The following is an 88,087-nucleotide window of genomic DNA, read 5'->3' as shown; positions in this document are numbered from 1 at the left end:
AAAATATAATGCGTCAGCCCTGTTCTTTAGTAAATAATCTCTGTTCAAAGCGCGCGAATACATATCCGCAAGGCTTGAATATGTATTCGCGCGGCTTGAATATGTGTTCACAGTGCGAAGGTAAAGAATATTTTTCAGAGCATGGAAGCCTATTCTAAATAAAATACCGTATTTTTGCGATACGACTAAAAATAATACAAGATATGAAAACTTTGTCAAACTCTCAATTAAGGATTCAAGTCTCTCCACATGGAGCCGAATTGTGCAGCATCTGCTGTGGTGGTAAAGAATATCTCTGGCAGGCAGACCCGGCTTATTGGAAACGCCACTCTCCCGTACTTTTTCCTATTGTGGGAAGCGTGTGGGAAAATGAATACCGCCATGAGGGCATTGCCTATTCCCTTACGCAGCATGGTTTTGCCCGCGATATGGACTTTGAGCTGCTTTCTGAAAGCGAGCATGAAATACGCTACCGACTGATTGATAATGAAGAAACCCGTAAGAAGTACCCTTTCCCTTTCTGCCTTGAAATAGGTTATCGGATAGAGGGGAAGAAGGTGGAAGTGCTTTGGGAAGTCCGTAATACGGGGAGTGAGGAGATGCATTTCCAAATTGGGGCCCATCCGGCTTTCTATTATCCGGATTATGAGGCGGGAACGGAAGAAAGAGGTTACTTCGGCTTCGATAGAACGGAAGATTTGCACTATATTCTTATCTCAGAAAAAGGTTGTGCCGACCCGGATAAGGAATATCCGTTGGAACTGACGGACGGCTTGCTGCCTTTGGATATACATACTTTCGATAAAGATGCCTTGATTTTGGAGAATAGCCAGATAAAGGAAGTTACCTTATATAATAAGGAGAAGAAACCGACTCTGAGCTTGTATTTTGATGCACCGGTGGTAGGGCTATGGTCGCCTCCTGCAAAGAATGCGCCGTTTATCTGCATCGAGCCGTGGTATGGACGTTGCGACCGTGCACACTATGCAGGCGAATATAAGGATAAGGACTGGATGCAGCATTTGGCACCGGAAGGTGTATTCAAAGGCGGATATGTGATTGAAGTCAGAGAATAGAACCGGTTCGTATTCCTTGTCTTCTTTAAGATTTTTCAGTCAAAATATGAAGTGTTTCAATATTTTTGCGTATGTTTGTCCGCAAGTATTAACTAAACTCGATAAATTATGAAGACTTTGAATTATGTGAAGATACTACTGCTATGCGTATTTACGGTTGGTTTGGCATCGTGTGGTGATGATGTATATTATACCATGCAGAATAGTGACGACAAATTGTGTGAAAGAACATGGGTAGAAGATTACGAAACTGATGGAGCAGTAACCGGAGCATATCAGTTGAGGTTCTATAAGAAAGACAAAAAAGGGCAAGAGGTGTCTACTACCTACACTACGGATGGTAAAGTTACTTATGACAGAGAGTTCAGCTGGCGTTGGACTGATGATAGCAAAGAAACCTTGAAGTTGACATTTGCAGATGGTAAGGTGAAATACTTGGAAAATGTATGGGTGCGTGATCATTATCTTTCCGGTAAGATGGAGGGGAAGATTATAATGTTGACGGACGCAAATTATGTAAATAAATAAATGCTTTATGAATACATTGAAATATACAAAGATCTTATTGTTGTTTGTCCTGGTATTGGGATTGACTTCATGTGATACTGAGGAAGATACAGAATATAATCTTCCGGGAGAATGGTATACTTCTGAAGAGATAGACTTTGGTGCATATACTTGGGGGAGAGGTACAGTGATGACATTTAATGCACGTTATCAAGGAACTATTGGCTCAGTGGGCGATCCGAATTATCTTATGTTCAGGTGGAATTGGGTAGATGACGGTTCCTATAATCTTATGGAGTTGGAATTCTATGATGATGGAAGTATGGCATATATTTGGGGAGCTGAAGCTGATGCTAATTCTTTTAGCGGTACCTGGTATAATAGTTGGAGAGAATATCAGGATAGGATTAATGGACAACCTTTCCGAATGCGACGCCAATGAGATGAATAAGTCACAAAAAAGCGGAACAAATTATTCGTTCCGCTTTTTTTGTGACTTATTTCTTTAAGAACAGTTTCTTAAAATCTCCCGGATAAGGCGTTTCAAACTGCATCAACTCTCCCGTAACCGGATGATAAAAACAAAGCTTAAAGGCATGCAATGCCATGCGTCCGATGGGGTTTATATCTTCCAGTCCATAACGTCCGTCACCGATAATGGGATGTCCCAAATCTTGCATGTGTACACGTATCTGGTTTTTGCGTCCCGTTTCAAGGTTCAGTTCTACAAGAGAATATCCGTTGGCGCGTTTGATTGTGCGATAGTGCGTGATGGCTTCTTGTCCTCCGTCGTCCGTCGGACTGGAATATACATACAGCGTACGATCCGTCAACCAGGAAACCACCCTGCCTGCATCCTTTTCCATTTCACCCGTTACTACAGCTACATACCGGCGGTCGGTCACAATATCATGCCAATTATCGCGCAAAGTGCGTTGCGTCTTTTCGTCTTTTGCAAACATCATCAGTCCCGAAGTGTCGCGGTCCAGACGATGGACTATGTATACGCGGTGCTGTCTGCCCGAACGCTGGACGTATTCATTTAATATGGTATAAGCCGTACGTTCTTTCTGCCTTTCCGTATTGACGGACAGCAATCCCTGCATCTTCTCGATAACAATGATATAAGCATCCTCATACACAATCTTCAGCAGTTTGTGATTGAACTCTTTTCTTCCCTTCTCGCGGCTGATCTGTACCTTCATACCCGGTTTCAAAGGGAAATTGTATTGCGTAGTAATGACACTGTCTACATATACGATCCGCTTACTTAACAATGATTTCAGCTTGGTACGGCTTGCATCCGGCATTTTGGCTGCCAGGAACTCCATAAGTTCCATCGGCTCCTTTACCATATAGTCCGTATATTGGGTGCGGGCTCTTGCTGTGATTCTTTCTTTTGCCACGTTATTCAGTGATTAATGGTTGGTGATTCTCTTTCAATTCAAGCAGTACCACATTCTCTACGTGGTGGGTGTGGGGGAACATGTCTACCGGCTGAACAGCCTTTACTCTGTATTTCACGTCGAGCAGTTGCAAGTCGCGTGCTTGAGTAGCCGGGTTGCAACTGACGTATACGATGCGTTTCGGTTCGGCAAACAGAATGACGTCTATTACATCCTGATGCATGCCCGCACGGGGAGGGTCGGTGATGATAACATCGGGATGCCCGTACTGGTTGATGAAATCCTGCGTCAGCATGTCCTTCATGTCGCCTGCAAAGAACAGAGTATTCTTGATGCCGTTGATTTCTGCATTGACTTTTGCATCCTCAATCGCTTCGGGCACATACTCTATGCCGATTACCTGCCGCGCCTGTTTGGAAACGAAGTTGGCGATGGTTCCCGTACCTGTATAAAGGTCGTATACCAGTTCGTTGCCCGTCAGTCCGGCAAAATTGCGCGCTATTTTATAAAGGTTGTAAGCCTGCTCGGAGTTGGTCTGGTAGAAAGACTTCGGCCCTATCTTGAAACGCAGGCCCTCCATCTCTTCGAAGATATGGTCTTTTCCCTTGAAAGTGTATACATCGAGGTCGGTGATGGTGTCGTTGCACTTATTATTAATAATGTATAAGAGGGAAGTGATTTCCGGGAATGTATCTGCAATGTACTGCAACATCTGCTTGAACAACTCCATTTCCTCTTCTTTCTCTATCTTGCAGATAAGTATTACCATCAGTTCACCTGTGGTGGAGGTGCGTACAATCATGTTGCGCAGCATTCCTTCCTGCGAACGCAGATTGATGAACGAGTAGTTGTGTTCGTAGGCATAGTCGCGTACCGCATTACGGATGCGATTGGATATGTCGTCCTGCAACCAGCATTTTTCTATAGCCAGTACCTTGTCGAAAGCATTGGGAATATGGAAACCTACCGCATTCATCTGCTCATATACTACGTTCTGCTTCACTTCTTCTGTCGTCAGCCAACGTTTGTTTGAAAATGTGAACTCGAGTTTATTTCGGTAGAATTGAATTTTCTCAGAACCTAATATAGGAGATATTTCCGGAAGTTCTATTTTACCGATGCGGGTAAGGTTGTCGGTAACTTGCTTCTGCTTGTACTTTATTTGTTCGGAATAGGGGAGGATTTGCCATTTGCAACCGCCGCATACACCATAATGCTGGCAAAACGGAACTGCTCTTACCGATGAATACTCATGAAACTTCACCGCTTCGGCTTCGGCATAATGATTCTTTTTTCTCTTAATCTGCAGGTCAACGACGTCACCAGGAACGACATATGGTACGAAAACCACCAAATCATTGACTTTTGCAATAGCTTTTCCTTCGGCAGCTACATCCGTAATTGTCACCTTCTCCAGTAGGGGAAGTTCTTTTCTCTTTCTTGCCACTTTTACACCATTCTAATAAATTCGGAGGCAAAAATAGGTATTTTTTTCGGATTTCTCTCTATGAAATGAAATAATAAAGATTGCAATGTCGAAATTGCATTTTAGCATAAAGTTTTTTCTAAAATAGTTTTCTAGTCTGCGAAATATACTTAGATTTGCGAACAGAAAAGAAAGAAATCACAATCAAAAACTTTAAATTTAATTATGGACAAAAAAAGAGTTTATACCTTTGGTAACGGTAAAGCAGAAGGAAAGGCTGACATGAGAAACCTCTTGGGAGGTAAGGGTGCCAACCTTGCAGAAATGAATCTGATAGGAGTTCCGGTTCCTCCGGGATTCACAATTACAACAGAAGTTTGTACAGAATATTATGAGATGGGGCAGGATAAAGTCGTTGCTCTGTTGAAGAATGAAGTTGAGCAAGCCATTGCGCATGTAGAGACGCTGATGCGTTCCAAGTTTGGTGACGTAGAGAATCCGTTGCTGGTTTCCGTACGTTCCGGTGCACGCGCATCAATGCCCGGTATGATGGATACGATTCTGAATCTGGGATTGAATGATGAAGTGGTAGAGGGCTTGACGCGTAAGACGGGGAATGCCCGTTTTGCATGGGACTCTTACCGTCGTTTCGTACAGATGTATGGCGACGTGGTGCTGGGTATGAAGCCGGTAAACAAGGAAGATACAGACCCGTTCGAGGCTATTATAGAAGAGGTGAAGCATGCTAAAGGCGTGAAACTGGATAATGAGCTCGAAGTGGAAGATCTCAAAGAACTGGTGAAGAAGTTCAAGGCGGCTGTAAAGGCTCAGACCGGAAAGGACTTCCCGACGTGTGCTTACGAACAGTTGTGGGGTGCCGTTTGTGCGGTATTCAATTCCTGGATGAACGAACGCGCCATTCTTTATCGTAAGATGGAGGGTATTCCTGATGAATGGGGTACAGCTGTCAGTGTGCAGGCTATGGTATTCGGTAATATGGGCGAAAGTTCTGCTACGGGTGTTTGTTTCAGCCGTGATGCCGCTACCGGTGAGGACCTTTTCAACGGTGAATATCTGATTAATGCTCAGGGTGAGGATGTTGTTGCCGGTATCCGTACTCCGCAACAGATTACCAAGATCGGTTCTCAGCGCTGGGCTGTGCTGGCTGGCGTAAGCGAAGAAGAGCGTGCCGCCAAATATCCTTCAATGGAAGAGGCCATGCCGGAAATCTATAAGGAGTTGGATGCTTTGCAGACCAAACTGGAAAATCATTACAGAGATATGCAGGATATGGAGTTTACCGTACAGGAAGGTAAGCTTTGGTTCCTCCAGACCCGTAACGGCAAGCGTACCGGTGCTGCTATGGTGAAGATTGCCATGGATTTGCTCCGTCAGGGTATGATTGACGAGAAGACGGCTCTGATGCGTTGCGAACCGAATAAGCTGGATGAATTGCTTCACCCGGTATTTGATAAATCTGCTTTGAAGCAGGCCAAAGTGTTGACGCGTGGTCTTCCGGCTTCTCCGGGTGCTGCTACGGGACAGATCGTATTCTTTGCCGACGATGCAGCCGAATGGCATGCTGCAGGCAAGCGTGTGGTGATGGTACGTATCGAGACTTCTCCCGAAGACTTGGCTGGTATGGCAGTTGCCGAAGGTATTCTGACGGCTCGTGGCGGTATGACTTCGCATGCTGCTGTAGTTGCCCGCGGTATGGGTAAATGCTGTGTATCGGGTGCAGGTGCTTTGAACATCGACTATAAAGCCCGCACGGTAGAGGTTGACGGCGTATTATTAAAAGAAGGCGATTATATCTCTTTGAACGGCAGTACCGGCGAGGTATATAAAGATAAGGTTGAAACAAGAGCTGCCGAATTGTCCGGTGACTTTGCCGAACTGATGAGCCTGGCTGACAAATATACGAAACTGCAAGTGCGTACCAATGCCGATACTCCTCATGATGCTCAGGTTGCCCGTGATTTCGGTGCAGTAGGTATCGGACTTTGCCGTACGGAGCACATGTTCTTCGAAGGCGAGAAGATTAAGGCAATGCGTGAAATGATTCTGGCGGAAAATGCAGAAGGCCGTCGCAAGGCTTTAGGTAAGATTCTGCCGTATCAGCAAGCTGACTTCAAAGGTATCTTTGAAGCTATGAAAGGCTGTCCGGTAACTGTTCGTCTGCTCGATCCTCCTTTGCATGAATTTGTTCCCCACGATCTGAAGGGACAGCAGGAGATGGCTGATACGATGGGCGTAAGCCTGCAATACATTCAGCAACGTGTTGAGGCACTTTGCGAGCATAATCCGATGTTGGGTCATCGTGGTTGCCGTTTGGGTAATACCTATCCTGAAATCACGCAGATGCAAACCCGCGCGATTCTTGGCGCTGCCTTGGAATTGAAGAAAGAAGGAGTGGAAACTCATCCCGAAATAATGGTTCCGTTGACCGGTATCTTGTACGAATTCCAGCAACAGGAAGAAGTAATCCGTAAGGAAGCTGCAGAATTGTTCGCCGAGGTAGGCGACAGCATTGACTTCAAAGTAGGAACCATGATTGAAATTCCGCGTGCTGCATTGACTGCCGACCGTATTGCTTCCTCTGCCGAGTTCTTCTCATTCGGTACGAACGACTTGACGCAGATGACCTTCGGCTATTCACGCGACGATATTGCTTCCTTCCTGCCGATTTATCTGGAGAAGAAGATTCTGAAAGTAGACCCGTTCCAGGTTCTCGACCAGAATGGTGTAGGACAGTTGATTCGTATGGCTACGGAAAAAGGTCGTGCCGTTCGTCCGGACTTGAAGTGCGGTATCTGTGGCGAGCACGGAGGCGAACCTTCCTCTGTGAAATTCTGTCATAAAGTTGGTTTGAATTATGTCAGTTGTTCACCGTTCCGTGTGCCTATAGCACGTTTGGCGGCGGCACAGGCAGCGATAGAAGGCTAAAATGTAAGAATTAAATAGCATGTAAATAGGTTGTATGTTTTGCTGAGGCAAATGCATACAACCTATTTTGTTTGAAAAAAACTGCATATTCTATTTAATTATTTGCTTTTTCTTTATTATATTTGCTCCTTATTAATCATGAAGAACAAAAAAACAAGCAAACTCAAAAAACGATGATGCAAACTTTTTCAGTAATATTTGAAGCCGGAACGAACAATTTCATTGGAAGAAATGAGGCGCTATTATATAGTTTCGCAGTAATAGTCCTCTTGCTTTTGGTTATTATGATCATAGTTTCTATCACTAAAAGTAAGAGAGTGAAAACTTTGCAGCGTATAAACGAGATGGCTGAAGAAACCAATCAACTGAAGAATGCCTTTATAGCCAATATGACCCACGAAATACGTACTCCGCTGAATGCTATTGTGGGCTTTACAACCATGCTTGCCGAAATGGATAATTTGGATAAAGAGACACGCATGGCTTTCCTGAAAGAAATCAATGAAAATAAGGACTCGCTTTTGCAATTGGTCAATGACCTGCTGGATTATTCAAAAATAGAGGCTCATACTTTAGATTATAATGATGGAGAGGTAGACGTGAATGCACTTATCAGCGAAGTTTGTGCAACAGAAAATGCGCGTTCTCATCCTACGGGTATCCAAGTGGAATTTGTAGAAAAATTGCCTCAATGCCGTTTAGTAGTAGATCGTGTACGTTTTGCCCAGGTTATAGGCAACTTAGTGAGAAACGCTTTGAAGTTTACTGAAGAAGGCAGTGTGAAGATAGGATGTAGAAGGCTGAGCAATAATAACTTTTATTTTTATGTAGCCGATACGGGTTGTGGTATCGATGAAGAAGGTCGCCGGGCTATCTTTGAGCGTTTCGTAAAGATGAACTATAACATCAAAGGTACGGGGCTGGGGTTATCCATTACAAAATCTATCGTTGAACACTATGGCGGGGGCATAGGTGTTGAGTCTAAAAAGGGAGAAGGCTCCACTTTCTACTTTACGTTGCCTGCCAGTGCAGAATATAAAGAGTACGGTAAGTTCTGATCCGGTGCTAATCAGCCATTTCTTTTAGTTTCTTGAAATGCCGGATTACTTCCAGATAATCGCGGTCGGTACGTGCATTGAACTTATTCCATAAGTCGCCCATCACTACGGCGCCTCCAAATCCGTAATCTTTGATTTCGAGAATATTGTCGAGGGTGATGCCGCCCAGAGCCAAAACCTTATTGTCTACAATCTTGTTTTTTCCAGCTTGGCGCAGTTCTTCGGCTGTAAAGCCGGAAGTAACTCCATGCTTGGTTATGCAATCATATACGGGGCTTAAGAAAAGATAATCATAGAAATGCTTCTTATTCTGTACTTCTTCCAGTGAATGGCAGGTGCAACTGATGTGTCCGGAATAATCATGCGGTTCTTTGGGATTACGTGTATTCAGATGGATGCCCATCAAGTTGAATTCTTCTTGCAGGTAGAAGTGTTCGTGAGTGACAATACGTTTGTGATATTTTTCGGGTATCAGTGTCAGAAGTCGTTCCGAATACATAGCAGGTGTCTCTGGCTTTCTCAGATGCAGAATATCCAGTCCTTCTTCAAAAAGTACTGTGATAATCTTGTCTTCTTCCACAAAGAATGTGGGGGCTGTGACTACGATAAGCTTCATTTTTTTTGTTAAATGTTTATGTTTAGCAAAGTTAATGAATACTTATCGTAGTAGCCAAATTTTTTCTTTAAAAGATGTTACTTCATTCTTTTACCTACTGCATCCCAGTCCACGATTTTCCACAATTCATTGATGTGGTCGGCGCGGCGGTTCTGATAGTCAAGGTAGTAGGCATGTTCCCACACGTCGAAGCCCAGTAGCGGGATCAGTCCGGCACGCACCGGATTGCTGCCGTTGGCTTCTTTGGTGATGTGTAGTTTACCGTTCTTGTCTACCGACAGCCATGCCCAGCCGGAGCCAAACAAGCCGACAGATGCCGCATTAAACTCTTTCTTGAAATTCTCGAAACTGCCGAAGTCACGTTTGATGGCTTCTGCCAGCTTACCGGTAGGTTCGCTTTGGGCAGGTTTCGGAGAGAATTGCAGGAAGTATAGAGTGTGGTTCAGTACTTGTCCGGCATTATTGAAGATGGCACCATCCGGTGCAGTGGCAACAATGGTTACCAGGTCTTTGCCTTCGTACTCCGTTCCCGGAACGAGGTTGTTGAGGTTGTTTACGTAGGTTTGCAGATGTTTACCATAATGGTAATCTATGGTTTGCTGACTGATTACAGGTTCCAGCGCATTGTTTGCGTAAGGAAGTTTAGGCATTTCGTAAGTCATAATTGTTATCATTAAAGTCATTAATAATGTATTCATAAGTTCTATATATTTAGTTTGTGAACTTTAGTATATAAACGCGATAACCTGCTGAAAAGTTCGCCCTTCTCCAAAGCTTTTTCTATCTTTGCGCAGCTTTACCCAATTTAAGATGATACGGATATGCCCGATTATATAGAAGAACTGAATGAAGGACAGCGTGCAGCGGTGCTCTATAACGACGGTCCGTCGCTGGTGATAGCCGGTGCCGGTTCGGGAAAGACGCGTGTGCTGACTTATAAGATAGCCTACTTGTTGGAAAACGGTTATCAACCGTGGAATATTCTTGCCCTGACATTTACCAACAAGGCGGCACGTGAGATGAAAGAGCGTATTGCCCGCCAGGTGGGAGGGGAGCGTGCCCGCCATCTGTGGATGGGAACTTTCCATTCCATGTTTCTGCGCATGCTGCATGTCGAGGCGCAGCACCTGGGCTTTACTTCACAGTTCACCATTTACGATACGGCGGACAGTAAAAGCCTTCTGCGCTCTATCATTAAGGAGATGGGGCTCGATGAGAAGGTGTACAAACCCGGAGTAGTGCAGGCGCGCATTTCCAATGCCAAGAATCATCTCGTCACCCCTGACGGTTATGCCAATAACAAAGAAGCCTACGAAGGAGACCGTGCGGTAAAGATGCCGGCAATCCGCGATATCTACCGCAGGTATTGGGAACGATGCCGGCAGGCGGATGCAATGGATTTTGATGATCTGTTGTTCTATACTTTCCTGTTGTTTCGCGACCACCCCGAGGTGCTGGCCCGCTATCAGGATCAGTTCCGCTATATTCTGGTCGATGAGTATCAGGATACCAACTTTGCACAGCACAGCATTGTGTTGCAGTTGGCTAAGAATCACCAGCACGTATGTGTGGTGGGGGATGATGCACAGAGCATCTATTCCTTCCGCGGGGCCGATATTGATAACATCCTCTACTTCACCAAGGTTTATCCCGACACCAAGGTTTTCAAGTTGGAACAAAACTACCGTTCTACCCAGACCATTGTCTGCGCTGCCAATAGTTTGATAGAGAAGAACCAGTGGCAGATACGCAAAGAAGTCTTTTCGGAGAAAGAGAAAGGAGAGGCTATCGGTGTCTATCAGGCATATAGTGATGTAGAAGAAGGGGATATTGTGGTCAACAAGATTGCCGAACTGCGGCGTGAGAAAAACTATCCCTATTCAGACTTCGCCATACTCTACCGTACCAATGCACAGAGCCGTATCTTCGAAGAAGCCATGCGTAAGCGGGGCATGCCTTATCGCATTTATGGCGGGTTGTCCTTTTATCAGCGCAAGGAGATTAAAGATGTAATCGCTTACTTCCGTCTGGTGGTCAATCCTAATGATGAAGAGGCTTTCAAACGAATTATAAACTATCCTGCGCGCGGTATTGGAGATACGACGGTAGGCAAAATCATAGCTGCCGCAACGGAGCACAACGTCAGCTTGTGGACAGCGCTTTGCGAACCGCTGACGTACGGACTGAATTTCAATAAGGGTACTGTCGGCAAGTTGCAAGGCTTCCGCGATCTGATATCCGGTTTCATACAAATGGTGGCGGAGAAGAACGCTTATGAAGTAGGTGCGGATATCATCCGCCAGTCCGGCATCATCAATGATGTTTGCCAGGATAATTCTCCCGAAAACCTCAGTCGTAAAGAGAATATCGAGGAATTGGTGAACGGTATGAGTGACTTTTGCGCGCAACGGCAGGAGGAAGGAAATATGAATATTCTGCTGGGCGACTTCTTGTCGGAAGTTTCCCTGCTTACTGACCAGGATTCGGATAAGGATGGAGATGACGAGAAAATCACGCTGATGACTGTACATTCTGCCAAAGGATTGGAATTCAGAAATGTGTTTGTAGTGGGGATGGAAGAAAATCTTTTTCCCAGCGGCATGGTGGGCGACTCGCCCCGTGCGTTGGAAGAAGAACGCAGATTGTTCTACGTAGCCATTACTCGCGCGGAAGAGCATTGCTTCCTTTCGTATGCCAAGACGCGTTTCCGTTACGGCAAGATGGAGTTCGGCAGTCCCAGCCGCTTCCTGAAAGATATCGACGTGCGCTTCCTGCGTCTGCCTCAGGATGCCGGAATGGCCCGCAAGATTGACGAAGAAGCAACGACTTTCCGCAGGGAGAACAATAGGGGCTTTTCACGTCCCATCTATAATAAGGAAGAGGGCTTGTCTCGCAACCTGAAACGGGTGACGCCTTCTGCAAGTGCAGTGGGCGTATCTTCTTCCGTTAGCGGCAGTGCACCTAACCATGTGCAGCAAGGACAACTCATCGAACACGAACGTTTCGGCTTGGGTGAGGTGCTGAGAGTAGAAGGCGAAGGTGATAATGCCAAAGCAACCATTCGCTTTAAGAATGCGGGAGACAAGCAACTTTTACTGCGTTTTGCGCGTTTCAAGGTAATCGGCTGAGAGTCCCGGTAAAACAATAAACAGATAATAATATGATAGACTTTTCCCTTTTCCCTTCCCCCTGCTACATCATGGAGGAAGACTTGTTGAGGAAGAACCTCACCCTGATAAAGAGTGTCGCCGACCGTGCTGACGTAGAAATAATCCTTGCCTTCAAGTCCTTTGCCATGTGGCGATCGTTCCCTATTTTCAGGGAATACGTAGACCACTCTACGGCAAGTTCCGTCTACGAAGCCCGTTTGGCACTGGAAGAATTCGGAAGCAAGGCGCATACTTATTCTCCCGCATATACTGAAGCCGACTTCCCCGAGATAATGCGTTGCAGCAGCCATATTACGTTCAATTCCCTGGCACAGTTCCGGCGCTTCTATCCGATGGTCGTAGCTGAGGCGAGCGGCATTTCTTGTGGCATCCGCATCAACCCCGAATATTCGGAAGTAGAAACAGAACTTTATAATCCATGTGCCCCCGGCACCCGCTTCGGTGTGATGGCCGACCAACTCCCCGAGGAACTACCCAGCGGCATTGAAGGCTTCCACTGCCATTGCCATTGCGAATCTTCCTCTTACGAACTGGAACGTACCCTGGAACATCTGGAGGCCAAATTCTCCCGTTGGTTCCCGCAAATCAAGTGGCTGAACCTGGGAGGCGGACATCTGATGACCCGGAAAGATTACGATGTAGAGCACCTCATTCGCCTGCTGAGGGGGCTGAAAGAACGTTATCCCCATCTGCGCATCATCCTTGAACCGGGCTCCGCCTTTACCTGGCAGACCGGTGTACTGACCTCCGAAGTCGTGGATATCGTGGAAAACCGTGGCATCCGCACCGCCATTCTTAACGTCAGCTTCACCTGCCACATGCCCGACTGCCTGGAAATGCCTTACCAGCCTGCCGTGCGTGGTGCCGAAATGGGAAATGACGGACCTTATATCTACCGCCTTGGCGGCAATTCCTGCCTGAGTGGCGACTATATGGGCCTTTGGAGCTTCGACCACGAACTGCAAATAGGGGAGAGAATCGTATTCGAAGATATGATACACTACACCATGGTAAAGACGAATATGTTCAATGGAATCCACCATCCTGCCATCGCTATGTGGACAAAAGAGGAAAAAGCAGAAGTCTTCAAGCAATTTTCTTATGAAGATTATCGTGACCGAATGAGTTGATAATCAAAAGCCTGCTTACATTTTTGATACTAATGTCTACTTTTATGTGTGAAAAAAGTATGCGGAATGTTTGCAGATTTAAGGAAAATATCTACCTTTGCATCCGCAATCGCGGAAATAGCTCAGTTGGTAGAGCATAACCTTGCCAAGGTTAGGGTCGCGAGTTCGAGTCTCGTTTTCCGCTCTATGCAGAAAGATTGCAATTACCAAATGCCCAGGTGGCGGAATTGGTAGACGCGCACGTTTCAGGTGCGTGTGTCGAGAGGCATGCAGGTTCGAGTCCTGTTCTGGGCACAGAGGTAAGGCAGTCGGTTCTTTGAAGTGTTGAAAGTAAGATGGAGAGGTGGCGGAATTGGTAGACGCGCTACTTTGAGGGGGTAGTGACAATTATGTCGTGGGAGTTCGAGTCTCCTTCTCTTCACATACTTTGATAGTTTGCGGAAATAGCTCAGTTGGTAGAGCATAACCTTGCCAAGGTTAGGGTCGCGAGTTCGAGTCTCGTTTTCCGCTCATTTTTAATTTGCGAGATGGCCATAATGCCCAGGTGGCGGAATTGGTAGACGCGCACGTTTCAGGTGCGTGTGTCGAGAGGCATGCAGGTTCGAGTCCTGTTCTGGGCACTGAGGTAAGGCAGTCGGTTCTTTGAAGTGTTGAAAGTAAGATGGAGAGGTGGCGGAATTGGTAGACGCGCTACTTTGAGGGGGTAGTGACAATTATGTCGTGGGAGTTCGAGTCTCCTTCTCTTCACATACTTTGATAGTTTGCGGAAATAGCTCAGTTGGTAGAGCATAACCTTGCCAAGGTTAGGGTCGCGAGTTCGAGTCTCGTTTTCCGCTCATTTTTAATTTGCGAGATGGCCATAATGCCCAGGTGGCGGAATTGGTAGACGCGCACGTTTCAGGTGCGTGTGTCGAGAGGCATGCAGGTTCGAGTCCTGTTCTGGGCACTTTCTCTTTGTGAAAAGGGGGTCATCAAATGCGGAAATAGCTCAGTTGGTAGAGCATAACCTTGCCAAGGTTAGGGTCGCGAGTTCGAGTCTCGTTTTCCGCTCTTATAGTTTTTTCCATTTTATGTAAAATAAAAAAGTCCCCGTAAGCAATGCTTGCGGGGACTTTTTTGTTGTCTGGGGGATTATTGCTTCTTCAAGGAGAATCCCAGCATCATTCCGTCATAGCTGTTGGCCAGGGAACCGACGGTTTTTAAAGTGGCACTGTTGCTTTTGGTAGAAAGAAAAGCTATCAGTTTCAGTAATTTGTCCGACTCAAACAGCAGGTCCATTGTTGTAGAAGTGCAGTTTATTTTAGCATTCAGTCCTATCAACTTTATAAATTTCAGGTTTATTTTCTGAGCGGAGGCATCGTAGGAGTAGCTTCCTTTCAGGTTCTTTTTCCCTACCTGGGCATTGAATGTGCTGTCGGCATTAAAGGTGAATGACATTTGTCCGGCTTTGATGCCTGCTTTTGCCAGTTGTTCGTCCAGTTTCTTTTCGGCAGTGGTCGCGGCAACGGCACCACCGGCTTTTTGCAACAGATTGTCTGACTCGAACTCAATGGCAGCGCCGGTATACATCCAGGTTCCGGTAATGTCGGTCACTGTTTTTCCGGTGACGGCATTCACTGCTTTTTCAATATTCTCTTTGTTGAACAAGTCTTTGATGGATTGTGCTTGGCTGTTGGCAGACAACAGCAGGGCGGCAGCCAGTAGTTGCCAAAATACGGATTTCTTCATTTTGTGTAAATTCAATTATTTGCTATTCATTTCTTTGTTGATACTTTCTATATAGTTCAGCAGTTCTTCGCGTCCCATGCGGTTCTCGGAAGAGGTGATGAAGTAGGGGGGCAGTTCCTCCCATTGCTCCTGCAACTGCCTGAGGTATTGGCTGATGTTGATATTCAGTTTGCCGCCTTTCAGTTTGTCGCTTTTGGTGAAGACAATGGCAAAAGGCACTCCATGCTCTCCCAGCCATTCTATGAACTCGAGGTCGATGGGTTGCGGAGCCAGTCTGCTATCAATAAGAACAAATAGATTGGTCATCTGTTCGCGTTGAAGTATATAACTTTCGATGATGCGTTGTATTTGTTCCTGGCCTTTCATTCCGCGTTTGGCATAGCCATAGCCGGGAAGGTCTACGATGTACCAGCTTTTGTTGATGAGGAAATGGTTGATAAGCATTGTTTTCCCCGGTGTGGCGGAAGTCATGGCCAGTCCTTTGCGTCCTGTGAGCATATTGATGAGGCTGGATTTTCCTACGTTGGAGCGTCCGATGAAAGCATATTCGGGGAGTGTACCTGCAGGGCATTTCCGCACGTCAGTGTTACTGATGATGAATTCAGCGCTTGTAATATCCATTTGATTATCTATTTTTTGATTTTACGTGCGGCAAAGGTAGCACTTATTTCACAAGATAGCACTATCTTTGCTGGGAAAGCAAAGATAAGCGGCAACTCAGCGTAAAAAATGAACCGGTTCATTTTATTCTGCACTCGGTTTGCATTATCTTTGCCGCCAATTAGGAAAATTTTAAGTATGAATGGACAATTTCCCTCTACATTATTGGAGAAGGCGGTAAACGAGTTTGCCAAGTTGCCCGGAGTGGGGCGTAAGACGGCTATGAGACTGGTGCTTCATCTGCTGCGTCAGGACACGGCGGTGGTAGAGGCATTCGGTAATGCTATCGTTACGCTGAAGCATGAGGTGAAGTATTGTAAGATTTGCCATAATATATCGGACACGGAGACATGCCGTATTTGTGCCAATCCGCAACGGGATGCTTCGGTAGTTTGTGTGGTGGAGAATATTCGTGATGTCATGGCAGTGGAGGCTACGCAGCAATTTCGCGGCCTGTATCATGTGTTGGGAGGGGTTATTTCGCCGATGGACGGTATCGGTCCCGGTGATTTGCAGATAGAGAGCCTGGTGCAACGGGTGACTGCCGGAGGAATAAAAGAGGTTATCCTTGCCTTGAGCACTACGATGGAAGGAGATACAACGAATTTCTACATATATCGTAAACTGGAAAAAATGGGAGTGAAACTTTCTGTTATTGCCCGTGGCATCTCCGTAGGTGACGAACTGGAATATGCTGATGAAGTGACGCTGGGACGCAGCATCGTCAACCGTACTCCATTCACCGGAACTGTGTGAAAGAAATTTATGAATTATGATTTACTGACTGAATAAATGGAAGAACAAATTAAGAAGACCGCAGCACGTGTAAAGGCTGGTTTTGTATATTTCTGGCTGCTTCCTGTTCTGCTTGTCATCCTCGGTGAAACCGGAGGAGACTGGGTAGGTATGTATGCAGGCGATGTGCGCGCTTCCTATACTGCGGAGACAATAACTATCCTGTTGGCTGCCATTTGTGTACCTGTCTCCTTGAAGCTCTTTTCGTGGGTGCTGACTCGGAAAATAGATGTTGTGAGCCTTCCCGAAGCTCTTCGGCTCTATTCCTTTTGGAGCGGCGTACGGTTGGCATTGCTTGCCCTGCCGGTTTTGGGTGGTTTCCTTACTTATTATATGGTGTTGAGCAATACGGGAGTGCTTTGTGCGTTGATCGCCTTGACTGCCTCTCTGTTTTGCCTTCCTGGTGAGGAACGCTTGCGTAAAGAACTGCATATCAATAAAGAAGAATAAACATAACCTGCCGAAAGTATGAAATCTTATTTCAGTAGCGAGCGAATTCGTCTCCGTGCTATGGAGCCGGAAGACTTGGAAGTGATGTATGCCATGGAGAATGACCCGCTGACGTGGGATGTGACTAACTTCACTGTGCCTTACTCCAAGTTTGTTTTGAAACAATATATCGAAAACTCCGAATGCGATATGTTTGCCGACCGCCAGTTGCGTATGATGATTGTACGCAGTGAAGATGATGTAGTGGTGGGCACGATTGATATAACCGAATTTGTCCCTATGCATTCGCGTGGAGAAGTTGGCATTGCGATACGGAGGGAGTATCAGGGAAACGGCTATGCCAAAGAAGCATTGAACCTGCTATGCGACTATGCTTTCGGCTTTCTGCACTTGAAACAACTGATTGTGCATATTGCCACGGATAATGAGGCGAGTATGCGGTTGTTTGAATCTTGTGGCTTTGTGCCCTGCGGACTTTTGAAGGAATGGTGGTGTACAGGAGGAACTTTTAAAGATGTTGCATTGTTGCAGCGTCTTCGCTAACTTAATTGAGAGTTGGAATCTGCGGAAAGCGTGACCAGATTTCGTATTTGCCTCCCAACTTGCACAAGGCTCTTTTCCAGAATTTACTGCTGGATTTTTCGTCCATTAGCGAAGCAATATCCTCTTTGCCTACCAGCCAGGTATTCTCTTGAATTTCCTGGCACAGTTGTTCGTACTCCCAGCCGGAATATCCCAAGAAGAACCGGATTTTACCTTTGATGGGATTGCCATGTACGATGTATTCTTTAATGGCTTCAAAGTCGCCATTCAGATAAAAACCTGTAGCAATGGGCAATGCTCCTGCCACTCCTTCAAGGGTATGCAGATAGAACAGTGTGTCTGTACTGATCGGACCGCCTTTATAAATAGGTATACTTTCCGGGTAATTGAGTTCTTTCAAAACATCGTTCAGGAATAAGGGGAGAGGCTTGTTCATGACCAATCCCATGGTGCCGTCGTGTGTGTGGTCTACTAATAGAATGACAGAACGCCCGAATGTCTGGTCGCACAAAAAAGGCTCGGAGATCAATACTTTACCCCGGGCAGGAACTACATGGTTCGTTTCTATCTTGAATATATCTATATCGGTATACATGCCCCTAATATACAAAATATTCTACAAGGTACAAATATTCTCCTCTGTTTTTCAATGGAAAAATAGTTTTTCTAAGATTTTTAAGTTTTTTATTTGTGGGAATTGTATAGATTTGCAATAATTTAGGTGTCTGATACAATGAAACAATCAACAGTATACTCTTTAATCTTTAGTTTATTTTCTATAGGATGGTTAGATTGTCCGGATGTTTTTGCAGGACGAGATCAGCGTTTGGAAACACGCCTTTCCAAAATAGCGGTCAGCGGTTGCGTGGTAGATGAGTTCGGTGCTCCTTTAGCCGGAGCTACAATCCTTGAAAAAGGGACTGCCAATGGTACGGTAGCCGACTCGGAAGGGAAGTTCAGCCTTATGGTTTCTGAAGGGGCAGTACTGCATGTCTCTTTCATCGGTTATATATCTCAGGAAGCAGAAGTAAAGGGAAATGCTGTCTTCAATATTATATTGGTGGAAAATATGATAGAGTTGGATAAGGTCATCGTTACGGCTTTGGGCATTGAGAAGAAAGAACATTCTCTTTCTTATGCTGCCGACCAGATAAAAGGCGAGGAACTTACCCGGGTAAAAATGCCCAACTTGATCACCTCGCTGACCGGCAAATCTGCGGGTGTGCAGATCAACCAAGTGTCCTCCGGTTTGGGAGCTTCTGCTAAGGTCAGCATGCGCGGCATCCGTTCTGTGGCGAGCGATAACCAGCCCTTGTATGTGATAGACGGCGTTCCCATGTTGAACTCCACTTCTGAGCAAGCCTATTCTGCCATCGGTGGAACAGCCAATGCCGGCAATCGTGATGGAGGTGATGGCATCTCCAATCTGAATCCTGAAGATATAGAGAGTATCAGCATTCTAAAAGGAGCTCCAGCCGCAGCTTTGTATGGCAGCCAGGCTGCCAACGGGGTAATCCTTATTGCTACGAAAAAAGGTAAATCGCAAGGACAGCGCAGCGTTTCTTTTTCAACCAGCCTGATGTTCGATAATGCTTTCTCCTTACCTGAAATGCAGAACCGGTATGGAGTGAGCGACGATGTAGATAGCTGGGGCGAACGTGCAAATCTTCCTGAGTACGACAATCTGAAAGACTTCTTCTCAACCGGTGTCACTTCCATAACTTCTCTTTCCGTGAGCCACGGCAACGAGATGTTGCAGAATTATTTTTCTTATGCCAACACCACCGGGCATGGAATTATCGGAAAGAGCAACTTGTCTAAGCATAATCTTACTTTCCGGGAAACCTCCATGCTTTTCGACTCTCGCCTGAAGTTGGACGGTAATGTGAACCTGATGCGCCAGGTCACAAAAAACAGACCCACGGTAGGTGGATTTTATATGAATCCTCTGGTGGGGCTCTATCGCTTTCCTCGTGGAGAAGACATCTCTTATTATAAGGAGAACTTTGAGATTTATGATGAAAGCAGGAATCTGAATATACAGAACTGGCATACCTCTTATGAGGACTTTGAGCAAAATCCTTATTGGATTGTCAACCGGATTCTGACGAAGGAGACCCGTATGCATGCCATTGTCTCCTTGTCTGCCGGTTTGAAGATAAACGACTGGCTCAGTTTGCAGGCGCGTGGCAACGTCGATTATATCAGCGATAAGATGCGGCAGAGTTTTTATGCGTCCACCGCTCCGGCGTTGGCCGGTGTAAACGGGCGATATATAGAGATGGACTATCAGGAAACTCAGTTCTACGGTGATGCAATGCTTATGATGAAGAAAAAATGGGATGCTTTTTCGGTGGATGCAGCTATTGGTGCCAGCATCAATGACAAGACGGTGAATTCTACCCGCTATGACTCGAAAACAGCCTCATTGAAATATGCCAATGTGTTCAATTTGGCAAATATTATCATGAATGGTTCCGCCTCCCTCGACCAGAAGATTGATGCACAACGTCAGTTGCAGTCTTTGTTTGCTACGGTCCAGGTGGGTTACAATGAGTCTATTTATCTTGATTTGTCGGCGCGCAATGACTGGGCTTCCACTTTGGCTTATACAGCCCATGAGAAAAGCGGATTCTTTTATCCTTCGGCAGGTTTTTCCTTGCTCCTGAACAAGCTGGTGGCTCTGCCCGAATGGATTTCATTTGCCAAAGTACGAGGTGCATATAGCATGGTAGGTAATGATATTCCTATGTTCATCACTAATCCTTCTTCCCACATTACGGCAGGCGGGGAATTTTTGGCAAGCGATGCCGCCCCGTTCAAGGATATGGAACCGGAAATGACACACTCTTTCGAGGCAGGTATCGAAGCACGTTTCTTGAAAGACCGTATCGGAGTGAATGCTACTTTTTATAAGACGAATACTCACAACCAATTCTTCAAACTGCCTACGCTTTCGGGCGATAGATATGCCTATCGCTACGTCAATGCAGGCAATATACAGAACGTGGGTTGGGAAATTTCGCTGAATGCTGTACCCGTGCTGATGAATCATTTCAAGTGGAAAACAGAATTGAACTTCTCTACTAACAGGAATAAGATAATCTCCCTTCATGAAGCGCTGAAAGAGTTTGTTTACGGACCTACCAGCTTCTCGTCCAGCTATGCCATGAAGCTGGTCAAAGGTGGTTCCATAGGCGATATTTACGGTAAGGCATTTGTGCGAGATGATGCCGGTAACATAGTCTATGGTACGGAAGGTGCCAACAAAGGATTGCCTTTGGTAGAAGGAGACGGCAATACGGTGGAGGTAGGGAATGTCAATCCCAAGTTCCTGTTGGGGTGGAATCATTCTCTGTCTTACAAAAACTTCACCCTTTATTTCCTGATCGATTGCCGTTATGGGGGTGATCTCTTGTCGCAGACGCAGGCAGATATGGATATGTATGGAGTTTCCGAGGTCACAGCCAATGCAAGAGATAAAGGGTACGTAATGCTCGAAGGACAACGTATTGATAATGTGAAAGGCTTCTATAAAAATGTAGTAGGCGGACGTGCCGGAGTAACGGAATATTATATGTACGATGCCACTAATATACGTTTGCGCGAGTTGTCTGTAGCCTATCAGCTCCCTGCTTCGTGGGTGGAAAAGACGAAAGTGCTTAAAAGGGCACAACTCTCTTTTTCAGGCCGCAATCTGTTCTTCTTCTACAAAAAAGCCCCCTTCGACCCGGATCTGGTGCTCTCTACGGGGAATGATAACCAGGGGATTGACGTATACGGCATGCCTACTACGCGTAGTTGGGGATTTACCTTGAAATGTGAGTTCTAAATAGGGGAGGGTATAATATATGAAGAAGATAATAGGAGTGATAAGTATCGTGTTTCTGTTTCTCTCTTGTACGAGCGATTTCAAGGATATCAATACTGACAAGTCCGGCATTACGGACAAGGACTTGCAGGCCGATTATAACGAACATGGCATCCGCCTCGGTGTTATCCAGCAAGGCATTTACTTCAATTACGACTACGGTAAGGGTAAGAACTGGCCTTTTCAGTTGACACAAAACCTGAATGCCGACATGTTCAGCGGCTACATGCACGATGCCAAGCCGTTGAATGGTGGTTCGCACAATTCGGACTACAACTTGCAGGATGGATGGAACAGTGCGATGTGGGGGCATACCTACGAGTATATTTTTCCTCAAATATACCAGTCGGAGAATGCTACGCGCAGTCGTATGCCTGCCTTTTTCGGTATAACCAAGATATTGAAGGTAGAGGTGATGCATCGTGTTACCGATTATTATGGTCCCATTGTGTACAGCCATTTTGCTGATCCCGAAGGGAAATATACTCCCGATGCGCAGAAAGAAGTCTATGAGGCCTTTTTCTGTGAACTCGATACGGCAACGGCAGTGCTTTCCGACTATATTAGTCAACACGAGGATGCATCCGAATTTGCCCGTTTCGATATTTTGATGGACGGCAAATACACTTCTTGGATGAAGTTTGCCAATTCCTTGCGGATGCGGCTTGCCATGCGTATGGCGGTTGTCAGTCCGGAGAAGGCGAAGGCTGAATTCATGAAAGCGCTGAGCAATGAATATGGAGTGCTTCGGGAAGCGGATGAACTGGTAGCTGTCTCCACGGGAAGCGGATATACCAACCCGTTGGGAGAGATAAATCTTGTATGGAACGAGGCATATATGAGTGCTCCCATGGAATCCATCTTGAACGGATATGAAGATCCCCGGCGCGAAATATACTTTTCAACCTGCCAGAGCGGGGACTACAAAGGAGAATATCGCGGTATCCGCCAAGGTACCTGCTTTGCGCATAACTATTATAATACTTTGTCGAAACTGAAAGTCACCCAGCAGACGGATGCAGTGCTTATGACGGCTGCCGAAGTCTGGTTTTTGCGTGCCGAAGCTGCTTTACGCGGTTGGACCGGTGAGTCTGCAAAGACATGCTATGAGCAGGGAGTCATTGCTTCTTTCCGCCAGTACGGTATCTTGCAACCCGAAAGCTATTTGGACAGTGACTTGCTACCTGCCGATTTTGTGGATACTTACGATGCTGAGAATGATATAAAAGCCCGTTGCCGGGTTTCGCCCCGTTGGATAGAAACGGCCGACAGGGACACGAAGTTGGAAAAGATTATCACTCAAAAGTGGATTGCCATGTTTCCCGAAGGCTGCGAGGCATGGGCAGAGCAACGCAGAACAGGATATCCCCGTCTGTTCCCCGTGCGCTTCAACCATAGTAAGGACAGATGCATCGATACGGAAACTATGATTCGCCGCCTTAACTTTCCCGGCGGACTGAAAACGGAAAATGCCGACCAGTATGCTGCCCTTGTAGAGGCATTGGGCGGACAAGATAATGCCGGTGTCCGATTGTGGTGGGACACCGGCAATAACTGGTAGTTTCTTTTTTATTGGATAGGGTGATTTTCGGCAAAGATGGCCATGCGCTCATCCAGTTGGTCGTATTGATGATCCTGGATGAAGGAAGTGCAGGCACGAAGTCCTTCTTGATGGCTTCCGGTAGTCACCAGTGAGATGGCGCTTACACCATAATACATCAGTTCCTTGGCAAGCTCTCCACTGCTCATTCCCGGATAGCCGATGGTAAAGTAGAAACCGTCGGCAACGGGGTCACCCAAATCATTGTCGTATACCAAGTGGAAACCGTGGCGCAGGAAAATTTCTTTTAATCGGCGGGCACGTTCACCATACACTTTTACTTCATCAAGGAAGTTGTACTGTCCCTCATTGGCAGCTTTCAGCATGGCGGCAAGCGCGTATTGTGCCGAGTGGCTTGTGCCGGAGGAGAGTGCATAGAGCACGCGGTGGATAAATACCGTACCGAAGGTGCCGCCTCCATATCGTTTCGTCAGTCCCGGATAAGTACGATTGTAGAGTTTGTCCGAAATGCAACTGACACCGATACGTTGTCCGGCATAGCTGAATGCTTTGGAGCCGGAGATGAGCAGTACATAATGGTCGGTATAGTGGGCTACAGATGGCTGGTAAGGCGGTTGGAACGGTTTGCTCAGGTCCTGGCGGAAGTCCATGGCGAAGTAAGCAAGGTCTTCCAGGACGATGACATCGTATTGGGTGGCCAGTTCGCCGATGATACGCAATTCCTCCTCTTTCAGACAAATCCAGCTGGGATTGTTGGGGTTGGAGTAGACGATGGCAGAGATATTGCCTTTCTTGAGGTAACTTTCCAGTTTCTCTTTCAGTTTATCGCCGCGATAATCGTAAACATCGAAGGTTTCGAACTTCTGTCCCATTACTACCAGTTGCTGCTTCTGTACCGGGAAACCGGGGTCGATGAAAAGAATGGTGTCTTTCTTCTCATCGCACTGGCTGCAAGTGAGGAACGAAGCGAATGTACCCTGCATGGAGCCGGTGACAGGTACACAACCTTCGGCTGCTACATCTACATTAATAAAGGCCTTGATAAAGCGCGATGCTTCTTCTTTCAGTGCCGGCAGTCCGTTGATATCCGGATATAGGCTTGCAATGCCATTCTGCAATGCCTCTATTTCCGCTTTCACGCCTACGGCAGAGGGAGGGAGGCCGGGTACGCCCATTTCCATTTTAATGAATTCTATGCCTGATGCAGCTTCTGCCTTGGCAGCGATGGCTTTTACTTCGCGGATGGTTGCTTTGGCAAAGTCTGCGATATGAAAATCTTCGATAGTTTCGTCGATCAATTTTCGTTCAATAGGGGTATTTTTCATGATTCTAATATTAATTTAGTTTTGCAAAGGTAACATAAATCTCTTATAATCAACCTATGTTAAAAAAAAGATGATTTTTTTTCTTTCAAGCTATTGCAGATATGAGAAATTTGCCTACCTTTGCAACCGCAATCGAGAGAGATAGCAACAAAAGAATGAAATAATGGTGCGTTAGTTCAGTTGGTTAGAATACATGCCTGTCACGCATGGGGTCACGGGTTCGAGTCCCGTACGCACCGCGAAAGGGAGTAACAGTAGTTACTCCCTTTTTTGTTGTGTATCAGGTAGTTAAAGTATCGGATGTGGATAAAAGCCATACAAAAATTGGGTATTTATTTACCGGAAACTTACCAGTATTTCCCGATTTTTACCGATATTTCCACCTATTATGATACCGCCTTTGATACCGTTTTTTATTGTAGCGATAATCAGTAGATACCAAAACTCAAAAGAATATGAAATATCCAACAATGAGATTTGTCTTTGACCGCAAAAAGGTAGCGACAAAGACACACAAGGGACTCGTTCAACTTGAAGTTTTGAGCGAAGGTAAGAGAAAATGGGTTGGAACCGGCGTTAAAGTCTATTCCGACCAATGGGATGATCGAAAGAAGATAATCAATTCAGTTGAAATGATTCAATTGAACCAATGTCTTGATGAACAATTCCGGGTTATCCAAAATTGGATTAATGAACTTATTAGTAAAAAAGAAGTTTTCGATTTTGATAAGCTGGATAGATTTTTGAGATATACCAATAAATCGGAAAGTTACGTTGATTTTGTAGAAAGAAGAATTGAGGAACGTGGAGATATAACGGAAAGCACCAAAGCTTCCCATCGGACGTTTGCCGCCTCATTACGTGAATTTGACAGAATAATGTATTTTTCCGACCTGACAAAAGCCAATATAACGCTGTATGATGATTGGTTACATGCCAAAGGCTATTCGCAGCCTACGATCTACAATTATCATAAACGCAACAAACGCTATATTCATGAGGCCATAAGGTTTGATTTACTGAAAGATGATCCGTATAAGGGCGAACGTTTTTCTCGTGGCAAACACGCAATCAGAAAATACCTGACTGCCGAAGAGTTGAAAAAGGTGAAGGACGCCCAAATTGATTCGGAGACAATTTGTAGAGTTCGTGACCTTTTCATTTTTCAGGCATATACTGGAATTGCTTATGCCGATCTTGCTAAGTTCAATTTCAAACGTGACGTACAAAAACGTGGTAACAAGTATGTTATATTGGATATTCGCTTAAAAACAGAAGAAAACTATTTTATCGTATTACTATCTCCTGCAATGGAAATATTGAAGAAATACGATTATGTACTGCCAGTTATCAGTAATCAGCAATACAATTTGCGGCTTAAAATAGTTGCTGATTATGCTGGACTTGATAGAAATCTGACCGTCCACATGAGTAGGCACACATTTGCGACAATGTGCCTGAACAATGGTGCCAAGATGGAAAATGTAAGCAAAATGCTCGGCCATACGAATGTACGTACCACGCAAGAATATGCCAAAGTCCTGAATACCGAAGTAGAAAAGGACTTTGAAATGCTGGAAAGGATTTTATCATAAAAGTACAAGCCACGCTAAAACAAAGTCGTTCATTTTAGCGTGGCTCATTTCATTTGAAATATTCCATAACTTGTACCGATTGTTCGCGAAGGCCACAACAAAGGTAGTTTTGAGTCATTTCAACGCTTGCATGTCCCATCATCTGACTAATGCTATAAAGATCGGCACCACGCAGATACAAATTTGTCGCAAAACTCCGGCGCGCAGTATGACTCGATACAAACTCCCATTTTTCGCCTTCCATTTCTTTTCCGGCTTTGAAGATCTTCACTACCTCCGTTATTCCTGCCTTCCGACAAATATTGCGGATATTACTATTAAAAGTAGGATCACTAACTTCATCTTTGGGTAAATTCATTAATAATTCTTTCACAACCGGCTTTAGCGGCACCGTAGCATGAGTTTTCGTCTTTTGACTAACATACGAAATCATGCCTCCTACTATATTGCGGCCATTCAGCCGGGTGTAATCACTATGTCGGCACCCGGTAAAAGCACCTATTAGAAATTGTGAACGTACTAATAGTTCGTTGGTGTTTTTAGGCATGTAGGCAATAATTCGTTCAAGTTCTTCATCACTTAGCCAAACATTGGTGCTTCTGACATTTTTTACTGAAAGAATTTTGTTGTAGTCTTTGGGAAGTTCAACCTCTTCATTATACAAGTTCAAAACAGCTTTCAATTTTGCTGCATATTGACGTACAGAGTTTGGTGCCAACCGTTCTTCCATGTAATCAACAAATGTTTGTAACCGAAGCTTTGAAAGCGTTTCCCATGTGGCCGGACAATCGTTTGCTTTGCTATACATATTGAGTATAATCTCATACTTCGGGTATTTCTTTAAAAATGAATCTCTTAAAGTGTTCATACATGTTTTGTTTCAATTAATTCAACTTCTGAACTCATATAGTAGAATCCGTTCTTATCGCTGTATCCACTATCAAAACACGGTGTGACTTCAATAATCTCTCCCGTTCTCTTAATCTTTACCTTCATAACTTTAATCTTTATTCATTTTTGTTTCATTACGCTGTTTTTCTCTTTCTGCTTTATCAGCTATATACTTAGCATACTTTTTGCACACTTTAGGGCGTGTCTTTATGCAGTTATAAGCATGATGTCTGCTGTAATTTTCACAGTGGGTACGCGTGCACCATTCTCCGGGGCAAAGTCTATGACAAATCAGACTAACGGCATCATAGGTTTTACTATATGATGTATTACCGTCTCTTTCAATAATACTGCAAGTGTCAAGCATAAAGTAAACGACATCATCACTAAGACTAACGTTTTTCTTTGTACGTTCTACACAATCTGTGTAACAATCGTAAATTACTCTTTGAGCATTACCTAAACTCATAATTATTCCTTTCTATTCAGTTTTAAATTTCTTGTTCATTTCTTTTTCCGCGGCTTTGGCGCCTTTCTTGAACCCCTCCACAAAACTATCAAAGCAAATTTTGCTTATTTCCGGAGTACATCTTCTCAAAAGCGGACAAATAGAGCACCTTTGGCTAAGTCCGGCAGATTTCTTGGCTATTTTCGTTACGTTTTTCATGATTATGTATAATACTTTCCCCCTTCTCCTTTCGGATCAGTTCGTTAATAAATTTGCTGATATTGGGTTGCTGGTAGATATACTCCACCAAGTCTAAGTCGAACCGGATGCTTCTGACTTTACTCTTTGTCGTGGGCTTATTCCGGTGAATCTTATTTCCTTCCATATTGTTATGATTAATAATTCGTTTGTATTAGTTCAGATTGGGGCTTATTTACCTTTATAGTCCCGTCCCTTATACGATGACTACCTTTTGCATGAAACCGCCTGAAATCATCTAAGAATAGCTCATTTACATTTGCACATAGTGGGGCAAAATCCCTACTACACCACATCAATAGTTCGGGCAACATTGCGGAAATGAATAGTAAGCCCATATATTGACACGAAAATAATTCGGGCGCAATAGTTCGGGCGGCAAGACGCTTTTGCCCATGTACGAAGATAGACACTGGGAAAACTAAAGGCCGAACAACGTGCAATAGTTCGGGTGTATTCGTGGGTGCTGATTCTATTTCCAGGGTTGGCAGTGGTTCAACTGCTTTTATTTCTTCGCTAATTGGTTCGGCCAATAGTTCAGGCAATGAAACGCCGGATAGTTCGGATAACATTTTTAGCCTCTGTAATGCCTGGTTTATTTGATCCTGATAAAACCAACGGGAAATAAAATCTATCAAGGCCACCAAAGCGAAAATGAAGGCCGGCGTTTCTGTTTGTGCATCCACATATACGGCCGGCAAATGTTTTTCCGGTTCCATTTCAAGCACTGGAGGAATATTTGCACGCTCCAAAGCTTTTGTTTTACAGTTCAGGCATGGATCAATAGGATCATCAATACATACAGGCATAACAAGGCCAATGCGTGCCGCTTTATCGTCAAAAATAACCGCCCGATCAGGTGCCACTAACCACATGCCGCCAGTCCAGCCGGAAAGCAAAGAGATAATGTTTGAAGCGAAAAGACCTATCTTTATATCAAATAAAGCAGCTTTTTCTAAAGTTGCAGAAAGTTCTTTTTGTTCGTTGTAGTCTGCATCATTATAAGATAAATAAACCTTGTTTTCACCGGCAAAGGTACGAAACGAGAAACGCCCCTTTTTATTACGTTTGATAATATTCTTTAGGAAGGTAGAAACCGCTTTTAATTCGTTTTTCTGAATCTTTATAAAGCCCTCCTTTGAAACGCAAGGATATACACCCCTATAATTCGGGAAGCATCCAGCAAGATCACAAACAAATGTTTGTTTCTTCTCGTTAGTTATTTCAGTGATATAGCCGCCTTCCTGACTGTAAACACAAACAGAGCACCGGCCAACCAATTCTTTTAAATGCTTGGGATTAATAAATAATTGCAAGCCATCAGGCAAACGGCCGGACGTTTCAACAATAACCGGGTATTCTTTGAGTATTCGTCCATCAGATGCAACTAAGGCCGAATTATAAGGATCGAGAAAAACAAAGTTCATAACCGGCCGTGACGGATCATCATCTACAAACTTAGACAAAGTAACATGTTCTTTTGTTACCCACATATCGAAAGAACAAACAATGTTTTCACGCTCTTCTATTTTGGTGAATCTCGTTTTATTAACTTGTTTGGTGCCTATCAGCTTTTCAAATTGCCAAACAAGATTAAAAGCCTGATCCACTGGAAAGGAACATTTAAAGCTGTTTACTTGTACAGTCCTAAAATCCGTTATATTTAGTTTGGCATCAACGCAAAGATATTTTATATTTATCTCGTTACCGTTGGCATCTTTCAGCTTTGCAAGCTCCGCGGCGGTATATGTGCCGGAAGCTATTTCTATTTCATTTGTAAAAACTTCGTTTGCTATTTTAACCAATTCGGCCAATATCAAGCCGTTTAACTCTTTATCATTCATAATATTATATAGTTAGATATTTGACACTAAAATAAAAGCCTAAAGCGACGCAAGCCAGCAAGTAAATAGGAAGTAACCAAAGGCCACCAAACACGCTAAAGCAGATTAATAAAATCACTATTAGCCATATTATTACGCCTACCATATTAGAAAGAAGGGTTTTCAAGAGCTTCTAAAAGTTCTTTTTCTGTTATACTCTCACAAATATTTGAGTTGTCAACGTAGACATTAAACCCGGTTTCATTGTGGAACACTTCTAAGGTGTGTATTTCTCCAAAAGGAGATTCAACTATGTATTTTGTCATAACTTTAAAATTTAATGTTATACTTTGCTTTTATTTGTTTTTCATACGCCCTAACAAGGTTTGCGCGTAGCCAAAAGCGAAGACTGGAAAAATAACGGTAACACATGTTTTCAGCCTTTTGCAAACAAGGATGCCGGGAACCGCCCGGAGCGGATGAATTAAACATCTATATTTTGATAATATTTTTCTTTATTCTATATATATTTACATCTTTCTTGCATTTCTTTGTAATCCTGAGTAGTTCCGCAAAAAAAATACATTTCATCGCGCTCAATAATAAACGGGCTCCCGCAATCTCTTTTAAAACCGTTTTCAAAAGCGCATCTTCCATAAATAGGAAGAAGGTAATTATATACTTCTTTGCTTATTTCGTAATTACGAAAAGCATAGCATCTGTAATCGCTCATATTCATTTAAAATTTATCTGATTCATCACTTTTATTTATAAAATCGCGTATTTTTTCTATATCGGTGCCGGATATAAAGACCACGGCACCGAATAAAAGCAGCATTAAACAAAACATCTTGATTAATTTAAAATATCTTTTCCTAATATCTTATTTATTGCTTCGCCCTTCATTGCGTAAAACCTTCCACGGGGAGCAATACCTTTTTCAACTACTACCAGGTACCCGTAATATTGTTTTTGCGGAATACTGTAGCTTACTTGCCATATACCGCCGTAAGTAACGATATATAAGCCGTTGCTATAGATTTCTTCAACTTCTTTAAGCGACAACTCAACGCCGCCTATAATGCACTCTATTTTCATATTACCCAGCGTTTTCTAAATCAATCAAATAATTTAAAAGATCGTATATATCGACATCGGGAGGCAAAAGAGATTTCAATTTACCGTAGGAGCGACCGCAAGCCCGCCAAATCTTTTCAGCCGTGCGACTATCGGAATCATGCCCAAATTCGCTACAAAAGTCCTCAAAACTATTTTCCCCGCTTACAGAATCCGAAACAAAGCAGTAAAAAGCCTCTTTTAAATCACTTTCAGAAAGTTCCTTTTTATTTGCCATATAATTTGCAATGCTATCGAAATACGAAAATGAACGTTTAATGTTATTGCAAACCACACTAACACGGTATTTGTTATGTTGTGGGCGGCTGTTCTTTTCGTAAGGGAAAGGAACACCGGAGGAAACTAAAGAAGCGGACACAGCGAAAGAAACGCCATTAAATTGTATTGTAGTTGTCATTTTACGCCTCCCTTCTTTCCAAAGGTGAAAATATACTTATCGTAAGTTTTTCCGCTTGCTACGTGTTCCAGTTTTCCGCCTAAAAAGGACGCAATACGATAATAACAAGACATTCCTACGCCGCCATCAAAACGAGGGAAAAAGGTATTTGCTAAACTAATGCCATACGGTATATTTTTCCTTGTGTTCTTTTTTCTCCATAGCATACCGGAAAGAACTTTATTACAGCATTTAGCAACGACCGTACTTTCTTTATCATATCCGCACCCGGAAGCATAAGCGGCCCTTTCTTCGTAATGCCATCCGTTTGCATCTTTCCAGCGCATAGAAGCAACAGGACAAAAGCCCCAAGTATTAGACTTGCGCCACTCTATTTCTATTTCAAGCGTTAAAACGTCCGGCATTTCGGCGCGTGCCTGATAATCAGAATTAAGTCGGGAAAGAGAATTTAAAAAGCCTCTTTCTGTTTTGTACTCATTGTTTTTCTTTTGATACTTAATTTCTTCTTTTGAAATGAAATTAAATTTGCTGGCTAAGATAGCCGAAGAAGGTAAGGAGATAGTTTTCATATCTGCAAAATTTAAAGGGTGAAACTTGGTTTGTCTTTGTTTTTCCCTTAACTTTGCATTTAAACGTTGTGGAAGACGTTAACCGATAAACGCAAAGTTTAAAGGGAGGCCGGATATAGTTAGAGGACTGATCCGGCTTTTTTGTTAGTATGCTATTCTTTGCAACCGTCTAACCGGAACCAGTAACGCAACATGATCGTCACGATACCGGAATAATGCGAAAGCATTACTAACTGATAGAGAAAGAAGCTTATCAAAGCTTGTTTTAGCGTCAAAATGAACTTTAATATAGTTACACGGCGTCCCATCAGGAACCACAGAGGCAGCGTTTAAGGTTACGTTGCGTTTGTCTAATGTTGTTAATGTTACTTCCATAATTATATTGCAATTAAATCATTAATATAAAGCTCTGTTTCTCCGATTAAGGTACGGGAGCCGTCTTTTTTGACTGGATAACATTTGATAAATACACGCGCTCCGTCTATGCAGTTTAATATTATCCGGCAATCTAAAGGACGTTTAAAAACGACCTCGTATAACTTGCCGTTATTGGGGCTTTCCGGATTATCGTATATATAACGTTTTCCGTCTTCAAAACCTTGTTCTTTGCAGTAGTCAAAAACAAGATTCTTTCTTTTTTCTGTTAGCTCTTTAATGGTCTTTTCATAACCATATACGAGATTAGATAAATTTTGTAATTCCATCTTGATATATTTCAAGTTAAACATTATCAGGGAGGAAAGACCGGGAAAAACATGTGGAAGACGTTAACCGGTCTTATTCCTTACAAGAAGAGATTAAAGGTTATATTGTGGAAGACGTTAACCCCTTTTTGCATATACAAATATAGTGCTTTTATTTGTACTACACAATAATATATGCAAATATTTTCAAGTATTACTCTTTGTTTTAGCACCTTTTAACAATAATGCAATATGTTGATTATCAACATGTTAGCATTGAAATAGAAAGTATTTGGAAAGTATTTATAAAGTAAATATATAATCAAAATATGGCACCCCGGGAACCGTATTTGTTTTATTCCGGGCGTTTAATTATCTTTGCCACCAAGTTACAGAGCGCGAGACGCCATATATAAACCCTTTTATATCTCTTTATATGGTGTACAGTAAGCGCGTAACAGACCTACAACAAATTTATCAATTAACCCCGGAGGAAGTTTTATTTTGTATGCTCGTTTCATCAGGTGCCAGCCGTGGCGAAGCATACGCCATCATCTTCCGGCCAAGATCGGCCAAGTTAGAAACAGCCCAGCGCGGAGCCGCCCAACTTGCGAAAGATAAACCAGGCATTAATAAGCTGATCAAATCTTTTGAGGATAACCGCGCCGCCTTCCTTCCTGACATTGAACCCACCGGCAAGGATAAGAAGAAAAAGAAAGCAACGGAAACGGAAGGGGAGGCCGGGAATGTTGTACAATATCGGGATAAAGATGCGGTACTTTCAGGCCTCGAAGAAACTTTGCCTTTCTTGCGTGGAAAGGATCGAGCAGACGTATTAATGAAGATTGCAGACTTACAACAGATGAAGAAGGACGAAAACACGGAAGAAGAGGAAACAGTGCATTACTACCTGCCACTGCAATGTTATCGGTGTAGTCTTTTCCTTGCAGATCGGGCCAAGAAGAAGAAGGAAGAAGGGGAAACCCAGGCATAAACTTTATATTATACTTATAATATAAAGAAAATGGTGTGGAATGCGGCCTTTTCCTGACTGCCGGCCGGTGCCGTAGAAGCACCCGGGGGTACCCCCCCCGGGCTACGCCCGACCGAAGCGTGTTTCAATCCCGGTCGAGATTTTTATTTTTTTTCATTATTGGAGTGAAAAATGGGTGCTTTCAAGTACTTTCCAATCGTGATTTACAAAAGTGAATGGTCTGTGTATAGTTTTACTTTCTAAAATGTATAGTATATGTATAGTTTACTACCTAACTATACATGTGTAAATCATTAATTATTAAGTCAATGTAATTTTAGTGTATAGTATGTATAGTTTATATGTAAATTGCACATAAGAAAAATATTATATATAGTGATTTGGTCTTCCAACTATACATACTATACATTATTTTTCCATTGTTTTATATATCAATCAGTTATACATGTATAGTAGCCCCTTCAACCCTACATAAACCCTACACTTCAAAGGAAGTATTTTACTTATGATTGTTTTGGGGATATATGTGATATTGTCTGATTAACAGAGTTTTATCTTACATATAATCCTTCAATTACATGGATAGGAATACTATAAAAATGCTCAAAAAGTTGGCTTTATTCCATTTAATAATAGAAAATAGCATGAATTATTTATGCTTTTAATGGAAAATAAGCTATATTTGTAGGCGTAAAACACCTGAAAACAGGTAAAAAGCTATTGGAAATGCCTTGTTTTCGGTCATAAATTTCAGAAGTATGGTAGTTTCTATAAATAGTATGCCTTTTGGCGAGAGTGAATTTCGTAGGGGTAATAAAGTTTGGAAAGCTCAAACCTTGTACGATTATGCTAAAGCAAAGGAATGTCCGGTATTGGATATGCCGCTGTGGTGTATTGATTTGACTGATGCTCCATTTGAGTGGTGCAGCCAATTACATAGCTTTATTTTTCAGATGAAGAGGGTGAATGACTGTTCTCTTGATTATCCTATTATTCTTGATGATTGCGGTCAAATAGCAGATGGGTATCATCGCTTATGTAAGGCTATCTTGGAAGGCAGAGAAACCATTAAAGCCATACGTTTGAATGAAATGCCTTCACCTGATAGAGTTGAAATTGAATAAGACATAATGATATGAGTAAAATTGCAAGATGGATTTATAACAAGCTGTTGCCTATATATGTTCCCCGAAAAAATGCTTATATAGGCGGGCATTGTTTGGCTATTTGGTGCTGCATAGATTGTCGAAATGGCGGTAAGTTGTGGAAGGTTCTGAAAGGTATGAGAATTACTATAAGGAAGAATGGTTGTGTTGTCCTTATTATAAAGAAAGGTGAAGTGCTATGATACGTAAACCGGACACAATCAGACTGATAAGTGGTAAGAGTTTATATGCAATTCCATTCATACGGCGTTTTGGAAAGGATATATTCGCCCTATGTTATTATGCAGAAGATGGCAATATTTATTCTCTGAAAGATATTATTGGTATGGAGGACATAACGCATGGATAAGTTTGAGTCTATATTGTTTGACTATGGGAGATACGTCTTTGTGACCGTATTCCGAAAAGCGCAGGTGCAAGAACGGTATGAAGATTGCGCAATTATGCGTGATATTATGAGAAAGTATAATATCCCATGTGATACATCATTGGAGGATTGGCAGGCCGATTTATGGCGGCTGGGGTATTTGGGTGATATTGCCATAAGTCATTTATCAGAATATATAACCGATGCTTTAGACCGTGTGGGTTATCCAAATTCATAAATTATAATGGAGAAGGGAAAGTATAAGAAGTTGCTGAATGAGGTCTTTGGGCTTATGAAGGGGGAAAAGCTGGATGCTGCCTTGCAAGAGTCTAAGAGTGCGGCGCGTGTGGATGCGGTGCAGGATTTGATGCGTGCGGCGATTATACGTTCTTCTATTTCCAAGTTCAACGGTACTCCCTATTATTTCGGCGGGCGAATATACGAAGAAATGGCGTGGGATGATTTCGGTAATTTGGTGTATGACTTGATGCGGAAGTGCAAGATGCCCAACGGTGACTATTCACGTGTGGAAGGGGTACTGAAAGTATGCAAGCGCGTTGTATCGGGGAAAGCATTGAAACCGGATAACGCTATCGTGGTATTCAATAACTGCGTGTTTGACATGAATACCCGGCGCGCACATTCCTTCAATCGCCGTTGGGTGCAGACTACATGCGTGCCGTATGACTACAAACCGGAAGAGCATGTATTTCTTTGGAAGATGTTCCTGGATGAAGTTTTGCCTGACCGAAATGTGCAGAAGGTATTGCAAGAATTTCTTGGAAGTATTTTCGTTGACCGGCGTATTGCCAAGATGGAAACAATGCTTGTACTTCGCGGCTCCGGCTCCAATGGTAAGAGTGTAGTCTTTGAAACTATCATGGGAATACTTGGCCGGGAGAATGTCAGCAATTTCGGCATTGGCGTATTGATTACTGGTAATGAACGGAAGAAGAACATAGCTTTCATTAACGGCAAGCGATTGAATTACTGTTCTGAAATACAAGCATTGGAGTTTGGTAAGGATAGCGATACGCTGAAAAGCCTTATCAGCGGTGAACCTTGCGAGGCCCGGCCTATCTATGGAGATAATTTTACGGCCTATAACATTCCGTTGTTGATGGCAAATGCCAATCAAATGCCCTACTTAAAAGACTGGAGCTATGGCATGAGACGGCGTATTTGTATTATTCCGTTTGAAGTAGAGATACCCAAAGCCCGGCAGAAAAAAGAGTTGGCACGGGACTTGGAAGCGGAATATCCGGCTATTTTCAACTGGATATTGGAAGGGCGTGACCGGTTTATTGCGAATGGCTATAAGCTAACGGACAGCAAGGAATTGGAAACGGTCATGGACGAATACCAGTCGGAAAGTAGTACGGTGATGAAGTTCATGTATCAAATGAACTACTTATGCCGATATGAAGAAATTGCCGATATTGAACCGAAGTGGATGTCTTCGGCTATCCTATATCGCAAATACTGCAAGTGGTGTAAGGATAACGATACCAAAGAAGAAAATGTAACGGTATTCGGGCGTATTCTTTCGGAGGCCGGTTATCGTAAAAAGAGAACTCCAAACGGTCAAGTATATGGCTTGTATGGAACAGCTTTAACGGAGAAATTCTACTATGAGAAACGCGAGGACTTGCGGGGCAATTACAAACAGAGAATTGCGAAGCCGGTTTATAAGGATGGAAAAGCATACGCCTATACCCACGAAGGGCTTGCGGCTTGTTTATCATTGAGCACCTACCAAGTTCAACGCCTATTCAGGGAGAATAAACTGGAAGGGACATACCACATGGAAGGAAGAACAACCGTATTTGACTTGGAAGCGGTAAAAGCGATTATTAAAGAACTTAATATAAAAACTAAATAGTATGATTGCGCCTGATGAATTTGCAGAGGTTATTGAAAAAGTGGATAACCTGTTAGGGGCTATGGAAATTCCCATGCCAGCCGAGTTTCATGTAAATCAAATGAAACGGGAATTGAGAGAGGTATCTGATAAGCTAAAACAGATTTACGTTGAGGAAGAAGACGAAAACCCGTGGGAGGAATAAGAGCATGGCCGTGAAATTCAAACATAAAGAAACGGGACTTTTCTTCTGCAAGGCAAAGGGACTATCGCCCGGACGTGATGAATATTTTCGTCTTGGAGAAGATGCTATATTCAGGAAAAGGCATCTTTCTAAACGAGGCAGAATTTATGAAAGTGCTACTGAAAGGCAGAAGCAAGAATGGATCGGCAAGAAACATGCTGATGAATTTGAAATAGTATATGTTTGATTATGGGCAGGAATTGGAAGGAAAAGGCTGCATATAGGTATATACATTTTGATATGCCTATTCCAAGACATTTGTTCGGGATAAGGATGAAATGGTGGAGGCATAACTTCGACATTGGGGAAATGCGATATAAAAGAAAGCAACTTATTGATAAACAGTTAAACAAGGAAATTTATGAGTAAAAAAACAAATGGTATTCAGGTAGGTAACTTTATTGTTACGAGGGTTAATGGTAGTGAACATGACTGGATCAGCATTAAAGCCATATCCGGTTTTTGGAGTATGCGGTTCCGTGATGATAATGGAGTGTTCGCCAGCATTAGAGAATTGGCAAATAATAAGGAATGTCACGAATATTTCGAGACATGGATAAAAGTATGTTTCCTTATCAGCAATGCAACGCCTGACGTTCCGTTCATGCAGGAGTTCTTTAAAAGTTATTCTGATTTTGCTGAAAGGATGCGACTATTGCAGCCATCCGTTTCACCGGAGGAAGACGCTAAGGTGTTGGAGGAACAACAAGTAATGAATGAAATGAAAAAAGTCATTGATGATTGATGGCAGAAAAACGCAGAGCGCGAAAGTATTCTTGTACTTCGCGCTCTGAATCCAATGTACTTATACATCAGAAAATACTATCTTCGCTTAAAAATAAGACGAAGACTTTACTTTTTCAACACTTATTGATAAGTAAACTTCTACGTTGCAAATGTAGCGAACAGTTCGGAAATCCCGAAAAGTTCGATTGAGCTTTATCGTTTTTTATACAACTTTTTGTTGAGAGGCTTTTTCGGGTATTTCTGATTGAGCTTCTTTTGAAGTTCATCGTTTATACTCTCTTCCAAAAGGATTTTAGAATTGAGCACCCGGATTTCTCCGGTAAGTTCCATAATCGTTTTAGACTGACGGGCATTTTGTTTTGAAAGCTCTACATTGGTAATTGCCAACTTGCTACATTCCGTTGTAAGATGATCGAGTTTCTTCGTTCTGATAAATGATATTCCAAACATAAACTTTGATATTTAGTGAGTTAAAAAATAGTTGAGTATATTGGTATGGCGAAGCATTTGCAATGGCCGTGAAAAGGTGGAAGACCTTCCCACTCTGTATGAAAACCTACTTCATCATCGCATTGCGAACATGGATAGCTGCTGCCACGCATTACAAAGAAACCAAGTGCTCCATTGGCTTTTGCCTGTAATCCCAAGTGGTACATCCAGCCTTCGGCTACCGCATATTCCGTGAGATCAGACAATGCCGTCCAAGAACTCGCAGTACGTCCCACTCCGAATGATTCCTGAACTCCAAGTCTTGATATTATGGGATTACCATCTGCAATTGCTTTTTGTACGTATTCATTGAGTAACGGAGTTTTTATTGATAGTTTGATAGAGGATAGTAACTTCTCCTTTGTTATGCTATAAAGCAACCCGGCGGCAATGGCCGTTTCTATTTCTTTTGCAAAACGTTCAATGTACTCTCTTCCTCGTTGTGTGAAGGTCTTTTCGTATGATTCTCTTGTAATGTATGCTATAATTGCCTCTTTGTTATCTTCATGTGCTGCTACTGCTAAAGTGCAAGTATAATCTTCAATGGTTTCGAGAAGATACAGAATGATTGCGTCCACTTCTTCTTGCAACTGACGGTTGGCCGAGAAACGAAACTGTTCAGGCCGGACATTATACCGGTATGAAACTTCTATAATCCGTTTGGCCGCTTCCGTAAGTACAGACTGGAGGTTTGTGCGCATGGATAACTCAGCACTTAATCGTTGGCGAAGATATTCCTTTGCATCTTCTATTTCTTTGTCGGTAGGTGTTCTCATTTATCACTCCCTTCTTTATTAGTGGTTTGTTGTTGCGCTTGTTTGGTTTTTAGCTGATAGAGAAGGTCGGCTTGCTGTTCTTCTTTGTATTCGCGCATAAGCCGATCCCATTCATTATTTTTTCCATATCCGGATTCTTCTGAACCAGTTTCTTTGGATAAAATACCGGCACCAACCAATTGTACCAAATTAGAGACTAATTCGGCAGAGTTTTGATGAACGTATGGAACTGCCCAGGAGAAGACTTTCAAGTTGATATATTGGGTAAGCTGCCCTTTCTCCACACCATATCCATAGAGAAACAGCCGCTTCATCTTATCAATGGAGTCGTCAAATTCCTTGCAGTCAATCATGGCTTTCTCCAGTGAAGGAGAATATATCAGTTTGATAGCCACACCTGGTAAATCTCCTGATTTTATTTCGGGAGGCATGACAACAAAACTCCCCATGAATATCATTTTAAGAAGCGTATTTATCTGTAATTCAAATGATTGCGATGATTCAGGGCGATTCATAAAGCCTGCATCATCATCTTTTCCCATAGTGATAGCTTTTACAGCACCGTACATATCTCCCTCTATTTCAACATCTTCGCCTTTGAGTAGCATGATAGGAAAGGCGTAAGCCATGTTGTTTTGGCATAGATGTGAGATTGCCAATTCGTACTTGTCGATATTGTCTTGTGAAAAGCTCCAGCAAGCACCGTGCCTATCGCGATAGTACACTATCGGGCATTCTGTAAATCCATGAGCATTTTTTTCAACCAAGGTATATCCTTCAATGCCAAAGTATTCTTTCAGTTTATTAATGGTGCCAGCAATACCTCTTTTGTCCTGACGGTAGCGATACATAAACTTATCATCCCATACCTCTACCCAAGATATAAGTTCTTTGCCTTCTTCGTCATAATCACTATACTGCCGGGCAAATAGTGTCATTTGACCGGTAATGGAATCATAATGAGGAAAAAGTGCATCACCGTCAAGATAAGAAAGATTCTTTGTGCAAACTTTACCTTCGTGCATGTAGAATACGATTGCAGCATCCCCCGTGATTTTTACACTTTTAGCGTATTCATAGAAAGCAATTTCCATGTTCTTATCAAGCCACCCTTTTTGAAATTCAAGAAATGTTTCCCGATAATTTTCATCTAACTTGGTATCAGTCAACTCGTGATGAATGTCATTCCCGCAAAGGTGAACGAGTTGTTGGATCGTAATAATCATCTGAAACGGGAAAGAAGCCCGGAAAACTTTCTCTTCAAAAAAGCGTTCGGTCTTTTCATCATATTTCAGTTTGTTCGGATAAAAAATCTCCGAATTGATCTTATGTCCCGAAGGATAAAATTCACGAATAAAATCTGCTTGTGAAATGATTTGCCACACAAGCTTATCATTATTCTTTGAGAACGATGCGTTTCTTAAGTCGCTCGTAATTTTGCCCTGCAAGTAACCTTCGGGAGTAACCCTTGCAAAAGGCTTTTTGGAAAGAATTTCTGTTATCATACTAATCCTAATCCTTTAATGTGTTTGCGTTTATGTTTAATCTCGAAAATCATTCGCATAAGTAATGCCTCTATAAAGTCAGGGGAATGGCCTACCAGTTTCTTCATAATCGCTTTCTTGATGATAGTCCAGCCTTTTTCTTCGCTATCCTCGTCTTTGCGTATCGCTCTTCTCTCTTTATTGAGTATTTGTTCAAGTGGAACTTTCTCAAACCCTTTGCCGGAGAATTTACGTTCAAGCAGTGTCGGTTCAATTGAGATTTCACGATTAATTATTTTCTGCGCAAAGAGCCATGCAGCTTGTGATTTTAAATTCGCATAGATGTATTTAAACTTTTCTTCTACGGCTTCTTTGTTGTTGAATGGCATTGCATTGGGGAAGAACCCTTTGAATATTTGTCCGAGGCCGTTGAGGTCATAAGTGAAATTGTCTTCTCTGACATGCCATTCTTCTAATTTTGCCTTTACTGTATCGACCGTTTTCTTGCTATCCAGTTTGCAGACAAAAACGTCTTTTATGTGCCAACCTTCCCATAACCACATAACGAGGCTATCTCCACCCTCAAAAGCGGCATCGCATGATACCCGGAGTATTCCGTCACCTATCTGTATGGAGTTTCGGTAAATGCCTTCCATGTGGGTGAGCTTGATAATGTCGTCACCGGTAGCTTTGTATTTCCAGTTTCCATCAAGATCACGGGCGCGTTGCTCGTCTGACTGGTTAACAAGGTTCGCCAAATATGTAGGATCGGAAGACATCAACTTCACGTTATCGGAAAGTTTGGCCTCGATGAAAGTTACAGACTTGATGAATAGTTCTTGTGGCGTACCGTATTGCTCGTATTCGGGTTTCCAGTAGCTCTGAATAATATCCTTGCATTGTTCATACACCTCTTCACGGGTATCACCCCAATAGATACTACTTACGGTATCACCATCCATGAAACAGTAACGCACAACACCATCCCGTTCAGGGATAGGAAGGCCGTCTTCACCAATCCACCAGTCAATGAACTTGGCTACCCAACTGTCAGGATCAGGATTACATGTGCCGATGAAACGATTGCGGATATGGAAAGCGTTACGGTTACAAGTGATAAGATATTTGAATTTAGAGTAATCCATGTGCGTGATTTCGTCCACACCTATATAGGCAAATTGCTTACCTTGAAAACGCTTTTTGAAATCATCAAGCGTATCTGCATGGTAGTTGAATTTCAGGAACCCTCCTTTATTGAAGTTCCAGCGCATATCATTCTTCGATTTGTTGTACTCTCCGAAATCATCATAAAGTGTAGATGAAGTTTCTACCATATCGGAAAGGTCTTCTATCTCGTGGCGAAGGAGAACTGAACGGAAATTCTTATTCTTTATATCCTTTAGAGCTTCCATAAGAAGGGTGAATGTCTTACTTCCTCCACGGCACCCTCCACAAATGGTAATGTCAGCCGGAGTAGAAAGCATATTCTCCTGCCCTCCACCTTGCGCAATGATTTTGTTGGGATTAGGTATTTTCCTATCCGCATCCCTTAGTATTTGGATATACTCATAATTGAGAACCAAATTATCATTTGTTGTTTTGACTCCACTGTATTTCTCCATATAAAAAAAAGGAAAGCCGATCTTCACATAATCTATGTGCAGACCGGCCTATAAGCTCTGATTCAAATATTACAGCACAAAAATACGCATAAAGAGTATTATTTTCTACTTTTTAATAGAAAATAATATGAAAAAAGTTTTGAGATAAGAAATACAGTCTATATATTTGCAACGAAAACGTAGGATATGATAAAGGTACATGCAGATAAAGACACAGATCAAAGAGAAATATGCAACAAGATAGTTTTATGTCCGATATGTGGGCAAAAGCTAACTGACGTTAACTATGTCAATGGTGTTGTTATTTTGAGAGTAAAGTGCCGAAGATGCAAAAACTATATCAGCGTAGATATTACGGGTACAAAGTAGTTTTCAGGATAATATCGCGGAATGGAGAAGTGGTATCTCGCGAGGATCATAGCCTCGAAAACGGCGGTTCGAGTCCGTCTTCCGTAACAATAGATTGGAGAAGTGGGTTACAGCGAGGCATAATGCCCAACCGGAAGGTGGTTGATTCCCGCGGGAAAATTAAAAGCTGGTGTCGCTCCGTACACTAAAACGGAGACACGGAAAGATGGCAGACGCGGTGTATGCGCCGGACTGAAAATCCGGTTAAGGTGATTCGATTTCATCTCTTTCCACAAATTGAGATATGGTGTAATGGTAACACAGCAGACTTTGGTTCTGCTATTCAAGGTTCAAATCCTTGTGTCTCAACGGCATGGGTAGTTACCGAAGCGGCAAACGGGATAGACTGTAAATCTATTGGCTTTCGTCTTCATTGGTTCGAGTCCAATACTGCCCACATAATAAAAGATAAGACCAAAGAGTCAGATTGATGCAAAAAGCATTGTCTGACTCTTTTTTTTTCAACATAAACACAAAATAAAATCACGATGGAACAAGAACAAATCTTATCCACATTAACCGAGAAACTTGGAAAAACCAGTTTGTCACAAAAAACACTGACTGATTATGTAACGAGTAATCTGCCGGGTGAAGGTGCTGAACCTGATGAAAATTATTGGAACAGACACGTCACCTTTTTAAAATCACTTGACGGAAATTTCAGTCACGATGTTGCCACACAGATAGAGGACTTTAAGAAAAACTATAAGCCTCAATCTACTCCCCCGGCTCCAACAACTTCTTCTACTTCTTCAACATCACCGACAAACGATGATAAACTGACGAAGAAATTGGAAGAAATTGAAGCACGCCTAATGAAAGAAGAAAATGCAAAAGTCCAGGCTGATTTGATGAAGAAGGTTTCAGCGGCTATGAAGGACAAGCAGGCAAGCGATGATTACGTGTTGGGCAAGACTTTGCAAGGTGCAACCTTTGATACTACAAAAAGTGTGGATGAACTGGTTGCTGAATATCTTCCAAAGTATGATGCTGAATACAAAGCGTGCCGAGGAAATGGCGTTGCTCCAAGAACAACCAACAATGAAGGTGGAACACATCACAATGCTGCCAGCAAGTACTTTGAGCGTAAAGGCAAAAAGGAAGGTTGGAAGAAATAATTGATTATTAACCATTAAAACAGTAAACGTATGGGAACAATGGGTAACACATTTGACCGCGATTCGCTGAAATATGGGCACGCACGTAAGGTGTGGCGAGAAATCCGTCACAGATACCCGGCTGGCGGCACCATTAAGAATATTTCCGATTTCGTGGCTATGGGTAAGGTTCCGGGTGGAACTCCCGTGAAGTATGATGCTTCAACAAATGAGATTACTGCAATTACCGATGCACAAATTAAAGCCGCCGAAGACGTCACTACGCTTGGCATTAATGGGTATTTGCAGGAAGATGCACGCATAAAGGATGCCAACACAATAGCCACCGGTACGGTGATTTATGCTGGTGAAATTTATGAGTATATGTTTGATGCAGAGGTTGCAGCCAAGCTGAAAGCTTTGGCAACCCTTCCTCAAATTGTGTGGGTACAGTAAATTGAATGTATAACTAAAATCAGGATAACGATATGAATACGCTACCTATTGACTTGTATAAGGTTCTCGAATATGGACTTGGCGGGGACACTTGGCAGGAATTTATCGACCGCTATAAGGAGAAATATGATCTTCTCCAAATTGACGGTTTCGATTTTGAAGCTACCAAGCTGGACTATACCTTCTCCCAACTTATTTCAAGTCTCGGCGTGAAAACGCTTCCAGCCTATGTTGATCCGGAAAGCCCGGGTTACGAGGCAGCTTTGGGAGAACTTGAAGGAAAGACGGGTAATATCCCGACTCAAAAGAAGTTCTACCGTCTTAACCGCGTTACGGTAAGACAGCAATTGCAACTTTTGCAACGTGTTGGTATGTCTGCATTGACACAAGAAATGCAAGATGTATTCTTGGGCTTGCTTGATGAAAGTGCTGACGGTCTTATTGGATCGTACTACAATGCACTGACACATCAGCGAATGAGAATTGTTTCTACGGGTAAATTCACTATTGATACTGAAAACAACCCGAGAGGTCTAAAGGGTATCACTATTGATTTCAATATCCCCGATAGTCACTATCAAACACTGACCGGCACAAGCCGTTGGTGGACTAAAGACGAGCATATTCCGGCTAATGAAGGTTCGGCTTCTGATCCGATTATGGACGTAAAGAACAGAGTGAAGGAGATTCGCCGTAAGTATCATTATTTGGGCAAAATCCAAATGGAGCTTGCACAAGATTTATGGGATGATCTTATGTCGCATACCAAAGTGCTGACTCGTATCGGTCACTCTTTATATCCGACTATTACGGACGATAAAACCGTATTGGCAAACGCGCAGAATGAAGATGAAGAAAGACTGAAATCAATCTTCAAAAAGCTGGTAAAAGTGGATTCCATTGTAGCGCGTGACAGCTTCGCTTTCGTTGACAAGCCCGGTAAAGATACGGATGGCCAGCCTGATCTTATCACTGAACAAGTGGAAAACTTCAAGGCAACCAACATTTCCTTTATTCCGGTCGGTCAGCTTGGTACTATTCAGGGGGTAGAACCTCTGACGCTGGGTTATGAGGCTAACAAAGTGGCTTCTTATGACGGTGGCCGTTTGAAACTGACGCAAAGAGCTAATCCTGAAACACACTCAATCTACATTGAGAGTGAGGCGGCTCAATTGTGTGTGCCGAAGATTCCGCAGTATATGTTCATCTCGACCGTGACTGTATAACCTCTTATTCCTTACAAGAATGACTGGAGAACTTTCTCATACAGAAAATATGACCATTGAGGACTTTTTGAGTGGCGCGACTGCTTATGAAATAGCGGACAACGCCCTCAAAAGGGTTCTTGTGAAGCGGGAGATAGCTTTCGGAACAACGGTAAGCGAACTGACTGAAAGGCAACTCGACCTTGCAACTGCCGACATTTACATGTGGTGCGCAAGCACTCCAAGCAGTAAGAATGACACGGAGGACAGTGACGGGGGCTGGAAGCACAAAGAAGGTGGTTGGCAAACCAGTGCGTATGACAAGCGGCAACTTCGGGAAATGGCTAAAGAACTATATGAGAAATGGGGGGAAAATGTCGTGAAAGGCAGCAAAATCAGAATTATCAATTTTTGAATATGAAAGTTAGCAATCCAAGATTTCCGCATACATGCACCATCTATCGAATGATTGATGAAACCTCTTTTGATGAAGGAGAGAAACAGATATTGTATGAAGGCGTATGCCGAAAGTATAGTGGTACTTCACTCCGTACTTTCAAAACGGAAAACGTGATTAAAAGTAACTATGCTTTGAGTCTGCCGGGAATTATAGAAGGAATAATGGCCGGTGACTTGATAGATGTAACTGACCGACAAGGGACTTTCATTCAATGCGTGGTTTCTGATAGCTATGCCGGGAACTTAGGTACAACGGTCTATTTTAATCTTGCAAAGAATTAGCGATGGATAGCCGGGATAATAGTGTACTGTTTGACGAGGGTATGAAGAAGGCCAAAGAAATAATTTCAGGTCATATTTTCGACCTATTGGTAAAATGCTGTGAAGACCTTATCCAAGATGCCGTTCAGAACAAATCCGGCTTTCGGAACTTAACGGGTAATACGATAACGAGTTATGCGTGCGGGTTATTCATGGACGGGAAATTTTCATATTTCGTTTGCAGTGGTGACTCTATGGCACAACCGGTAAGAGTGAAGTTGACTAAGGGCGAAACATTTGTCGGTATCAGTTATGATAATCAGAACAGACGTTTTACCGGGACGGTGGAAACCGACAAGGGCTTTGGGGAAGCTTTCTCTTTCAATTTTCTAAAAAGGTACAAGTCAAAGGCACGTAATGGATTTGAGATAGTGATGTGTACGGGTACTGAATATTCTACCTATTTGGAGAATGTACTAAATGCAGATGTATTGACTGGAACATTTCAAAGAGCGCAAAACACTTTATCAAGGAACATTAAACCTATAAAATAATGGAACGAATAGTTTATAGACGCAAGGACATTCTGAAACAACTTGTTGACGCTGTAACCGGCATTGGCGAGAAAGTTTTTGTAACGGATCGCTCAACTGCGGAACAAAAGGGTATGAAGGACTTTGTTATTGTCCGGCTTCCACAAGCTATTCAGGATAAAGGAAGTACTTATCAAGACACTTATTGTCAGATTAATGTATTTGCACGTGACCGCGCTAATGGACTTGAAAATACCGTCCGTTTGGATGAAATGCAAATGGGTGTGTTTGAAAAGTTCCCAATTGTGACAGATTTATTTTCGGCTGTAAGCCCGCGACTTCTTCCCGGTGGAAATAACGGACTCGGCTTTCATTCAATAATAATACAAGCGAGACTTATAATTAATAAATGACAAAACTTAAATAATTACAACTATGGCAGAAATGACTATTACTACCAAATTGGCAGAGTTGAAGACACTCTTTAATCAGATGAAAGAGGTCTATTTCTTGACTGTTCCTAATGCAGACTTGGCAACACTGAAAGCTTTCGATATGGAGCTTCCCGTCTTGGATGATGGCGTTACCTTTGATACCGGTGCGGCCGATATTTCAAAAATCAAAATTACCACCGGTGCCATTTGGACTTCCGTTGCTAATGCCGGTGATGCAGATATTCAGTTCCAAGTTCCTTCTGTAGCTGGCAAGATCAATGACTTGCTGATGAACAAAGTAGTGGAAACCGTGGAAATGTCCGCTACCATTGACGGCATCACCTATGAAGGTGAAGGTTACAATGTTGAACCGAAAAAGGTTATCGGTGGCTTGTTTATGCGCAGCGAAGACCGCGCAGCCGCTTTGTTCTTACCGAACATTGAAGGCTACAGCAACTTTGTGAGCGAACGTGAGAAACCCGGTTACTTTAATGTAGCAGTGTCTCCGTTGAATGATACGAATGGTGCAGCTATTTACATTCTTCGCAAGAAGGTGACCGCTCCTGGGGCGTAAGGCAATACTTTGCAAAATTCATATTAACGAAAAGGTGGTGAGCTACTGATACCGGCCACCACCTTTTTTATTTAAACACAAGTAGAATATGGCAAAAAAAGATATTACTCTTCCGGCACCGGAAGATGAAAAGCTACTGAATGACATTGTAGAAAACAGTGTGGACTATGTGGAAGTCCGGGGGAAGAAATATGCTATCTCATGGCTAAGAAGAGGGACAATACGCAAGTTTACCAATGCCATGCAGAAATCAGGGAATGATGATAAAATCAGTTGCCAGTGTGCAGCATCCATCATTCTGAACGGGTATTGGAAAATCAAGTTCTTCTATCCAGTCTTATGGCGTTGGTTCTACTATATCAAACAATATGGCGACCATGAATTGATGCAGGTTATCGCTACCGGCAAAAAAAAAATTCCAGTGGAAGACTACTTGACAGCTACCATATATCTGACCGCGATGAAGGACACGATGATGACAATGACAAAAGAGGAAGCCGAGCATATCCTTCACGAACCTTCTACGGGCAAAGCTGGGAAATAGGTAAATCTTATCCGTGGTTGACCGAACCATTAAGGATATTGGGCATTCCGGTGAGCAAACCTTTGTTCGGGATTTATTGGGGGCTGACAAATGCTCAAATAGAGTTATTGGCAATGGACGTATCTATTGTAGTTACAGACCATGATGATGATAATGGAAAATCGCCTGACAAAAAAGGTTTTAAATCTCCTTCGGCCAAAGAGATTGAAGTTGCTGCGAACCGTTGGAAAGAGAAATACAGTGATGGCAATGTGGCTGTTTGCATAAACGACTATAAGTAACATAAACACAATGAAATATGGCTGATCTTGGCAATCTTTATTTTGATATAATGTTCCGTGATAAGACAGCGGAACAACGAAAAAAAATAAAAGCGGAGATCACCAAAGACTTGAAAGCAAAGCTTGATGTAAGTTTTGACAAAAAGAAGTTGGTTGGTGACATGAAGACTCTGCTTCAAAGCGAGAAATTTAAAATTAATGTCGTAATAGATAAAGCAAGCACCACGCAAGCCGTTCGCGCGGCATTGCAAGCCGCCGGGCTTAATACCAACTTTACGGCAAGTGATTTGCGTGCGGCAAAGGCTGCGGCTATTCAATCCAAAGCAGAAGCCGCTGCCGCTGCTTCGCGTGAACTTGCTCGACAAAGAGCCGCACGTGCTACTAAGGCCGAATTGGATTTGGCAAATGCCCGTATGCGATCTGCTGATGCAGCAAGGCGGCACGTAACAGCCACCCTAAATATGAATGGGGCAATGAGAAGCCAGTTCAGTATTGTAGGGCAGTTGAAAAATGAGTTTTTGGGGCTGTATTCTATCTATGCAGCACAGAATTTCCTACGTGCGGTAGTAGATATTGGTGGTGAATTGGAAAATCAGAAAATAGCTATGGCCTCCATCCTGCAAGATGAAGGTAAGGCTACTACTATTTTCAACCAAATCAAAAAACTTGCGGTTGTTTCTCCCTTCGGAGTTATGGATTTGAACCAGTATGCGAAACAACTTTCGGCATACTCTATACCCTACAATGAACTATACGACACAATGAAGAGGCTGGCTGATATTTCTGCCGGTGTAGGTGTCGATATGGGGCGTATCATCTTGGCCTTCGGTCAGATTAAGGCAGCGAAGTTTTTGAAAGGAACGGAACTTCGACAACTGACAGAGGCTAATATTCCTATGGTGGATAAGTTGGCAGAACGCTTTAGCAAATTGGAAGGCCGAATTGTTAGTGCCGGTGAAGTGCTGGATATGATTTCAAAGAAAAAAGTCACGTTTGAAGACGTGAAAGATGTTCTTTGGGGGCTTACGGATGAAGGCGGCATGTTCAATAATATGCAGGAAGTTCTTTCTGAATCTGTAAAATCCAAATGGAAGAACTTGGCTGATGCTATTGACATTATGCTTGGGGACGTGGCAGAGTCCATGGGAAAATCATTAAAATGGACTGCGGAAAGCCTTACCGTGCTTGCGCAAAACTGGAAAGAAGTGGTTCCGGCCATTCAAGCGGCGGTTGCTGCCTTTGGAGTTTATAAGGTTGCCATGTTTGGAGCCAATCATTTGATTGGTACTGAAAATGCCCTACTTATAAAGAATACGCTCGCGGCAAAACAAAAAGCAGCTGCAAACTTGGTGGTCGCTTCCAGTTATCGTACTCTTACCAATGCAGAGAAAGGGGTTATAGCTTCGAGTAAAGCTATGTCAACCGCTGACTGGAAAGCATTGGCAAGTAGCGGGGCTTTGACTAAGGAATATGCTTTGCGGTTGATGGCTCTCGGTAAATTGAAGTCCGGGCAGGCTGGGCATATAATACAGACACTTGGCATTTCCCGTGCAGAAATGACAGCAGCACTCTCAACCAGTAAATGGCGCGTTGCCATGATTTCACTGGGGTATGGTATTAAACAAGTAGGACTTGCATTGAAAGGATTGCTTTTCAATCCATACATGCTTTTGTTTGCGGGGCTTACTGCAATCAGTGAACTTTGGTTTAAGTCTGGGCAGAAAGCGGATGAAATGAATGAACGCATTTCTGACCTTACCACAAGAGCACAAGACGGCTTTAAGAATCTGACAAAGGAGGCTCAAAAATTCATTGCCGTTGATCCTTTTAAAGCCAATGACGCTTCGCTTATTTCCTCTATTGAAGAAATGAAAACGGCATTAAAAGATTATTCGCCGATTTGGGCTGAAACTTTCAATGAGACTTTCAAAATTGACAAGGAAGGGAATAGTGTAAAGAGTCTTGCTGAACAATATGTATTGCTTCGGGATGCACTGAATAATACCAAAGAAGCCTACAAGTTGTTGAATGATATAAAAGGCGCATCAGAGTATGCCAATGAAGCTACTGATGGAAATTTTGATGATAGTTTCAGTGAGAATATCGAAGATTATATCAAATCTGAAAAGAAGGTTGATAAAATCATAGACAGCATGACCGGCAACTATATCGAGTATTCTGCCGCTATGCAAAAGGTTATAGCCAAACATGAGGACTTTGCGAAAGTTGCTTTGGGAAAATCTTTGAAAGAGCAACTGAATATTATCAAAGAACATCCTAAAGCATTAGCTCGGCTGAATAATGAATTGCCATTCTTGGGCAGTTATAGGGATGATATTTTCCATTTACGTGAAGCGTGGAAAAATTCTAAGCGTGTTTTCGATGAAGAGGTTGCACCTGACATGCAGGACTTCATATCGGAATACAAATCGAGGTTACAAGCCGCTGGCTGGGACTTGGATAAATTGACTGGTGCCCAAAAAATTGCAATTGGTTTGGATATAAGTGCTTTTTTGGATCAGTTTAAAGAAATGCCGATTCATATACGCCGATTCCTCAATGGAGAAATTCTTGAAAAGCAATTCAATATCAAAATAAATGCTGAATTTGAAGACAAGATAAAAAGTTTATCTGACCTGCAACAGAAATTCAATGAAGCTACTGACGGGCAGTATGAGGCTCAAATCAAAGTATCTACTGATCCTGATGAAATTGTCAATAATATCCGTAAAGCATATAAAGAGGCCAAAGGAACAGTCGCTAATTTGAAACCTATCCTGATTGAAGCTGGCATTAATATTGAAGGAATTGAAAATCTTGATACAAGCAAACTTGATGGTTGGCTCCGGTCGGTAGCTGATACTGTAAAGAAGGCTTTGGGAATAACTACGGGAGGTGAAAAGGGGGCAAAGTTACTTGGCTTCTCCCTTACTGATCCAAATAAGGATAGTACAAAGAAAGATGCCTTTGCCGAGAAGATGAAGGAACGTGTCAGTCTATTAAAAGATGCCTATGCTGAATACAAAAAATGGATTGCTCTTGTAGGGAAAGATGAAGCGGCCAATAAGGTTAAGGAATCGGGGATATTTGATTCTTTGTTCAAAGGTAAGGAACCGGTAGATATTGATAATTACCGGGATGAACTGAATAAAGTTCTGAATCAGCTTGACGACAAGACTAAAGAACGCAGGGAATTGAAGGTTTCCATACGGAAAGTTCTTTTGGATATTGATGCCAATGCCATGAAAGAGGCTTCGGATAAGGCTTCTAAAGAGATTGAGAAGTATGTATCTGATGTCTCGAAGAAATGGGATATTTACAAGCAACTTACCGATGCCGGAACAAATAAGAGGGATGCTTCACTGTATGCTTTCGGTGCGTTGTCTGAATATGAAAATAAGGCCGAGGAATTAGCAAACAGCGTACAGAAGAAAATGAAAGAGAAAGGTATATATGTACCTTTTAGCTTTAAAGAAGAAGAGGCTACCGAAGCTTTTGGCGGCAAGGATAGTGTTTTGTATAAGCAGTTCTTCAGTGCGTGGAAAGAGGCAAAGGATGCCATTGAGAAAGACAGCTTGGAAGTAAAATTGAAGGAAGCAAATGCTATTAACAAGTATAAGTCCATAGCTGAAAAGATACGAGATTTGAGTGAAAAGTATGCTCCACTTACCGGTACATTCATAGGTGAGAACAATGAACTTTTTGGAAATGAAGACGGCATGACTCCTGGGCAGAAAGCTTTATTTACCGAATATAAAGAAGAAGTGACGAAATTAAAGGGACAGTTGCTTGAATTACTTCCAGTATGGGAACAGATTTTCGGAGATCAGACTTACAAATCGTATGGGCAGATACAAGAAGCATCCAACTATGCACAACAAATTATTGATAATGCTACCGTAAAGAAAGATAAGAATGGTAAACCAGTTTCTTATACTTCATGGTATAACGATGCGGATGGCAACAAAGTTGATGTTAGTGGTACATATTCCCAAATAGAGAAGTTAAGAAAAGCTATACAAGATTTGTACAAAGAAGGTTTGCAAAAGAATCCTTTTGCTACCCTTGTAAAAAATATAAAAGACCTTTTCTCGAAAAAGAATGGGGATGAAGACGAAAAGAGCCTAACTGAAAAATTATCAGCTATTGGTGAAAGTGCCGCGGATAGTGCGGAGCTTGTCGGAGCATTCGCTGGGCAGATGTCGAGTATGTTTGATGCCCTTGGCAATGAAGGAATGGCAGACTCTATGGGTAATGTACAAGATGCCATGACTTCTATAAGCAATATTGGGCAAGGCTTTGCCAAAGGTGGTATTGTGGGTGGTATTGCTGCCGCAGCCGGTGAAGCTGTTAACTGGATTGGGAAGATAGCACAAGCCCATGATAAGAGACTTGATAAGGCTATTGAAAAGAGTAAGCTTCGCGCCCAACAGTTGCAGAATGTATATGAACAGATTGACGGTATTCTTGAACGTTTCTTGGGCAGTGGTACTGATTTGAAGTTGGTAGATGCTGAAAATGACCGTAGCCAGTTGAATCAGTTGAACCGTCAGATTAATGAAATACGTAGCAAAGGCAAGATTAACATTTTTGATTTAATGTCCTTGCAGAAATATAAGCAAGAAGCAGCAAAACTGCAAAAACGGGTTACTGCATACGATGAAGGTGGTGCATACGGTTATCAGCGGGCATTGATGCAGGAACAACTTTCAGAATTACAACTGCAACGCCAAGCTGAAATTGATAAGAAAAAGACTGATGATAGCAAGGTGGCCGACTATGAAAATCAGATCGCCGAAATGAAGCAACAAATAAAGGACTTTGCCGAAGAAACGGCAGAATCTCTTTATGGTATCAACCTAAAAGATTGGGCTTCACAATTGGGGGATGCTCTGTATGAGGCTTGGCAAAAGGGTGAAGATGGAGCCGTAGCCTTTAAAAACAAGGTTGCAGACATTATGGGCGATGTGATGAACTCTATTCTTAAAATAGGCATATTGGAGCCAGCTATGCAGCAACTTCAAACAATGCTCTTCGGAGAGGATGGTACGAATGGCTATTTCGGGAAGGATTTTTCTCTCGATGATAAAGAATTGGATAGCATTGCCGACTACTTGATGGGTGTCAGTGAAAAGACTGACGATTACTATTCCATGCTTGACAAATTGAATGACTATATGGAAAAGAAGTATGGTGTCAGCATGAAGGAGGAAGAAGAAAGTAGCAGCGGCCTATCTAAAGGGGTGCAGAGTGTAACGGAGAACACGGCTGACCTATTGGCCTCTTATATCAATGCTATCCGGGCAGATGTAAGCATGAAGCGTGAATATGTGCGCAGACTGGTTGAAGATTTGTTCCCGGCCTACAACGTGATAGCACAAGCGCAATTACAACAGTTGACTATGATACAGATTAATACAGCAAAAAATGCTGTACTGGTGGAAGAAATCAGAGATATATTGCATAAGAATGTAAATGGTGTAAACAAATTCCATATATGATTATGAATAAGTTAAATGATGAATTAAGAGGTCGCGCCGTGGCGTGCGGCCTCTGCCAACAGTGGCAAGGTGACTGGAAAGATAGTAAAAACCAGCAAGAATTGATTGATATGTATGTACGCGGCATTGATTTTTGTATTGAGCATGACTATCCGTCCGTGGAATACATAAAAGCAAATTTTGACCGGGACTTACTTCATAAAAATCATGTTTTTGCTGATGAGCCAGTGGCCGGTGGGGATAATGGTGTGTATGTTGTGAACGGTAAATGTTCCGGGAAACTTTCTTTTGGGAAATTTGCAGCCGCTACACTTCATTTGCGCCATGATAGTGAATTGAATATTGAAGTGGAAGGTTGTGCCAAAATTTTCGTGAGTGTTTATGACCGGGCTAAGGTGCACGTTAAGCAAAGTGATGTTGCTAAGGTGTATGTATATGTTCTTAGTAAAGACTGTAATGTAGAAAGCGAGGGGAATGTAATGGTGAGATATAAAACGGATAGGGACTAACATAAAATCGTAACATGCTCGTTTTGTGACGTTTACCATTCCATTTATTTGCTATGGTATCATATTTAGGAGTTGGAAATGGCTTACGACATATCTGTATGTAGGCTTATTTATATTGTGTCTAAATGTCAGCGCATAAATAGCTATTTTTATTTACTGATATTTACCGTTTCTTACCGATACTTACTGATGCTATTTTTCTGATTTTAAGTGTGTTGCGTACTAAATGTATCATTTTTATATTTGCATCAGAAACAACGTTATTAATCATTCCTCGTGGTGGTTGGATGATGAAAAAAATATTATGGGTATTCATTATTGAAGCAAACCACCACAATAGGCTTCTTTAATGTTTACCCTTTCTCTTTATTATTATGTCAGGTGTGGCTATATAGTAAGGAGGGTTCGGTAGGTACGAGTAATGGCGTATTGGGGTTCGATTCCCTACCTACTACAAGATCGGACAAAATAATTCCCCAAAAGCGGAAATGTCCGAGCCGCTGATGGGGAAAGCATTAACTTTACAAGTGCAAAGATATGGAAAATTTTGGAGAATTAGTTTTTAAAGGTGAAAATTGCCAAGCATTGACAAACAGTATTCTTGTGGCAGGAAAGTTTGGGAAAGAACCCAATGATGTAGTTAGATCAATAGATAATTTATTGCAAAACGCTGATAATGAATGTAACGTAAAAGTACGGGACATGTTCGTTGAATATACAGAAGACGTTCCTCAGCCTAATGGAGGTGTAAAAACTGCAAGGAGATTTATAATGAACCGTGATGGATTTACTCTTTTAGCAATGGGATTTACCGGGAAGAAGGCTTTGAAATTTAAACTGGACTATATTGCAGCCTTCAACGCAATGGAGAAAGCCTTGAAAGAACAACAGTCGCAGAAACCTCTTTCTTCTGCACAAATGTTCGCAATGCAGGCTAATATTAACCTTGAATATGAACAACGCATTTCAAATGTTGAAAAACGTCTTGATGCAATGGAACAAGAACGGGAAGAAAACGGGAAAATGCTTTTGACCGTAACTGTTTCACCTGATTTAATACCTCAAATGTCAGTACGTGATAATATCCGGCAACTGGTAAATCGGTATGCCAATGCAACAAATACCAAACAACGAGATATATGGCATAAGATTTACGATCAGCTGTATTATTTATATCATATTTCTGTAAAGGCGTATAAGAAAGAGAAAAAAGAAACTTATCTTGATGTTGCCGAACGTAACCATTTTCTTGATAAGATATACAGCATTATATCGAATTTAATTAGAGAAAAAGGGATAGCTTGATGAAGATACAATGGTGCCATATAGAAGACAATGGAATTGGATTAGGCATTATCCACGATGGCAATGGTTTTATTCCAATTTCATACAATGAAGGTGTGGAGTTTCAGAAATCCTTAGAACTTATGCTTGAAACATGCACTGGTGATATGTCATACGCAATAGAATGCTTTGGGAATATTGATTTTACTAAGATGGACGGTCAAATGATGTTGGATGATTTGAAGAAAATACCATAATAATAATGGGCTGGACTATGAACCAGCCCATTAACTGAGTTAAAAGTCAGGATGCGTTTTGGCATATTCATCTATCATTTCCAAGTCTTGTTGCTGCTCGGCACTACCGCCATATCTTTTTTGTTTATCACCAGTTTCCTGATGATGATATTTCATATCTCCATTAGAATCATAAACTTTATCAGATAGTATCTCCTTTACAACATATACAAACTGACCTTTTTCAGTTTTAACTTTTGCCCAGCCAAAGCCCATTTCTTCAATCTTCACATTGTCGCCTTTATAGAGATAAACTATTCTTCCATTAAGTACCATGTCTTCAAAACTGGATTTATTACCTCTATTTACGTAATCAATCATTGTCTCAAAATCTTCTTTTGTATAAGTGGCAGCACAATCCTTTACTATATAAAAATCATCAGTATAATTGAGAGGATTGGACATTTCAGAATCTGCACCTGTTGCCCTATCGGTAGTATTACATGCTCTTAGGGAGAAGAAAAATACAACGACAATAATAATGATGGCAAATATTCCCAGCAAGAAATTAGTATCTATTGGAAATGATTTGTTTGTGCCATTAGTTTTCCTCTTCGGACTCTGACGAAGTGATTTGATCTTACTCATTCCGCAACTTTTGCAGTAGCTTAATTGATCGTCATTTTCAGTACAACATTTTTTGCATTGCCACATAATATTACAATTTATCTATATATTTAATTCCCAAATAAAACCCAGTATAACAATAAAGATGATATAAAGAGGAATCATCCACGGCCCACCAAATACACAAAAACAGATCAGGAGAATTATAATTATCCAAACTATCAATCCTAACATAGCTAATCATCTAAAAAAGTCCCTTCCGTATAATCCCAATTATCTAATATTTCATTCACTTCGGCAATCTTTATCTGTTCAGTCCTTTCCTTCTCCTTTCGGATTAGTTCGTTAATGAATTTACTGATATTGGGTTGCTGGTAGATATACTCTACCAAGTCTAAGTCGAATCGGATGCTTCTGACTTTGCTCTTTGTCGTGGGCTTATTCCGGTGAATTTTATGCTCTTCATTTTCTTCCATTTATTTGTCTTCCTTTATAATATGACAAAGTTATTAATTATTAAAAACACCATCAAAGTCTATTCTTATGTTTTGCAACATATTTCACAAATCAGACTCTATTATGGCATACAATATAATGCTTTAAAAATTAAAAAGAGTTTTATTTTCTATGATAATATGGAAAATACAATTATATTTGCGTTGAAATAACTTAATGTAAGGCCATAGAGCTTGTTGTAGAGGTATAAATATCTCTGCGGCAAGCTTTTTTTTTATATGTGTGTATGAATGAACCGTATTCAATATTGATGCAGAAGACAATGGAGAACGCGCCAGTTAAGGATAGCTTGGTGCATTTCGAGATTGTATGTACGGAATTTCCGTTCAAGCCAGGTGGGGAAACAAAAGACCTACCGAAACGGGATTGGCCGGGAGAAAACGGTGAAGATACCTACATACCCGATAAACTACCATTGAAGGCATACGACTTAGAGGCTAAGATGTGCTATAAAGGAGACTTGGGTACTGCATACGATAAAATAATGGCTTTTCAAAATTATCTCACGGGTGAAAACGGTGACGGTGCCACTCTAAAAATATACAACTCGCATACGGGTATCGGACGACAAGGGCTTTACTTACTGGAAGTTGGGGATTTTGAGTTTAGTAAGTCCAATATGGATGAAGTCTTGACCTTCCCGGTGAAATTCCGGGTGACTGATCCGCGGACTCAAATAGTTCCTTCATACAGCGTGGCCGAACCTACAAAGATAGTTTCATTGGTTGAAAAGAAGTAGTATGGCGTGGAAGGTTTATGATAAAACTGGTAATACGGTACGTTGCATAATCAAAAATTTGGAATATAACGGTACGTGGATGGGGGCATGTTTCGTGACAAGCACCCTGAAAAGTGCTGTACCTATATCTTTTGAAATAGGCGATTACATAACGTACCGTGGTGAGAAGTTTGAAATAAACTATGATCCTACGGCACTCAAAAAGGCAGCAAGAAAAACTTCGGGGGAAGCATTCATTTATGACAGTGTAAAGTTCAACTGGCCGGGTGATGAATTGACACGATGTGATTTTCTTGATTATGTGAAAAGTGATAATCAGATACATTTCACATCTTTACCCAAATTCAGTTTCTTTGCTTCATCCATACAAGACTTGGCAGACCGTGTTCAGGTTAATCTTGACCGTATATATGCCGGAGAACAAAAATGGACGGTTGTAGTGCATCCGGAGTATGTGAGCACTACGAACGTGAATATTGATATAAACAATATCAAAGTGTGGGGTGCACTGGAATTGTTCAATTCAAAATTCGGAGCAAACTTTGTTATCTGCGGCCGGACTATCACAATCGGAACTGCGGGAATAGCGGTTGGAAACATCTTCAAATACGGCCGTGGCAATGGCTTGTATGAAATACAGCGAACAGCAGAGGCCGACCAGCAAATTATTACCCGATTGAGGGCTTATGGTAGTACTCAAAACATGCCTAACCGGTATTACAATAAACTGGCAAATAGTTCTCTTACCAATTTCCTGCCAAACAACATGGCGGTGGAAAATTTGATGTTGCCCAGTTTTCCGAAGACTACACTTGATCCGTATATCGACAGTAAGAATATTACTGCACTTGGCATACGGGAAGGAAGTGTGTATTTTGACGGTACCGGTGATCTGGAAGAAATATATCCTTCAATGGAGGGAATGACCGCACAACAATTGAGGGATGCAGGTATCAGCATTTCGCTGGATGCCGGTGATAATGGAAATCTTGACGAAGTGGCCGGTGCCGAACAGTTAACGGACGATGGTACAATGGATAATTTAAAGGAAGGCGAAGTAATTCCTCCCTTTACCATGACTTTGAAAGATGTAGGCTTTGATATTAATGATTATCTGACTTCGGAAACAGCCGCCATATCCATGAAAGACGGAATGTGCGGAGGACGGGAGTTTGAGATTACAAAATGCGAAAAGCAGGGAAATAAGTATGTATTGACTTGTAATCGCGTTTATGATGAAGGATTGAAACTTTATTTCCCTTATAAAGACTACAATATTAAGGCTGGGGATAAGTTTGTGCTATTGTATATTGATATGCCGGATGTTTATATTCAGGCCGCTTCCCAACGACTACTTACCGCAGCAAAGGAATATCTTGCAAAGAATGACTATGTACGCTATTCTTATGAACCAAAAGTAGATGATATATTCATGGCACGTCAGCATGACGAAGCTATTGCAAGAGGCGAATCAAGCATACATGACACGATTAAAGAAGGTGATCTGATGTTGTTCACGGATGAAGACCTCGGCATTAATGGAAGTATCATAATTGATACCCTTGTTATCAAAGAGGGTGAAGATATGATACCGAAGTACACCATGACGCTTCGGAATGAAAAGGCCGTAGGATCACTTGACAAAATTCAAAATCAAATAGATTCTATTGCGGGCGGTGGGCAAGGCACCGGTGGCTTGAATACCCAACAGATACAATCTATAATCCGTTCATTGGGTAACCAGCTTTTCCTTTCCCGTACTCACAATGATACAGCGGCCGGACTTATCAGTTTCTTGGCCGGTGCCATTTTTGGCGCAAGCGGATTTGCCGAAGGTCTGACCGGATTTGGTGCAAAGATAGACAGTATGGGGCGTGGCTATATGGAAAGTCTTACTTTACGCCGTTTCTTAGAGGTGCCCGAATTACGTTTTAATCGTGCCGAAATTGTAATCGGTGACAAATGGCGTTCGCCCGGTGCGGGTATCATTGAAAGTGTAGAACCTGATTATGATGCTGACGGTAATATGTTACGTTCGGGCACCGTGACTCTGAAACTACAAGACGGTGAAATTGGTGCTGTGGCTGTAGATGATATTTGTATGGGGTATTTCCATGACTATGAAGTATTGGCTAATAATGCTACTTCTGATATGGATGATAGCCGTGGCAATCGTATGTTTGCCGGTTTTTGCACGATCTATTTCCGTATTACTGAAATTCTCGATGCCGGAACAAACAAAAGATTCCGTTATGTGCTCCGTGGTATCTCTGACCGTTGGCAATATTCTTTTCATCCGTGCGCTGCCCTGCATTTCGTGGCTTATGGTAATTTCACCAACAAAGATCGTCAGACCTCGGCTTATGAGACAAGAACTTATCGCCGTTTCTTGGTTGGGATGAATGATTGGGAATTTACAAAGAGTATGATTGCCATGCAGGACGGAGATTTGAGTAACCTTAATATTTTCGGACTGGAAATGACCGGTTACTCTGCCTATCTGAATAATATCTATATGACCGGTACAATAGAGCAACTGCAAATAGAAGCTCCTGTACGTATTGAGATTGATACACAAGGCGATAATTTTTTGGCTTATGGCGAGTCAATGGATATTACTTGCAAGGTTTTTAAAGGCTGGGAAGACATTACGGACACGGTGAGACAGTGGACTATCCGAAGAGATAGTGGAGATACTGCTGACGATGAGGCATGGAACATCAAACACAAAGAGTTTAACGGTTCAATTACAATATATAACACAAAGGAAATAAGTGATTTAGGAAATAATTCTGTAACGGTAGTAAGTACCTTATTTACCATTACGGCAACAAATGAAACGGCAGTTGTAGAAGCAATTTTGACAATATGATAGAAAGTGAGAAGAAAAGAATCAGGAAGGAATTTCAACCTCTTACCCTTGCGGTAAGCTTGAAAATATTGACACCGAACAGCCCGGCCAATCAGGTCTATAATTCGGCGGTTAATGAGTATGATCCTGACCGTGGGGCTACTCCGTTAGTTATTTTACCGGAAATTATCGCAAATACCTCTGATGGAAGCTGGGATATGCCTTACGTCAATTCTTTATTGGCCGAAATGAACTGGTTTGCTAATGGAAAGAATCTTTCTACAGTAAGTTCATGGAGTGGAAAGTACAGCATAGATACGGTTGGAGATACCCGCGGTGCCATTACTATTAGTAGAAATGTAGCTACAGGAGAAAATTTTGAGTTACACTTTGAGGGTGTGATAGCTGATACTCGTCTTGGCGTGAATATTCCCGTGAAAACGGACACTATTGTACTGACAACGGTAGATAAGAGTGAAGATACCTACGGACTATCTATAGGTGACAGTCAGATTATTCAATATAATCCATTTCTTGACAAGCTCTTATTGTATGATTATAAGGTAGCAAACAAACTAATTTCTGCATCTACGGCTAATAGAAACGCCGCTTTGGATGAAAATTCATACGAGCGTACCATCCCGTTAATGGTGACAAAAGGTGTGAATAAGCTTACCACGGGATATACTGTTGAGCTTTATCAAGTGAATAGTGCATCAAGTCAAACGAGGCTAACTACGGCCAACCATGAAGTAATTGCTTTGTCCTTAACCAGCCTTACATTGGATTTGCGTCTGATAGAGAAAGGTGACTACTTAGTGTTGATAAAGGTTGGTAGTAAGGAGGTTGCAAGGCAGCAATTTTCGGTTAATCGTGTTTATCCCAAATTTACATGTGTACCGGCAAGTCAAGCATCTATCAACCCTGATGAAATTCTACACCGAAACGTGGCTATGGTGCAATGGAATGGAGAAATCGTATCAATACCGGCACCTATCATCCGCATGGTATGGTTTACAGATAGTGCGAATAAGACCGAAGTACAGTGGCAAGAAGGTGACAAGGCAGTAATCATGCTGGATGCAACTGGCATTGGTGAAACATATCTCGATGATTGGCTGGACGTGTACATTAAGGCTGAACAGAAGAAAGCTTTTTCGGTGCTTACGGACGGCACGAATGAATATACGGATATTAGTGGAAACATTTATATAAATAATTGATATGAGGTATGTCATAGCAAATAAAGAGAAGGCAATGGATGTCGGAGTTCTGTTGATGGGACATTTGACGAAAGAGGACTTAATCATCTTGAATGAAAAGGAAGTGGTGTGTTTATCTTCACTTACGGGAGGACTGGATGAAAGGTTGCCCGCTATAGACGGGACAATTTATACAAACACAAGTATTAACCAAATAATTTCAGAAGGAGGCTGGGAATATGGCAGAAAGTTATAGTGCTCAAAATAGCATTACCATTAAACGTCTTCGTTCCAATGACAGTCTGATGCTGACTTTCGAGAATAACGGCATTGCTTTGTTTCAGGCAGTGGATGAAGAAAGCGGAGCCGTATCGCCTGACTGGACTGTGGCGGCAAACCAACCGGTGCGTACTCCAAAGGTGACTTCGGCACGTGGCTTGGCTGTTAGCTTATCCCGCCATAGTTGGGTATATAACGGTGTAGCACTGAACTTCAATGGTGCTGAAAGTGGGGGCTGGAAGAAAGATAGTACGGGAAAGTTCTCGCTCTATACTAGTACTGGAGCAATCAAGATTGTTGGCAACTTGGCAAGCAAAACGAATGTTGCAGGTGATACACTTACTTATTCATGTGTTGCATCTACTGCGGGCGTAGAGTATAACTTAACTGGAGAACTGCCCATTGCCATTCAGAATATGGGTGCAAGTTCCTATTATCTTACGATACTTGCAAGTACTGAACAGTTGACGAGTAAGGTTACAAGTTGCACTTTAACGTCTAAACTTTATGCCGGTGCCAATGCCATCACTGACTATTATATCAAATGGTATAAGGACACGGCAGCTTGGGCAGACAAAAACGGACAGAAAAGCATAACCGTGACTCGTAATGATGTGGACGGTACGCAACTATTCATTGCAGAAGTTTATCAGACTTCAAGTGCATCACAACCAATAGCCCGTGCCGGGGTTCGCATTATTGATACTGCTGATGAATTTCAGATAGTATGCTATATAACTTCTGCTAACAAGGAAGTGGACGATGGAAAGCCCGTAACCGTATCTGCCAAGATTGTGAACATGACTACCGGAGCAACTTATGCTCCTTCGGCAGCTACCTGGAGCATGGACGTGATGGATAAGGAAAGTTGGAAGAGTTTGAAACATGCAGCAACAAACTCCATATCTGTAACAACAACGGAAACGGACAGAAACGGGACTCAATACGATGTTGATGTCATGGCAGAATGTCATTTTAATTAATATGAAACAAATAATGAATTATGGCGAGTAAACAATTAGGAAATGAAACATTAGTGACTTCCATTTTGCGCTCAAATACAGTGCTGGTGGAAGTTGGAGGTAGCGTAAAGCGCATTACGGTGGAGAACTTTATGAACGCTATCAATAACGGCGATGAACAGATGTTGAGACAAGTTGCTTGGGGGATTCCAATCAAACAGTCCACTCAAAGTAGCACAAATTATGGTGTGATTGGTAATACGGCTGCTTGGGAAGAATACAAGCTATATTGTGGCCGTTATCTCGTGGCAAATGACGGAAGGGCGGCAAAGATGTCTCCTACCAACAGTGCTGTATTCGCTGACGGTACTACGGTGGATGAAACTAAAGGTCATGTGATGTGGATCGGCCCCCGTCTGTATTATCGTGTACAGACTGACAGTGTAAGTGGTGTGCCGGTATTGTGGCTTTCCATGCTACCTATTGGCGGTGAATTTGTCGGTGGGGCCAATGGTGGAATGTATAACTGTATTGGTGCATACAAAGGCTCTATGAATGGAAGTGCACTTGTATCTCGTTCGGGAGTGGCACCGGCAGGTAGTAAGACTATCAATGCGTTTTGGACGGCTGCACAAGTGAACGGTAAGGAATGGGGGCTGACTGACTACGATCAGCGTAAGTTGATGTTGATGCTTGGCCTCTCTGAATATGGCGACACTAATATCCAAGCAAAACTCGGTTATGGTGTATGTGGTAGTTCTAATTTGGACTTATGGGCAACTGCGGCAGCATTGAAAACCGGAGCAACCAAGAGTCTTGGGGATAATTGGGGGAAGATCGGCATTTCTGTAGTAAACGGCAGTGTTACCGGCGTGAATTGTTCTCGGGTAAATATGATGGGAATAGAAGATCCTTACGGTTGGCAATGGGAGTTTCTGCAAGGAGTATTTTGCGGTAGTTCCAATAACAGTGCGCAAAGCGGAACGGAAATTTTTATTTACAAGGGGAACAGACTCCCAACCACTGCTGAATTGGCTGCGCACCCTAATGGTGAATACAGACAAGCTACCCGGCAGACGGCTTCTGGTCAGGTTCAAGAGATTATTCTTGGTGAACACTGCGATATATTCCCGAAAAAAATAGGTGGGAGTAGCACTTCTTATTGGGCTGACTATTCTTGGGCAAACACTACTGGCCAGCTGGTTCTTTGGGGCGGTGATGCGTCTTACGGTGCGTATTGCGGCCTCGCCTCTGCGGCCTCGAGTAACGCCTGGTCGTACTCGTCCGCGGCTGTCGGCTCTCGCCTTGCTTATTTTGGAAATTTAACATTTGTTAGCGGCGCAGCATTGATGTCCGTCTAATGAATTTAAAATGATAGTTCTTTGAATTTCAATTAATTAAAACCCGTCCACCTTCTCGTTTTGCGGTAACGGATAACGGGACGAAAGCTGAAAGGCGTGGACGGTTGGCGGAGGGAAACAAAGCTGGTTCTTTGGGGCGGTAATGCGAATAACGGTGCGAATTGCGGCCTCGCCTATGCGAACTCGAATAACGACTGGTCGAACTCGAACGCGAATATCGGCTCTCGCCATACTTAATTTATCGTAGAGAAATCTACGAGTTTCCCAAGCCATGACCTTGCAGGGCTTATGCCGTTGCAACGTAGTAATCAATAGGTTACGATGTCAGAAAATCAAGTATGCAGAAAGGTTGCCTAACTTGCGAAAGGCAACAAGCGGTGTTAGTAGGTTGAAACTCGAAAGCTCCGGGCGAATTATTCAAGCAAGCATAGAGGGCTTGCAGTTATCGGAATAATTAGAATAGTCTGAAAAGACAAAATTTAAAGTATGGTGTAAATTTTAGAATGTAGTATATGGTAAAAAGAAAGGGACATATTATAGAACGCATTGCCGACATGGATAATCTTAGGGAGGCTGATAGAGAAGCGCAAGACGGAAAAGTGAAAAAGAACCGTTTTATTCGCCGACATAATATGCACCCGGAAGAAGACTTGATAGCTTTGAGAGAAATGATATTGACATTTAATTTCCCACCACCGGAATATAGCTTGATGCAGGTGAAAAGTGATGCCGGAAAGGTAAGAGATATTATCAAACAAAAGTATTTCCCTTGGCGTATATTGCATCATGCAATTATGAGGGTAATCGGAGAAGATGTCTATAAAAGCCTGATTTATGATACCAGTGCATGTATAAAGGGTAAGGGACTTCATTTTGGAGTAAAAAGGATGAAGCGTTTTCTACGCCAATACCCGGAATATAAATGGTTTGTAAAGACTGACTTTAAGAAGTTCTATCAAAGTATTCCTCACGAGGTTATCATAGCTTCATTGAGACGGAAATTCAAAGACGAAAGATTTATCAAACTGATTGAAATCGCTGTATTGTCGTATAACAGTGAGCAAGAATTAATAGAAGTATTGAAAAATGAGATTGAACGTAAAAAGAGGTGTTCCGATTGGAGCATTTACAAGCCAACCTCTCGGAAATTTCGCGGCAAGCCCGATAGATCATGTGATGAAGGAACGCTACCGGGTGAAATGCCTGCACCGCTATTGTGATGATAATTGCATGTTGGCCCGGTCAAAGGCAGAAGCCTTGTTCCTTCTCCGGGTATATGAACGGGAGAGTGCAAAGTATGGACTAATAGTAAAGGCGAACAGTTGTATTGCTCCGATAGGCGCAGAGATTAGAAATGAAAACAAAAGGCATAGAAAGCGAAAACGAAGCAAGAGGAAGAAGGATTAACTTTTTGGGTTATTGCTTCACACAAAATAATGTGAGGATGCGTAAAAGCATGAAACAGAATTTTGCCCGAAAAGTAAAACGGATAAAAAGCCGGAAACGGCGACACGAGATACTGGCCGCTTATTGGGGCTGGTGCAAGTGGGGAGATTGCAAAAATTTGTGGAAAACTATAAGTAATAATGATATGAGTTTTGCGGATAAAGGTATCAAACAGAGTGGAAAAACAAAGGATGGAAAGAAGTTCTTTGATGTACAAGAAACAAGATTAATGAATATTCTCAATATCCCGATTACTATTGTGGATTTTGAGACAAACGTTAAGACAAAACAAGGTGAAGGCCGTTATTGCGTTCTTTTTGAGCAGAACGGGCAACGTAGCAAGTTTATCACTAACTGCTATAATCTGAAAGATGTACTGGATCAGGCTCGCATAGCGGAGAAAGACGGTCAGAAGATTTTTCCGGTAGAGAATGTGATTATAAAGCGGCGTTCGCTGGGTGACGGGAAGAGTGCTTATTATTTTGAAGAATAAAATTAAAACTGGAGGTAGATTATGAAAAGTTATGGAACTCTTATCGGTGAATTGCCGACTGGTGTAGAAACTGTAGTTGAAGGTGCATTATTGCGTATTTACTTTGACTTTGCAAGAAAGGACGCTGTAAGAAGTGCCGGTTCGGAAGACGTAGTGGTTGAAGACCAGTATGTATGCGAGAATGTGGACGTTGAAGGTGAACATGATTATGATAACATAGTAAGTGCTATCATCATGGATCGTTATGATGCAAACAAGCGGGATGCCATTTTCGCCAACTTGGAAATGGCACGCGATACGACTTCGGGATTAACAGAAGAAAAGCGTACAGAATACTTGCAAGAATATGCGGACTATCAGAATTACCGTACCAAAGCTAAAGAAGTTGCAAAGGCTGTCTTGGAAAACATAAAATAATCCTTTATGCAAGCACAAGGTCATATATTGATACGAAGAAAGGCCAAAAACGGAACTGACGGTTCTAATGGCAAACCGGGGAATGACGGCTTACAAGGCTGTATTCTCCGGCAGTCTGAATGGGCTAAAGGCATAGAATTTCGCAATGACGAGGCTTTGACTTCCGGCACCCGATATTTGGATATTGCAATTGTAACTACTGGTGCCAATACGTTTAATGCTTACAAATGCTTGAAGACGCATACTTCCAGTGCTTCCATTCCAGTTACTAATACAACCTACTGGCAAAAGTTTAACTCTTTAGTACCGGTTTATACTCCGCTTATTATGGCTCAAAATGCGGTTCTCCGATTTATGCAGGGTAATCAGCTTTTGATTATGAAAGCGGACAATAGTACTGTTGCAGCTGGACTTGTGGGTGGCGATTATCCTCTGTGGGTTGGGGCTACAGCACCGGGAAGTGCACCGTTTAAGGTTAGTATAGGCGGAAAGCTTTATGCCGCCGGTGCCGTTATTACTGGCGATAGCACTTTTGAAGGAACATTAAAAGGTGTATCAGGTTCTTTTACCCGATTGAATTGCGTTAATAAGGATGGAGATATTCTTGGAGGCATTAGTTTTGGAAGTGATGGAAAAATGTGGTTTGACGGCGATATGTTTCATCAAGGTTACGATAGTTCAAAAGGCAGAAGTTATCGTTTCTATTCGGCGAATATTTGGTGTCGAGGCATGTTCGGTGCCAGGGAAAGGACGGTTTTAGAGGTTAGAGGTTCTTATGGGTATTTTTACACAAAAGGAGTGAATACGTCAGGGGTGTATGTAACTCTTACTTCTGCGACCTCAAATAACAATGAGACTTATCATACTGTACCTTGCTATGGCAGCACTACTGGAGATGAGTCCGGTATGCCAGTAGATATAGTTGTATTCAAAATTATATCTTCAACCACTTATAGATATGATTTGAGTATGGCAGAATCTCAAAGGGTACTGGTAGTAAATGCAAATAATGATCGAAACAATGTAGATATATATGTTAACGGTGGTAAAGTCGCATGGAATGGTGGGGAAATAGCAGAGGTGGTAAAATTAGAAACGTTCTCATATCCTTCACCAGCCTCCAATTTACTTGGTAGAGGTCTTATTATTGGAGCTTTTAGAGATAATAACTGGTAGATTATGAAGAAGATAAATTTTGAAAGAATTGAAATATTTGTTGATATTGATAAGACAAGGTGTTCTGTTGAAAACTATAAGAAAGACTTTTCCAATATCATTTATCAACTTGGTAGGGGTATAGAGGCTCACGCCCTCGCATTTAAAATATTCAACTCTAAAGGAGAGACGGAATATGACGATAGAGAGTGTGACATGGTTAGAGAATACGCGAGCTTATGTTCACCTGCCTTTATAGATGCGATAGATAAGATTTTAGTGGGATAACATTCAAAACACAAACACGAAAATATGAAAGATATAATTGAAACGTTTATTCAAGACCACTTGTTTTTGCATTTGGTTTTGATTGCCGTAAGTACGGCAGCTATCATAGTGGCAATGGCTATGGACTTTATTTCAGGTGTTCAAAAGGCAAAGCAACGTGGAGAACTTCGTACATCAGCTAAGTATAAGAAGACAGCAACGAAAGCAAAGAAATATTTCAGTCCATTTTTGGTACTGACTATGATTGATCTTATCTGTTGTGTAGTCATTCCATTCCCCATATTTGCGATGTTATGGGCAGCTTATGTATGTTTTTGCGAGTTTAAGAGCGTACGCGAAAAGAGTTGGGAAAAGGAAGAACTTCGGAAGGCAGAAAAGACTATGAGCATCATTATTGAGAATAAGGATGATATTGCTCGGCTGGCAGCACAAATATTGTTTGAATCACAAAAAGAAAAGGAGAATAAAAATGACACGAGGACTACGGAACAATAACCCGTTAAATATACGGAGAAATAATACAAAATGGCAAGGTTTGTCTGCAATACAAACAGACAAGAGCTTTTTTCAATTCATGTCTATGGCATACGGCTATCGCGCTGCCTTTAAGACTATTCAGACTTATATTCTGAATAAGTACGATACTGATAAAGACGGCGTTTCAAACGAACTTGAAGATGTCATTATGCGCTGGGCACCGCCATGTGAAAATAATACGGATGCGTATATTACTACAGTAGAAAAGCGTTCGGGGATTTCGCGCCATACAGTTTTGAGCCGGAATAATCGGGATCAGCTTATTTCAATTGTGGCCGCAATGAGTTATGTGGAGAATGGTGTACCAGCCAATATGACCGATGTTAAGAAAGGCTGGGAATTGATATAATTAGCTGGTAAACATAAAATTGTAAGAATATGACAAACTTAAATTTTACTCTTAAAGAAGAAAACTGGTATGAAAGCCAGTCGGTTCAGCTTTCCAGCGGGAAGTTGGCTATCAGCATCAATTTTGGTGACTCGGAAGATAATAGAGTGGTAGTGTATAAAAGTTCTAATGGAAAGGACTATGTGCCTTATAAAACAGTGCTTAGTGCCGGAGAGTTTTGTGATATGAACATTGATGGACTAATTGCCGGTCAACATATTAAAGTGGGATGCAATGAATTACCCATGAGTTGTTCGTTCTTGGAAAGTGCGGACGGAGGTAGTGCTGCAAGTAAATCTGATATTTTGGCCGAAAGTGGACGTGCGCAATTGGCTGAATCCCAATTGGAGCAATCTATAAGTGATGTGAAGACTGCACTTGATACTTTGGTTGGTACTGTTGATGCTACTACGGCCATTGATACCTTCAAAGAGATAGAGACATTTCTTACTGGAGTTACCAATGAAAAGACGTTAACCGGTATGTTGGCAGCAACGGGCGGAAAGATCGTCACTGCACAAACTACGGCTGACGCAGCAAAGGGCACGGCTCAAACTGCATTAAGTAAAGCTACCACTAATGAAACAAAGCTCAATACAATACCTGAAATGCCTGCAAATGACGGCAAAATATATGGCTATTGTAATGGTGCATGGGTAGTTATTGCGGATGCTGGTAAAAACGTATATACTGATTGATTATGAAATGGAAGGTTTGCATAGGAGTAATTATCATATTACTCCTTGCTGTTACCGCTTCTATGTGGCGGTTGTGGCAAAAAGAAAGGGAAGAAAGCTCTCGTCAAGCAGGTAATGTAGAAAGCCTTTGTACGGAGTTGAAGCAATACAAGATAAGGGATAGTCTGAATGTGGCCGAGAGCCGTGTTTTGAGGCTCAAAGTCGGAGAATTGGAAGACTTGCGTAGTGCAGATGCAAAGTTGATAAAAGAACTGAAATTGCGGCCTAAAGAAGTGGAATACATTACTAATACAAAGGTTATCACAAAAGATAGTCTTGTATTCGTTTTGAAGAATAGTTGCTTTGATTATTCGGATAAGTGGGTAGATTTCCATGCAAGTGTACCTGATAGCATATTCACTTATGAGGTAAGAGATAGTCTTTCGACTGTAATAAGTCGAATACACAAGCATAAATTCCTTTGGTGGAGGTGGGGAACAAAAGGTTATAAGCAAACGATAATCAACTATAACCCACGAGGTAGGATAACTTACAATGAAATTGTGAAAGTAGAAGATTGAGGTAAGGGAGCATTTTGCTCCCTTTTTTCGTTTAGAAAGGTAAGTCGTCTTTGGCATCCCCAAAATCTACGGGAGGTTGAGGAACGGCGGGAGCCGGGGCAGGTGGCGTGTGGTTGTAAGACGGCTGTTGTTGAGGCATGGCTGGTTGTCCTGGGTTACGGAGTATGTGTAATAGTCAAGACTTAATCTGACAGTTTATTTGCTATCGGACAAAAAAACTGTCAGCTATTCCATGCAAAGTTACACAACTTTCTTCATTCTCAGAACCGGATGGCGTTTTATTAACGTCATTCGGTTTTATTACATCTTGTTTTTGGAGCTGGTATTTCCTTGCCACGGCGATCCCTTCGATAAACGTCTGCATGGGCGTTTTCCCGAAACAATACTTCCCGGAATGTGTTCTTTCCGTGTTGTAAGAGTTCATCCACGCATCGAGGTCTGTTTGTAGCTGTTCAATAGTGGTATAGATTTTTTTTCTGAATGCGATAGCATAGAACTCGTTCTGCACGGTTCTGTTGAATCTCTCGCAGATGCCGTTTGTTTGTGGGCTTTTTGCCTTGATTTTAGAATGGTCTATATCCTCCACGGCCAGATACAGTTCATACTCATGGTTCTCTCTGTTTCCACAGTATTCCGTTCCTCTGTCAGTGAGCATACGCATTAACTTTAAGTCATGCTGCTCGAAGAAAGGAACTACTCTGTCATTGAGCATGTCAGCCGCAACAAGAGCATTCTTCCTGTCATACAACTTGGCAAATCCGATTTTGGAGTAAGTGTCAATGACTGTCTGCTGGTAAATGTGTCCGACACCTTTGATGTGTCCCACATAATAAGTATCCTGTGCGACAAGAAAACCGGGATAATAGGTTTCTATCTCTCCATGAGCCTGTTTCTCTTCCTTTGCCTTCTCCAATGCCGCCACCTGGTTCTCGTCGAGGATTATGCCTTCCTGTTCCACCTTTGCGGATAATGCCTTCAGGCGTTTCTGAAAGGTTTCCATATCATGCCGCAACCAAATGGAGCGTACTCCACCCGGCGAAATAAGAATACCCTTCTTCCGCAACTCATTGGATACACGGACTTGCCCCAACGCCGGATTGTCTATTGCCATTCCTACTACAGCCTGCTCAATGTGTTCTTCCACACGATTCTTTATGACTGGCTTACGGCGGGAAATCTCCTGCAAGGCAACTTCACCTCCTTGTTCATACAACTCTTTAAAACGATAAAAACTGTCACGGCTATAGCCCATAATCTTGCAAGCACGTGATACGTTTCCTAACTGTTGGGAGAGTTCTAGCAATCCCAGTTTGTTCTTGATGACTTTTTCTGATGTTGTCATAACTCAATCTGTTTTCTGTTACAAAATTATTCTTTTTATGCGTAACTGTCAGATTAAGTCTTGACTATTACAGAGTATGGCCTTCCAGCAAGTGATGGAATTGTACCATTTACCCTGCCATTCATTTGCATTGATGTCTATTTCAATATCTACGTCCTGACCGACTGCCAGCCCGAAATTCTGAACGTTGTCGTTCATTACTGTAAAGGCGACTTTTTTAGGGTATTGCCCGGGGATTTCCAATACAAAATCCTGCCGTTGCCAAGCCTTTCCACTTTTTGACACGCCGTTTTGCATCGGTAGTGCCACAATGATTTTTCCTGAAATACTTAAACTCATAATGTTATTTTATTAATTAAACTTCCATACATATCCATAAGCAGAATCAATTATACCATTGCAACATGCAGAGATATTTTGGTGCCTATAGCCAGTAGCTCTTTGAATATCCATACTACTATTCCACTCTCTTATAAATCTTCCATTAGTATTATATTGGGATATGGACTTGCATGTCCTTTTTGTTCGATTACCGTAGTTTATATTGTAAGAACGATCACACCATTCAAGGTTATCGGCATGATTATTCCTTCTATTTTCGTCTTTATGGTTAATTTCAGCAAATATCCTCGGATTAGGGATAAAAGCCTCGGCTACAAGCCTATGAACTTTACATATCTTTTCTTTCCCGTCTTTGCATAAATGCGCTTGCATATATCCAAATCCATCATCACCAAATACCAACATCCGTTCTCGGATGAATCTTGTAGAATTTTTCCATTTGGTATGTCGTCCGATAGATTTAACCCTGCCGTAATTAGAGACTTGATATAGCCCTTCATATCCCTTAATATCTTTCCATATTTCCATACTGTTATTTATCGTCAGCCGGATTTAACTTGTCAGACTCATTGATTGCGCGGCTGATAATATCACAATCAGTAAGTTTTCGTTGTATAATAGTCATACCTCTTTTACAATTCTCGCTTTGATTAAGGTCACAATAGCAACCTTTGTATAGGAGATTGGAGAGGTCTTCTAAAACTTTATAAATATCAGTAAGCCGGAGGTATGTAATTCCGGCCACATCTTTATTATAGGGGTGGACTTCTTTAATACGACTATCCAGTGATAAACAAGCAAGCTTTGCCATACATCTTGTTAGTTCCAATTTAGCCAGTAAACCACTGTTTTCGATATGGCATTTATCAAACTCTAATTTAATGGAGTATTCCATTTTAAATAAATCAGGTTGAATTTCATCCGCAATGAACTGGTTAGCGTCTGCCATGAAAAAGGCTCGATGCCCTACAATCTTATTGATTCTCTTCTCGTATTGGCGAGTTAGATTTTCAAGTTTATTACTTTGTTGTTTTGCTTGGAAACGACAAAGCCCCGATTTACGTAATGCGTTCAACATATCCACAACCAATGCACAAACAATATCATTGGTAAACAATACATTGTATATAGCTGCCAATGTTATATTTTCAGCTTTCAACTTTTTGTCTTTTATGTCGCTTATCTTCCCTTCCATACGTCTATCAAATCTTTAATAATGAAACGTAATATAACAATGAGGGCAACTGTTTCAATTACCCCCATAATAAGTCTTCCTATTGCCATGTCAGTCTGTCCTTTTTTGATTAAATTTCATTTTGGCCTCAACAAGTGAGTCAATGTCGCATTTGAAGTGGTGTAATGTGCTCAATGCAACAAGAATTACATCTGCCAATTCTTCTTCTACGTCCAAGTAGTCTTTTATGTGGTGGGATTTATCACCCGTACTTTCAAAAACTTCGGCAACTTCTTCGAGTAGATCACGGCGAAGATTGTTGTTTTTATCATTATCAGGATCAATCTTTCCACGCCTGACGGCACAATCATAAGCTATTTGAGCTATCTCATTCAATTTTCCCATTATCTATAAGTTTTATCCAATTAGTATCTTTTTCCAAAAACCATAGCCAACCATTTGTCGGCTTTACTCTTCGTTTGATATACTTACGAACAGTAGCATAATTCAAACCTAAAATTTGTGAGGCTTGGGTTATCGAGTCAAATCTAAACCATTTACCTTCGGGAGTAATAGCCACACATGCAAAAGCATGGGCGTTACCATTAGACCAGTATTTATGTCCTTTCAAAGCGTCACTATGTCTCTTTCTGATTTCAGTGGCTCTTTCTTCTCCGTAGTATTCCTCATAGGTTTTGCCTTTTAATCCATGATGATACCCTTTATTAAAAACATTGTGTCCGTTGACTACTCGTGTCACTGGTATTTCCGGTTCCAATCTCAATTCCATCTTGTTCTTTGTTTTTGTAATTGTCTCTTCTCATTTGGTGATAACGATAGTACATTGATAGATCAAGTTTGCGAATGAAGGTATCATCAGCTTTCATATCTGAAATTTTCCGGGCTGGCTTAACTACGTCAAAAAATACTCTTTTGGAGGTATATCTTCCTCTTTCAAGGCTCCAGCATTGAGTTGAGCCTTCGTAAGCATAAATAAGCCCGGCAAAGTCAGGTACTTCATCGGGCTTAATCAAATCTTTGGGAACTATATAATAGAAGTAGTTGGTGCGTTGACCGGAAGTCACAACATCGAATTTGTTTCTTCCTCGGTTATCACATTTCTTTTTATCTTTATGGAAGTCACATCTACTTACTTTTACTTCATACTCATAGGTTAGCCGTGATCGGGTAACTTCCAGTAAATCAGCTTCCCATTTTCCAACAAAAATGTTTGGGAAGATGCGATTTCCTTTTTTGTCACGGAAAACATGATCGCAAAACCCTTGTATTATATCAATTGTCTTCATTTAATCTTTGCATGTTCTCTGTCTAATTCATATTCAAAAAAACCTTTCGCTTTGTCATATAATTCATTCTCGATTTTAGAAAAATACATGGCAGAGCTAAAGGCTTTTAATGCAGCTTCACGAGCTTTTTTCTTATAGTAATCGGCTCTTTTGACTGTATTCTCTTCTTTCTTGCGTTCTTGTAGCTCCAAGTAGCGGTCAACAGCCTCACGTCCCCAGCGGAACATGTCTTCTTTATCAGCAAAAGCCGCGGATTCCTCACGGATCAACCTTTTCTCCGAGGAAATAACATAAGCTGATATTCCTTTGTATCTACGAATGGAAACGGCTATGTCGAAACTTTTGTAATTTTGCTGTTCAACATAGCCGCCGAGGGTGTAAGGAAATTCATTTTTTGAAAGCATAGATTGTAATTTTGAAGTTTAAAATCCAAATAATTATCTCTCCATTTCTTTTCCGTACTGATGGCAAGAAATAGTCTTGCAATTTATCAATGCGCATAATCAAATCTTTTCATTAAGCTTATCGAGAAGTTCGTTTGCGCAGTTCTTCGCATAATCTTCATCTTCATCATAGAAGGGCTTAACTGTTACCCAAATTCCTGCAAATTTGACTTGTACTTCGTAATTGGGAAGAACATATTTTTCATTTTTCCCGTTACAATGGTCTTCTACCCATATGGTAGTCTTATTGATTCTGTACTGTTTCATCATTGTTTGCTTCTTTAGTTTGAAAGTTTTTATCAAGTATCTCAATGCACTTTTTGACTCCGGTATCAAATCCTTCCTTATAGTTTTTAGTGTGCTCACCTACAACATATACAGTCATTGACAACCAAAACAGAAGTATGCCAATGGATTTGTACCAGCAAGGAAAGGATATGGAGAAAGGTTTGAAAGTGATAGAAAAATCACCGATCCATAAAAGGCCGATGACAAAAAGAATTATAAAAAATAGACTTTTCATGATTTATCGTTATTAAGTTTTACATATTTACCTTGTAGAGAACACTCTTTTAAGATTTCGGCATTTTCACTACCAAATGCGACAAGGACGCTACCACAACCGGGGCTATCTCCACGCGTTCCATCAGGACGGTAGAATTTTATTCTATTTCGCAAGAACATCATTCCTGCTGCTTTAGTGAAAATGACATCTTGAAATTTGTTACTATCGCACCGATTAAACAGTAGTGCGATGCCGTTACCATGTTCTGCAAGTTTCTCTACAAACTGCCACATAAGTGGCTTAGAGTATGGAGGGTTAAGCCAAATTCGCCCCCCCCAATTCTGTATGAGGCCATTGTCTTGTTTGTTATACATGATTTTTGCTGTAGGCCAAAGAGGGTGCATTGGAGCACAAGGATCAAGGTCAAATTGTCCCAATGCTTCAATGATTTCTCGTGGCGTGTACCATTCATCAGAAGCATTTGCAGATCGTTCAAAAGATGTGTTCATTTGTTACTTTCATTTAGGATTTTACGAACTTCTATATGATCGCAAATTTCGTCTGCCTGTTTTAGAATGTAAGCAATCTCTTCTTCTTTGCTCATATTCTGTGGGCGGTTCTTCGCATCTACTCTCAATTCTGAAATAATCTTATCGACTTCGGGATCAGGAGTTTCAAAGAACTTTTTTAATTTTGCGGCTCTACGTTCAATAAGCTGTTCTGTCTTTTTGTTTAATTTCATATTACAATGTTTTAAAGTATTCACTGCATAAGAATCCTTTTCTCGGAGAAAAATTTTGGAAGTCACAACTCATATAGATTGCTTTCCTATCAGCCCAATGTGCCATATCTTTTTGCCATTGTGGAATAATTTGGTGAGGATCATTCAGATCACGGAAGGGTTGGCAATGTGGAAGGAAACGGCGGCTTTTGGATTTCCAGTAATTAACACGAGCAAAAGACTCTTCAAAGTTCATAAGGATGCAATATAAGAAGTATTCCCCTTTGTACCCATACTTATCAATTAGGGAAGTGGCATGTTCAACTTCTGCAATTTGTCCTGGAGTGTCGCAACCGAACCGAATACGTTTTATCCATTTTACCTTTGCAAGTAGTTGAGCAATTTCATTTGTGACTAAACGAGCATCCAGCCCTTGGTTAAAATCCACTCTGACACCCAATTTAATAATCTTCTCTATTTGATGTAATCCGTAATCGGAGGCTAATACATTATTATCCATGAGAATAGCTTTCCTTCGTCCGGCTACGACTTCTTCAATATCCATGTAAGGCGATATTTTTCCTTCCTTTTGAGGGACAACACACCATTTACATCTGTTGGGACAACCACGGGTGAGAAAACCATAAGCTAAATCAGGAACAATGTTGTAAATGGAATAATCAGGTTGAATACGATCTATTTCGATGGGAAGTACTTTCTCTATATCATATCCGGTGCCACCTTTTTCAATTTGATCGGCATTAATATAATATTTATAATCGGGTGTAAAGGTGAAAACTTTTGCTATATATACTTTATCGTATGGGGATAATGGATTATACCACTCTACATCATGGCCACGTGCTTTATGATAGTTGCTTATCTTCATCAGAGCAAGATTCGGATAATTACTATCGACCACCAATAGTCCAATCTTCATATCGCTACTATTTATTAGTTAAACTTGGTATAGGCATCCACAAGTCATTATCAGATACATCACAACAATAATCATCCGCATCTGCTGTGTCCCATACGTGATAATGTTTGTTGTAAACCAAGATTTCCGGTTCATAGTGTCCCTTAGCGGAAGTTATGGCCAGTACAGGTTCGCTCTGTTCTGATATGTCTTTTTCATCTACAAATGGAAGTTCGTCTTTTGCCTTTTTCCACGAGGATTGTTTCGACTGCCATTCTACACCAGCCCTATATGCACATGGAGTCTTACCATCAGCTAACAGCCCGTTACATTTCTGTATGCAGGATTCTCCATTCTTGTTCCAACAATGCCCAAAGTCATTTATCTCTTCTCCTTGTCCGAAGAAAGGACAAGAAAATTCTGCTAATTCTTTTTCGTTCATAGTTGATTATTATTGAATTATTCTACAAGTACATTCGACCAATAACACGAAAAAAGTAATGCCAAAAAGAAATTTCCAATACTTGATTCTTCTTTCATTCCTACTTTTATATAGACTCCATTCATATTCCACAACCTTTTTGCAATCGTCTTTATAGTGTTCAAAATGTTTGTCAATGTAATGGGTAATATCATCAACAATGATGTGCTTTACCTCATCAGATACAGATTCGGGGTAGCCACGTTCATCGTAATTTAATTCGGTAATAACTTGTTGTCTTATTACTTTCTCCACGCCATTTATACGGAAGCGCATTGATATTCCACTTGATTTGACATGACGCAAGAACATTTCTTTAGCAAGTTTTTCCACCTCTTCTTCTTTTAGTTTGGCTATTGAGTCAATTCGGTCGAACTCTGCTTCATCAACAATGATAATAGGATTCTCCGGCTTCATTCTATGTATTTCCATAATGTTCCTTTCTATATTGTTTTACGCTAACTCTTCTACAACTACATTGTATCCTTTTTCCAAAACGGCACGTTTATGAACTCCGCATAAGTATTCTACGTGTCCATTTGGATAAATCACTTTACACTTTGCTTTATACTTGCAATCAGAAGTATTGTGAAATCCTCGGACACGGCTTGCTCCATTGTCAACTTTTTCTTGGCATTTTATTGTTTCCATTATACAGTTCTTGTTTGTTTAGATTATACTATTATTGATTTATTATGTTTATCGCAAACTAATTGCTTGAATGGATAGAACTTATAGGCATCACATTTCACAAAAACATCAAATGCTCCACCCCTGGAATATAGGCAATTACCACAATGGCGATCACGAGTTCCTATAGTTAGACCTATTTTCATATTCTAATCTTGATTTATTAAAAGGGCAATTCATCATTATCATTCAACATTGGGCGGCAATCAGTCTCTATGACTCCACGTACTTCATAAGATTTCAAAGAGCACAAGACATACGCTTTTCGTCCAGTTATTAAGGCCAGCCTTTTGGCCTCATTTTCCGCAGACGTTATATCATCATGTTTAAACTTTGGTTGCCATCCACCATCTACATAAACCATGAATAAAGGGGATGATTTGAAAGCTGATATTGCTTTCCCGTTTTTGCTAACAAACTCCAACTCATTCTCCCAAAATGCCTTTTTGAGTGGTTTGATAAAAATAGCACCAGTTGAGAATATTTCTATTTGATCATCTTTGTATATTAATCCGTTATGTTTTACTATCATAATTTATTTCTGCTTTTAGTATTCTGAATTTTATGCAGCCTCTTTCCTAAATTTACGTAGTCTCCTGCTAATTGTTTCACAAAGGACTCGCGCCATATTTACCTCAACAGCATTTCCTATAAATTTCTTTTGATCGGCTTGTGTGCCAATCAATTTGTAATCTTCCGGGAAGCCCATTATCTTTTTCAGTTCCGGTATGCGTAGCATCCGCATTTTAATGTCAACGATACCATACAAGGCCATGAACTCTTTTATCTTCCGCGTCATTGGGCTGTCAGTATCGTATATTTCAATCGCTACACGTCCGGTTTCAGTGGCAATCAAGTAGGGCGGCATCTTATCCATGCGAGCAATAAGAGTGAAACAAGGGTTATCAACGGAGCTGCCAGCGCTGTTGAACTGTGGATTCATCAGATAATGCCATTTCCGGTTTGCGGTTATTGTCTGTGCCGGTTCCTCTATGTTGCTACCAATATTTGAGAAAGAAGTATTCATAATCCAAGGCTTGCATGTTATAAGTTTTTGCTTGGGATTGGTTAAAATTGCCGGACAAATATTGTCAATACTTGTATGTTGTCCTCCACCGGAATACTCATTGGCGATAAACCTTGGAGTTACTAATGATAATCTGTCTTTTGTTGTAACTGTCGCAGACGGATCGTTTACCGAACGATTAAAGCCGTTCCCATAGTGCGCTGATACGAAGGCATGATGGTCCCTGCATGTGATTGTTCCGGCAGGCTCTTCCACTGATACATTCTTGCTTTCGGGATGTCCGCTGAATTGTTTGGAAAGAAAGCAAACTTGCGCTACTCCAAGTCTGTTTTGTGTTGTTACCACCGGACATGGTTCGTCAATCCCAGGAGCGTTATATTTCCCCGTACGGTTCATAGAGTTATACTTGATAAGGAAAGCATCTTTACCACCCGCTACAAACTTGATAAGACCAGCATAAATACGTTCCAGTGTCTTTTCCGCAAGCGGTTTCTCACGGAATATGCTTGCACCTTCATCGGAAAAATCCAGCACCTCTTTTACTGGCTTCCATTTCTCCAGTTTGGAAAACATATCTAACCTACCTCCTTTGCAGTGAGTAGGTTCCGGGAATACAATTGGCAGACCTTTCTTGGCGAATATACCAAAGAAGCGTTTCCGTGTTGTATAAGCTCCATAATCGGCGGCGTTCAATATTCGGTGGTCGAAGTCAAAACCGTACTTCTTCACATTACGCACCCAACGGAGATAACATTTGCCCTTTTCCATGCTGATGGGCTTTCCGTTTTCGTCCATATCGCCCCATGACATAAATTCCTCAACATTTTCAATCTGAATGTAATCAGGGCAAATAGCTTCGATATACCGGAATAAATGCTCTGCAAGTGTCCGACTGTCTGCATCGCGCGGTTGTCCTCCTTTAGCCTTTGAAAAATTGGTACATTCAAGTGAAGCCCAAAGAACAACCTGTGCGCCGGGATATTGTGCCCTACATTTAGCAAGATGTCTAATTAATGGAGAAAGTTCCAATGTACGAATATCTTCTGTAAAATGGAGCGCATCAGGATGATTGGCCGCATGGCTCGCTATTGCGTTTTTATCATGGTTTACGCAAGCGATAACCTTTGCGCATTGTTCACCGTCCAGTCGAGCGTTTTCTACTCCAGTTGAAGTGCCACCCGCACCGCAAAATAAGTCTATGTATAGTAGATTGATTTTATCCATATTTCATTAAATTGTTAGTTAATCCTCATATTCATCATCATCGCCTAAATCAAGCCGATCATCATCACACATACATTCATCCTTTCTATAATTACTATTCACATAAACCGTGAAACATACTCATACAAGCATAGCCGCCTTCCGGCTCAAACATATCAGGTGTATGTTCTTTTACGTATTCCAAGACTTCCTCTACATAGGGATATTGCTTATTCTTACAAAATCTTTGAGGAATGTATGATGGAGGAAAGAAGGAATGTTCTACAGTCTTTTCTGCTTGAATTAGACGTTGGCACATTTCAGGATCATTTTTGGCAATAAGTCCGATCTCTTTATGTCTGCACATAATACATGGAAAACAACCTACACGGGAGAAACCGCGATAATATAGTGGATTTGGCTGTTGTCCTGCATCCAGTATGCAATCTATAACTTGCTGTGCAGTCCATTTGAATATCGGCCTTAAAACAGAAGCGTCATATTTAGAACACCAGTCTTTAACATCTTTACTTCGGTAAATTTCAGTTTTCCCTTTTTTGTTAGGTTGGAAATACGATTTGAAGTACATACATTCTTCTTCCATTGTTGCGCGCTCTGCACTTTCTCCGGCTCTGATACCTTGTATGATAATACAACTTTCATTAAGAGAAAGTACATAGTCAATCATGGGTTTCATTTTTAATTCACTTGTGCAGAATCGGGCTTGTGAGGACGGGAATCTTTGCTTGTGGACGGCTAATGAAACGAAATCATATTTTGATTTTAGAGTCAGTAATTTCACTCCCATTTGCGAGCAAACATCATTCACATGCTTATATGTGTCAGGGTGTTCCCAACCAGTGTCACAAAATACAGCAGTTAAATTCCCCCCCCATATTGTTTGAAGGCTTGGATCAAACATGCTTGTGAATCTTTGCCACCTGAAAAACTTACTAATATTTTCATTTTATGCCAATTCTATTTTTACATATTCATTTTTATTAATCCCGGCACTACCTTTGGGAGAATATACTAACCGACCTCCATCATCCAATATCTTTTGTACATCTTTCATAGCTTGGTATGCTTGGGAATAATCTCTGTATTCTTGGTGTCCTATCGGATATTTGCAAAATCTCCTGCCACCATCAGGCATAATACTGATACCGAATACTATCTCACAGGTTCTTCGGTTGAAATTCTTTTGAGTCCTTACTTTCATTTGATTTCTAATTTTTTTTGATACATTTTCCCAATTTGAGTATGAATACACATTCGTTGGCTGGTGCTCCCCAATTGCTATTGCCTACTCCAACAATGATAGAATTGAGTTCAAAAAGCATTGTCCGTTTAGTATAGCCAAAACGAAAGCGAACATGAGTGTATCGTTTGGGATGGAAACCATTACCACGTGTGATGCAAGAAAAACAAATGACTTTCTTGCAGTAGAAACCAGTTTTTTCATAGGAATTATGACCTTCACATTTGGCTAATCTTTTGATCCAATATTCCTTTATTTCTCTGTATTCTTCTTTCTTCTCCCCGGATTCTATCATTTCATACCATTTAGCTTTTAATGGCAGATCGAGGATTTTCATATTATCCATAGTTTAAAAGAGTTGAGGGTTCCGTTTGTCGTGAAGGATTTTCTGAACACGTTCAATTTCTCCATCTACTTCACGTTCAATCTGTTTGCTTATTCGTAAGTCTATTTGCCTCTTGCTTTTGAAATATTCTTTTTGGCAACGGCGCATTTCTACAACTTTGTCGAAAAATTCTTTAGGAGTCATAGGTTCAATTATAAATGGAAGGCCGCTTAACTGCGGCCTCCCGGTAGTTTATTTCTTTCCAATGAGAAAATCCTTCCACAAATCTTTGAACTGTTGTCCGAAGTAAATTGCAATTTCACTTGACTTTACGGCAAGGCGAGAGCCGACATTCGCGGACGAGTACGACCAGTCGTAAGACGAGTTCGCATAGGCGAGGCCGCAATACGCACCGCTAGGCGCAGAACCGCCCCAAAGAACCAGCTTCTTCCGCTCTTCTTCGTCCATATCATCAATTTCTTTCTGTGTGTAAAGATAGTACCACGGAGCATAGCGATATTCGTTTTCGGTGAATCGTGGAAAATCAGGATCATTGTTTAATGCACGGGCAATTGTACATAATTTCATGTACGCAATTTGAGCAATATCATCTACTTCTTCTTTATGACCGTCTTCATTTTCTACAAGTAAACGAGAGATCGGCTTTACTCCGAGTGCATCGCAAGCATCTTCATAAGTCTTAATGTTGTGATAGTCGGTATAATCAGGCTTTTGCTTCCCGAATAAAGCTGTTAAAATACCAATTGCTTTAGAGCAATCTTTTGCTTCACTGAATGCGGCCGTAACCTTTTCTTGGGTAATTTCAATTTTTGACATGACGTAAACTATTTATTATTAATACTATATCCGAATAATGCAAAATCTCCCCGGCACGGATCATCCGGGAAAATTTGTCTCATGTAGTCCGTAATCTGACGAACCATTTTCCAATCCTCTGTTTTGCGAGAAGTAATGCCAAGTTGATGTGCCATTTTTGCGACATGTGCATCCAAAGGTATGTGTAACTCCGAAGGGTGAAGGATAGTCCAAATGCCTAAATCTACTGGAGATTTACGCACTACCCATCTTAAAAAGAGACAAATACGTTTACATGGAGAGTCGCGCTCTAATTTAGGAATACCTTTTACACCTCCAAAATCGGTCTGAATCTCACAAATGACGTTATTATACCCTTCATAGAAGGTTTCTAAATCATCCCATTCTTTGTAAATGTCATATAACCGTTGGCAAATGCAATAGAAATCATGGTAGGTAAACATTCGGTAGAATGTGGTAATGCTTCCTTTGTACTGTTCCCACTCCTTATTCATAATAAATTCGTAGGGAGAATTATACATTAGATTATTCATATTCTCTGCTTGCTGCATAATCAGTTTACGGTTCCCAAAAGCTATCCATGAAGTAAGGAAGGCACTGATTTCAATGTCTCTTTTATCACTATATTTGCGTGGGAAAAATATGGGATCGTCTTTTATGAAGTCAGGTGTTTCGTATTGGTTTGCCCAATTTATTAGTTTACTTTTTATTTCTTCCATAATATTCTTCTTTCCATTTATTGAAAGCTGCCTCTTTATCATCAACTTTCATTCTTTCAATAAATGAATAGTGAGACTCTAAAAGCTTTTTTGCTTCTTCATCCCCACCGTTTGCTGTTTCTACAAGGTGGGCAATATACTCTCCATAAAATATTCCGTTATTGTCGGATTTTTGTTCGTTAGCTTCATTTATGGAAAGAGAAGAAGCTACTTCATCGCGTTGTGCATCGTATTCCATCAGCCAGCCAAGAATTATATTTCCATCCAATCGGTCATAAACTTTGCCGGATGTCATTGCATTGCGGAAACATAGTTTTATTTCTTCCAATTTGAGATAGTAGAATTTGTCTATTATCAAATCGGCGGTTAGGGCAACTTGTGTAGCATTCATAGTTTTTCCTACATTGAAAAATGACACAAGTTCATTGATCGCAATAACGAGTATAGCCCTTGCTCCGGCTAATGTGATTTCTTTCCTTATGATAGAAAGTGGCAAATCAGGAGTGTTCAGAATTGCATCCTTAATCGAGTTTACTTGCAAGCCCTTGTAATACTCCGCCTGCAAGGTCAGCAAGTCTTTCAACGCTTTCTTTTCGATTGCCGGGAGATTGGTTTTGGCTAAAACTAAATTGTGTTCCTGTTCCATTTTTAAGTTCAAATAATCCAGCCCAATTATTTGCGATAGACTGTTCTACAATAGACGTTGCAATACTTGGATTGGTGTTTGACAATTCGAGTAGTTTATGGTAACATGCTTCTATCCCTGATTGAGTGTAAGCTTGTTTCCGTTCTTGTTTATATTTCACCCACCTTTCAATGATGGGGAGATAATCTGCCGGGACAAATGATAAATCAAGTTCCTTTTTACTGGATTTACTTCTTTTTCCGGCATCATAGCCAGCGAGCCACGATTTTTTGGCTACTTCTTGGCAGTCAGGAAATGCTTTTGAGTATTCCTCTGCTTTTTGGACTAAATCTTTTCCCATAAATTTCCAACTTTTTTAAACTCTTCATTGGCAGGAACCGGGCAGTCTTTTATCCAAACCATGTCTTTTATCTGCCAATGAGATAAATCAGTATTTTCAGGTATAAGAGCCTTCATGTTGGCAAATAGATTAAGACGAAGAGATTTATTTCGGGCTACTTCGGGGAACAGTCCGATTGCTCTATTTGTCTTTAAAAAAGATTCAATGTCTTTTTCCGAGTGCGGGGTATAAACAACTCCATCTACATGAGGCAGAACAGTCAGAATACCATCAGCAAGCGCAGTATATATAAAAATGCTCACCTCATGGTTATATGCTAACATATTAGCGTTTCTAATAGCATCTGACAAGATAGCTACTTCATCAGGGAATAGTAATGGCTCACCTCCAGTAATCATCACTTCTTTGTAATTGAAGTGTTTTACCACCGGGAGCTTATCAAAATCCCATGAGTTATTGCAACACATGGGACATTTATTTGGGCATTGGGTTGTAACCAATAAACGCAATTTTTCCATTATAATGATATTGTTTGGGTGAATTTTAGTTCTCCAGTATAGCCGCGGGATTTTAATTCTGCGATAAGTTCTCGTGGAGAAAACCTCGCTAATTCAGGGTTAGAATATACTTTTTTCAAATTACCCCCCCCCGGAGATTTTTTGCGGCTTTTGGCATAAGCATTACCGCAATCTTTGCAATAGGTTTGCAAACCATCCTCTGTTGAGGCATTTTTCCAAAATTCACTGACCGGAAGTTCACGGCCACACTTACTACATTTTTTCGTTTCCATAATACTATTCTTTTTCTTTAATTCGAGCATATTCACATATAAGAAGGGCATCCGAAATTGCCAATGTTATTTTAAGATAGGGGAAGAGTTGTTGAGCTTTAGCTTTGAGCTTGTTTTTCCATTCTGTCTTACTCATTGTCTTTGAACGGGTGCCAAGCTGTAAAGCCTTTTGCCATACTTGTGGCGTAACACTTACAGTTGGTATTTTAAGTGCCAACAAAGCCATTTCTAAATTTCCATACCCCTTGCCAAAATTGAACATTGCAGAGCCACCTTGTCCTGGCATACCTCCAACTTTTTCAAGATAGCAAATCGTATTATTACTATATGAATATAGTTTATCGTATAGGTCTTGGGGTGTTTCAGGCATTTTAATAACCTCTACAATTTTATTGATCTTAGGCGAATAAAATGCAATACCGCCTTTTTCTCCGGGATCAATGCCGATAATCATGTTATACATCTTTACTTTCGTTTTTAGTTATTAGTCTTTTGATTTTCACAATATCTTTTTTCCCAAGTCTCAATGCTTCACCAGTTTTAATATCAGAAGGTGCAGCCTTGCAATAATCGGTTATTCTTTCAAAATGTCGTAACATAGATTTTAAAAGATAGTCAGGTATTTCAACTCTCATAATATTTTGATTTATGTGGATAAGCCCGGACTCGAACCGGGAACTGTTGCAATCAGTCTGTCGTTTCAGCTTCCGATTGGACGTGTATCGGGCGTTAATAGCATGATTACCCAACTCGTGATGCTATTCGTGCATTTTTACCACTGAAACTAAGCGTTTACCAATTTCGCCACTTATCCGGTTGCCTCTGCCTTCTAACAGAGGCGTTTTCTAAGATGAACAAAAAGACTCTTTGTAGTTTCTACCGCCGTGGAGCACTGTGCAGCATACTCGGCTCGACTTGCAAAGAGAAGAAAAAAGGGTGAGGATATGGTTCCCGGAAAGGCGGTCAAGCCCGTCCGGGATAGCTGATTATTAATCGGGTTAATGATTATTGCTTTAAAAACTTTGCGAAAGTCTTGATTGATCCTTCATTACTACTCTTTAGAGAAGTAAGTTCGGCGTTTTTAGTAGTTAAAGAGGAAATTTCAGATTTATTCTTTTCAATTTCCTTATCAATATCGCTATTCAAAACTTCCAAATCGGATTTAGCTTGTGCAAATTGGGATAAAATAGTTTCCCTTCTTTGTTGAAATGTTGCCATTACTTTGTCATTTTAAGAAATTCAGGAGCGATACCATACAGAGGTATTTTCCCGTCCCACTTCACTGTTATTGTTCAATAATGGCAATTTCCGGTGCCAGTTTGCGAATAAGCAATAGTTGCTCGTCAATAGCTTTGTTGCGTTCTTCCTCTACAATTACTTCTGCACCGGGAGAACAGAGCGACAACCGAATATTGCGTCCATCTACATCAGCAATGATTTCTACTTCAATTTCTTCTGCCGGACGGCCTTTGAAGATAGGAACAATGAGATTGAATGAAGCTGGAAGATTGGAGTTAACAACCTGACTGTAATTGTCGGTTCGGCTACCGTTGTCTTGACGGGAGTTCTCTACTTTTGAATCAATGCTGGCTTTGAAATTCTTTAAAACAGTAACCAATTCCATGTTATACTGTGCATCTTTGAAAAAGGCACGATTCATCTTAAAGAACTTTGAAAGTTGTACCGGCTCCCATGTTTTGTTTGTGTTGATACCAAATTCAAGAAACTTGGGATAGTACTTTAATTCACCTTGTACAATGGCTTTGTTTCTGCTATCGGTTTCATTCGTAACAAGTTTGATTGACATATTTTCACGGTCAACAAGGATATAGCAACGCTTCTGATTGATTTGTTCCTTTTCGGAAATTCTTTTCAGAAGAAATTCGTGAACACTTTCGATTGTTCCAATTAAATTCACCTTGTCAGGCTCCAGCACTGGCAATACATTTTCTTCGTTAAGTTCAATAACTCGAAGAGTAGCTTCGGTCACACCCGAAGCAAAATTCACTTGCATCTTTTCGTTTTCCATACGGTTTTACAATTTTTTAGTTCTATTTTTAAATGATTTAGCTGGTTTGAAATGCGGAGTGTAATGTTCTGCAATGGTGATTGTCTCGTTCTTTGCGATATTACGAGCAACTTTCTTCTTATAATGTTTTGGCGATAAAGTACCAAAACCTCTTATATATAGAGTTTTCCCTTCGGCTACGGCATCCATAGACTTTTTGATAGCACCTTCTATGACTTCTCGTACTTCGCAAGCAGCTATTCCGGTTGAATCAGCTACTCGCTTAATTAATTCTTCCTTTCTCATGGCTTATCCTTCCGTTCCGGTTGATTCGATACCTTCATAGATAGTCTTTTGCATTTCTTGTGCTTCCATTGGACGTTCTTTAACCAATTCGGCGTTGCCATTATAATATCCGACGGTGCGAGTGCTACGTTCCATAAATTTGAAGCATTCATCAGTAATCTCTTCATAGCCACGTTTAATGTCCGTAAGCAATGTCTTTTTACGTTCTTTCTTGGGTTTCAGCTTATCTTTATATGCCTGCATGAAAGCCTTCTTTTCCTCTTCCAGTGCAGCCATATCAAGATCAATGTTTGCCAATTCTGTTTTCCGTTCACCCATTTCTTCCTCACTGAAAGGAGAGGTATAAGTGATTCTTTCAACTGCTGCGCAATTGTCTTCCAACATTTGTCTGCGAAGCAGTGGATTCTTATCTTTAAAGAGTTCTTTTTCCATATTATAACGGTTTTAAGTCATATCGGGCAGAGCCGACAAATGGTTGTGGATTAGTTCTGACTTGTGCTTTGTGTATACCATCTGTACGGTGATTGAACAATTGGGGTAATCCCGTAATTTTATCATATACAACCAGTTCAGATGATACA

104 protein-coding genes and 14 tRNA genes are annotated in these 88,087 nt (G+C 41.5%); 61 read left to right on the top strand and 57 right to left on the bottom strand.

Annotated features, from left to right (window positions below; all coding sequences use genetic code 11):
- The first annotated feature begins 203 nt into the window (after positions 1-203).
- From AAE250_RS12470 to AAE250_RS12460, 3 genes are all read left to right on the top strand, one after another.
- Entirely contained in the window at positions 204-1,076 is an 873-nt protein-coding gene (locus AAE250_RS12470; RefSeq protein WP_294603366.1) for an aldose 1-epimerase family protein, read from the top strand.
- 108 nt (positions 1,077-1,184) lie between these two features.
- Positions 1,185-1,604 (top strand): hypothetical protein, encoded by a 420-nt coding sequence (locus AAE250_RS12465; protein ID WP_294603364.1) that lies wholly within the window; start codon positions 1,185-1,187, stop codon positions 1,602-1,604.
- A 7-nt stretch (positions 1,605-1,611) separates the two neighbouring features.
- Positions 1,612-2,025, top strand: coding sequence for a hypothetical protein (locus AAE250_RS12460; protein ID WP_294603361.1), 414 nt, complete (start codon positions 1,612-1,614; stop codon positions 2,023-2,025).
- 55 nt (positions 2,026-2,080) lie between these two features.
- On the opposite strand, the gene AAE250_RS12455 is transcribed toward AAE250_RS12460, so the two are convergent.
- Positions 2,081-2,989 carry an RluA family pseudouridine synthase gene (locus tag AAE250_RS12455; protein WP_294603358.1) on the bottom strand — a complete coding sequence of 303 codons (909 nt, stop codon included), beginning with the start codon at positions 2,987-2,989 and terminating at the stop codon, positions 2,081-2,083.
- Position 2,990: 1 nt separating this feature from the next.
- Positions 2,991-4,436, bottom strand: coding sequence for a 23S rRNA (uracil(1939)-C(5))-methyltransferase RlmD (rlmD, locus tag AAE250_RS12450; RefSeq protein ID WP_294603356.1), 1,446 nt, complete (start codon positions 4,434-4,436; stop codon positions 2,991-2,993).
- Positions 4,437-4,640: 204 nt separating this feature from the next.
- Between rlmD and ppdK the strand changes: the two genes are divergently transcribed.
- Positions 4,641-7,361, top strand: a complete 2,721-nt coding sequence (ppdK, locus tag AAE250_RS12445; RefSeq protein WP_294603354.1) for a pyruvate, phosphate dikinase — start codon at positions 4,641-4,643, stop codon at positions 7,359-7,361.
- Positions 7,362-7,534: 173 nt separating this feature from the next.
- Entirely contained in the window at positions 7,535-8,419 is an 885-nt protein-coding gene (locus AAE250_RS12440; RefSeq protein WP_342289019.1) for a sensor histidine kinase, read from the top strand.
- A 7-nt stretch (positions 8,420-8,426) separates the two neighbouring features.
- Here AAE250_RS12440 and AAE250_RS12435 read toward each other — a convergent pair whose 3' ends face one another.
- Together AAE250_RS12435 and AAE250_RS12430 are read right to left on the bottom strand one after the other, a co-directional pair.
- Positions 8,427-9,035: a thiamine phosphate synthase gene (locus tag AAE250_RS12435; protein WP_294603350.1), complete on the bottom strand. Its 609-nt coding sequence runs from the start codon at positions 9,033-9,035 to the stop codon at positions 8,427-8,429.
- A gap of 77 nt (positions 9,036-9,112) precedes the next feature.
- Complete coding sequence (locus tag AAE250_RS12430) at positions 9,113-9,733, bottom strand: superoxide dismutase (protein ID WP_294603347.1); 621 nt, start codon at positions 9,731-9,733, stop codon at positions 9,113-9,115.
- A 123-nt stretch (positions 9,734-9,856) separates the two neighbouring features.
- On the opposite strand from AAE250_RS12430, the gene AAE250_RS12425 reads away from it, so the two are divergent.
- From AAE250_RS12425 to AAE250_RS12375, 11 genes are all read left to right on the top strand, one after another.
- Entirely contained in the window at positions 9,857-12,163 is a 2,307-nt protein-coding gene (locus tag AAE250_RS12425) for an ATP-dependent helicase (RefSeq protein ID WP_294603343.1), read from the top strand.
- A 32-nt stretch (positions 12,164-12,195) separates the two neighbouring features.
- Positions 12,196-13,335 carry a carboxynorspermidine decarboxylase gene (gene nspC / locus AAE250_RS12420; protein ID WP_294603341.1) on the top strand — a complete coding sequence of 380 codons (1,140 nt, stop codon included), beginning with the start codon at positions 12,196-12,198 and terminating at the stop codon, positions 13,333-13,335.
- Positions 13,336-13,446: 111 nt separating this feature from the next.
- Positions 13,447-13,519, top strand: a tRNA-Gly gene (locus AAE250_RS12415).
- Between the two features lie 28 nt (positions 13,520-13,547).
- A tRNA-Leu gene (locus tag AAE250_RS12410) sits at positions 13,548-13,629 on the top strand.
- 43 nt (positions 13,630-13,672) lie between these two features.
- Positions 13,673-13,756 (top strand) — tRNA-Leu (locus tag AAE250_RS12405).
- A gap of 16 nt (positions 13,757-13,772) precedes the next feature.
- Positions 13,773-13,845 (top strand) — tRNA-Gly (locus AAE250_RS12400).
- A 28-nt stretch (positions 13,846-13,873) separates the two neighbouring features.
- A tRNA-Leu gene (locus tag AAE250_RS12395) sits at positions 13,874-13,955 on the top strand.
- A gap of 43 nt (positions 13,956-13,998) precedes the next feature.
- Positions 13,999-14,082, top strand: a tRNA-Leu gene (locus AAE250_RS12390).
- Between the two features lie 16 nt (positions 14,083-14,098).
- A tRNA-Gly gene (locus AAE250_RS12385) sits at positions 14,099-14,171 on the top strand.
- 28 nt (positions 14,172-14,199) lie between these two features.
- Positions 14,200-14,281 (top strand) — tRNA-Leu (locus AAE250_RS12380).
- Between the two features lie 31 nt (positions 14,282-14,312).
- A tRNA-Gly gene (locus AAE250_RS12375) sits at positions 14,313-14,385 on the top strand.
- 81 nt (positions 14,386-14,466) lie between these two features.
- Here the strand turns inward: AAE250_RS12375 and AAE250_RS12370 are convergent.
- Positions 14,467-15,063 (bottom strand): DUF4923 family protein, encoded by a 597-nt coding sequence (locus tag AAE250_RS12370; RefSeq protein ID WP_342289018.1) that lies wholly within the window; start codon positions 15,061-15,063, stop codon positions 14,467-14,469.
- A 15-nt stretch (positions 15,064-15,078) separates the two neighbouring features.
- Positions 15,079-15,684, bottom strand: a complete 606-nt coding sequence (gene yihA, locus AAE250_RS12365; RefSeq protein WP_342289017.1) for a ribosome biogenesis GTP-binding protein YihA/YsxC — start codon at positions 15,682-15,684, stop codon at positions 15,079-15,081.
- Between the two features lie 177 nt (positions 15,685-15,861).
- On the opposite strand from yihA, the gene recR reads away from it, so the two are divergent.
- From recR to AAE250_RS12350, 3 genes are read left to right on the top strand one after another with little or no spacing between them, the layout of a single operon-like run.
- A complete protein-coding gene (recR, locus tag AAE250_RS12360; RefSeq protein WP_342289016.1) occupies positions 15,862-16,479 on the top strand; it encodes a recombination mediator RecR in 618 nt (205 codons plus the stop codon).
- A gap of 36 nt (positions 16,480-16,515) precedes the next feature.
- Positions 16,516-16,968, top strand: coding sequence for a hypothetical protein (locus AAE250_RS12355; protein WP_342289015.1), 453 nt, complete (start codon positions 16,516-16,518; stop codon positions 16,966-16,968).
- 18 nt (positions 16,969-16,986) lie between these two features.
- Entirely contained in the window at positions 16,987-17,511 is a 525-nt protein-coding gene (locus tag AAE250_RS12350; protein WP_342289014.1) for a GNAT family N-acetyltransferase, read from the top strand.
- A 1-nt stretch (position 17,512) separates the two neighbouring features.
- Here the strand turns inward: AAE250_RS12350 and AAE250_RS12345 are convergent, their stop codons facing one another.
- Positions 17,513-18,106, bottom strand: a complete 594-nt coding sequence (locus tag AAE250_RS12345) for a YqgE/AlgH family protein (protein WP_342289013.1) — start codon at positions 18,104-18,106, stop codon at positions 17,513-17,515.
- A 138-nt stretch (positions 18,107-18,244) separates the two neighbouring features.
- Here AAE250_RS12345 and AAE250_RS12340 point away from each other — a divergent pair, with 138 nt between their 5' ends.
- On the top strand, positions 18,245-21,343 hold the full coding sequence (locus AAE250_RS12340) for a SusC/RagA family TonB-linked outer membrane protein (RefSeq protein WP_342289012.1): 3,099 nt from the start codon (positions 18,245-18,247) through the stop codon (positions 21,341-21,343).
- Positions 21,344-21,362: 19 nt separating this feature from the next.
- The gene (locus tag AAE250_RS12335; protein WP_342289011.1) at positions 21,363-22,943 is read left to right on the top strand and encodes a SusD/RagB family nutrient-binding outer membrane lipoprotein; all 1,581 of its coding nucleotides are present in this window, start codon (positions 21,363-21,365) and stop codon (positions 22,941-22,943) included.
- 8 nt (positions 22,944-22,951) lie between these two features.
- Here AAE250_RS12335 and AAE250_RS12330 read toward each other — a convergent pair whose 3' ends face one another.
- Positions 22,952-24,268 (bottom strand): pyridoxal phosphate-dependent aminotransferase, encoded by a 1,317-nt coding sequence (locus AAE250_RS12330; RefSeq protein ID WP_342289010.1) that lies wholly within the window; start codon positions 24,266-24,268, stop codon positions 22,952-22,954.
- 165 nt (positions 24,269-24,433) lie between these two features.
- On the opposite strand from AAE250_RS12330, the gene AAE250_RS12325 reads away from it, so the two are divergent.
- Positions 24,434-24,507: transfer RNA gene (locus tag AAE250_RS12325), tRNA-Asp, on the top strand.
- Positions 24,508-24,723: 216 nt separating this feature from the next.
- On the top strand, positions 24,724-25,863 hold the full coding sequence (locus AAE250_RS12320) for a site-specific integrase (protein ID WP_342289009.1): 1,140 nt from the start codon (positions 24,724-24,726) through the stop codon (positions 25,861-25,863).
- A gap of 49 nt (positions 25,864-25,912) precedes the next feature.
- Here AAE250_RS12320 and AAE250_RS12315 read toward each other — a convergent pair whose 3' ends face one another.
- The 9 genes from AAE250_RS12315 to AAE250_RS12275 all read right to left on the bottom strand — a co-directional run bounded on the left by AAE250_RS12315 (position 25,913) and on the right by AAE250_RS12275 (position 32,090).
- Entirely contained in the window at positions 25,913-26,731 is an 819-nt protein-coding gene (locus AAE250_RS12315) for a site-specific integrase (RefSeq protein WP_342289008.1), read from the bottom strand.
- A gap of 132 nt (positions 26,732-26,863) precedes the next feature.
- Positions 26,864-27,223 carry a hypothetical protein gene (locus AAE250_RS12310; RefSeq protein ID WP_342289007.1) on the bottom strand — a complete coding sequence of 120 codons (360 nt, stop codon included), beginning with the start codon at positions 27,221-27,223 and terminating at the stop codon, positions 26,864-26,866.
- Between the two features lie 154 nt (positions 27,224-27,377).
- Positions 27,378-27,587, bottom strand: a complete 210-nt coding sequence (locus tag AAE250_RS12305) for a hypothetical protein (RefSeq protein WP_342289006.1) — start codon at positions 27,585-27,587, stop codon at positions 27,378-27,380.
- 10 nt (positions 27,588-27,597) lie between these two features.
- Positions 27,598-29,304: a hypothetical protein gene (locus tag AAE250_RS12300; RefSeq protein ID WP_342289005.1), complete on the bottom strand. Its 1,707-nt coding sequence runs from the start codon at positions 29,302-29,304 to the stop codon at positions 27,598-27,600.
- A gap of 146 nt (positions 29,305-29,450) precedes the next feature.
- On the bottom strand, positions 29,451-29,609 hold the full coding sequence (locus AAE250_RS12295; RefSeq protein WP_342289004.1) for a hypothetical protein: 159 nt from the start codon (positions 29,607-29,609) through the stop codon (positions 29,451-29,453).
- A 529-nt stretch (positions 29,610-30,138) separates the two neighbouring features.
- Positions 30,139-30,381, bottom strand: coding sequence for a hypothetical protein (locus AAE250_RS12290; RefSeq protein ID WP_342289003.1), 243 nt, complete (start codon positions 30,379-30,381; stop codon positions 30,139-30,141).
- Between the two features lies 1 nt (position 30,382).
- Positions 30,383-30,817, bottom strand: coding sequence for a hypothetical protein (locus AAE250_RS12285; protein WP_342289002.1), 435 nt, complete (start codon positions 30,815-30,817; stop codon positions 30,383-30,385).
- Positions 30,814-31,386, bottom strand: a complete 573-nt coding sequence (locus AAE250_RS12280) for a hypothetical protein (RefSeq protein ID WP_342289001.1) — start codon at positions 31,384-31,386, stop codon at positions 30,814-30,816. The genes AAE250_RS12285 and AAE250_RS12280 overlap by 4 nt, the downstream gene beginning before the upstream one ends.
- 377 nt (positions 31,387-31,763) lie before the next feature.
- On the bottom strand, positions 31,764-32,090 hold the full coding sequence (locus AAE250_RS12275) for a hypothetical protein (RefSeq protein ID WP_342289000.1): 327 nt from the start codon (positions 32,088-32,090) through the stop codon (positions 31,764-31,766).
- A gap of 415 nt (positions 32,091-32,505) precedes the next feature.
- Between AAE250_RS12275 and AAE250_RS12270 the strand changes: the two genes are divergently transcribed.
- From AAE250_RS12270 to AAE250_RS12245, 6 genes are all read left to right on the top strand, one after another.
- A complete protein-coding gene (locus AAE250_RS12270; RefSeq protein WP_342288999.1) occupies positions 32,506-33,063 on the top strand; it encodes a hypothetical protein in 558 nt (185 codons plus the stop codon).
- A gap of 758 nt (positions 33,064-33,821) precedes the next feature.
- Entirely contained in the window at positions 33,822-34,187 is a 366-nt protein-coding gene (locus AAE250_RS12265) for a hypothetical protein (RefSeq protein ID WP_342288998.1), read from the top strand.
- Between the two features lie 383 nt (positions 34,188-34,570).
- Positions 34,571-34,834: a hypothetical protein gene (locus tag AAE250_RS12260; RefSeq protein WP_342288997.1), complete on the top strand. Its 264-nt coding sequence runs from the start codon at positions 34,571-34,573 to the stop codon at positions 34,832-34,834.
- Between the two features lie 6 nt (positions 34,835-34,840).
- On the top strand, positions 34,841-36,478 hold the full coding sequence (locus tag AAE250_RS12255; RefSeq protein ID WP_342288996.1) for a DNA primase family protein: 1,638 nt from the start codon (positions 34,841-34,843) through the stop codon (positions 36,476-36,478).
- 1 nt (position 36,479) lies between these two features.
- The gene (locus AAE250_RS12250; protein WP_342288995.1) at positions 36,480-36,662 is read left to right on the top strand and encodes a hypothetical protein; all 183 of its coding nucleotides are present in this window, start codon (positions 36,480-36,482) and stop codon (positions 36,660-36,662) included.
- Between the two features lie 400 nt (positions 36,663-37,062).
- Complete coding sequence (locus tag AAE250_RS12245; protein ID WP_342288994.1) at positions 37,063-37,446, top strand: hypothetical protein; 384 nt, start codon at positions 37,063-37,065, stop codon at positions 37,444-37,446.
- 194 nt (positions 37,447-37,640) lie between these two features.
- Here AAE250_RS12245 and AAE250_RS12240 read toward each other — a convergent pair whose 3' ends face one another.
- Genes AAE250_RS12240 through AAE250_RS12225 form a run of 4 tightly spaced genes read right to left on the bottom strand, consistent with a single transcriptional unit; the run spans position 37,641 to position 41,819 of the window.
- Complete coding sequence (locus AAE250_RS12240) at positions 37,641-37,898, bottom strand: hypothetical protein (RefSeq protein ID WP_342288993.1); 258 nt, start codon at positions 37,896-37,898, stop codon at positions 37,641-37,643.
- Positions 37,899-37,918: 20 nt separating this feature from the next.
- Positions 37,919-38,713: a hypothetical protein gene (locus AAE250_RS12235; protein ID WP_342288992.1), complete on the bottom strand. Its 795-nt coding sequence runs from the start codon at positions 38,711-38,713 to the stop codon at positions 37,919-37,921.
- Positions 38,710-40,218 (bottom strand): phage portal protein, encoded by a 1,509-nt coding sequence (locus AAE250_RS12230; RefSeq protein WP_342288991.1) that lies wholly within the window; start codon positions 40,216-40,218, stop codon positions 38,710-38,712. Before AAE250_RS12230 ends, AAE250_RS12235 begins: the two co-directional genes overlap by 4 nt.
- Positions 40,215-41,819: a terminase large subunit domain-containing protein gene (locus AAE250_RS12225; RefSeq protein ID WP_446715752.1), complete on the bottom strand. Its 1,605-nt coding sequence runs from the start codon at positions 41,817-41,819 to the stop codon at positions 40,215-40,217. Before AAE250_RS12225 ends, AAE250_RS12230 begins: the two co-directional genes overlap by 4 nt.
- A gap of 384 nt (positions 41,820-42,203) precedes the next feature.
- Here AAE250_RS12225 and AAE250_RS12220 point away from each other — a divergent pair.
- The 18 genes from AAE250_RS12220 to AAE250_RS12135 all read left to right on the top strand — a co-directional run bounded on the left by AAE250_RS12220 (position 42,204) and on the right by AAE250_RS12135 (position 55,622).
- A tRNA-Met gene (locus tag AAE250_RS12220) sits at positions 42,204-42,275 on the top strand.
- 112 nt (positions 42,276-42,387) lie between these two features.
- Positions 42,388-42,460 (top strand) — tRNA-Phe (locus tag AAE250_RS12215).
- A 5-nt stretch (positions 42,461-42,465) separates the two neighbouring features.
- A tRNA-Gln gene (locus AAE250_RS12210) sits at positions 42,466-42,536 on the top strand.
- Positions 42,537-42,542: 6 nt separating this feature from the next.
- Positions 42,543-42,624, top strand: a tRNA-Tyr gene (locus AAE250_RS12205).
- Positions 42,625-42,715: 91 nt separating this feature from the next.
- On the top strand, positions 42,716-43,345 hold the full coding sequence (locus AAE250_RS12200) for a hypothetical protein (RefSeq protein WP_342288990.1): 630 nt from the start codon (positions 42,716-42,718) through the stop codon (positions 43,343-43,345).
- A gap of 30 nt (positions 43,346-43,375) precedes the next feature.
- A complete protein-coding gene (locus AAE250_RS12195; protein ID WP_342288989.1) occupies positions 43,376-43,780 on the top strand; it encodes a hypothetical protein in 405 nt (134 codons plus the stop codon).
- 32 nt (positions 43,781-43,812) lie between these two features.
- Entirely contained in the window at positions 43,813-45,006 is a 1,194-nt protein-coding gene (locus tag AAE250_RS12190) for a major capsid protein (RefSeq protein ID WP_342288988.1), read from the top strand.
- A gap of 19 nt (positions 45,007-45,025) precedes the next feature.
- Positions 45,026-45,400 carry a hypothetical protein gene (locus AAE250_RS12185; RefSeq protein WP_342288987.1) on the top strand — a complete coding sequence of 125 codons (375 nt, stop codon included), beginning with the start codon at positions 45,026-45,028 and terminating at the stop codon, positions 45,398-45,400.
- A gap of 2 nt (positions 45,401-45,402) precedes the next feature.
- Entirely contained in the window at positions 45,403-45,726 is a 324-nt protein-coding gene (locus AAE250_RS12180; protein ID WP_342288986.1) for a hypothetical protein, read from the top strand.
- A 2-nt stretch (positions 45,727-45,728) separates the two neighbouring features.
- Positions 45,729-46,259, top strand: a complete 531-nt coding sequence (locus tag AAE250_RS12175) for a hypothetical protein (RefSeq protein WP_342288985.1) — start codon at positions 45,729-45,731, stop codon at positions 46,257-46,259.
- The gene (locus tag AAE250_RS12170; protein WP_342288984.1) at positions 46,259-46,651 is read left to right on the top strand and encodes a hypothetical protein; all 393 of its coding nucleotides are present in this window, start codon (positions 46,259-46,261) and stop codon (positions 46,649-46,651) included. The genes AAE250_RS12175 and AAE250_RS12170 overlap by 1 nt, the downstream gene beginning before the upstream one ends.
- Before the next feature lie 22 nt (positions 46,652-46,673).
- The gene (locus AAE250_RS12165; RefSeq protein ID WP_342288983.1) at positions 46,674-47,246 is read left to right on the top strand and encodes a hypothetical protein; all 573 of its coding nucleotides are present in this window, start codon (positions 46,674-46,676) and stop codon (positions 47,244-47,246) included.
- 88 nt (positions 47,247-47,334) lie between these two features.
- Complete coding sequence (locus tag AAE250_RS12160) at positions 47,335-47,790, top strand: hypothetical protein (protein ID WP_342288982.1); 456 nt, start codon at positions 47,335-47,337, stop codon at positions 47,788-47,790.
- Positions 47,791-47,807: 17 nt separating this feature from the next.
- Positions 47,808-48,071 carry a hypothetical protein gene (locus tag AAE250_RS12155; RefSeq protein WP_342288981.1) on the top strand — a complete coding sequence of 88 codons (264 nt, stop codon included), beginning with the start codon at positions 47,808-47,810 and terminating at the stop codon, positions 48,069-48,071.
- A 17-nt stretch (positions 48,072-48,088) separates the two neighbouring features.
- Entirely contained in the window at positions 48,089-53,572 is a 5,484-nt protein-coding gene (locus AAE250_RS12150) for a tape measure protein (RefSeq protein ID WP_342288980.1), read from the top strand.
- Positions 53,569-54,081, top strand: coding sequence for a hypothetical protein (locus AAE250_RS12145; protein ID WP_342288979.1), 513 nt, complete (start codon positions 53,569-53,571; stop codon positions 54,079-54,081). Before AAE250_RS12150 ends, AAE250_RS12145 begins: the two co-directional genes overlap by 4 nt.
- A 537-nt stretch (positions 54,082-54,618) precedes the next feature.
- On the top strand, positions 54,619-55,386 hold the full coding sequence (locus AAE250_RS12140; protein WP_342288978.1) for a Rha family transcriptional regulator: 768 nt from the start codon (positions 54,619-54,621) through the stop codon (positions 55,384-55,386).
- Positions 55,386-55,622, top strand: a complete 237-nt coding sequence (locus AAE250_RS12135; protein ID WP_342288977.1) for a hypothetical protein — start codon at positions 55,386-55,388, stop codon at positions 55,620-55,622. Before AAE250_RS12140 ends, AAE250_RS12135 begins: the two co-directional genes overlap by 1 nt.
- 39 nt (positions 55,623-55,661) lie before the next feature.
- On the opposite strand, the gene AAE250_RS12130 is transcribed toward AAE250_RS12135, so the two are convergent.
- Complete coding sequence (locus tag AAE250_RS12130) at positions 55,662-56,249, bottom strand: hypothetical protein (protein ID WP_342288976.1); 588 nt, start codon at positions 56,247-56,249, stop codon at positions 55,662-55,664.
- 215 nt (positions 56,250-56,464) lie between these two features.
- The gene (locus AAE250_RS12125; protein ID WP_342288975.1) at positions 56,465-56,704 is read right to left on the bottom strand and encodes a hypothetical protein; all 240 of its coding nucleotides are present in this window, start codon (positions 56,702-56,704) and stop codon (positions 56,465-56,467) included.
- Positions 56,705-56,970: 266 nt separating this feature from the next.
- Between AAE250_RS12125 and AAE250_RS12120 the strand changes: the two genes are divergently transcribed.
- From AAE250_RS12120 to AAE250_RS12055, 14 genes are all read left to right on the top strand, one after another.
- Entirely contained in the window at positions 56,971-57,483 is a 513-nt protein-coding gene (locus tag AAE250_RS12120; protein WP_342288974.1) for a hypothetical protein, read from the top strand.
- 1 nt (position 57,484) lies between these two features.
- On the top strand, positions 57,485-60,355 hold the full coding sequence (locus tag AAE250_RS12115; RefSeq protein WP_342288973.1) for a hypothetical protein: 2,871 nt from the start codon (positions 57,485-57,487) through the stop codon (positions 60,353-60,355).
- Complete coding sequence (locus tag AAE250_RS12110; protein ID WP_342288972.1) at positions 60,352-61,557, top strand: hypothetical protein; 1,206 nt, start codon at positions 60,352-60,354, stop codon at positions 61,555-61,557. The genes AAE250_RS12115 and AAE250_RS12110 overlap by 4 nt, the downstream gene beginning before the upstream one ends.
- A 218-nt stretch (positions 61,558-61,775) precedes the next feature.
- A complete protein-coding gene (locus tag AAE250_RS12105) occupies positions 61,776-62,798 on the top strand; it encodes a hypothetical protein (protein ID WP_342288971.1) in 1,023 nt (340 codons plus the stop codon).
- A 65-nt stretch (positions 62,799-62,863) separates the two neighbouring features.
- Positions 62,864-64,138, top strand: a complete 1,275-nt coding sequence (locus tag AAE250_RS12100) for a hypothetical protein (RefSeq protein ID WP_342288970.1) — start codon at positions 62,864-62,866, stop codon at positions 64,136-64,138.
- Positions 64,139-64,650: 512 nt separating this feature from the next.
- Positions 64,651-65,358, top strand: coding sequence for a reverse transcriptase (locus AAE250_RS12095; RefSeq protein ID WP_342288969.1), 708 nt, complete (start codon positions 64,651-64,653; stop codon positions 65,356-65,358).
- A 236-nt stretch (positions 65,359-65,594) separates the two neighbouring features.
- The gene (locus tag AAE250_RS12090; protein ID WP_342288968.1) at positions 65,595-66,077 is read left to right on the top strand and encodes a hypothetical protein; all 483 of its coding nucleotides are present in this window, start codon (positions 65,595-65,597) and stop codon (positions 66,075-66,077) included.
- 21 nt (positions 66,078-66,098) lie between these two features.
- The gene (locus tag AAE250_RS12085; RefSeq protein ID WP_342288967.1) at positions 66,099-66,494 is read left to right on the top strand and encodes a hypothetical protein; all 396 of its coding nucleotides are present in this window, start codon (positions 66,099-66,101) and stop codon (positions 66,492-66,494) included.
- A 6-nt stretch (positions 66,495-66,500) separates the two neighbouring features.
- A complete protein-coding gene (locus tag AAE250_RS12080) occupies positions 66,501-67,670 on the top strand; it encodes a hypothetical protein (protein ID WP_342288966.1) in 1,170 nt (389 codons plus the stop codon).
- Between the two features lie 3 nt (positions 67,671-67,673).
- Positions 67,674-67,937: a hypothetical protein gene (locus tag AAE250_RS12075; RefSeq protein WP_342288965.1), complete on the top strand. Its 264-nt coding sequence runs from the start codon at positions 67,674-67,676 to the stop codon at positions 67,935-67,937.
- Positions 67,938-67,961: 24 nt separating this feature from the next.
- Complete coding sequence (locus tag AAE250_RS12070; protein ID WP_342288964.1) at positions 67,962-68,432, top strand: hypothetical protein; 471 nt, start codon at positions 67,962-67,964, stop codon at positions 68,430-68,432.
- Positions 68,407-68,823: a structural protein P5 gene (locus AAE250_RS12065; RefSeq protein WP_342288963.1), complete on the top strand. Its 417-nt coding sequence runs from the start codon at positions 68,407-68,409 to the stop codon at positions 68,821-68,823. The genes AAE250_RS12070 and AAE250_RS12065 overlap by 26 nt, the downstream gene beginning before the upstream one ends.
- A 29-nt stretch (positions 68,824-68,852) precedes the next feature.
- Positions 68,853-69,560, top strand: a complete 708-nt coding sequence (locus AAE250_RS12060; RefSeq protein ID WP_342288962.1) for a hypothetical protein — start codon at positions 68,853-68,855, stop codon at positions 69,558-69,560.
- Positions 69,557-70,120, top strand: a complete 564-nt coding sequence (locus tag AAE250_RS12055) for a DUF6549 family protein (protein WP_342288961.1) — start codon at positions 69,557-69,559, stop codon at positions 70,118-70,120. Before AAE250_RS12060 ends, AAE250_RS12055 begins: the two co-directional genes overlap by 4 nt.
- 202 nt (positions 70,121-70,322) lie before the next feature.
- On the opposite strand, the gene AAE250_RS12050 is transcribed toward AAE250_RS12055, so the two are convergent.
- The 34 genes from AAE250_RS12050 to AAE250_RS11890 form a co-directional block, all read right to left on the bottom strand.
- Positions 70,323-71,462 carry an IS481 family transposase gene (locus tag AAE250_RS12050; protein WP_046452657.1) on the bottom strand — a complete coding sequence of 380 codons (1,140 nt, stop codon included), beginning with the start codon at positions 71,460-71,462 and terminating at the stop codon, positions 70,323-70,325.
- Positions 71,463-71,510: 48 nt separating this feature from the next.
- Complete coding sequence (locus AAE250_RS12045) at positions 71,511-71,801, bottom strand: DUF3127 domain-containing protein (RefSeq protein ID WP_342288960.1); 291 nt, start codon at positions 71,799-71,801, stop codon at positions 71,511-71,513.
- A gap of 12 nt (positions 71,802-71,813) precedes the next feature.
- The gene (locus AAE250_RS12040) at positions 71,814-72,332 is read right to left on the bottom strand and encodes an NUMOD4 domain-containing protein (RefSeq protein ID WP_342288959.1); all 519 of its coding nucleotides are present in this window, start codon (positions 72,330-72,332) and stop codon (positions 71,814-71,816) included.
- A 4-nt stretch (positions 72,333-72,336) separates the two neighbouring features.
- Positions 72,337-72,999 carry a hypothetical protein gene (locus AAE250_RS12035; protein ID WP_342288958.1) on the bottom strand — a complete coding sequence of 221 codons (663 nt, stop codon included), beginning with the start codon at positions 72,997-72,999 and terminating at the stop codon, positions 72,337-72,339.
- Positions 73,000-73,089: 90 nt separating this feature from the next.
- Complete coding sequence (locus tag AAE250_RS12030; protein ID WP_342288957.1) at positions 73,090-73,383, bottom strand: MazG nucleotide pyrophosphohydrolase domain-containing protein; 294 nt, start codon at positions 73,381-73,383, stop codon at positions 73,090-73,092.
- Positions 73,367-73,768 carry a hypothetical protein gene (locus tag AAE250_RS12025; RefSeq protein ID WP_342288956.1) on the bottom strand — a complete coding sequence of 134 codons (402 nt, stop codon included), beginning with the start codon at positions 73,766-73,768 and terminating at the stop codon, positions 73,367-73,369. The genes AAE250_RS12030 and AAE250_RS12025 overlap by 17 nt, the downstream gene beginning before the upstream one ends.
- A complete protein-coding gene (locus tag AAE250_RS12020; protein WP_342288955.1) occupies positions 73,704-74,285 on the bottom strand; it encodes a hypothetical protein in 582 nt (193 codons plus the stop codon). Before AAE250_RS12020 ends, AAE250_RS12025 begins: the two co-directional genes overlap by 65 nt.
- Positions 74,282-74,689: a hypothetical protein gene (locus AAE250_RS12015; protein WP_342288954.1), complete on the bottom strand. Its 408-nt coding sequence runs from the start codon at positions 74,687-74,689 to the stop codon at positions 74,282-74,284. The genes AAE250_RS12020 and AAE250_RS12015 overlap by 4 nt, the downstream gene beginning before the upstream one ends.
- 99 nt (positions 74,690-74,788) lie before the next feature.
- The gene (locus AAE250_RS12010) at positions 74,789-74,998 is read right to left on the bottom strand and encodes a hypothetical protein (RefSeq protein ID WP_342288953.1); all 210 of its coding nucleotides are present in this window, start codon (positions 74,996-74,998) and stop codon (positions 74,789-74,791) included.
- Positions 74,973-75,251 carry a hypothetical protein gene (locus AAE250_RS23630; RefSeq protein ID WP_446715751.1) on the bottom strand — a complete coding sequence of 93 codons (279 nt, stop codon included), beginning with the start codon at positions 75,249-75,251 and terminating at the stop codon, positions 74,973-74,975. The genes AAE250_RS12010 and AAE250_RS23630 overlap by 26 nt, the downstream gene beginning before the upstream one ends.
- Positions 75,248-75,742 carry a DNA N-6-adenine-methyltransferase gene (locus tag AAE250_RS12005; protein WP_342288952.1) on the bottom strand — a complete coding sequence of 165 codons (495 nt, stop codon included), beginning with the start codon at positions 75,740-75,742 and terminating at the stop codon, positions 75,248-75,250. Before AAE250_RS12005 ends, AAE250_RS23630 begins: the two co-directional genes overlap by 4 nt.
- Positions 75,739-75,975, bottom strand: coding sequence for a hypothetical protein (locus AAE250_RS12000; RefSeq protein ID WP_342288951.1), 237 nt, complete (start codon positions 75,973-75,975; stop codon positions 75,739-75,741). The genes AAE250_RS12005 and AAE250_RS12000 overlap by 4 nt, the downstream gene beginning before the upstream one ends.
- A gap of 1 nt (position 75,976) precedes the next feature.
- Positions 75,977-76,894 (bottom strand): radical SAM protein, encoded by a 918-nt coding sequence (locus tag AAE250_RS11995; RefSeq protein ID WP_342288950.1) that lies wholly within the window; start codon positions 76,892-76,894, stop codon positions 75,977-75,979.
- Between the two features lie 7 nt (positions 76,895-76,901).
- Positions 76,902-77,315 carry a hypothetical protein gene (locus AAE250_RS11990; RefSeq protein WP_342288949.1) on the bottom strand — a complete coding sequence of 138 codons (414 nt, stop codon included), beginning with the start codon at positions 77,313-77,315 and terminating at the stop codon, positions 76,902-76,904.
- Positions 77,316-77,324: 9 nt separating this feature from the next.
- The gene (locus AAE250_RS11985) at positions 77,325-77,786 is read right to left on the bottom strand and encodes a hypothetical protein (protein WP_342288948.1); all 462 of its coding nucleotides are present in this window, start codon (positions 77,784-77,786) and stop codon (positions 77,325-77,327) included.
- A gap of 21 nt (positions 77,787-77,807) precedes the next feature.
- Positions 77,808-78,005, bottom strand: coding sequence for a hypothetical protein (locus AAE250_RS11980; RefSeq protein WP_342288947.1), 198 nt, complete (start codon positions 78,003-78,005; stop codon positions 77,808-77,810).
- Between the two features lie 202 nt (positions 78,006-78,207).
- Entirely contained in the window at positions 78,208-78,576 is a 369-nt protein-coding gene (locus AAE250_RS11975) for a hypothetical protein (RefSeq protein WP_342288946.1), read from the bottom strand.
- 30 nt (positions 78,577-78,606) lie between these two features.
- Positions 78,607-80,295, bottom strand: coding sequence for a DNA cytosine methyltransferase (locus AAE250_RS11970; protein ID WP_342288945.1), 1,689 nt, complete (start codon positions 80,293-80,295; stop codon positions 78,607-78,609).
- 94 nt (positions 80,296-80,389) lie between these two features.
- Entirely contained in the window at positions 80,390-81,196 is an 807-nt protein-coding gene (locus AAE250_RS11965; protein WP_342288944.1) for a phosphoadenosine phosphosulfate reductase family protein, read from the bottom strand.
- 45 nt (positions 81,197-81,241) lie between these two features.
- Positions 81,242-81,496 carry a hypothetical protein gene (locus tag AAE250_RS11960; RefSeq protein ID WP_342288943.1) on the bottom strand — a complete coding sequence of 85 codons (255 nt, stop codon included), beginning with the start codon at positions 81,494-81,496 and terminating at the stop codon, positions 81,242-81,244.
- Between the two features lie 7 nt (positions 81,497-81,503).
- Entirely contained in the window at positions 81,504-81,881 is a 378-nt protein-coding gene (locus AAE250_RS11955; RefSeq protein WP_342288942.1) for a hypothetical protein, read from the bottom strand.
- Between the two features lie 3 nt (positions 81,882-81,884).
- Positions 81,885-82,064: a hypothetical protein gene (locus AAE250_RS11950; protein WP_342288941.1), complete on the bottom strand. Its 180-nt coding sequence runs from the start codon at positions 82,062-82,064 to the stop codon at positions 81,885-81,887.
- 48 nt (positions 82,065-82,112) lie between these two features.
- Entirely contained in the window at positions 82,113-82,697 is a 585-nt protein-coding gene (locus AAE250_RS11945; protein WP_342288940.1) for a hypothetical protein, read from the bottom strand.
- Positions 82,698-82,705: 8 nt separating this feature from the next.
- Complete coding sequence (locus tag AAE250_RS11940) at positions 82,706-83,416, bottom strand: TIGR02757 family protein (RefSeq protein ID WP_342288939.1); 711 nt, start codon at positions 83,414-83,416, stop codon at positions 82,706-82,708.
- Entirely contained in the window at positions 83,397-83,957 is a 561-nt protein-coding gene (locus tag AAE250_RS11935) for a hypothetical protein (RefSeq protein ID WP_342289021.1), read from the bottom strand. Before AAE250_RS11935 ends, AAE250_RS11940 begins: the two co-directional genes overlap by 20 nt.
- Positions 83,938-84,402, bottom strand: coding sequence for a hypothetical protein (locus AAE250_RS11930; RefSeq protein ID WP_342288938.1), 465 nt, complete (start codon positions 84,400-84,402; stop codon positions 83,938-83,940). The genes AAE250_RS11935 and AAE250_RS11930 overlap by 20 nt, the downstream gene beginning before the upstream one ends.
- Positions 84,387-84,920, bottom strand: coding sequence for a radical SAM protein (locus tag AAE250_RS11925; protein WP_342288937.1), 534 nt, complete (start codon positions 84,918-84,920; stop codon positions 84,387-84,389). The genes AAE250_RS11930 and AAE250_RS11925 overlap by 16 nt, the downstream gene beginning before the upstream one ends.
- Positions 84,920-85,192, bottom strand: a complete 273-nt coding sequence (locus AAE250_RS11920; protein WP_342288936.1) for a hypothetical protein — start codon at positions 85,190-85,192, stop codon at positions 84,920-84,922. The genes AAE250_RS11925 and AAE250_RS11920 overlap by 1 nt, the downstream gene beginning before the upstream one ends.
- A gap of 4 nt (positions 85,193-85,196) precedes the next feature.
- A complete protein-coding gene (locus AAE250_RS11915) occupies positions 85,197-85,646 on the bottom strand; it encodes a hypothetical protein (protein ID WP_342288935.1) in 450 nt (149 codons plus the stop codon).
- Position 85,647: 1 nt separating this feature from the next.
- Entirely contained in the window at positions 85,648-85,827 is a 180-nt protein-coding gene (locus tag AAE250_RS11910; protein WP_342288934.1) for a hypothetical protein, read from the bottom strand.
- A 370-nt stretch (positions 85,828-86,197) separates the two neighbouring features.
- Positions 86,198-86,410: a hypothetical protein gene (locus tag AAE250_RS11905; protein ID WP_342288933.1), complete on the bottom strand. Its 213-nt coding sequence runs from the start codon at positions 86,408-86,410 to the stop codon at positions 86,198-86,200.
- 67 nt (positions 86,411-86,477) lie between these two features.
- Positions 86,478-87,221: a hypothetical protein gene (locus AAE250_RS11900; protein ID WP_342288932.1), complete on the bottom strand. Its 744-nt coding sequence runs from the start codon at positions 87,219-87,221 to the stop codon at positions 86,478-86,480.
- 6 nt (positions 87,222-87,227) lie between these two features.
- Positions 87,228-87,506 carry an HU family DNA-binding protein gene (locus AAE250_RS11895; protein ID WP_342288931.1) on the bottom strand — a complete coding sequence of 93 codons (279 nt, stop codon included), beginning with the start codon at positions 87,504-87,506 and terminating at the stop codon, positions 87,228-87,230.
- 3 nt (positions 87,507-87,509) lie between these two features.
- Positions 87,510-87,938 (bottom strand): hypothetical protein, encoded by a 429-nt coding sequence (locus AAE250_RS11890; RefSeq protein ID WP_342288930.1) that lies wholly within the window; start codon positions 87,936-87,938, stop codon positions 87,510-87,512.
- Between the last annotated feature and the right edge of the window lie 149 nt (positions 87,939-88,087).

This window comes from Bacteroides sp. GD17 (assembly GCF_038448625.1).
Taxonomy (GTDB): Bacteria; Bacteroidota; Bacteroidia; order Bacteroidales; family Bacteroidaceae; genus Bacteroides.
Note: the sequence above shows the minus strand (reverse complement) of the source record. Positions and strands in the feature narration are given on the sequence as shown.

Excerpts from the sequence above, each read along its gene's own strand:
- AAE250_RS12295 (WP_342289004.1), bottom strand. The coding sequence starts at position 29,609 with ATGACAAAATACATAGTTGAATCTCCTTTTGGAGAAATACACACCTTA.
- AAE250_RS11890 (WP_342288930.1), bottom strand. The coding sequence starts at position 87,938 with ATGGAAAAAGAACTCTTTAAAGATAAGAATCCACTGCTTCGCAGACAA.
- AAE250_RS12330 (WP_342289010.1), bottom strand. The coding sequence starts at position 24,268 with ATGAAAAATACCCCTATTGAACGAAAATTGATCGACGAAACTATCGAA.
- AAE250_RS12200 (WP_342288990.1), top strand. The coding sequence starts at position 42,716 with ATGGAACAAGAACAAATCTTATCCACATTAACCGAGAAACTTGGAAAA.
- AAE250_RS23630 (WP_446715751.1), bottom strand. The coding sequence starts at position 75,251 with ATGAAAAGTCTATTTTTTATAATTCTTTTTGTCATCGGCCTTTTATGG.
- AAE250_RS12350 (WP_342289014.1), top strand. The coding sequence starts at position 16,987 with ATGAAATCTTATTTCAGTAGCGAGCGAATTCGTCTCCGTGCTATGGAG.
- AAE250_RS12105 (WP_342288971.1), top strand. The coding sequence starts at position 61,776 with ATGGCAGAAAGTTATAGTGCTCAAAATAGCATTACCATTAAACGTCTT.
- AAE250_RS11930 (WP_342288938.1), bottom strand. The coding sequence starts at position 84,402 with ATGGGAAAAGATTTAGTCCAAAAAGCAGAGGAATACTCAAAAGCATTT.
- AAE250_RS12160 (WP_342288982.1), top strand. The coding sequence starts at position 47,335 with ATGGCAAAAAAAGATATTACTCTTCCGGCACCGGAAGATGAAAAGCTA.
- AAE250_RS12135 (WP_342288977.1), top strand. The coding sequence starts at position 55,386 with ATGAAGATACAATGGTGCCATATAGAAGACAATGGAATTGGATTAGGC.
- AAE250_RS11990 (WP_342288949.1), bottom strand. The coding sequence starts at position 77,315 with ATGAACGAAAAAGAATTAGCAGAATTTTCTTGTCCTTTCTTCGGACAA.
- AAE250_RS11945 (WP_342288940.1), bottom strand. The coding sequence starts at position 82,697 with ATGTCAAAAATTGAAATTACCCAAGAAAAGGTTACGGCCGCATTCAGT.
- AAE250_RS12265 (WP_342288998.1), top strand. The coding sequence starts at position 33,822 with ATGGTAGTTTCTATAAATAGTATGCCTTTTGGCGAGAGTGAATTTCGT.
- AAE250_RS12120 (WP_342288974.1), top strand. The coding sequence starts at position 56,971 with ATGAATGAACCGTATTCAATATTGATGCAGAAGACAATGGAGAACGCG.
- recR (WP_342289016.1), top strand. The coding sequence starts at position 15,862 with ATGAATGGACAATTTCCCTCTACATTATTGGAGAAGGCGGTAAACGAG.
- AAE250_RS12165 (WP_342288983.1), top strand. The coding sequence starts at position 46,674 with ATGGCAGAAATGACTATTACTACCAAATTGGCAGAGTTGAAGACACTC.
- AAE250_RS11955 (WP_342288942.1), bottom strand. The coding sequence starts at position 81,881 with ATGGATAATATGAAAATCCTCGATCTGCCATTAAAAGCTAAATGGTAT.
- AAE250_RS12225 (WP_446715752.1), bottom strand. The coding sequence starts at position 41,819 with ATGGAGAAATACAGTGGAGTCAAAACAACAAATGATAATTTGGTTCTC.
- AAE250_RS12305 (WP_342289006.1), bottom strand. The coding sequence starts at position 27,587 with ATGGAAGGAAATAAGATTCACCGGAATAAGCCCACGACAAAGAGTAAA.
- AAE250_RS12090 (WP_342288968.1), top strand. The coding sequence starts at position 65,595 with ATGAAACAGAATTTTGCCCGAAAAGTAAAACGGATAAAAAGCCGGAAA.
- AAE250_RS11975 (WP_342288946.1), bottom strand. The coding sequence starts at position 78,576 with ATGATAGTAAAACATAACGGATTAATATACAAAGATGATCAAATAGAA.
- AAE250_RS12230 (WP_342288991.1), bottom strand. The coding sequence starts at position 40,218 with ATGATAACAGAAATTCTTTCCAAAAAGCCTTTTGCAAGGGTTACTCCC.
- AAE250_RS12370 (WP_342289018.1), bottom strand. The coding sequence starts at position 15,063 with ATGAAGAAATCCGTATTTTGGCAACTACTGGCTGCCGCCCTGCTGTTG.
- AAE250_RS11920 (WP_342288936.1), bottom strand. The coding sequence starts at position 85,192 with ATGGAAACGAAAAAATGTAGTAAGTGTGGCCGTGAACTTCCGGTCAGT.
- AAE250_RS12300 (WP_342289005.1), bottom strand. The coding sequence starts at position 29,304 with ATGAATGATAAAGAGTTAAACGGCTTGATATTGGCCGAATTGGTTAAA.
- AAE250_RS12235 (WP_342288992.1), bottom strand. The coding sequence starts at position 38,713 with ATGAGAACACCTACCGACAAAGAAATAGAAGATGCAAAGGAATATCTT.
- AAE250_RS12430 (WP_294603347.1), bottom strand. The coding sequence starts at position 9,733 with ATGAATACATTATTAATGACTTTAATGATAACAATTATGACTTACGAA.
- AAE250_RS12040 (WP_342288959.1), bottom strand. The coding sequence starts at position 72,332 with ATGGAAATATGGAAAGATATTAAGGGATATGAAGGGCTATATCAAGTC.
- AAE250_RS12000 (WP_342288951.1), bottom strand. The coding sequence starts at position 75,975 with ATGAAATTAAACAAAAAGACAGAACAGCTTATTGAACGTAGAGCCGCA.
- AAE250_RS11905 (WP_342288933.1), bottom strand. The coding sequence starts at position 86,410 with ATGGCAACATTTCAACAAAGAAGGGAAACTATTTTATCCCAATTTGCA.
- AAE250_RS12085 (WP_342288967.1), top strand. The coding sequence starts at position 66,099 with ATGAAAAGTTATGGAACTCTTATCGGTGAATTGCCGACTGGTGTAGAA.
- AAE250_RS12180 (WP_342288986.1), top strand. The coding sequence starts at position 45,403 with ATGAAAGTTAGCAATCCAAGATTTCCGCATACATGCACCATCTATCGA.
- AAE250_RS11960 (WP_342288943.1), bottom strand. The coding sequence starts at position 81,496 with ATGAAAGTAAGGACTCAAAAGAATTTCAACCGAAGAACCTGTGAGATA.
- AAE250_RS12035 (WP_342288958.1), bottom strand. The coding sequence starts at position 72,999 with ATGGAAGGGAAGATAAGCGACATAAAAGACAAAAAGTTGAAAGCTGAA.
- AAE250_RS11925 (WP_342288937.1), bottom strand. The coding sequence starts at position 84,920 with ATGGAAAAATTGCGTTTATTGGTTACAACCCAATGCCCAAATAAATGT.
- AAE250_RS11995 (WP_342288950.1), bottom strand. The coding sequence starts at position 76,894 with ATGAAGATTGGACTATTGGTGGTCGATAGTAATTATCCGAATCTTGCT.
- nspC (WP_294603341.1), top strand. The coding sequence starts at position 12,196 with ATGATAGACTTTTCCCTTTTCCCTTCCCCCTGCTACATCATGGAGGAA.
- AAE250_RS12275 (WP_342289000.1), bottom strand. The coding sequence starts at position 32,090 with ATGGAATTACAAAATTTATCTAATCTCGTATATGGTTATGAAAAGACC.
- AAE250_RS12345 (WP_342289013.1), bottom strand. The coding sequence starts at position 18,106 with ATGTATACCGATATAGATATATTCAAGATAGAAACGAACCATGTAGTT.
- AAE250_RS12315 (WP_342289008.1), bottom strand. The coding sequence starts at position 26,731 with ATGAACACTTTAAGAGATTCATTTTTAAAGAAATACCCGAAGTATGAG.
- AAE250_RS12280 (WP_342289001.1), bottom strand. The coding sequence starts at position 31,386 with ATGAAAACTATCTCCTTACCTTCTTCGGCTATCTTAGCCAGCAAATTT.
- AAE250_RS11900 (WP_342288932.1), bottom strand. The coding sequence starts at position 87,221 with ATGGAAAACGAAAAGATGCAAGTGAATTTTGCTTCGGGTGTGACCGAA.
- AAE250_RS12015 (WP_342288954.1), bottom strand. The coding sequence starts at position 74,689 with ATGCTTTCAAAAAATGAATTTCCTTACACCCTCGGCGGCTATGTTGAA.
- AAE250_RS12470 (WP_294603366.1), top strand. The coding sequence starts at position 204 with ATGAAAACTTTGTCAAACTCTCAATTAAGGATTCAAGTCTCTCCACAT.
- AAE250_RS12185 (WP_342288987.1), top strand. The coding sequence starts at position 45,026 with ATGACTGGAGAACTTTCTCATACAGAAAATATGACCATTGAGGACTTT.
- AAE250_RS12005 (WP_342288952.1), bottom strand. The coding sequence starts at position 75,742 with ATGAACACATCTTTTGAACGATCTGCAAATGCTTCTGATGAATGGTAC.
- AAE250_RS12050 (WP_046452657.1), bottom strand. The coding sequence starts at position 71,462 with ATGACAACATCAGAAAAAGTCATCAAGAACAAACTGGGATTGCTAGAA.
- AAE250_RS12095 (WP_342288969.1), top strand. The coding sequence starts at position 64,651 with ATGGTAAAAAGAAAGGGACATATTATAGAACGCATTGCCGACATGGAT.
- AAE250_RS12435 (WP_294603350.1), bottom strand. The coding sequence starts at position 9,035 with ATGAAGCTTATCGTAGTCACAGCCCCCACATTCTTTGTGGAAGAAGAC.
- AAE250_RS12140 (WP_342288978.1), top strand. The coding sequence starts at position 54,619 with ATGGAAAATTTTGGAGAATTAGTTTTTAAAGGTGAAAATTGCCAAGCA.
- AAE250_RS12195 (WP_342288989.1), top strand. The coding sequence starts at position 43,376 with ATGGGAACAATGGGTAACACATTTGACCGCGATTCGCTGAAATATGGG.
- AAE250_RS12310 (WP_342289007.1), bottom strand. The coding sequence starts at position 27,223 with ATGAGTTTAGGTAATGCTCAAAGAGTAATTTACGATTGTTACACAGAT.
- AAE250_RS11985 (WP_342288948.1), bottom strand. The coding sequence starts at position 77,786 with ATGGAAATACATAGAATGAAGCCGGAGAATCCTATTATCATTGTTGAT.
- AAE250_RS12030 (WP_342288957.1), bottom strand. The coding sequence starts at position 73,383 with ATGGGAAAATTGAATGAGATAGCTCAAATAGCTTATGATTGTGCCGTC.
- AAE250_RS12065 (WP_342288963.1), top strand. The coding sequence starts at position 68,407 with ATGACACGAGGACTACGGAACAATAACCCGTTAAATATACGGAGAAAT.
- AAE250_RS12240 (WP_342288993.1), bottom strand. The coding sequence starts at position 37,898 with ATGTTTGGAATATCATTTATCAGAACGAAGAAACTCGATCATCTTACA.
- AAE250_RS12260 (WP_342288997.1), top strand. The coding sequence starts at position 34,571 with ATGGATAAGTTTGAGTCTATATTGTTTGACTATGGGAGATACGTCTTT.
- AAE250_RS11915 (WP_342288935.1), bottom strand. The coding sequence starts at position 85,646 with ATGATTATCGGCATTGATCCCGGAGAAAAAGGCGGTATTGCATTTTAT.
- AAE250_RS12010 (WP_342288953.1), bottom strand. The coding sequence starts at position 74,998 with ATGATGAAACAGTACAGAATCAATAAGACTACCATATGGGTAGAAGAC.
- AAE250_RS12460 (WP_294603361.1), top strand. The coding sequence starts at position 1,612 with ATGAATACATTGAAATATACAAAGATCTTATTGTTGTTTGTCCTGGTA.
- AAE250_RS11970 (WP_342288945.1), bottom strand. The coding sequence starts at position 80,295 with ATGGATAAAATCAATCTACTATACATAGACTTATTTTGCGGTGCGGGT.
- AAE250_RS12425 (WP_294603343.1), top strand. The coding sequence starts at position 9,857 with ATGCCCGATTATATAGAAGAACTGAATGAAGGACAGCGTGCAGCGGTG.
- AAE250_RS11980 (WP_342288947.1), bottom strand. The coding sequence starts at position 78,005 with ATGGAAACAATAAAATGCCAAGAAAAAGTTGACAATGGAGCAAGCCGT.
- AAE250_RS12115 (WP_342288973.1), top strand. The coding sequence starts at position 57,485 with ATGGCGTGGAAGGTTTATGATAAAACTGGTAATACGGTACGTTGCATA.
- AAE250_RS12080 (WP_342288966.1), top strand. The coding sequence starts at position 66,501 with ATGCAAGCACAAGGTCATATATTGATACGAAGAAAGGCCAAAAACGGA.
- AAE250_RS11965 (WP_342288944.1), bottom strand. The coding sequence starts at position 81,196 with ATGTTTGATCCAAGCCTTCAAACAATATGGGGGGGGAATTTAACTGCT.
- AAE250_RS12110 (WP_342288972.1), top strand. The coding sequence starts at position 60,352 with ATGATAGAAAGTGAGAAGAAAAGAATCAGGAAGGAATTTCAACCTCTT.
- AAE250_RS12285 (WP_342289002.1), bottom strand. The coding sequence starts at position 30,817 with ATGACAACTACAATACAATTTAATGGCGTTTCTTTCGCTGTGTCCGCT.
- AAE250_RS12340 (WP_342289012.1), top strand. The coding sequence starts at position 18,245 with ATGAAACAATCAACAGTATACTCTTTAATCTTTAGTTTATTTTCTATA.
- AAE250_RS12125 (WP_342288975.1), bottom strand. The coding sequence starts at position 56,704 with ATGGAAGAAAATGAAGAGCATAAAATTCACCGGAATAAGCCCACGACA.
- AAE250_RS11910 (WP_342288934.1), bottom strand. The coding sequence starts at position 85,827 with ATGAGAGTTGAAATACCTGACTATCTTTTAAAATCTATGTTACGACAT.
- AAE250_RS12045 (WP_342288960.1), bottom strand. The coding sequence starts at position 71,801 with ATGAGTTTAAGTATTTCAGGAAAAATCATTGTGGCACTACCGATGCAA.
- AAE250_RS12335 (WP_342289011.1), top strand. The coding sequence starts at position 21,363 with ATGAAGAAGATAATAGGAGTGATAAGTATCGTGTTTCTGTTTCTCTCT.
- AAE250_RS12130 (WP_342288976.1), bottom strand. The coding sequence starts at position 56,249 with ATGAGTAAGATCAAATCACTTCGTCAGAGTCCGAAGAGGAAAACTAAT.
- AAE250_RS12255 (WP_342288996.1), top strand. The coding sequence starts at position 34,841 with ATGGAGAAGGGAAAGTATAAGAAGTTGCTGAATGAGGTCTTTGGGCTT.
- AAE250_RS12145 (WP_342288979.1), top strand. The coding sequence starts at position 53,569 with ATGATTATGAATAAGTTAAATGATGAATTAAGAGGTCGCGCCGTGGCG.
- AAE250_RS12245 (WP_342288994.1), top strand. The coding sequence starts at position 37,063 with ATGAGTAAAAAAACAAATGGTATTCAGGTAGGTAACTTTATTGTTACG.
- AAE250_RS12320 (WP_342289009.1), top strand. The coding sequence starts at position 24,724 with ATGAAATATCCAACAATGAGATTTGTCTTTGACCGCAAAAAGGTAGCG.
- AAE250_RS11950 (WP_342288941.1), bottom strand. The coding sequence starts at position 82,064 with ATGACTCCTAAAGAATTTTTCGACAAAGTTGTAGAAATGCGCCGTTGC.
- yihA (WP_342289017.1), bottom strand. The coding sequence starts at position 15,684 with ATGGATATTACAAGCGCTGAATTCATCATCAGTAACACTGACGTGCGG.
- AAE250_RS12440 (WP_342289019.1), top strand. The coding sequence starts at position 7,535 with ATGATGCAAACTTTTTCAGTAATATTTGAAGCCGGAACGAACAATTTC.
- AAE250_RS12150 (WP_342288980.1), top strand. The coding sequence starts at position 48,089 with ATGGCTGATCTTGGCAATCTTTATTTTGATATAATGTTCCGTGATAAG.
- AAE250_RS12070 (WP_342288964.1), top strand. The coding sequence starts at position 67,962 with ATGAAAGATATAATTGAAACGTTTATTCAAGACCACTTGTTTTTGCAT.
- AAE250_RS11895 (WP_342288931.1), bottom strand. The coding sequence starts at position 87,506 with ATGAGAAAGGAAGAATTAATTAAGCGAGTAGCTGATTCAACCGGAATA.
- AAE250_RS11940 (WP_342288939.1), bottom strand. The coding sequence starts at position 83,416 with ATGGAAGAAATAAAAAGTAAACTAATAAATTGGGCAAACCAATACGAA.
- AAE250_RS12020 (WP_342288955.1), bottom strand. The coding sequence starts at position 74,285 with ATGAAGACAATTGATATAATACAAGGGTTTTGCGATCATGTTTTCCGT.
- AAE250_RS12250 (WP_342288995.1), top strand. The coding sequence starts at position 36,480 with ATGATTGCGCCTGATGAATTTGCAGAGGTTATTGAAAAAGTGGATAAC.
- AAE250_RS12290 (WP_342289003.1), bottom strand. The coding sequence starts at position 30,381 with ATGAAAATAGAGTGCATTATAGGCGGCGTTGAGTTGTCGCTTAAAGAA.
- AAE250_RS12465 (WP_294603364.1), top strand. The coding sequence starts at position 1,185 with ATGAAGACTTTGAATTATGTGAAGATACTACTGCTATGCGTATTTACG.
- AAE250_RS12190 (WP_342288988.1), top strand. The coding sequence starts at position 43,813 with ATGAATACGCTACCTATTGACTTGTATAAGGTTCTCGAATATGGACTT.
- AAE250_RS12170 (WP_342288984.1), top strand. The coding sequence starts at position 46,259 with ATGGAACGAATAGTTTATAGACGCAAGGACATTCTGAAACAACTTGTT.
- AAE250_RS12025 (WP_342288956.1), bottom strand. The coding sequence starts at position 73,768 with ATGGAATTGAGATTGGAACCGGAAATACCAGTGACACGAGTAGTCAAC.
- AAE250_RS12060 (WP_342288962.1), top strand. The coding sequence starts at position 68,853 with ATGACAAACTTAAATTTTACTCTTAAAGAAGAAAACTGGTATGAAAGC.
- ppdK (WP_294603354.1), top strand. The coding sequence starts at position 4,641 with ATGGACAAAAAAAGAGTTTATACCTTTGGTAACGGTAAAGCAGAAGGA.
- AAE250_RS12270 (WP_342288999.1), top strand. The coding sequence starts at position 32,506 with ATGGTGTACAGTAAGCGCGTAACAGACCTACAACAAATTTATCAATTA.
- AAE250_RS12175 (WP_342288985.1), top strand. The coding sequence starts at position 45,729 with ATGGATAGCCGGGATAATAGTGTACTGTTTGACGAGGGTATGAAGAAG.
- AAE250_RS12355 (WP_342289015.1), top strand. The coding sequence starts at position 16,516 with ATGGAAGAACAAATTAAGAAGACCGCAGCACGTGTAAAGGCTGGTTTT.
- AAE250_RS12075 (WP_342288965.1), top strand. The coding sequence starts at position 67,674 with ATGAAGAAGATAAATTTTGAAAGAATTGAAATATTTGTTGATATTGAT.